Origin of the sequence: Acuticoccus sp. I52.16.1 (assembly GCF_022865125.1) — a bacterium.
Lineage (GTDB): Bacteria > Pseudomonadota > Alphaproteobacteria > Rhizobiales > Amorphaceae > Acuticoccus.
Genome location: NZ_CP094828.1, coordinates 4,101,273 through 4,214,043, shown reverse-complemented (window position 1 = coordinate 4,214,043; position 112,771 = coordinate 4,101,273). Strand labels below are relative to the sequence as shown.

General features: G+C 69.6%; 114 protein-coding genes (1 of these 114 running past the window's edge). 45 read left to right on the top strand and 69 right to left on the bottom strand.

Annotation, left to right across the window (positions count from 1 at the left end):
- Positions 1-210 precede the first annotated feature (210 nt).
- The 4 genes from MRB58_RS19050 to MRB58_RS19035 all read right to left on the bottom strand — a co-directional run bounded on the left by MRB58_RS19050 (position 211) and on the right by MRB58_RS19035 (position 4,683).
- On the bottom strand, positions 211-2,421 hold the full coding sequence (locus MRB58_RS19050; protein ID WP_244778670.1) for a xanthine dehydrogenase family protein molybdopterin-binding subunit: 2,211 nt from the start codon (positions 2,419-2,421) through the stop codon (positions 211-213).
- Entirely contained in the window at positions 2,418-3,398 is a 981-nt protein-coding gene (locus MRB58_RS19045; RefSeq protein WP_244778669.1) for a xanthine dehydrogenase family protein subunit M, read from the bottom strand. The genes MRB58_RS19050 and MRB58_RS19045 overlap by 4 nt, the downstream gene beginning before the upstream one ends.
- The gene (locus tag MRB58_RS19040; protein WP_244778668.1) at positions 3,395-3,901 is read right to left on the bottom strand and encodes a 2Fe-2S iron-sulfur cluster-binding protein; all 507 of its coding nucleotides are present in this window, start codon (positions 3,899-3,901) and stop codon (positions 3,395-3,397) included. Before MRB58_RS19040 ends, MRB58_RS19045 begins: the two co-directional genes overlap by 4 nt.
- A 128-nt stretch (positions 3,902-4,029) precedes the next feature.
- Positions 4,030-4,683 carry a glutathione S-transferase family protein gene (locus MRB58_RS19035; protein ID WP_244778667.1) on the bottom strand — a complete coding sequence of 218 codons (654 nt, stop codon included), beginning with the start codon at positions 4,681-4,683 and terminating at the stop codon, positions 4,030-4,032.
- A 105-nt stretch (positions 4,684-4,788) separates the two neighbouring features.
- On the opposite strand from MRB58_RS19035, the gene MRB58_RS19030 reads away from it, so the two are divergent.
- Positions 4,789-6,000, top strand: coding sequence for a polyhydroxyalkanoate depolymerase (locus MRB58_RS19030; protein WP_244778666.1), 1,212 nt, complete (start codon positions 4,789-4,791; stop codon positions 5,998-6,000).
- 16 nt (positions 6,001-6,016) lie between these two features.
- On the opposite strand, the gene MRB58_RS19025 is transcribed toward MRB58_RS19030, so the two are convergent.
- The gene (locus MRB58_RS19025) at positions 6,017-6,694 is read right to left on the bottom strand and encodes a GntR family transcriptional regulator (RefSeq protein ID WP_244778665.1); all 678 of its coding nucleotides are present in this window, start codon (positions 6,692-6,694) and stop codon (positions 6,017-6,019) included.
- 60 nt (positions 6,695-6,754) lie between these two features.
- Entirely contained in the window at positions 6,755-7,435 is a 681-nt protein-coding gene (locus MRB58_RS19020) for a DUF2848 domain-containing protein (protein ID WP_244778664.1), read from the bottom strand.
- 326 nt (positions 7,436-7,761) lie between these two features.
- Between MRB58_RS19020 and MRB58_RS19015 the strand changes: the two genes are divergently transcribed.
- The 9 genes from MRB58_RS19015 to MRB58_RS18975 all read left to right on the top strand — a co-directional run bounded on the left by MRB58_RS19015 (position 7,762) and on the right by MRB58_RS18975 (position 15,577).
- The gene (locus tag MRB58_RS19015; RefSeq protein WP_244778663.1) at positions 7,762-9,045 is read left to right on the top strand and encodes an ABC transporter substrate-binding protein; all 1,284 of its coding nucleotides are present in this window, start codon (positions 7,762-7,764) and stop codon (positions 9,043-9,045) included.
- Between the two features lie 109 nt (positions 9,046-9,154).
- A complete protein-coding gene (locus tag MRB58_RS19010; protein WP_244778662.1) occupies positions 9,155-10,051 on the top strand; it encodes a branched-chain amino acid ABC transporter permease in 897 nt (298 codons plus the stop codon).
- A 5-nt stretch (positions 10,052-10,056) separates the two neighbouring features.
- Positions 10,057-10,992, top strand: a complete 936-nt coding sequence (locus MRB58_RS19005; RefSeq protein ID WP_244778661.1) for a branched-chain amino acid ABC transporter permease — start codon at positions 10,057-10,059, stop codon at positions 10,990-10,992.
- On the top strand, positions 10,989-11,729 hold the full coding sequence (locus MRB58_RS19000; protein ID WP_244778660.1) for an ABC transporter ATP-binding protein: 741 nt from the start codon (positions 10,989-10,991) through the stop codon (positions 11,727-11,729). The genes MRB58_RS19005 and MRB58_RS19000 overlap by 4 nt, the downstream gene beginning before the upstream one ends.
- Positions 11,729-12,406, top strand: a complete 678-nt coding sequence (locus MRB58_RS18995; protein ID WP_244778659.1) for an ABC transporter ATP-binding protein — start codon at positions 11,729-11,731, stop codon at positions 12,404-12,406. The genes MRB58_RS19000 and MRB58_RS18995 overlap by 1 nt, the downstream gene beginning before the upstream one ends.
- A 144-nt stretch (positions 12,407-12,550) precedes the next feature.
- Entirely contained in the window at positions 12,551-13,153 is a 603-nt protein-coding gene (locus tag MRB58_RS18990) for a MarR family winged helix-turn-helix transcriptional regulator (RefSeq protein ID WP_244778658.1), read from the top strand.
- On the top strand, positions 13,150-13,683 hold the full coding sequence (locus tag MRB58_RS18985) for a flavin reductase family protein (protein WP_244778657.1): 534 nt from the start codon (positions 13,150-13,152) through the stop codon (positions 13,681-13,683). Before MRB58_RS18990 ends, MRB58_RS18985 begins: the two co-directional genes overlap by 4 nt.
- 23 nt (positions 13,684-13,706) lie before the next feature.
- Complete coding sequence (locus MRB58_RS18980) at positions 13,707-15,182, top strand: 4-hydroxyphenylacetate 3-hydroxylase family protein (protein ID WP_244778656.1); 1,476 nt, start codon at positions 13,707-13,709, stop codon at positions 15,180-15,182.
- A 20-nt stretch (positions 15,183-15,202) separates the two neighbouring features.
- Positions 15,203-15,577: a cupin domain-containing protein gene (locus MRB58_RS18975; RefSeq protein WP_244778655.1), complete on the top strand. Its 375-nt coding sequence runs from the start codon at positions 15,203-15,205 to the stop codon at positions 15,575-15,577.
- Between the two features lie 81 nt (positions 15,578-15,658).
- On the opposite strand, the gene MRB58_RS18970 is transcribed toward MRB58_RS18975, so the two are convergent.
- Positions 15,659-16,381: a TetR/AcrR family transcriptional regulator gene (locus MRB58_RS18970; RefSeq protein ID WP_244778654.1), complete on the bottom strand. Its 723-nt coding sequence runs from the start codon at positions 16,379-16,381 to the stop codon at positions 15,659-15,661.
- A gap of 233 nt (positions 16,382-16,614) precedes the next feature.
- Between MRB58_RS18970 and MRB58_RS18965 the strand changes: the two genes are divergently transcribed.
- From MRB58_RS18965 to MRB58_RS18945, 5 genes are all read left to right on the top strand, one after another.
- On the top strand, positions 16,615-17,796 hold the full coding sequence (locus tag MRB58_RS18965) for an ABC transporter substrate-binding protein (RefSeq protein WP_244778653.1): 1,182 nt from the start codon (positions 16,615-16,617) through the stop codon (positions 17,794-17,796).
- A gap of 120 nt (positions 17,797-17,916) precedes the next feature.
- Positions 17,917-18,792 carry a branched-chain amino acid ABC transporter permease gene (locus MRB58_RS18960; protein ID WP_244778652.1) on the top strand — a complete coding sequence of 292 codons (876 nt, stop codon included), beginning with the start codon at positions 17,917-17,919 and terminating at the stop codon, positions 18,790-18,792.
- Positions 18,789-21,269 carry a branched-chain amino acid ABC transporter ATP-binding protein/permease gene (locus MRB58_RS18955; RefSeq protein WP_244778651.1) on the top strand — a complete coding sequence of 827 codons (2,481 nt, stop codon included), beginning with the start codon at positions 18,789-18,791 and terminating at the stop codon, positions 21,267-21,269. Before MRB58_RS18960 ends, MRB58_RS18955 begins: the two co-directional genes overlap by 4 nt.
- Before the next feature lie 23 nt (positions 21,270-21,292).
- Entirely contained in the window at positions 21,293-22,528 is a 1,236-nt protein-coding gene (locus MRB58_RS18950; RefSeq protein ID WP_244778650.1) for an amidohydrolase family protein, read from the top strand.
- A complete protein-coding gene (locus MRB58_RS18945) occupies positions 22,525-23,763 on the top strand; it encodes an amidase (RefSeq protein WP_244778649.1) in 1,239 nt (412 codons plus the stop codon). Before MRB58_RS18950 ends, MRB58_RS18945 begins: the two co-directional genes overlap by 4 nt.
- Positions 23,764-24,019: 256 nt before the next feature.
- Here MRB58_RS18945 and MRB58_RS18940 read toward each other — a convergent pair whose 3' ends face one another.
- The 13 genes from MRB58_RS18940 to fabD form a co-directional block, all read right to left on the bottom strand.
- Positions 24,020-25,351 carry an FAD-binding oxidoreductase gene (locus tag MRB58_RS18940; RefSeq protein WP_244778648.1) on the bottom strand — a complete coding sequence of 444 codons (1,332 nt, stop codon included), beginning with the start codon at positions 25,349-25,351 and terminating at the stop codon, positions 24,020-24,022.
- A gap of 122 nt (positions 25,352-25,473) precedes the next feature.
- Complete coding sequence (gene glnT, locus MRB58_RS18935; protein ID WP_244778647.1) at positions 25,474-26,796, bottom strand: type III glutamate--ammonia ligase; 1,323 nt, start codon at positions 26,794-26,796, stop codon at positions 25,474-25,476.
- Between the two features lie 32 nt (positions 26,797-26,828).
- Positions 26,829-28,151: an FMN-binding glutamate synthase family protein gene (locus tag MRB58_RS18930; protein ID WP_244778646.1), complete on the bottom strand. Its 1,323-nt coding sequence runs from the start codon at positions 28,149-28,151 to the stop codon at positions 26,829-26,831.
- 9 nt (positions 28,152-28,160) lie between these two features.
- Entirely contained in the window at positions 28,161-28,847 is a 687-nt protein-coding gene (locus MRB58_RS18925; RefSeq protein WP_244778645.1) for a protein GlxC, read from the bottom strand.
- A complete protein-coding gene (locus MRB58_RS18920) occupies positions 28,844-29,743 on the bottom strand; it encodes a glutamine amidotransferase family protein (RefSeq protein ID WP_244778644.1) in 900 nt (299 codons plus the stop codon). The genes MRB58_RS18925 and MRB58_RS18920 overlap by 4 nt, the downstream gene beginning before the upstream one ends.
- Positions 29,744-29,830: 87 nt before the next feature.
- Positions 29,831-30,535, bottom strand: coding sequence for a helix-turn-helix domain-containing protein (locus MRB58_RS18915; protein WP_371747202.1), 705 nt, complete (start codon positions 30,533-30,535; stop codon positions 29,831-29,833).
- A 60-nt stretch (positions 30,536-30,595) separates the two neighbouring features.
- Positions 30,596-31,234: a guanylate kinase gene (gmk, locus tag MRB58_RS18910; RefSeq protein WP_244778643.1), complete on the bottom strand. Its 639-nt coding sequence runs from the start codon at positions 31,232-31,234 to the stop codon at positions 30,596-30,598.
- Entirely contained in the window at positions 31,231-32,121 is an 891-nt protein-coding gene (locus MRB58_RS18905) for a YicC/YloC family endoribonuclease (protein ID WP_244778642.1), read from the bottom strand. Before MRB58_RS18905 ends, gmk begins: the two co-directional genes overlap by 4 nt.
- A 5-nt stretch (positions 32,122-32,126) precedes the next feature.
- Positions 32,127-33,299 carry an endolytic transglycosylase MltG gene (gene mltG / locus MRB58_RS18900; RefSeq protein WP_244778641.1) on the bottom strand — a complete coding sequence of 391 codons (1,173 nt, stop codon included), beginning with the start codon at positions 33,297-33,299 and terminating at the stop codon, positions 32,127-32,129.
- A gap of 14 nt (positions 33,300-33,313) precedes the next feature.
- Positions 33,314-34,567 (bottom strand): beta-ketoacyl-ACP synthase II, encoded by a 1,254-nt coding sequence (fabF, locus tag MRB58_RS18895; protein ID WP_244778640.1) that lies wholly within the window; start codon positions 34,565-34,567, stop codon positions 33,314-33,316.
- A 38-nt stretch (positions 34,568-34,605) separates the two neighbouring features.
- Positions 34,606-34,845, bottom strand: coding sequence for an acyl carrier protein (locus tag MRB58_RS18890; RefSeq protein WP_075221129.1), 240 nt, complete (start codon positions 34,843-34,845; stop codon positions 34,606-34,608).
- 275 nt (positions 34,846-35,120) lie between these two features.
- Entirely contained in the window at positions 35,121-35,855 is a 735-nt protein-coding gene (gene fabG, locus MRB58_RS18885; protein WP_244778639.1) for a 3-oxoacyl-ACP reductase FabG, read from the bottom strand.
- The gene (gene fabD / locus MRB58_RS18880) at positions 35,855-36,799 is read right to left on the bottom strand and encodes an ACP S-malonyltransferase (protein ID WP_244778638.1); all 945 of its coding nucleotides are present in this window, start codon (positions 36,797-36,799) and stop codon (positions 35,855-35,857) included. Before fabD ends, fabG begins: the two co-directional genes overlap by 1 nt.
- Before the next feature lie 358 nt (positions 36,800-37,157).
- Here fabD and rpsF point away from each other — a divergent pair, with 358 nt between their 5' ends.
- From rpsF to MRB58_RS18820, 12 genes are all read left to right on the top strand, one after another.
- A complete protein-coding gene (gene rpsF / locus MRB58_RS18875; protein ID WP_244778637.1) occupies positions 37,158-37,655 on the top strand; it encodes a 30S ribosomal protein S6 in 498 nt (165 codons plus the stop codon).
- Complete coding sequence (rpsR, locus tag MRB58_RS18870; protein WP_075221125.1) at positions 37,655-37,903, top strand: 30S ribosomal protein S18; 249 nt, start codon at positions 37,655-37,657, stop codon at positions 37,901-37,903. Before rpsF ends, rpsR begins: the two co-directional genes overlap by 1 nt.
- Positions 37,904-38,095: 192 nt before the next feature.
- Positions 38,096-38,686, top strand: coding sequence for a 50S ribosomal protein L9 (rplI, locus tag MRB58_RS18865; protein WP_244778636.1), 591 nt, complete (start codon positions 38,096-38,098; stop codon positions 38,684-38,686).
- A gap of 217 nt (positions 38,687-38,903) precedes the next feature.
- Entirely contained in the window at positions 38,904-40,151 is a 1,248-nt protein-coding gene (locus tag MRB58_RS18860; protein WP_244778635.1) for a cyclopropane-fatty-acyl-phospholipid synthase family protein, read from the top strand.
- A complete protein-coding gene (locus tag MRB58_RS18855; protein ID WP_244778634.1) occupies positions 40,148-40,936 on the top strand; it encodes a class I SAM-dependent methyltransferase in 789 nt (262 codons plus the stop codon). The genes MRB58_RS18860 and MRB58_RS18855 overlap by 4 nt, the downstream gene beginning before the upstream one ends.
- A gap of 278 nt (positions 40,937-41,214) precedes the next feature.
- Positions 41,215-42,687, top strand: a complete 1,473-nt coding sequence (locus tag MRB58_RS18850) for a replicative DNA helicase (protein WP_244778633.1) — start codon at positions 41,215-41,217, stop codon at positions 42,685-42,687.
- A 22-nt stretch (positions 42,688-42,709) separates the two neighbouring features.
- Entirely contained in the window at positions 42,710-43,030 is a 321-nt protein-coding gene (locus MRB58_RS18845) for a hypothetical protein (protein WP_244778632.1), read from the top strand.
- Between the two features lie 150 nt (positions 43,031-43,180).
- Positions 43,181-44,254: an alanine racemase gene (gene alr, locus MRB58_RS18840; protein WP_244778631.1), complete on the top strand. Its 1,074-nt coding sequence runs from the start codon at positions 43,181-43,183 to the stop codon at positions 44,252-44,254.
- Positions 44,255-44,817: 563 nt separating this feature from the next.
- A complete protein-coding gene (radA, locus tag MRB58_RS18835) occupies positions 44,818-46,230 on the top strand; it encodes a DNA repair protein RadA (RefSeq protein WP_244778630.1) in 1,413 nt (470 codons plus the stop codon).
- Positions 46,230-46,931 carry a CvpA family protein gene (locus MRB58_RS18830; protein WP_244778629.1) on the top strand — a complete coding sequence of 234 codons (702 nt, stop codon included), beginning with the start codon at positions 46,230-46,232 and terminating at the stop codon, positions 46,929-46,931. Before radA ends, MRB58_RS18830 begins: the two co-directional genes overlap by 1 nt.
- Positions 46,873-48,381, top strand: a complete 1,509-nt coding sequence (purF, locus tag MRB58_RS18825) for an amidophosphoribosyltransferase (protein WP_371747201.1) — start codon at positions 46,873-46,875, stop codon at positions 48,379-48,381. Before MRB58_RS18830 ends, purF begins: the two co-directional genes overlap by 59 nt.
- Positions 48,381-49,130, top strand: a complete 750-nt coding sequence (locus MRB58_RS18820; protein ID WP_244778627.1) for an SDR family NAD(P)-dependent oxidoreductase — start codon at positions 48,381-48,383, stop codon at positions 49,128-49,130. The genes purF and MRB58_RS18820 overlap by 1 nt, the downstream gene beginning before the upstream one ends.
- Positions 49,131-49,143: 13 nt before the next feature.
- Here the strand turns inward: MRB58_RS18820 and MRB58_RS18815 are convergent, their stop codons facing one another.
- The 8 genes from MRB58_RS18815 to MRB58_RS18780 form a co-directional block, all read right to left on the bottom strand.
- Positions 49,144-49,626 (bottom strand): GFA family protein, encoded by a 483-nt coding sequence (locus MRB58_RS18815; RefSeq protein ID WP_244778626.1) that lies wholly within the window; start codon positions 49,624-49,626, stop codon positions 49,144-49,146.
- Between the two features lie 159 nt (positions 49,627-49,785).
- Complete coding sequence (locus tag MRB58_RS18810; protein ID WP_244778625.1) at positions 49,786-50,475, bottom strand: FAD-binding oxidoreductase; 690 nt, start codon at positions 50,473-50,475, stop codon at positions 49,786-49,788.
- A gap of 80 nt (positions 50,476-50,555) precedes the next feature.
- Positions 50,556-51,167, bottom strand: a complete 612-nt coding sequence (pncA, locus tag MRB58_RS18805) for a bifunctional nicotinamidase/pyrazinamidase (protein WP_244778624.1) — start codon at positions 51,165-51,167, stop codon at positions 50,556-50,558.
- Positions 51,164-51,514: a tRNA-binding protein gene (locus MRB58_RS18800; RefSeq protein WP_244778623.1), complete on the bottom strand. Its 351-nt coding sequence runs from the start codon at positions 51,512-51,514 to the stop codon at positions 51,164-51,166. The genes pncA and MRB58_RS18800 overlap by 4 nt, the downstream gene beginning before the upstream one ends.
- Before the next feature lie 69 nt (positions 51,515-51,583).
- Positions 51,584-52,591 (bottom strand): TetR/AcrR family transcriptional regulator, encoded by a 1,008-nt coding sequence (locus tag MRB58_RS18795; RefSeq protein ID WP_244778622.1) that lies wholly within the window; start codon positions 52,589-52,591, stop codon positions 51,584-51,586.
- A gap of 61 nt (positions 52,592-52,652) precedes the next feature.
- Positions 52,653-53,447: a pyrroline-5-carboxylate reductase gene (gene proC / locus MRB58_RS18790; protein WP_244778621.1), complete on the bottom strand. Its 795-nt coding sequence runs from the start codon at positions 53,445-53,447 to the stop codon at positions 52,653-52,655.
- Positions 53,448-53,488: 41 nt separating this feature from the next.
- A complete protein-coding gene (locus MRB58_RS18785) occupies positions 53,489-53,992 on the bottom strand; it encodes a YbjN domain-containing protein (protein ID WP_244778620.1) in 504 nt (167 codons plus the stop codon).
- Positions 53,993-54,150: 158 nt separating this feature from the next.
- The gene (locus MRB58_RS18780; protein ID WP_244778619.1) at positions 54,151-54,459 is read right to left on the bottom strand and encodes an accessory factor UbiK family protein; all 309 of its coding nucleotides are present in this window, start codon (positions 54,457-54,459) and stop codon (positions 54,151-54,153) included.
- A 161-nt stretch (positions 54,460-54,620) separates the two neighbouring features.
- Between MRB58_RS18780 and lgt the strand changes: the two genes are divergently transcribed.
- The 6 genes from lgt (at position 54,621) to MRB58_RS18750 (ending at position 60,126) form a co-directional block, all read left to right on the top strand.
- Positions 54,621-55,490 carry a prolipoprotein diacylglyceryl transferase gene (gene lgt, locus MRB58_RS18775; protein WP_244778618.1) on the top strand — a complete coding sequence of 290 codons (870 nt, stop codon included), beginning with the start codon at positions 54,621-54,623 and terminating at the stop codon, positions 55,488-55,490.
- Complete coding sequence (locus tag MRB58_RS18770; protein WP_244778617.1) at positions 55,487-56,566, top strand: class I SAM-dependent methyltransferase; 1,080 nt, start codon at positions 55,487-55,489, stop codon at positions 56,564-56,566. The genes lgt and MRB58_RS18770 overlap by 4 nt, the downstream gene beginning before the upstream one ends.
- A 39-nt stretch (positions 56,567-56,605) precedes the next feature.
- Positions 56,606-57,388, top strand: a complete 783-nt coding sequence (pgeF, locus tag MRB58_RS18765; protein ID WP_371747304.1) for a peptidoglycan editing factor PgeF — start codon at positions 56,606-56,608, stop codon at positions 57,386-57,388.
- Between the two features lie 2 nt (positions 57,389-57,390).
- Positions 57,391-58,542, top strand: coding sequence for a Xaa-Pro peptidase family protein (locus tag MRB58_RS18760; RefSeq protein ID WP_244778615.1), 1,152 nt, complete (start codon positions 57,391-57,393; stop codon positions 58,540-58,542).
- Positions 58,539-59,030, top strand: a complete 492-nt coding sequence (locus tag MRB58_RS18755) for a hypothetical protein (protein ID WP_244778614.1) — start codon at positions 58,539-58,541, stop codon at positions 59,028-59,030. Before MRB58_RS18760 ends, MRB58_RS18755 begins: the two co-directional genes overlap by 4 nt.
- Positions 59,031-59,193: 163 nt before the next feature.
- A complete protein-coding gene (locus MRB58_RS18750) occupies positions 59,194-60,126 on the top strand; it encodes a ribose-phosphate pyrophosphokinase (protein ID WP_244778613.1) in 933 nt (310 codons plus the stop codon).
- A 207-nt stretch (positions 60,127-60,333) separates the two neighbouring features.
- Here MRB58_RS18750 and MRB58_RS18745 read toward each other — a convergent pair whose 3' ends face one another.
- Complete coding sequence (locus tag MRB58_RS18745; RefSeq protein WP_244778612.1) at positions 60,334-60,693, bottom strand: hypothetical protein; 360 nt, start codon at positions 60,691-60,693, stop codon at positions 60,334-60,336.
- Between the two features lie 760 nt (positions 60,694-61,453).
- On the opposite strand from MRB58_RS18745, the gene ctrA reads away from it, so the two are divergent.
- Positions 61,454-62,155: a response regulator transcription factor CtrA gene (gene ctrA, locus MRB58_RS18740; RefSeq protein WP_244778611.1), complete on the top strand. Its 702-nt coding sequence runs from the start codon at positions 61,454-61,456 to the stop codon at positions 62,153-62,155.
- Between the two features lie 173 nt (positions 62,156-62,328).
- Here the strand turns inward: ctrA and MRB58_RS18735 are convergent, their stop codons facing one another.
- A complete protein-coding gene (locus MRB58_RS18735; RefSeq protein WP_244778610.1) occupies positions 62,329-62,928 on the bottom strand; it encodes a histidine phosphotransferase family protein in 600 nt (199 codons plus the stop codon).
- 121 nt (positions 62,929-63,049) lie between these two features.
- Here MRB58_RS18735 and MRB58_RS18730 point away from each other — a divergent pair, with 121 nt between their 5' ends.
- Both MRB58_RS18730 and MRB58_RS18725 read left to right on the top strand, forming a co-directional pair.
- Positions 63,050-63,685, top strand: coding sequence for a DUF1134 domain-containing protein (locus MRB58_RS18730; RefSeq protein WP_244778609.1), 636 nt, complete (start codon positions 63,050-63,052; stop codon positions 63,683-63,685).
- An 81-nt stretch (positions 63,686-63,766) separates the two neighbouring features.
- Entirely contained in the window at positions 63,767-65,125 is a 1,359-nt protein-coding gene (locus tag MRB58_RS18725; protein ID WP_244778608.1) for a hypothetical protein, read from the top strand.
- Between the two features lie 38 nt (positions 65,126-65,163).
- Here MRB58_RS18725 and MRB58_RS18720 read toward each other — a convergent pair whose 3' ends face one another.
- The 4 genes from MRB58_RS18720 to MRB58_RS18705 form a co-directional block, all read right to left on the bottom strand.
- Positions 65,164-67,650, bottom strand: coding sequence for a cation:proton antiporter (locus tag MRB58_RS18720; protein ID WP_244778607.1), 2,487 nt, complete (start codon positions 67,648-67,650; stop codon positions 65,164-65,166).
- Positions 67,651-67,776: 126 nt separating this feature from the next.
- Positions 67,777-68,709, bottom strand: a complete 933-nt coding sequence (locus MRB58_RS18715; RefSeq protein WP_244778606.1) for a LysR family transcriptional regulator — start codon at positions 68,707-68,709, stop codon at positions 67,777-67,779.
- Between the two features lie 34 nt (positions 68,710-68,743).
- Positions 68,744-69,436, bottom strand: coding sequence for an RES family NAD+ phosphorylase (locus MRB58_RS18710; protein WP_244778605.1), 693 nt, complete (start codon positions 69,434-69,436; stop codon positions 68,744-68,746).
- Complete coding sequence (locus MRB58_RS18705) at positions 69,433-69,822, bottom strand: antitoxin Xre-like helix-turn-helix domain-containing protein (RefSeq protein WP_244778604.1); 390 nt, start codon at positions 69,820-69,822, stop codon at positions 69,433-69,435. Before MRB58_RS18705 ends, MRB58_RS18710 begins: the two co-directional genes overlap by 4 nt.
- 234 nt (positions 69,823-70,056) lie before the next feature.
- On the opposite strand from MRB58_RS18705, the gene MRB58_RS18700 reads away from it, so the two are divergent.
- Both MRB58_RS18700 and MRB58_RS18695 read left to right on the top strand, forming a co-directional pair.
- Positions 70,057-70,857, top strand: a complete 801-nt coding sequence (locus MRB58_RS18700; protein ID WP_244778603.1) for a CoA ester lyase — start codon at positions 70,057-70,059, stop codon at positions 70,855-70,857.
- Between the two features lie 4 nt (positions 70,858-70,861).
- Positions 70,862-71,551: a class I SAM-dependent methyltransferase gene (locus MRB58_RS18695; RefSeq protein ID WP_244778602.1), complete on the top strand. Its 690-nt coding sequence runs from the start codon at positions 70,862-70,864 to the stop codon at positions 71,549-71,551.
- A 72-nt stretch (positions 71,552-71,623) separates the two neighbouring features.
- On the opposite strand, the gene MRB58_RS18690 is transcribed toward MRB58_RS18695, so the two are convergent.
- From MRB58_RS18690 to MRB58_RS18575, 24 genes are all read right to left on the bottom strand, one after another.
- Positions 71,624-74,155 carry a hypothetical protein gene (locus MRB58_RS18690; RefSeq protein ID WP_244778601.1) on the bottom strand — a complete coding sequence of 844 codons (2,532 nt, stop codon included), beginning with the start codon at positions 74,153-74,155 and terminating at the stop codon, positions 71,624-71,626.
- Between the two features lie 225 nt (positions 74,156-74,380).
- On the bottom strand, positions 74,381-75,331 hold the full coding sequence (locus tag MRB58_RS18685; RefSeq protein ID WP_244778600.1) for a TIGR02594 family protein: 951 nt from the start codon (positions 75,329-75,331) through the stop codon (positions 74,381-74,383).
- 107 nt (positions 75,332-75,438) lie between these two features.
- Complete coding sequence (locus MRB58_RS18680) at positions 75,439-76,911, bottom strand: DUF2793 domain-containing protein (protein ID WP_244778599.1); 1,473 nt, start codon at positions 76,909-76,911, stop codon at positions 75,439-75,441.
- Positions 76,895-80,770: a glycoside hydrolase/phage tail family protein gene (locus MRB58_RS18675; RefSeq protein ID WP_244778598.1), complete on the bottom strand. Its 3,876-nt coding sequence runs from the start codon at positions 80,768-80,770 to the stop codon at positions 76,895-76,897. The genes MRB58_RS18680 and MRB58_RS18675 overlap by 17 nt, the downstream gene beginning before the upstream one ends.
- A gap of 1 nt (position 80,771) precedes the next feature.
- Complete coding sequence (locus MRB58_RS18670) at positions 80,772-81,200, bottom strand: NlpC/P60 family protein (RefSeq protein ID WP_244778597.1); 429 nt, start codon at positions 81,198-81,200, stop codon at positions 80,772-80,774.
- Positions 81,197-82,045 (bottom strand): DUF2163 domain-containing protein, encoded by an 849-nt coding sequence (locus MRB58_RS18665; protein ID WP_244778596.1) that lies wholly within the window; start codon positions 82,043-82,045, stop codon positions 81,197-81,199. Before MRB58_RS18665 ends, MRB58_RS18670 begins: the two co-directional genes overlap by 4 nt.
- Entirely contained in the window at positions 82,042-82,677 is a 636-nt protein-coding gene (locus MRB58_RS18660; RefSeq protein WP_244778595.1) for a DUF2460 domain-containing protein, read from the bottom strand. The genes MRB58_RS18665 and MRB58_RS18660 overlap by 4 nt, the downstream gene beginning before the upstream one ends.
- 17 nt (positions 82,678-82,694) lie before the next feature.
- Entirely contained in the window at positions 82,695-83,273 is a 579-nt protein-coding gene (locus MRB58_RS18655) for a phage tail tape measure protein (protein WP_244778594.1), read from the bottom strand.
- Positions 83,266-83,418: a phage tail assembly chaperone gene (locus MRB58_RS18650; RefSeq protein ID WP_244778593.1), complete on the bottom strand. Its 153-nt coding sequence runs from the start codon at positions 83,416-83,418 to the stop codon at positions 83,266-83,268. Before MRB58_RS18650 ends, MRB58_RS18655 begins: the two co-directional genes overlap by 8 nt.
- Positions 83,419-83,465: 47 nt before the next feature.
- Complete coding sequence (locus MRB58_RS18645; protein ID WP_244778592.1) at positions 83,466-83,798, bottom strand: gene transfer agent family protein; 333 nt, start codon at positions 83,796-83,798, stop codon at positions 83,466-83,468.
- An 11-nt stretch (positions 83,799-83,809) separates the two neighbouring features.
- On the bottom strand, positions 83,810-84,223 hold the full coding sequence (locus tag MRB58_RS18640) for a phage major tail protein, TP901-1 family (RefSeq protein WP_244778591.1): 414 nt from the start codon (positions 84,221-84,223) through the stop codon (positions 83,810-83,812).
- Between the two features lie 11 nt (positions 84,224-84,234).
- Entirely contained in the window at positions 84,235-84,639 is a 405-nt protein-coding gene (locus MRB58_RS18635; protein ID WP_244778590.1) for a DUF3168 domain-containing protein, read from the bottom strand.
- A complete protein-coding gene (locus tag MRB58_RS18630; protein ID WP_244778589.1) occupies positions 84,636-84,962 on the bottom strand; it encodes a phage head closure protein in 327 nt (108 codons plus the stop codon). Before MRB58_RS18630 ends, MRB58_RS18635 begins: the two co-directional genes overlap by 4 nt.
- On the bottom strand, positions 84,959-85,543 hold the full coding sequence (locus MRB58_RS18625; protein WP_244778588.1) for a head-tail connector protein: 585 nt from the start codon (positions 85,541-85,543) through the stop codon (positions 84,959-84,961). Before MRB58_RS18625 ends, MRB58_RS18630 begins: the two co-directional genes overlap by 4 nt.
- 127 nt (positions 85,544-85,670) lie before the next feature.
- Positions 85,671-86,885 (bottom strand): phage major capsid protein, encoded by a 1,215-nt coding sequence (locus MRB58_RS18620; RefSeq protein ID WP_244778587.1) that lies wholly within the window; start codon positions 86,883-86,885, stop codon positions 85,671-85,673.
- Between the two features lie 3 nt (positions 86,886-86,888).
- A complete protein-coding gene (locus MRB58_RS18615) occupies positions 86,889-87,467 on the bottom strand; it encodes an HK97 family phage prohead protease (protein ID WP_244778586.1) in 579 nt (192 codons plus the stop codon).
- Positions 87,464-87,643, bottom strand: a complete 180-nt coding sequence (locus MRB58_RS18610; protein WP_244778585.1) for a hypothetical protein — start codon at positions 87,641-87,643, stop codon at positions 87,464-87,466. The genes MRB58_RS18615 and MRB58_RS18610 overlap by 4 nt, the downstream gene beginning before the upstream one ends.
- Positions 87,643-87,828 carry a hypothetical protein gene (locus MRB58_RS18605; protein WP_244778584.1) on the bottom strand — a complete coding sequence of 62 codons (186 nt, stop codon included), beginning with the start codon at positions 87,826-87,828 and terminating at the stop codon, positions 87,643-87,645. Before MRB58_RS18605 ends, MRB58_RS18610 begins: the two co-directional genes overlap by 1 nt.
- Positions 87,828-89,000, bottom strand: coding sequence for a phage portal protein (locus MRB58_RS18600; RefSeq protein WP_244778583.1), 1,173 nt, complete (start codon positions 88,998-89,000; stop codon positions 87,828-87,830). Before MRB58_RS18600 ends, MRB58_RS18605 begins: the two co-directional genes overlap by 1 nt.
- A gap of 78 nt (positions 89,001-89,078) precedes the next feature.
- A complete protein-coding gene (locus MRB58_RS18595; protein ID WP_244782046.1) occupies positions 89,079-90,281 on the bottom strand; it encodes a DNA-packaging protein in 1,203 nt (400 codons plus the stop codon).
- 170 nt (positions 90,282-90,451) lie between these two features.
- On the bottom strand, positions 90,452-90,766 hold the full coding sequence (locus tag MRB58_RS18590; protein WP_244778582.1) for a hypothetical protein: 315 nt from the start codon (positions 90,764-90,766) through the stop codon (positions 90,452-90,454).
- A gap of 199 nt (positions 90,767-90,965) precedes the next feature.
- Positions 90,966-91,439, bottom strand: a complete 474-nt coding sequence (locus tag MRB58_RS18585) for a YcgN family cysteine cluster protein (protein ID WP_244778581.1) — start codon at positions 91,437-91,439, stop codon at positions 90,966-90,968.
- Positions 91,436-91,780 (bottom strand): DUF1491 family protein, encoded by a 345-nt coding sequence (locus tag MRB58_RS18580; RefSeq protein ID WP_244778580.1) that lies wholly within the window; start codon positions 91,778-91,780, stop codon positions 91,436-91,438. Before MRB58_RS18580 ends, MRB58_RS18585 begins: the two co-directional genes overlap by 4 nt.
- Positions 91,781-91,795: 15 nt before the next feature.
- Complete coding sequence (locus tag MRB58_RS18575; RefSeq protein WP_244778579.1) at positions 91,796-92,470, bottom strand: peptidoglycan-binding protein; 675 nt, start codon at positions 92,468-92,470, stop codon at positions 91,796-91,798.
- A 177-nt stretch (positions 92,471-92,647) separates the two neighbouring features.
- Between MRB58_RS18575 and MRB58_RS18570 the strand changes: the two genes are divergently transcribed.
- On the top strand, positions 92,648-93,058 hold the full coding sequence (locus tag MRB58_RS18570; RefSeq protein ID WP_244778578.1) for a hypothetical protein: 411 nt from the start codon (positions 92,648-92,650) through the stop codon (positions 93,056-93,058).
- A gap of 42 nt (positions 93,059-93,100) precedes the next feature.
- A complete protein-coding gene (gpt, locus tag MRB58_RS18565; protein WP_244778577.1) occupies positions 93,101-93,598 on the top strand; it encodes a xanthine phosphoribosyltransferase in 498 nt (165 codons plus the stop codon).
- 45 nt (positions 93,599-93,643) lie between these two features.
- On the opposite strand, the gene rnd is transcribed toward gpt, so the two are convergent.
- From rnd to MRB58_RS18540, 5 genes are all read right to left on the bottom strand, one after another.
- Positions 93,644-94,891: a ribonuclease D gene (rnd, locus tag MRB58_RS18560; RefSeq protein ID WP_244778576.1), complete on the bottom strand. Its 1,248-nt coding sequence runs from the start codon at positions 94,889-94,891 to the stop codon at positions 93,644-93,646.
- On the bottom strand, positions 94,891-96,042 hold the full coding sequence (locus tag MRB58_RS18555) for an osmoprotectant NAGGN system M42 family peptidase (RefSeq protein ID WP_244778575.1): 1,152 nt from the start codon (positions 96,040-96,042) through the stop codon (positions 94,891-94,893). The genes rnd and MRB58_RS18555 overlap by 1 nt, the downstream gene beginning before the upstream one ends.
- Positions 96,030-97,793, bottom strand: coding sequence for an N-acetylglutaminylglutamine synthetase (ngg, locus tag MRB58_RS18550; protein ID WP_244778574.1), 1,764 nt, complete (start codon positions 97,791-97,793; stop codon positions 96,030-96,032). Before ngg ends, MRB58_RS18555 begins: the two co-directional genes overlap by 13 nt.
- 8 nt (positions 97,794-97,801) lie before the next feature.
- Entirely contained in the window at positions 97,802-99,577 is a 1,776-nt protein-coding gene (locus MRB58_RS18545; protein WP_244778573.1) for an N-acetylglutaminylglutamine amidotransferase, read from the bottom strand.
- Between the two features lie 178 nt (positions 99,578-99,755).
- Positions 99,756-100,862 (bottom strand): CaiB/BaiF CoA-transferase family protein, encoded by a 1,107-nt coding sequence (locus MRB58_RS18540; RefSeq protein ID WP_244778572.1) that lies wholly within the window; start codon positions 100,860-100,862, stop codon positions 99,756-99,758.
- Positions 100,863-101,049: 187 nt separating this feature from the next.
- On the opposite strand from MRB58_RS18540, the gene MRB58_RS18535 reads away from it, so the two are divergent.
- The 3 genes from MRB58_RS18535 to cobN all read left to right on the top strand — a co-directional run bounded on the left by MRB58_RS18535 (position 101,050) and on the right by cobN (position 106,742).
- Entirely contained in the window at positions 101,050-101,853 is an 804-nt protein-coding gene (locus MRB58_RS18535; protein ID WP_244778571.1) for a crotonase/enoyl-CoA hydratase family protein, read from the top strand.
- Positions 101,854-101,979: 126 nt separating this feature from the next.
- The gene (gene cobW, locus MRB58_RS18530; RefSeq protein WP_244778570.1) at positions 101,980-103,038 is read left to right on the top strand and encodes a cobalamin biosynthesis protein CobW; all 1,059 of its coding nucleotides are present in this window, start codon (positions 101,980-101,982) and stop codon (positions 103,036-103,038) included.
- Entirely contained in the window at positions 103,038-106,742 is a 3,705-nt protein-coding gene (gene cobN / locus MRB58_RS18525; protein ID WP_244778569.1) for a cobaltochelatase subunit CobN, read from the top strand. The genes cobW and cobN overlap by 1 nt, the downstream gene beginning before the upstream one ends.
- Before the next feature lie 66 nt (positions 106,743-106,808).
- Here the strand turns inward: cobN and MRB58_RS18520 are convergent, their stop codons facing one another.
- The 4 genes from MRB58_RS18520 to MRB58_RS18505 form a co-directional block, all read right to left on the bottom strand.
- Positions 106,809-107,294, bottom strand: coding sequence for a GNAT family N-acetyltransferase (locus MRB58_RS18520; RefSeq protein ID WP_244778568.1), 486 nt, complete (start codon positions 107,292-107,294; stop codon positions 106,809-106,811).
- 3 nt (positions 107,295-107,297) lie between these two features.
- On the bottom strand, positions 107,298-107,654 hold the full coding sequence (locus MRB58_RS18515; protein ID WP_244778567.1) for a TfoX/Sxy family protein: 357 nt from the start codon (positions 107,652-107,654) through the stop codon (positions 107,298-107,300).
- Positions 107,655-107,665: 11 nt separating this feature from the next.
- Positions 107,666-108,538 carry an isocitrate lyase/phosphoenolpyruvate mutase family protein gene (locus MRB58_RS18510; RefSeq protein WP_244778566.1) on the bottom strand — a complete coding sequence of 291 codons (873 nt, stop codon included), beginning with the start codon at positions 108,536-108,538 and terminating at the stop codon, positions 107,666-107,668.
- 126 nt (positions 108,539-108,664) lie between these two features.
- On the bottom strand, positions 108,665-109,123 hold the full coding sequence (locus MRB58_RS18505; protein ID WP_244778565.1) for a GNAT family N-acetyltransferase: 459 nt from the start codon (positions 109,121-109,123) through the stop codon (positions 108,665-108,667).
- Between the two features lie 273 nt (positions 109,124-109,396).
- Here MRB58_RS18505 and MRB58_RS18500 point away from each other — a divergent pair, with 273 nt between their 5' ends.
- A complete protein-coding gene (locus tag MRB58_RS18500; protein WP_244778564.1) occupies positions 109,397-109,732 on the top strand; it encodes a hypothetical protein in 336 nt (111 codons plus the stop codon).
- Positions 109,733-109,851: 119 nt separating this feature from the next.
- The gene (locus MRB58_RS18495; RefSeq protein WP_244778563.1) at positions 109,852-111,366 is read left to right on the top strand and encodes a methyl-accepting chemotaxis protein; all 1,515 of its coding nucleotides are present in this window, start codon (positions 109,852-109,854) and stop codon (positions 111,364-111,366) included.
- Positions 111,367-111,375: 9 nt separating this feature from the next.
- Here MRB58_RS18495 and MRB58_RS18490 read toward each other — a convergent pair whose 3' ends face one another.
- Positions 111,376-112,338, bottom strand: a complete 963-nt coding sequence (locus MRB58_RS18490; protein WP_244778562.1) for a 2-hydroxyacid dehydrogenase — start codon at positions 112,336-112,338, stop codon at positions 111,376-111,378.
- A gap of 289 nt (positions 112,339-112,627) precedes the next feature.
- Positions 112,628-112,771 carry the 3' end of an NAD(P)(+) transhydrogenase (Re/Si-specific) subunit beta gene (locus MRB58_RS18485; RefSeq protein ID WP_244778561.1) on the bottom strand. 1,263 nt of this gene lie beyond the right edge of the window, so the window shows 144 of its 1,407 coding nt (coding positions 1,264-1,407); its start codon lies beyond the right edge, outside the window; its stop codon occupies positions 112,628-112,630.

Below are 112,771 nucleotides of genomic sequence, written 5' to 3'. Positions count from 1 at the left end.
GTTACGACTGGTGTGCCGGACGGTCAACTTAAAAGTTGACACATTGAGACTAGATTAATTCCAAACTTTGCCGGCAGATTATCGAATATTTCTAATATTCTAGGAGAACCGCACCCTACCTTGGAATCTCTCTGAAGACAGGGTGCGGGAAATCCGTGACCTTTGCGCGACCGTCCGCGACGTTTGCGGACGGCGCATGGCAGGTCCGCGTCAATCCGGGTCGGGAAGCCCCGCGGCGAGAAGCCTGTCGAGTGTGACCGGATAGTCGCGGACGCGGATGCCCGTGGCGTTGAAGATCGCGTTCGTCACCGCCGCCGCCGCGCCGCAAAATCCCAGCTCGCCGATCCCCTTCGATTGTATAGGATTGGCCCAATCGTCCCGCTCGTCCAGCAAGAGGACCTCGAGCTGCGGCACGTCGAGGTTCACCGGAATGTGATATTCGGCGAGATCGTGGTTGACGATGTGGCCGTCGCGCGGGTCGTGGATCAACGCCTCGGTCAGGGCCATGCCGATGCCCCAGGTCATCCCACCCAGACACTGCGAGCGGGCCGTCTGGTGATTGAGGATGCGCCCCGCGGCGAACGTGCCGTGCATCTGGCGCACCCGCGTCTCGCCGGTCACCGCGCTCACCGCCACCTCGCAGAAGTAGGCGCCCCAGCTCGCCTGGCGCACGGCCCCGTCGGTCGCACCGGGCTCCAGGTGCCCGACGACCGAGAGCGCTTCCCCGCCCAGCACCTCGCGCAGCGGCGTGCGGCGGTTGCCGGCGATGGCGGTCCCGTCGGTCAAGGTGAGTTCCGTCTCGGGGACGCCCAGCCGGCCGGCGAGCTCGCGCCGGATCGCCTCGCACGCGAGGTAGACCGCGCTCCCCACCGACGACGCGCCCCACGACCCGCCCGAGCCCGACCCCGCGGGAAGGTCCGTGTCGCCCAGCGTGGTGACGACGTGATCCAGCTCGAGGCCCAGCATCTCCGCCGCGATCTGCGACAGGATCGTGTAGGTCCCGGTGCCGATGTCGGTCATGTCGGTCTCGACATGGGCGCGGCCGTCCGGCGCCAGCGTCACGCGCGCCTTGGCCTCCATCAGGTTGTTGACGCGCGAGGCCGAGGCGACGCCGACGCCCAGCAGCCACTCCCCCTCCCGGCACGACGCCGGAGGCCGGGCTCGCTCGGCCCAGCCGAACGCCTCCGCCCCGCGCCGCAACGCCTCGGCGAGCGTGTTGGACGAGTACGGGATGCCTTCGGACGGGTCGACCTCGGGGATGTTCATCAGCCGCAGCGCGACCGGGTCGATCCCGGCGGCCACCGCCAGCTCGTCCATCGCGTTCTCGACGACGGGCATCCCCAGTGCTTCTCCCGGCGAGCGGACCGAGCCGGTCGCCGGGCGGTGGATGCGCGCCACCTTCTGCACGATCTGCCGGTGCTCGCCACGATAGAGGAACGGGGTCGACTGCGTGACCGGCTCGGAGAAGGCCTCGTCCGGCAGGTTCGACACGAGCGCCTCGTGACCGATGCCGACGAGGCGACCGCCGGCGTCGGCGGCGAGGCGCACACGCTGGCGCGATTCGGTGCGGCGGTAGACCGCCTCCATCGTCTGCGGACGGGTCATCGCGACCGAGACCGGGCGGCCGAGGCGCATCGCCGCCACCGATGCCGCCACCGCCTCCGCCGCGATGCCGAGCTTGGAGCCGAAGCCCCCGCCGACGTACGGCGACAGGATGCGCACGTCGCCCGGATCGAGGCCGAGCGAGTCGGCGAGCTCGTTCCGGTTATATTTCAGCATCTGGTAGGAGCCGCGCAGGGTCAGCGTCGTGCCGTCCCACTGCGCGATCGAGGCGTGCGGCTCCATTGCGACTGCCGAATGGGGCGCGGTGCGGTAGACGACGTCGACCGTATGCGCGGCCTCGGCCATCGCCTTGTCGAGGTCGCCCTGGCTCGCCTGGTCGTCCTGCGGCACATCCACCACGGCGTCCGGCGACTCGGGATCGAACACGATACCCTCGCGCGGTACGATCTCCGGCCGCAGCGCCAGCGCGGCGTGGCGCGCGGCCTCGAAGCTTTCGGCCACCACCAGCGCGACCGCCTGACCGACATAGTCGATCGTCGGCAAGTCCTGCACCGGCGCCGCGTCGGCGGTGCCCTGGGCCGAGTTGCGCACGAAGCGCTCGTCCTCGACGACCGCCAGGACGCCCGGCATCGCCTCCACCTCGGCCCGGTTCATGCCGCGCAGGGTGCCGACGGCGCCGGCCCGCACCAGCACCCCGTACGTCAGCCCCGCGATTTGCCATTCCGCCGCGTAGGTCGCCTCCCCGCTCACCTTCAGCGGGCCGTCCTTGCGCGGAGCGCCTTTGCCGAGAACGCCCTGCGCCATCTCGTCGAGGCGATGCCGGCGGGCCGGCTGGTCCATGCGAAGATGTGCGCTCATGCGTGCTCGTCCATCACTTCCGCCAGCGTCGCCTTCAGCGTGCGTCGCGCGAGGGGGATCTTGAAGTCGTTCTCGCCCTGCCCCTCGGCCTCGGCGAGAAGCAGGTCCGCCGCCTTCTCGAAGAGGCGCGAGGTCGGCACCTCGCCCTCCAGCAGCGCTTCCACGGCGGGGTCGCGCCAAGGCTTGTGGGCCAGCCCGCCGAACGCGAGCCGCGCGCGGGCGATGCGCCCGTTCTCGATGCCCACCACCGCCGCGATGCTCACCAGCGCGAAGGCGTAGGACGAGCGGTCCCGCACCTTGCGATAGGTCTGATTGGAGCGCGTCGGCGCCGGAAGGCGTACCGCGACGATCATCTCGCCGGCCTTCAGCTCGGTCTCGATGTGCGGGGTGTCACCCGGAAGCCGGTGGAAGGCGAGGAGCGGGATCTGCCGCGACCCCTCCGGCCCCTCGACCTCGACCACCGCTTCCAGCGCCTGCATGGCGACGGCCATGTCGCTGGGGTGGGTTGCGATGCACGAGCGGCTGGCACCCAGGATCGCGTGCATCCGGTTCGCGCCGCCGATCGCCGCGCAACCGGCGCCTGGGTCGCGTTTGTTGCAGGGGGTCGCCTTGTCGTAGAAATAGTAGCACCGGGTGCGCTGCAGCAGGTTGCCGCCGGTGGTCGCCTTGTTGCGCAGCTGGCCGCTCGCCCCCGCCAGCAACGCCATCGACAGGACCGGATAGTCCTTCCGCACGCGCGGATGGGCGGCGAGGTCGGCGTTGGTGACGAGCGCGCCGATGCGCAGCCCCCCGTCCTCGGTCTCGGTGAAGCCGCGCATCTCCAGGCGCGTGATGTCGACCAGCGTGGGCGGCGCCATCACCTCGAGCTTCATCAGGTCGAGCAGGTTGGTGCCGCCGGCGATGATGGTGGCCCCGGTGGATACGGCGGCCACGGCGTCCTGGCGCGTGTCGGCGCGGTGGTAATCGAACGGTCTCATCGCTGGCGGCTCGCCGCGTCGAGGATCGCGTCGATGATGTTGGGATAGGCGGCGCAGCGGCACAGGTTGCCGCTCATCCGCTCGGAAACCTCCCGCTCGGACATCACCGGGCTCTTGGTGATGTCCGCCGCGATGTGGGACGGCCAGCCCATCTCCATCTCGTCCAGCATGCCGACGGCCGAACAGATCTGGCCGGGGGTGCAGTAACCGCACTGATAGCCGTCGTGCTCCACGAACGCCTCCTGCATGGCCGACAATTTGTCCGACGTGCCGAGGCCTTCGATGGTGGTGACCTGATCGCCCTCGTGCATCACCGCGAGAGACAGGCAGGCGTTGATGCGCCGGCCGTTGACCAGCACCGTGCAGGCGCCGCACTGGCCGTGATCGCAGCCCTTCTTCGAGCCGGTCAGGTGCAGATGGTGGCGCAGTGCGTCGAGCAGCGTGGTGCGCGGGTCGAGGTCCAGCGTGTGGCGCGACCCGTTGACATCCAGAGTTGTGTCCATCGGCAATCCCCTCTTAGCGAAGGGTGAACTGCCTAAAAGCTGTACGGTTCAACCAAACTTGGGGATGATGTGCCGCATGGTAGCCCCGTGCCGCTCTTTCGTGTCCCCCCGCCCGTTGCCGCCATGCTTCAGAACTCGACTTCGAGCTCGATCACCTCGTCCGGCTCCTCCAGCGCGGCGGCGGTCCACTCCTGCATCGGCGCCCAGGCGAAGATGGTGTCGCAGTAGGCCTGCAACTCCGGCTCAAGCTCGACGGCGTAGGTTCTGAACCGGGTGCAGACGGGGGCGTACATCGCGTCCGCCATCGTGGGGGAGCCGAACAGGAAGGGGCCGCCATAGGTCGACAGGCACTCCGACCAGATCTCCTTGATGCGCTGCACGTCCGGCCGTGCGCCGGAGAAGATCTTGAAGCTCTGGTGCTGCGCCTTGATGTTCATCGGCAACGCCGAGCGCAGGTTGTAGAAGCCGGAATGCATCTCGCCGGAGATGGCACGGCAGTGCGCGCGGGCGACCTTGTCGGTCGGCAGGAGGCCGGCCTCCGGGAACATCTCGCTGAGGTAGTTGCCGATCGCGAGCGTGTCCCAGACCTCGACCCCGTCGTGGCTGAGGCGCGGCACGCGCACCGACGGCGAGAGCAGCAGCAGCTCCTGGCGCTGCTCCGGATCGTCGACGTCGACGGGCTGCTCGGCGAAGTCGAGGCCGGCCATCTTGCAGAGCAGCCAGCCCCGCAGCGACCAGGACGAATAGTTCTTCGATGAGATGGTGAGGGTGGCGTCGGCCATGTCCGTCACTCCGCTACGGCGCTGCAATGCAAAGAATGTTGTCGCACCGCACCATAGAATGCACTAGCTATTTTGGCGAGTTGGGTTGGGTGAGGGAAAGCACGAATGCTCTACCAGATGTACCAGATGCAGGACGACCTGATCGCACCGATGCGTGCCTTCGCCCGTCACACCCGCATCGGTGGCTGGCCCATCATCCCCATCGGCGACGACGAGATGAGCATCTTCGACGCATCGATGGAGATGCTCAGCCGCTTCCGCCTGACCCACACGCGCCCCGCCTTCGGTATCTCGTCCGCAGTGGTCGGCAACCGCACGGTCGCGGTGCGCGAGGAAGTGGCGCTGCATCTGCCGTTCGGCAATCTGCTGCACTTCGCCAAGGACGTCGACACGCCGCAGCCCAAGGTCCTCGTCGTCGCTCCGCTGTCGGGCCACTTCGCGACGCTGCTGCGCGGCACCGTGGAGACGTTGCTGCGCGACCATGACGTCTACATCACCGACTGGGCCAACGCCCGCGACGTCCCGCTGTCGGACGGGCACTTCGGTGTCGAGGACTATGTCACCTACATCATCCGCTTCCTGGAGGAAATGGGGCCGGCGAGCAACGTGCTCTCGGTGTGCCAGCCGTGCGTTCAGGTGCTGATCGCCGTGTCCGTCATGTCGCAGCGGAACCACCCGGCGACGCCGCGCACGATGACGCTGATGGCCGGCCCGATCGACACGCGCGAGAGCCCCACCCTCGTCAACGAGCTGGCCTTCGACCAGGAGATGGACTGGTTCGAGAAGAACCTCATCCACACGGTGCCGTGGCAGCACAAGGGCGGCGGCCGGCGGGTCTATCCCGGCTTCATCCAGCTCAGCGCCTTCATGGCGATGAACTACCAGCGCCACAAGGACCAGCACCGCAAGCTGTACAAATACCTGATGAACGGCGAGACGAAGAAGGCGCAGAAGATCAAGGAATTCTACGACGAATATTTCGCCGTTCTCGACCTGACCGCCGAATTCTACCTCGAAACCGTCGACCGCGTGTTCCAGCGCGCCGAACTCGCCCAGGGCGAATTTCACTACCATGGCGAGCTGGTCGACCCGTCGGCCATCCGCAACACCGCCCTCCTCACCGTGGAAGGCGGCCGCGACGATATCTGCGCCCTCGGCCAGACCTCCGCGGCACACGAGCTGTGCCGCTCGCTGCGCCCGCATCTGAAGCGCCACCATTTGCAGGCCAACGTCGGCCACTACGGTGTCTTCAACGGCAAGCGCTGGGAGCACGAGATCTACCCCGTGGTCCGCAACATGATCCTGGCGATGGAATAGGCGGCCGGCGGCGGGGTCAGATCATCCGGCTGACGTTGGAGCGAAACTCCTCGATGTGGTGGCGCATCGCCTGCGCGGCGCGCTCCGGGTCGCGCGCGGCGACCGCCTCCACCACCTCGGTGTGTTGCTGGCAGATGCGCTTCAGGTGGCCCGGCACCTTCACCGAGACGAACCAGAAGCGCAGCGCCCGATCCTGAAGGTTGCCCAGGAAGTCCGCCAGGATGGCGTTGCGGCTGGCGTAGGCAAGCGTGGCGTGGAACTCGCGGTCGATGTCGATCAGGGCATTGTAGTCGTTCAACGGCTCGGCGGCCCGCATCCGGCCGAGGTTCTCGCGCAGGACCGTCGTCTCCGCCGGGCCGATGCGCTCCGCCGCCAGCCGCACCGAATAGACCTCGTTGACGAGGCGCACTTCGATGATGTCGTGGACCTCGTGCAGGCTGAGGGGGCGCACGATGACGCCCTTGCGCGGCATCACCTCGACCAGTTCGTCGACCATCAGCCGGTCGAGGGCCTGGTGCACGGGGGTGCGGCCGATGTCGAGCGAGGCGCTCAGCACCGCCTCGCTGATCACTTCACCCGGACGCAGCTCGCAGGTGATGATCTTTTGCTTGATCCGGTCATAGGCGATGTCCCGGAGAGATCGTCGACGCGCCGGCTTGCCTGCGGGCGGCGGTGCCTCCGTTCCAATGCTCATATGCGAATATGCCCCTTGCCCGTTAATTGGACCACCACAACCATGACGGGGAAATAGGGATTATCCCGGAACGTCCAAGTTGCGCACATCATATCCGTGGCGCAGCGTGCGGCCGAGGATCGGGTCGTGCAGCTTGGCCTTGAACCGCTGGGAGGGCCGCACGCCGCCGATCGCCGGCAGGGTGCCGCAGAACATCACCGTGCCCACCGGCAAGCCGCCGGGCTTCTTCTCGATCAGCGTCTCGGGCGCCAGCATCGCCGACACTTTGCCGGACTGGTAGGTCACCGTCTCGCCGTCGATCTCGACGACGCTCTCGATCTCCAGCTCGTCCCAGTGGTCGGCGACCTCCTCGTAGGGCCACACCGTCAGGCTGACCGGCTTGTCGCACAGCTGCTTGGAGAGTGTGACGCCGACGGTCTCGGCCTCGCGGTCGGTGTGGTCGGAGCCGACGCCGACGAAACGGCCCTGCGGCGTCTCGAACAGGACGTACTCGGCCTCCCCGCTCGACGCGTTGCCGATCGCCTCGATCATCTCGGCCCGGGTCAGGCGGCTGACGGAGACCGGGTAGTACATCGGCGTCGCGGCCGGCCGCTTGACGCCGAGCGCTTCCAGCTCCTGAATGTGGTGCTCCATCGCCTCCGGATCGCGGCCGGTCCACCCGGCGATGACCAGCGCGTCGACCGTCACGACGATCTCGCGTACACCGTCCCGGCTCTCGATCCTCAACGGCAGCTCGTTCATTCTCGCTCCTTCGTCAGCCCCGGTCGCGCGCACCGGCAAGGAGGTGCCCACGGACATGATTGGCCTCGGACTTGTATGCCCACGAGATGCAGACTCGCCACACCCGCCGGCCACACGATGCGGCCCTAGGGGACAACCTCACCCGAACCAGACATTGTCATGAAAGAACTTGTGAAATTTCACAAGTTCTTTTTAGATGCCCTGAGCGCCGTCACACGCCCCCTCTCGCACCGGACCGTGTCCGGATCGAGCGCGGCCGAATGGCGACCGATCAGGACCGATCACGACCGCCGGGCGCGGCGGTCTCGCTCGAAGGAGAGCTTCGCATGAAGACCATTCTCACTGCCTTGGCGCTCTCGCTCGCCGCAGGGCCCGCGCTGGCCCCGGCCGCCAACGCCCAGGACGCACCGGCCGAGCTCGGCATGGGCGTCTTCACCTTCACCTCCGGCCCGGCCGCCGCCTACGGCATGCCCGGCCGCAACGCCGCCGAGCTGATCATCGACCAGATCAACGCCGACGGCGGCATCGGCGGGGCGAAGATCGTGCCGACCTATGTCGACGAGGGCCAGGGCGGCGAGAGCGTCGTCTCCGAGTTCCGCCGTCTCGCCGGCGACGGCTCGGTCGATATCATGGTCGCCGCCCTGTCCTCGGGCAACTGCATGGCGCTGGCGCCGATCGCCGACCAGCTCGAGATGCCGATGGTGACGTGGAACTGCGACACGCATCAGCTCTTCCTGGGCGCCGAGCACCCGTACGTCTTCCGCCCCAACTCCTCCACGGTGCCGGAGTTCGTCGCCTACGCCGCCTACGTCGCGCAGAAGGTGCCGGACGCCAAGCGCATCGCCATCATCAACCCGGACTACGCGTTCGGCCACGACGCCGCGGCGATCTTCACCGCCGCGATGAAGGCTTTCAACCCGGACGTCGAGGTCGTGGCGGAGCTCTTCCCCAAGCTCGGCACGCCGACCTTCAACACCGAGATCTCGCGCATCGCCGCGGCCCGGCCGGACATCATCTTCTCCAACCTGTGGGGCGGCGACCTCGAGAACTTCGTCCGTCAGGCCTCGGCCCGCGGGCTCTTCCGCTCCTCGCAGGTGGTGCTGGCGCTGGGCGAATCGGTGCTGCAGCGCGTCGACCTGCCGGAGGGCGTCATCGTCGGCGTGCTGGGTGACGGCTTCTGGAATTCGCCCGACGCCAAGGGCAACGAGGCCGCGCAGGGCTTCGCCGAGGCCTATCACGAGAAGTTCGGCGAGTGGCCGGTCTTCCCCGGCATGAAGATGGCCAACACCATCCTCGTCGTGAAGCAGGCCTACGAAGAGGCGATGGAGGCCGCCGGCGGCTGGCCCACCAAGGCCCAGGTGCTCGAGGCGCTGTCCGACATCGAGGCCGAGACGCTGACCGGCACCGTCACCGTGCGCGAGGACCACGACGGCCTCGTCGACCAGATCGTCGGCGTCTCCACCGGCAGCGACACGCCCGAACTCGCCGACATGGCGCGCTATTCGGGCGAGGCGATCACCCCGCCGGTCGGCGTCGACCCGATCGAGTGGGTGTCGACCCTGACGCCGGAGTTCGCGGCCGAGCTGCCGGCCCCCGGCTCCTACCAGTAAGCGCGCGGCGGCCGGGTTCGCGCCCGCCGCCCTCCTCCTCCTGCGTCGGCGGTCCGCCGCCGGCGCCCGTTCCCCGCCAGCGTATCGGAAGGCGACACCGGCCAAGCCCATGGATTTCATCCTCCCCATGCTGGTCGACGGCCTCGCGGCCTCGGCTCTCATCTTCTTCATCGCGGTGGGGCTGACGCTCGTCTTCTCCGTGCTGCGCGTCCTCAACGTCGCCCACGGCAGCTTCTACGCCATCGGCGCCTACGTCGCGGTCGTCATCGGCGGCTTCGTGATGAGCGCGGGGGCGAGCCCTTGGCTCTCCTTCCCCATCCTCATCCTCTCCGCCGCGCTGGTCGCGGCGCTGCTGGGGCCGGCGATCGAGCGCACGTTCATCCGCTTCACCTACGGCAAGCCCGAGGCGGTGCAGATCCTAGTCACCTTCGCCCTGTTCCTGATCTTCGAGGACCTGCAGAAGCTGATCTTCGGCGTGCAGGCCTACTATCAGGACGCCGCCGTCTCGGTGCTCGGCATCTCCGACATCGGCGGCATCATCTACCTCAACTATCAGCTCCTGCTGATCGCGCTGGCGGTCGTCGTCGTCGTGGCGCTCCGGGTGATGTTGCACCACACGCGCCTCGGCAAGATGATCACCGCCGTCGTCGCCGACCCGGAGGTTTCCGCCACGCTCGGCATCGACACGCGCCGCGTCTACGCCGCCGCCTTCACCATCGGTGTCTTCCTGGCGGCGCTGGGCGGCGCGCTCGCCTCGCCCAACTCCGGCGTCGCGCCGGGGCTGGGGGCGGAAGCGATCGTGCTGGGCTTCGCGGTCGCCGCAATCGGCGGGCTCGGCCAGATCGAGGGGGCGGCGCTGGCGGCGATCATCGTCGGCATCGCCCGCGTCGTCGCGATCTACCAGATGCCGCAGCTCGAGCCGGTCGCGCCCTATCTCGTCATGCTCGCGGTGCTGCTGGTGCGGCCATACGGCCTCTTCGGCGCCGCGACGGCCCGCAGGATCTGACGCCCGTGCGCCACGCTCTCGTTCTCATCGTCCTCGTCGCCGGTTTCCTCGCGGTGCCGGCGGCCTTCCCCTGGCTCGCCTTCGTCTTCACGCTGGTGATCGCCAAGGGGTTCGCCGCGCTCGGCGTCGCGATCCTCCTGCGCGCCGGCCTCATCTCCATCGGCCACGCCCTCTTCTACGCCATCGGCGCCTACACGGTCGGCTTCCTGTCCTCGCGCGCGGGGGTCGACCTCTTCCTGCCGCAGCTTCTCGCGGCGGCCCTCGTGTCGGGCGTCCTGGGGCTTCTCGTCGGGCTCTTCATGGTGCGCTACCGCGGGATCTTCTTCGCGATGCTCAATCTCGCCGTCTCGATGGTCGGCTACACGCTGCTCGCCAAGCTCTACAGCCTCACCGGCGGCACTGACGGGCTCTCGATCGCGACGCCGCGCGTCCTCGGGATGACGCTCACGCGCGAGGCGTTCGAGAGCGTCCTGCTCTACGGCGGCCTGGCGCTCGCCATCGTGCTCGGCTTCCTCGCCCACCGCTACCTGAAGAGCCCGATGGGCGAAGCGCTGGCGGCCGTGGAAAGCAACGAGATCCGCCTCGAGTATCTCGGCGTCTCGGTGCCGCGGGTGTTGCTCTTCGCCTATGTCGGGTCGGCGGTTCTGGCGGGCGTCGGCGGGGCGATCCACGCGCTCGCGATCGGCCACATCACCCCCGACCTCGCCTACTGGACGACCTCCGGCCAGCTCGTCCTGGTGGCGGTGCTGGGCGGCATCGGCGGCGTCGTCGGCCCGTTCGTCGGCGCACTGTTCCTCGAAAGCGTGCGCGCGGCGGCGGCCATCTGGGCGCCGGACGTGTGGAACCTCATCATCGGTGCGGGGCTCCTGATCGTGATCTTCTTCCTCCCGCGGGGCCTCTACGGCCTCATCGAACGCACCGGCGGGAGGGCGAAGCGATGACCCTCCTCTCGGTGCGCGGCGTGAAGGTGGCGTTCGGCGGCGTGAAGGCCGCCGACGGCGTCGACCTCGACGTGAACGCGGGAGAATTCCTCGCCATCATCGGCCCCAACGGGTCCGGCAAGACGACCTTCATCAACCTCGCCACGGGCTACGTGAAGCCCCAGGCCGGGTCGATCCACCTCGACGGGCGCGACATCACGCGCCTGAAGCCGCGGCAGATCACAAGGCTCGGCATCGCCCGCGCCTTCCAGATCCCGCAGCTCTTCACCGACCATACGGTGCTGGAGAACCTGATGCTCGCCGTCGCCGCCGAGGCGGGGTTCTGGCGCTGGCAGTCCCCGCTCGGCATCCCCTCGGTACGCGAGGCGGCGACGGCACTCCTCGACACCGTCGGCCTCGCCGACCTCGCCGAGACCGACTCGGCCGCCCTCCCCGAAGGCGGCCGCAAGCTGACCGACATCGCCCTCGCCCTCGCCCTCAAGCCGCGGCTTCTGCTCCTCGACGAGCCGACGGCCGGCGTCTCCTCGGACGAGAAGTTCCCGCTCATGGACCGCCTCGCCGCGGTGCTGCGCGAACGGGGCGTGACGGCCGTCTTCGTCGAGCACGACATGGACCTCGTCCGGCGCTATGCCGACCGCGTCGTGGTGTGGAGCCAGGGCCGCGTCGCCGCCGAAGGCGCGCCCGATACCGTGCTTGCCGACCCGGCGGTCCTGCGCGACGTGGTGGGGGTGATCTGATGCTGACCCTCGACGACATCCGCGTCTCGCTCGCCGGCCACACGGTGCTGCGCGGTGTCTCCTTCACGCTGCCGCAGGGCGCCACGACCGTGCTCGTCGGCCGCAATGGCGCCGGCAAGACCACCACCTTGCGCACCATCATGGGTCTCGTCCCCCTCGGCGGCGGCCGCCTGACGTTGGACGGGACCGACCTCGCCGCCCAGCCCGACCATGCCCGCGCGGGCCTCGGCATCGGCTACGCGCCGGAGGACCGGCGGATGATCCCGGCCTTCTCGGTGGAGGACAACCTCCTCCTGCCGGCGGTGGCGCTGAAGATGCCCGCCGGCATCAGCGCCGAGCGGCTGGCGATGGTCTACGAGCTGATGCCGGAGCTGACCGAGCTGAAGAACCGCCCCGGCGGCTCCCTCTCGGGCGGGCAGGGCAAGATGGTGGCGCTCGGCCGCGCGCTGATGGTGGCGACGCGGGCGATCCTGCTCGACGAGCCGTTCCAGGGCCTCGCCCCGGCGCTGGCGCTCAACTACGCGCGCACGCTCGCCAAGGTGCGCGACGCCCGCGGCGACCTGGCCCTGCTGGTGACCGAATCGAGCCCGCAGCTCCTCGCCGGCGTCGCCGACCGCGCGCTGAAGATCGAGCGCGGCGAGGTCAGCGAGACGACACTCGACGCCCTCGGCCACTGACACGCCCGGATGCGGATGCCGACGCGGATGCGGGGGCACGCCGCCCCCGCATTCGCCCATACGATAGGCATGGCGTGCCAATCGGCATTGACACCGAAAAATAGCGTTGTAACTTAGCGATCTAAATTTCGGGAAGGAACGAGCTTGCCCCACGAGCTCAGCCATACCGCGCTCGCCGGCACCGCCGAGGCTCAAACGGCCATGGACCCTCAGGAAGCCGCCGAGCCGATGACCGCCACGCGTCCCGCCCTGGTGCGCGACGGCCGCGACGACGCCTTCCGCGCCTTCGTCCACGGCCTGCTGGCGTTCACCGCCCGCCTCGAAGCAACGCGCCAGGGGCTCGGCGCGTACACGGGCCTCAGCGGGCCGCAGTACTCGATCCTCATTTCGATCGCCCACCTCTCCCGCTCGGCCGACGTCAGCGTCTCGACGCTCGCCGGCCACCTCCACTACAGCGGCACCTTCGTCACCGCGGAGGTCGGCCGGCTCGTCAAGATGGGCCTCGTCGCCAAGGAGCCGCACCCCACGGACGGGCGCCGCGTCAGCCTGAGCGTCACCCCCGCGGGCGTGACGCGGCTGAACGACCTCGCCCCGGTGCAGGCCCAGGTGAACGACACGCTGTTCGCCGCCCTCGGTCCGGCGGACTTCGACCGGATGCTCACCCTCCTCCCCGGCCTCGTCGCTGGCGGCGACAACGCTCTGGCGCTGCTCGACTACGAGACGCAACGAAAGGCGCACGGCGAATGAGCGAGATCGACCCGAATGCCCTGCGCCGCGCCCTCGGCGACTTCGCCACCGGGGTCTGCGTCGTCACCGCCGCCCCGGACGCGGACGAACGTATCGGCATGACGGTCAACTCGTTCTCGTCGGTGTCGCTCGACCCGCCGCTGGTCCTCTTCTGCGTCGCCAACACGGCCAACGCCCTGGCGGCGTGGAAGCGCACCACACACTACGCGATCAACGTCCTCGCCGAGAACCAGAGCGCCATCTCCAACCGCTTCGCCCGCGCCCAGGCCGACAAGTGGGAGGGCCTCGCGCCCGAACCCGGCGTCACTGGCGCGCCGCTGATCCCCGGCGCCATCGCCCATTTCGAATGCGCGGCGGAGCATCAGTATCCGGGCGGGGACCACACCATATTCGTCGGCCGAGTCGTCGCCTTCGACCGGCCGCGCCCCAACGCGGAACCGCTGGTCTTCCACCAGGGCCGCTACCGCGAACTCACGCACCAGCACGATATCGCCGTGCCGGCCGACGCCCTGTGGCTGCTCGGCTGGTGACGCCAGGACCCGGAGACGAACCCATGATCAAGAACGGCGCGATGCATCTCGACAGCCTGCGGGACGGCCGGGCCGTCTACATCGGCGGCGAGCGGGTGAACGACCCGGTCGACCACCCGGCCTTCCGCAACGCCGTGCGCTCCTACGCCAACCTCTACGAGATGCAGGCCGCCAACGCGGACCTGATGACCTTCACGACCGACACCGGCGCTCAGGTGAACCGCCAGTGGGAGCTGCCCACCAGCTACGAGATGCTGGTGAAGCGGCGCGAGGCGCTGGAGACGTGGGCGGAGGAGCACTACGGCTTCCTCGGCCGCTCGCCGGACCACGTCGCCTCCTGCCTCTCGGGCATGGTGATGGCGATGCCGGTGTTCGAGGCCTACGACCCCGCCCGCGCCGCGGCCCTCGCCGACTATTTCCGATACGCGCGCGACAACGACCTCTTCCTCACCTACGTCATCATCAACCCGCAGGCCGACCGCTCCAAGAGCGCCAACGAGCAGGCCGACCCGTTCCTCACCGCCGGCGTGGTCGACGAGGACGCCGAGGGCATCACCGTGCGCGGAGCCAAGATGCTGGCGACCTCCGGCATCATGGCCAACGAGGTGTTCGTCACCTGCATCCAGCCGCTGCGGGAGGGCGACGAGAACTACGCCCTTTCCTTCGCCATCCCGATGAACGCGAAGGGCCTCAAGATCCTGTCGCGCAAGTCCTACGAGGCGGGCGCCCCGTCGAAGTTCGACAACCCGCTCGCCCACCAGTTCGACGAGAACGACGCGGTCCTCTACTTCGACGACGTCAAGGTTCCGTGGGACCGCATCTTCGTCCACAAGAACGTGGAGATGGTGGCCAAGCAGTTCCACGCGACGCCCGCGCACACCTACCAGAACTACCAGTGCCAGATCCGGCTGATGGTGAAGATGCGCTTCCTCGCCGGCCTGGCGCGCGGGATCGCCGAGACCAACGGCACCCTCGCCTTCCCGCAGGTGCGCGAGATGCTGGGCCAGGTCTCGGCCGAGGCGGAGATGGTGGACGCGCTGGTGCGCTCCATGGAGGTCAAAGGCCGCATGGAGCACGGATACTTCGTGCCCGACCGCCACACGCTCTACTCGGCGCAGGTGCTCACCCAGCAGCTTTACGGCAAGGTGATCACCACGCTGCGCGATCTGGCGGGCGGCGGCGTGATCATGCTCCCCTCCTCGGTGGAGGACTTCGCCAACTCGGAGATCGCCTCGATCATCGACAAGACGCAGCAGTCGCCGGTGCGTTCCTCGCGCGAGCGGGTCAAGTTCTTCAAGCTGGTGTGGGACGCGATCGGCTCCGAGTTCGGCTCGCGCCACACCCAGTACGAGATGTTCTATGCCGGGGCGACCTTCGTCACCAAGGGCCACGCCTTCCGCACCTACGACTGGGCGGGCTCCACCGCGCTGGTCGACCGCTGCCTGAACTCCTACGCACTGAGCGACGAGCTGAGCGCGTTGAAGACCGCTGCCGAATAACCTTCAACAGAGGATGCCGTATGGCGATCGACAAGGAACACAAGGAATTTCATACGGTTGACTTGACGGACGGCTTCGCGCCGCCGCCGGGCTATCCGGAGGGGATCAAGCAGAAGGTGCTGGCCGGCTTCCTCGACGAGGAAAAGAAGGTCGGCAACCGCACGCGGCTGCTGAAGTTCGACCCGGGCGTCTACACCACGAAGCCCTTCGTGCACGACTACTACGAGGAAGTGTACCTCGTGTCGGGCGACCTGACGGTGGGCAACGACGAGAACGGCGAAGGCGGCGAGGCCTTCCAGCCCAACACCTACGCCTGCCGCCCGCCGGGCGCGGTGCACGGCCCGTTCAAGTCGGAAAACGGCTGCCTGCTGGTCGAGATCCACTACTACGCCTGACCCTCGCGTCGGGCCGGACGACGCCGCGGCCCCCGCCGCGGCGTTCGCATGTCCGGGACGCCGCGCCGGCGGCGCGGGCGCCTACCGCGGCGCCATCAGGAAGGTCAGCAGGACGTCCACCGCGTGGGCACGGCGCTCGGCGAGCCAGTCGTCGGCACCCATGTCGCGCTGGAACATCACCGACAGCGTGTGGCGCTGCGCCTGGTGGAGCATGCACAAGGACAGGATCGTCACATAGATCTGCGCCGGCGCGACGGCGGGTTTGAAGACACCCTCGGCACGGCCGCGGCGCATCAGATCGGTGATCGCCTCGACGAGCGGCATGGTCGTGTCCGGCACCATCTCCAGCTGGCGCACGAAACGGCCGCCGAGCATGTTCTCGTTGCGGATGATGGAGACGAAATCGGGATTGTCTCGCAGGTAGTCGAACGTGAACTCGACGAGGCGGCGCATGCCCTCCTCGGGCGCGAGGGCGGCGAGGTCGAGGTCGCGCTCCAGGGCGCGGATGCGGGCGTAGGTGTCTTCCAGCACCGCGAGGTAGAGGTCGTCCTTGCCGCCGAAATAGCGGTAGATCATCTGCACGTTCGCTTTGGCGGCCGTGGCGATCCGGTCGATCCGGGCGCCTTCGAAGCCGGCGTCGCAGAAGTCGCGGCGCGCGGCGTCGAGGATGCGCTGGCGGGTGGCGGCGGCGTCGCGCTTGGGCTGCGGCCGCGCGGCGCGCCCCTTCGCCGACCCGGGCTCGGCGCGTTCGGCGCCGCCGGGCTTTGCCGCGCCGGCCTGTCGCGGCTCACGTTTCAGTGCCACCGTTCACCTCGTGGTCGCGCGGCCGCTGCCGCGCCTTTTCCTTGTGCACCCTCGAAGCCCCGAATGCACCCGGCGACATCCTCGCCCGGATGGATCATGCGGCAAAAGGGGCTGGAGAGGTGGAGTTTGGCACAGCGTATGTAAAAATTCACTTGCAAGCGCCCCCCTGGCCCGTCCGTTGCATTTTCCCCGGTGAAAGTCGCACCCGCGACGCTCACAAAGGGATTGCCAGCATGAGGACGACCTCGAGGTTCAAGATGCTGCCGGCGCTCATCGGCGCGGGCGTATTCGCGCTCATGACCGCGGCGCAGGCCGACGAGCCGATCAAGATCGGCCACGTCGCGGCGCTGTCGGGCGCTTCGGCGCAATCGGGCGAAGCGATCACGCGGGGCCTGCAGGTGGCGATCGACGAGATCAATGCCGCCGGCGGGCTTCTCGGCGGGCGCACGATCGAGCTGATCCAGCGGGACGACGAATCCAAGCCGCCGCGCGGCCTGATCGCGGCGCGCGAGCTGATCTTCAACGAGAAGGTCGCCGCCTTCTTCGGCGGCATCGATTCGCCGGTCGGTCTCGCCATCGTCCCGCTCGCCAACCAGAACGAGACGCCGTTCATCGCCGTCTGGGCGGCGGCGACCGGGATCACCCGCAACGGCGCCGATCCCAACTTCGTCTTCCGCGTGTCGGCGATCGACGCGCTGGTCGACGTCAAGCTCCTGGGCTACGCGAACACCAAGTTCGGCGCCACCAAGGTGGGGCTCATGCTGATCAACAACCCCTGGGGCGAGTCCAACGAAAAGGGCCTCGCGGCGGCGGACGAGACCAACGACGCGGTCGAGATCGTCGGCGTCGAGACGTTCGAGAACGGCGACGTCGACATGACGCCGCAGCTCACCCGGCTCAAGGACGCCGGCGCCGAGGCGATCATCCTCGTCACCAACACCCCGCCGGGCGCGCAGATGATGAAGTCGCGCGAGCGGATGGGGTGGACGGTGCCGGTGGTCTCGCACTGGGGCATCGCCGGCGGCCGCTTCCCCGAGCTCGCCGGACCGACCGCGCCGGACGCGCACTTCGTGCAGACTTACTCGTTCTTCGGCGAGCAGGGCCCGGTCGGCGAGAAGCTAATCGCCGCGCTGGCGGCAAAGTACGACGACGTCGACGGCCCGGGCGACATCATGGCCCCGGTCGGCACCGCCAACGCCTACGATGCGATGCACCTCCTGGCGCTCGCGATCGAGCAGGCCGGGTCGACCGACGGCGATGCCATCCGCCAGGCGCTGGAGGACCTCGCCACCCCCTACGAGGGCCTCATCAAGACCTACGACAAGCCCTTCTCGGCCGAGAACCACGATGCGCTCGGCCCCGAGGACTACATCATGGTCCACTACGAGGGCGACGAGGTCGTCCCGACCGAGTAACCCGCACGCTCGTCATTGTTCGGGGCGCGGCGCGCCTCGCTCTTTCTGGGGCGTCGCACGCCCCCCTCGCGGTCGGCGCCTCGCGTCCCGGCCGCCCCGTCAAGCGGCACAGGGTGTCCCATGCTCATAGTCTCGGCCCTGGTCACGGGTCTCGGCCTCGGCGCGATGTACGGCCTGCTCGCGCTCGGCTTCTACGTGACCTACGTCGTCTCCAACACGGTGAACTTCGCGCAGGGCAGCACGATGATGCTGGGCGCGGTCGTATGCTTCACAATGTGGGTGACCTTCGGCTGGCCGGTGCCGCTCGCCATCCTCGTCGCCCTCGCCGCGGCGACCCTATGGGGCCTCGTGGTGGAGCGCGTCGCCGTGCGCCCCTTCGTCAAACGCGGCTCCGACGCGTGGCTGATGGCGACCGTCGCGCTCGGCCTCGTGATCGACAACGCGGTCCTCTTCACGTTCGGGCGTGACCCGCGCGGCATGCCCCCCACCCCCCTCACGGCGGAGACGTTCACCGCCTTCGGCGTGCGCATCCAGCCGCAGCAGGTGCTCATCCCGGTGGTGGGCCTGGCGCTCGCCGCCCTGCTGACGCTGTTCTTCCGCCGCACGCGCCACGGCCTGGCGATGATGGCGGTCGTCCAGAACGAGGCGGCCGCGCGGCTGATGGGGATCAACGTCGCCATGGTCGTCTCCGGCGCCTACGCGCTGTCGGGCTTCTTCGCCGGCGTCGCGGGAATCCTGATCGCCCCGCTCTTCACGGTATCCTCCACCATGGGGACGTTGTTCGGCATCAAGGCGTTCGCGGTGGCGATCCTCGGCGGGATCACCAATCCGTGGGGCGTGATGCTGGCCGGCCTCATCTACGGCCTCGCCGAGGCGCTGATCACCGCCCTCTTCGGTTCGACCTACACGCAGATCACGACGTTCGCGCTCGTCGTCGTCGCCCTCGCCGCACGGCCGGACGGGCTCTTCGGCCGCGCCGAGGTCAAGAAGGTATGAGGTTCCTCGAACTCCTCGGTGCCGCCCTCCTCATCGCCCTCGCCGCGGCGGCGATCGGCCAGTCCAACGGCTACCAGCTCTTCGTCCTCTCCATGGCGGGGCTGACGGCGATGGTCGGCATCGGCCTCAACATCCTGGTCGGCATGTCGGGCCAGATCTCGCTCGGCCACGTCGGCTTCTATGCCATCGGCGCCTACACGGTGGGCATCCTCACCACCGCCTACGGGGTCGACTTCTGGGTCGCGCTGCCGCTCGGCGGGGTGTTGGCGGCGCTGGCGGGCGTCCTGGTCTCGGTCCCGGCGCTGCGGGTGCGCGGCCCCTACCTCGCGATGGTGACGATCGCGTTCGGCTTCATCGTCGAGCAGAGCGCGGCGGAACTGGAACCCATCACCGGCGGGTGGAACGGCATCATGGGCATCGCGCCGCCCCAGGCATTCGGCACGCTGTTCGGCCCCACCGAGATCGCCTACCTGGTGCTGGCGCTGGTCGTCCTGTCGCTCGTCTTTTACGCCCTCTTCAGCGCCGGCTCCTGGGGCAAGGCGCTGCGGGCGCTTCGGGACTCGGAGGTCGCGGCGCAGTCGATCGGCTTCGACCCGATCCTGCTGCGCTGCGCCGCGTTCGCGATCTCAGCGGTGTTCGCGGGGCTCGCCGGCGGCGTCTACGCCGCGATGAGCGCGTTCATCAGCCCGGAGAGCTTCCCGTTCTTCGAGTCGATCCTCTTCCTGCTCGTCGTCATGATCGGCGGGGCGGACACGGTGCTCGGCCCCGTCCTCGGCGCGCTCGTCATCGTGCTGCTGCCGGAGGCCTTCTCCTGGCTCGCCGAGTACCGCTTGCTGCTCGTCGCGCTGCTGCTCCTGGTGGTCCTGCGCGTCGCGCCGCGCGGCATCGTCGGTGCCGTGACGGGCCTCCTGCGCCCCCGCGCCGGAACACCTGTCACCGCCGAGGCACCGGCCGCGACCGCGGTCATCGCAGCAGGCGGCGGCCGTGCGCTGGTGGTCGACGGGCTCTCCATCACCTTCGGCGGGGTGAAGGCGGTGCAGGAGGTCTCGTTCACCGCCGCGCCGGGGAAGGTGACGAGCATCATCGGCCCCAACGGCGCGGGCAAGACGACGGTGCTCAACCTCGTCGCCGGCTTCTACAAGCCGAGCCGGGGGACGGTCCGGCTCGGCGAAACGGACCTGACCGGCGAGCGCTCGCACCGCGTCGCCCGCGCCGGCGTCGCCCGCACCTACCAGACGACGCAGCTCTTCGAGCACATGAGCGTCCTCGACAATCTCCTCATCGCCATGAAGCACGGCCGCGTCCGCCCGGCGGAGGTCGTCGCCCCCCTCGCGACGGCCGCCCGCCGCGCCCGCGCCGAAGCGCTCCTCGCCTTCGTCGGCTACCGCGGCGACCTCCAGCGCCCCGCCGGCACGCTGCCGCACGTCGACAAGCGCCTCGTCGAGATCGCCCGCGCCCTCGCCTTCGCGCCCGAGGTCATCCTCCTCGACGAACCGGCCGCCGGGCTCTCCGAGGAGGACACCGCCCGCGTCGGCGCGCTCCTGAAGCGTCTCGCCGAGGCGGGGCTCACCATCGTCCTCATCGAGCACGACATGGACCTCGTCATGGGGATCTCCGACCATGTGCTGGTGCTCGATTCGGGCCGCAAGATCGCCGAAGGCCCGCCCGCGGCGGTGCAGAACGACCCCGCGGTGCTGAAAGCCTACCTCGGCGAGGGCGGCACCGAGCACCGCCGCGCCAAGCCGGAGACGACGCCGGGCGACCTCATCCTCCAGGTCGCCGACCTGACCGCCTCCTACGGCGCCAGCGCCGTGCTGCACGGGGTCGATCTCAAGGTCTCGCGCGGGGAGCTGGTGGCGGTGCTGGGCGCAAACGGGGCGGGCAAATCCACCCTCATGCGCGCACTATCGGGCCTGCACCGGCCGGTCGGCGGCGAGATCCACCTCGCCGGCGAGCCGCTCCAGGGCGAGGACGCCGACCGTATCGCCCGGCGCGGCCTCGTGCTGGTGCCGGAGGGGCGGCAGGTCTTCCCCCAGCTCGACGTGGTCCAGAACATCAAGCTCGGTGCCTACGGCCGCCCGCCGGCCGACCTCGCCGCGGCGGTCGACGAGATGCTGACGCGCTTCCCGCGCCTCGCCGAGCGGCGGCGCCAGCCGGCGGGGCTGCTCTCGGGCGGCGAGCAGCAGATGCTCGCCATCGCCCGCGGCCTCGTCGCCCGACCGACCGTCCTCCTCCTCGACGAGCCCTCGCTCGGCCTCGCGCCGAAACTGATCGAGGACCTCTACGCCATCCTCGCCGAGCTGCGCGACGACGGGGCGACGATCCTCCTCGTCGACCAGATGGCCGAGATGGCGCTCGGTGTCGCCGACCGCGCCTACGTCATCTCCTCCGGCCGCATCGTCGCCGGCGGCACGCCCGATCAGGTGCGCGGCAGCCGCACCCTCGAAGACGCCTACCTCGGCGCCACCACCCCCTGACAGAAGCGAACCGGACAACACCGATGGACCTCATTCTCAAGGACGCCCGCCTCGCCGGCGACGCCACCCGCCGCGTCGACATCGGCATCGACGGCGGCACCATCGTCGCCATCGAGCCGGACCTCGGCGCCGACGGCGAGACGCTCGATCTCGGCGGGCGCTTCGTCACCCCCGGCTTCGTCGAGACGCACATCCACCTCGACAAGTCGTGCATCCTGGGCCGCTGCGCCTCCAAGAAGGGCGACCTCACCGAGGCGATCAGCGAGGTGGCGCGCGTCAAAGGCGACTTCACCCCCGAAGACGTTTACGCCCGCGGCCGCAAGACGGTCGAGAAGGCGATCCTCCAGGGGACCACGCACATGCGCACCCACCTCGAGGTCGACCCGACGATCGAGCTGCGCAGCCTCGAAGGCATCCTCCAGCTGATCGACGACTACCGCTGGGCGATCGACATCGAGATCTGCGTCTTCCCGCAGGAGGGGATGCTCAACAATCCCGGCACCGAGGAGCTGATGGTCGAGGCGATGAAGCGCGGCGCCAAGGTCGTCGGCGCCGCGCCCTACACCGACACGGACCCGCACGGGCAGATCGACCACGTCTTCGCCATCGCCCGCGAGTTCGACGCCGACATCGACATGCACCTCGACTTCGGGACCGACACCTCGTCCTTCGACCTCGACTACGTGTGCCGGCTCGCCGAGCGCACCGGCCGCGGCGGACGCACCGCGATCGGCCACGTCACCAAGCTCGCCTACGCCGCGCCGGACGTGCTGGCGGCCGCGGCCAGGCGCCTGGCCGACGCCGGCGTCGCGCTGACGGTGCTCCCCTCGACCGACCTCTTCCTGATGGGGCGCGACCGCACCGAGGGGCGCACCCGCGGCGTCGCCCACGCCCACGAGCTGCTGCACCACGGGGTGAACTGCTCGCTGTCGACCAACAACGTGCTCAACCCGTTCACCCCGTTCGGCGACTGCTCGCTGATCCGCATGGCGAACCTCAACGCCAACATCTGCCACGTCGGCGCGGCGAGCGACATCGTCGAGTGCTTCAACATGGTGACCACCCGCTCGGCCAAGCTGATGAACATCGCCGGCTACGGCCTGGAGGTGGGCAACTCCGCCGACCTCGCTGTGCTCGACTGCGCCGACCCGCACACCGCCGTCTCCGAGCTCGCCCCGGTGCTCTACGCCTTCAAGCGCGGCCGCCGGACGATGACGCGTCCGGTCGCCGAGCTGCACCGTCCGGCCGGCCACGCATGAGCGCGCCGCTGACCGACATGGCGGCGATCGACGCGCTGGGGGCGTTCTGCCGAACCAACAACGTCACGCGCACCCACACCAGCCCCGGCCCCCTCTCCGGCCTCGGCTTCGCGGCGAAGGACGTGTTCGACATCGCCGGCAGCACCGCCGGCAACGGCCAGCCGGACTGGTTGCGGACCCACGCGGCGGCGACCGAGACCGCCCCGGCGGTGGCCGACATCCTGGCCGCCGGCGCCGATCTCGTCGGCCGCACGGTGTCGGACGAGATGTGCTACTCGCTGACCGGCGAGAACCACCACTACGGAACGCCCCTCAACCCCGCGGCACCGGCGTGCGTGCCGGGCGGCTCGTCGAGCGGGTCGGCCTCGGCGGTGGCGGCGCGCGCGGCGGACTTCGCGCTGGGGACCGACTGCGGCGGCTCGGTGCGCACGCCGGCGAGCTACTGCGGCCTCTTCGGCATGCGCCCGACGCACGGGCGCATCCCGCTCACCGGCATCGTCCCCTTCGCACCCAGCTTCGACACGGTCGGCTGGTTCGCGCGCGAGGCGGCGGTGATGCACGCGGTCGGCCGGGTGCTGCTGCACGACCGCGCGACCGCCCGCCCGTTCGAGCGCCTGGTGATCGCGGACGACGCGTTCGCCGCGCTGGAGCCGCCGCTCCGCGCCGCGCTCGCCCCTGCGGTGGACCGGATCGCCGAGGCCATCCCCGACCGCCGCCACGTCACGGTGGCGGCGGATGGGCTCGCCGCCTGGTCGGCGACGTTCCGGGTGCTGCAGGGAGCGGAGATCTGGGCGAGCGTCGGCGCCTGGGTGGAGGCGACGGGACCGATCTTCGGCCCCGGCGTGCGCGAGCGGTTCGAGACCGCGCGCACCATCGATGCCGACGCAGTGGCCACCGCCGCAAAGCAGCGCGAGGCGATCGTCGCCGAGATCGACCGGGTGGTGCCGCCCGGCACGGTGATGGTGCTGCCGACGGTGCCGCGCACGGCCCCGCCGAGGGGCGGCGACGTGGACGAGGTGGAAATCGTCTACCGCCACGCGGCGATGAACCTGTTGTGCATCGCGGGCCTCGCCGGCCTGCCGCAGATCTCGCTGCCGATCGCGACCGTCGACGGCCGTCCGCTGGGCCTGTCGCTGATCGCCCCCCGCGGCGCCGACATCGACCTCCTGATGCTCGCCGAACTCCTAGCGGCCCCGACCGGCCCCCTGGAGATCGCCGGATCCCCGACGACCTGACCGGCCCCGCCTCGGAGGGATGCGGCGGGGTCAAGCCCGCGCCCGGAGCCACGCGCAGCGCAGCGAGCATGGCGAGGACGGGGGCTTGACGCCGTCGCAGCCCTCCTCAGCCTCAATGCAGGTCGTCAGAGCAGATGTCTCCTTCAGACATCTGACCTGACGGCCTGCCCGCCGGCGAGGCGGGGGGAGCGCGAGGGGGGAACTCCCCTCGCTCTGCCTAGCCCCCAAGTCACGCGTCGGGTTCGTCGCCTCAGCGCTACACGCCAGTCAGCGGCACGATTGGCGATCCGTCGAAGAACCGGGAGAGCCGGAAGGCCGCGGGATCGACGAGGGGGTGGGCACCGGTGACGAGGTCGGCGGCGAGGCGGCCGCTCGCAGGCCCGAGGCCGAAGCCGTGGCCTGAGAAGCCGGTGGCGATGGTGAGCCCAGGCCGCTCGGCCACTTTGGAGATCACCGGCACGGCGTCGGGCGTCGCGTCGATCATGCCGGCCCAACGCTGGGCGACCTCGGCCTTGCGCAGCGCCGGGATCGCCTCCTTGGCGGCGGCGAAGGCGCGGTCCGTCATCCGCTTGTTGGGCGCGGGGTCGAGGATGCGGATCTCCTCGAAGGGGCTCTCCGCATTGGGATCCCAGGGCGCCATGTCGCGCAGCTCCTGGTAGAACCGCAGGCCGAGGCGTGGGCGGAGCTGGCGCCACTCCATCTTCGCCGCCGGCAGGAATTTTGCGAAGAACCGGAAGCTGTCCGGCGTCAGGTCGAAGTCGTTGGCGACGAGCGTGGAAATCGTATACCCGCCGTCCGCCCGCTTGCGGACCGAGAAGTTGGGCCCGCGGATCGTCACCGTCGGCCCGTCCGCGACCGGCGTCGTGCGCATCACCGAGTTGGTGACCTTGAGCTGCGGCAGGGTCACGCCGGCCTGGCGCAGCAGCAGCCGCGACCAGGCACCGCCGGCGACGACCACCGCATCGGCGCGGATCCGCCCTTTCTCGGTGTAGACGCCCTTCACCACGCCGCCCTCGACGTCGAGCCCGCGGACCGCGCAGCCGGTCATCACGGTGGCGCCCTTGGCGGCGGCGGCGCGGGCGACGGCCGGGGCGGCCTTCTGCGGCTCGGCGCGGCCGTCGTGCGGGGCGTAGATGCCGCCGTCGTGGGCGAAGTTCAGCCCCGGTAGCAGGCGGTCGACGGTCTCGCGGTCGACCCGCTCGATCCGCGTCTGGCGCCCTTCGACGTTCTTCAGCCAATCGGTGTCCTTGGCCGCGTTCTCGGCGCTGTAGAACGGGACGACGACGCCGCACTGGGTGTAGCCGACGTCGGCGCCGACGCGCTCGGCGAGGCCCTCCCAGATCTTGATCGAGGCCATCATCAGCTCGATCTCGCGCGGGTCGCGGCGGGCGAGGCGCACCCAGCCCCAATTGCGGCTCGACTGCTCGCCGGCGATGATCCCCTTCTCGCACAGCACCACTTTGAGGCCGCGCTCGGCGAGCTCCAGCGCCGTCGTGGTGCCGATGATGCCGCCGCCGACCACGACGACGTCCGCCTCGGGGGGAAGCGCCGCGGCGCCGTCGACGGGATCGGGTGTGGGTCCTGGCACGTCGCGCCTCCTTGCGCCCTCGCCCGCCGGCACGCATCGGCGGCCGCTGGCGAACCAAACAACGATTGCGGGCGGCCGGCCCTGAGGCCGCCACCCGCCCCCTCACATCGCCGGATCGCGGCTCAGATGTCGAGCGTCGTGGCGCGTTCCCACTGGGTGAAGTGGCGCGCATACTCGTTCCACTCGTGGTGCTTCAGCTTCAGGAAGGCGGCCGAAACTTCGTCGCCGACGGCGGCCCTGAGCGCCGTGTCCGCCTCCAGCGCGCGCAGCGCGTCGAGGAGATTGAGCGGCAGCTTCACGCCCTCGGCGCGATGCCCCTCGGCGTACATGTTGACGTCGCTGCGCGGGCCCGGATCGGCCTTGTCGGCCAGCCCCGCGAGCCCCGCCGCGATCGCAGCCGCCTGGAAGAGGTAGGGGTTGGCCGCCCCGTCCGCCAGACGCAGCTCGAACCGCCCCGGCCCCGGCACGCGCACCATGTGGGTGCGGTTGTTGCCCGTCCAGGTGACGGTGTTGGGCGACCACGTCGCGCCCGACAGCGTCACCGGCGCGTTGATGCGCTTGTAGGAGTTGACGGTGGGGTTGGTGATCGCCGTCAGCCCCGGCGCATGGCGCATGATGCCGCCGAGGAAGTGTTTGCCGTCGGCCGAAAGGCCCAGCTCCGCGGCGGGATCGGAGAAGCGGTTGTTGCCGGCCGCGTCCCATACCGAAAGGTGCATGTGACAGCCGTTGCCGGTGAGGTTCGCGAACGGCTTGGGCATGAAGGTCGCCCGCAGCCCGTGCTTCTCGGCGATCGACTTGACCATGAACTTGAAGAACGAGTGCCGGTCGGCCGTGACCAGCGCGTCGGCGAACATCCAGTTCATCTCGAACTGGCCGTTCGCGTCCTCGTGGTCGTTCTGGTACGGCTCCCAGCCGAGTTCCAGCATCGCGTCGCAGATCTCGGCGATGATGTCGTAGCGGCGCATCAGGGCCTGCGCGTCGTAGCAGGGCTTGGCGGCGGTGTCGGCGGCGTCGGAGATCGCCTCGCCGTCCGGCGTGACGAGGAAGAACTCGGCCTCGACGCCGGTCTTGATCGTCAGCCCCTGCCCGGCCGCCGTGGCGAGCACCTTGCGCAGGACGTTGCGGGGCGCCTGCGCCACCTCCGCGTCGTTCATCACCGGGTTGGCGGCGACCCAGGCGACCTCGGGCTTCCAGGGGAGCTGGAAGACCGCGGCGGGGTCCGGCACGGCCAGCATGTCGGCGTCGGCGGGGGTCATGTCGAGCCAGCTCGCGAAGCCGGCGAACCCGGCCCCCTCGGACTGCATGTCGCCGATCGCGGCGGCGGGCACCAGCTTGGCGCGCTGCCCGCCGAAGAGATCGGTGTAGGAGATCATGAAGTACCGAACCCCCTTCTCCGCCGCATAGGCCGCGAGGTCGAGGGTGGTGGGGCCGTCAACGTTCGTCATGAGTTCCTCCGTGTCCGCCGCCGGGGTCGCTTTCACGAACGGTCCGCGCCGGGAATCCAGTTCGTGCCAGCAAGCGGCACGCCAGCCATGGCCGCCGCCTCGATCGTCAGCGCACAAAGGTCCTCGGGTTCCAGGTTGTGCACATGGTTGTGGCCGCAGGCGCGGGCGATGGTCTGCGCCTCCATCGTCATGACCTTGAGATAGTTGGCGAGCTTGCGCCCGGCGGCGACCGGGTCGAGCCGCTTCATCAGCTCGGGGTCCTGCGTGGTGATGCCGGCGGGGTCGCGCCCCTCGTGCCAGTCGTCGTAGGCGCCGGCGGTGGTGCCGAGCGCGTTGTACTCGGCCTCCCACTTCGGATCGTTGTCGCCGATGGCGACCAGCGCGGCCGAGCCGATCGACACCGCGTCCGCCCCGAGCGCCAGCGCCTTGGCGACGTCGGCGCCCGAGCGGATGCCGCCGGAGACGACGAGCTGCACCTTGCGGTGCATGCCGAGATCGCGCAGCGCCTGCACCGCGGGGCGGATCGCCGCCAAGGTCGGAATGCCGACATTCTCGATGAAGACCGACTGCGTCGCCGCGGTCCCGCCCTGCATGCCGTCGAGCACGACGACGTCGGCCCCGGCCTTCACCGACAGCGCGGTGTCGTAGTAGGGCCGCGAGGCGCCGACCTTGATGAAGATCGGCTTTTGCCAGTCGGTGATCTCGCGCAGCTCGGCGATCTTGATGGCGAGGTCGTCCGGACCGGTCCAATCCGGGTGCCGGCAGGCCGAGCGCTGGTCGATCCCCTCGGGCAGCGTGCGCATGGCGGCGACGCGGGGCGAGATCTTCTGCCCCAGCAGCATGCCGCCGCCGCCCGGCTTGGCGCCCTGCCCGATCACCACCTCGATCGCGTCGGCGCGGCGCAGATCCCTCGGGTTCATACCGTAGCGCGACGGCAGGAGCTGGTAGACGAGCGTTTGCGAATGCCCGCGCTCCTCGTCCGTCATGCCGCCGTCGCCGGTGGTGGTGGAAGTGCCGGCGAGCGTGGCGCCGCGCCCCAGCGCTTCCTTCGCGGGGCCGGAGAGCGAGCCGAAGCTCATCCCCGCGATGGTGATCGGGATCTTCAGGTGCAGGGGCTTCTCGGCGAAGCGGTCGCCGAGCACGACGTCGGTGTCGCAGCGCTCGCGGTAGCCCTCCAGCGGGTAGCGCGACATCGAGGCGCCCAGCACGACGAGATCGTCGAAGTGGGGCACCTTGCGCTTCGCCCCGCCGCCGCGGATGTCGTAGATGCCGGTGGCGGCGGCGCGGCGGATCTCCGCCATCGTCATGTCGTCGAACGTCGCGGAGGGTTGCGGCGGGGTGAGCGGCTTGGTCATCGTGTCGCCTCAGTACGCATCGGCGTTGTCGACGTTGAAGTGGTAGAGCGTGCGGGCGGAGCCGTAGCGCTTGAAGCTCGCCGGATCGGCCTCGACCCCCGCCTCGGCGAGGAGGGCGGCGAGCGCGGCGCGATGCTCGGCGTCCATCGGCTTCTCCTCGCAGTCGGCGCCGAGGCTGGCGACGGTGCCGCGCACGTAGAGGTCCGCCTCGTAGAGGGAATCGCCCAGCCCGTGGCCGGCGTCGCCCAGGACGACGAGCCGCCCGGCCTGCGCCATGAAGGCCGACATGTGGCCCACGTTGCCGCCGACCACGATGTCGACCCCCTTCATGGAGATGCCGCAGCGCGAGGAGGCGTTGCCCTCGATGACGATGAGCCCGCCGCGCCCGGTCGCCCCGGCGTACTGGCTGGCGTCGCCGGTGACGCGGATGGTGCCGGACATGATGTTTTCGCCCAGCCCCGGCCCGGCCGACCCTTCGACCCGGATGGTCGCATTCTCGTTCATGCCGCCGCAGTAGTAGCCGACGTTGCCGCGCACGGTGATCTCCACCGGCTCCGTCACGCCGACGGCGACCGAGTGGGCGCCGCGCGGGTTGACGATGTCCCAGGTGGTGCGGTTGTCGCCAGGGCCGATCGCATGCAGCGCGCGGTTCAAGTCGCGCAGCGGCGCCGCGGCGAGGTCGAAAGTGGTGCTCATTGGTGGGTCCAGAAGTAGCTGGTGGCCGGTTCCGGCTCCCACACCTTCGCGGTGTCGATCCCCGGCAGCATCGCCATCGCGCGGTACTCCGAGCCGATCGCCACGTAGTCGTCCGTCTCGGCGAGCACGGCGGGCTTGCAGGCAATCGGGTCGCGCAGCACGCCGAAGCCGGTCCGGGTGGCGACGACGAAGGTGTAGAAGCCGTCGAGGTCGGCGATCCCCGCGTCCAGCGCGGCGCCGAGGTCGAGCCCGCCCGCCATCTTGTGGGTGAGGTAGGCGGCGGCGACTTCGGTGTCGTTCTCGCTCTCGAACGCGATGCCGGCATGGCGCAGCGTGCGCCGCACATTGTTGTGGTTGGACAGCGAGCCGTTGTGGATCAGGCACTGGTCCGCGCCGGTCGAGAACGGGTGCGCGCCCATGGTGGTGACGGCCGACTCGGTCGCCATGCGGGTGTGGCCGATGGCGTGCGTGCCGCCCATCCCGGCGATGTCGAACCGTTTGGCGACCTCCGGCGGCAGGCCGACTTCCTTGTAGATCTCCATCGCCTCGCCGCGGGACATCACCGCGACATCGGGCCGTGCCACGCGCAGCGCCGCGACGGCCGCTTCCAATGCGGCGCCCGGCAGCGTCAGTACCGCGTGCGTGTCGCGTGCGACCGCCTCGACCGGCTCGCCGACCGTGCGGGCGACGTCGGCGGCGACGGCGGCCCAGTCGACCGACGGATCCTCCGAGCGCACCGTCAGCTTGGCGCGGCCGGCGGCCGTGGGGGAATAGATGGCGATCCCGGCACTGTCCGGCCCGCGATCGGTGAGCACCGCCAGCATCTCGGCCGTCAGGGCGCCGAGGTCGCGGCGGTGCGTCTCGTTCTTCAGAAACAGTCCGACAATGCCGCACATATGGGCCCGCTCCATTGCTGGGCAGGCATGTAGCAAAGGTCCGCGGGTCGATCAACTGTGAGGAAACATTTTTTCCTTAGAGGCGACTCACTCGCTCTGCCGATGCGGTCGGTAGGAGATAATCGACAGGTAGCGGATCGGCCGCGTCACCAGCTCTTCGGGCCCGTGCTGGGCGTCGGCGTCGAAGAACAGGCTGTCACCGGGGGTCATGCGGTAGAGGTTGTCGCCGTGGCGGTAGACCACCTCGCCCTCCAGCATGAAGAGGAACTCCAGCCCCTCGTGCTGGAAGGCGGGGAAGACGTCCGATTCCTCGGTCAACGTGATGAGGTAGGGCTCCACCGTGACGCCGGCGGAGTTGAGGCCGAGGTGGCCGAGCAGGTTGTACTGGTGCCCCGCCCGCGTGCCGCGCCGGTCGACGTCGACGCCCTCGCCCGCCTTGACGAAGACGGCGGTGCGCTCCTCCTCGAACCGGCGGAAGAAGGCCGTGAGCGGCACGCCGAGCGCCCCGGCGAGCGATTGCAGCGTGGTGAGCGAGGGCGAGGTCTGCCCGTTTTCGATCTTGGAGAGCATGCCGACCGAGATGCCGGTCTTCGCCGCCAGCTCCGCGGCGGTGATGCCGAGATGCACCCGCAGGGCCCGCACCTCGCGCCCGATGGCGACCTCGAGCACACGCTCGCGCCGGTCACGCACGGCGTGCGGGTCCTGGTGCAGCGCCGGGCGGGGGTCCGGTGTCTTTCGTCGGCCGGTCGTGTCGGGGCGGGGCTGGGCGTGGGTCGACGGTTTCTTCGCCACGCGCGGCTCTCCTTTGGTGTCGGCTCCATCCTGCCTCAGGGCCGGCGGCGCCGCACCCCGTCAGAGTGCCTTGACGATGCCGTCCACGAAGCCGTCCACACCGACCAGTCGGCGCCGGCGCAGCCGTTCGGCGTGCAGGATCGCCCTGACGCCCTCCAACGCGCTCTCCAGGTCGTCGTTGACGACGACGTAATCGTAGTCGCTGTAGTGGCCCAGCTCCTCGCGCGCGTTGGCAAGGCGGCGCAGGATGGTCGCCTCGTCGTCCTCCGCCCGGCGCACCAGGCGCGACTTCAGCTCGGAGCCCGACGGCGGCAGCACGAAGATGGAGACGACGTCGTCCGGCATCGCGCCGGTGATCTGCTCGGCGCCCTGCCAGTCGATGTCGAACAGGACGTCGCTCCCGTCCGACAGCGACGCCTCGACCGGGTCGCGCGGGGTGCCGTAGCAGTTGCCGTGCACCTCGGCCCACTCCAACAGCTCGCCCCGGTCGCGCATCTTCTCGAACTCGCGCATCGTGACGAAGTGGTAGTGCACCCCCTCGACCTCGCTCGGCCGACGGGCACGGGTGGTGACGGAGATCGAGAGCGACATGTCGCGCTCACTGTCGAGCAGCAGGCGGGAGATGGTGCTCTTGCCGGCCCCCGAGGGCGACGACAGGATGACGAGCAGTCCGCGCCGGGCGAAGTGGCGCGCACTCATTCGAGGTTTTGCACCTGTTCGCGCATCTGCTCGACCACCGCCTTCAGCTCCAACCCCATGGCGGTCACGGCGTGATGAGGCGACTTGGCGCAGATGGTGTTGGTCTCGCGGTTCAGCTCCTGCGCCAGGAAGTCGAGCCGCCGGCCGACCGGGCCGCCCTCGGCCAGCAATTCGCGCGCGGCGGCGATGTGGGCCGAAAGCCGGTCCAGCTCCTCGCGAACGTCGGCGCGGGTGGCGATGACGGCGGCCTCCTGGTGGAGCCGCTCTTCCGACAGCGACTGACCGGACAGGAGCGCCGCGATCTGCCGGTCGATCCGCGCCTTGATGGTCTCAACCGAGCGCTCGGGGTGCTCGTCGATATAGCCGCGGATGCGGTCCATGTCCTCGAGCTGGCCCATGATCATCGGCACGATCCGCCCGCCTTCGGCCTGCCGGTCGGCGGTGAGGTCCGCGAGGAGGCCGGCGACGGCCTCCGTCAGCACCGCGCTCGGCAGCATCGCCTCTTCGTCGCCGGAGGCCTCGATCACGCCCTTCAGCGCCAGCAGGCCGTCCGCGCGCGGGGCAGCGACGGAGCCGGAGGCGGCGAGCGACTGGATCGCGTCCACGTAGGCGGCGAGCTGCTCCTGGTTGACGCTGTAGCGGGCCGGCGCCTCGCCGCGGCGCAGGGTGAGCGTCATGGCGATGTTGCCGCGGCGGAAGGCGGCGGCGATCATGCGGCGCACCTCCGGCTCGTGCCGGTCAAGGCCGGACGGAAGGCGGATGCGCACGTCCAGCGAGCGCCCGTTCACCGAACGGACGTCCATCTGCCACCCGATTCCGTCATGTTCCCCTTCGCGACTGGCGAAGCCGGTCATGGACTGGATGGGGGCCGTCTCGCGCTGAGCCATGTCGCCTACTCTGTCGGTCCGGTGCCGGCGGCCCGGCGCTCCGCCTCGATCTGGCGCCAGCGCGCCACGTTGCGCTGATGCTCGGCATACGTCTCGGCGAACACATGCCCGCCCGTCCCGTCGGCCACGAAGAAGAGGTCACTCGTGTCGGCGGGGTTGGCCGTCGCCTCCAACGCCTCGACGCCCGGATTGGCGATCGGGCCCGGCGGCAGCGCCGGGATCTGGTAGGTGTTGTAAGGGTTCGGCCGCTCCAAGTCGCTCTTATAGAGGGTGCGGCCTGCGGACCAGGCCTCCCCGCCATAAAGACCGTAGAGGATCGTCGGATCCGATTGCAGCTTCATGTCCTGATTGAGGCGGTTGACGAACACCGCCGCCACGCGCGGCCGCTCGCTCGCCACGCCCGTCTCCTTCTCGACGATGGAGGCCAGCGTCACCAGTTCCTCGGGCGAGGAGAGCGGCAGCGTCGGATCGCGCTCGGCCCAGACCCGCTCGAGCGCGCGGTCGTGCGCGGCCTGCATCGCCTCGATCAGCCGGTCGCGCTGCATGCCGCGGGTGATGCGGTAGGTCTCCGGCAGCATCGACCCCTCGGGCGGGATCGCGTCGACCGGGCCGGTCAGCACGTCGTTGTCCATCATCCGCTGGACGATCTGCGCCGAGGTGAGCCCCTCCGCGAAGGTAATCTGGTGCTGGATCACGTCGCCGGACGAGATCCGCTCCATCACCTCCTCCATCGAGGAGCCGGCGGGAATCAGATACTCCCCCGCCTGCATGCGCCCGGCGGCGCCCGTCGCGCGAGCCGCGGCGAGGAAGACATATTGGTTGGTGATGATGCCCTGCTGCTCCAGCCCCTGGGCGATGAACTGCAAGGCCGACCCGCGCTCGATCAGGATCGCGACGTCTTCCTCCAGCGGGCCGGTGGCGGTGAACATCTTCTGCCCGACGACGAGACCGCCGACGCCCAGCGCCAGCCCTGCCACCAGCACGAAGAAGACCATGTTGGCGAGGAGGACCAGCGGGTGACGCGCCGCCTTGGAGCGGCGTTTCGTCGGCGGGAGGTCCTCACGCGAACCGCGCTTGCCCCGGCGACCCTTGGAGGAGACGAGCGGCTCGGGACGGCGCGACGAGCGCTTCCCCGGACGCTGTGGCGGCTCGGGATCGCGGGGGCCTCGCTTGAGCACGGGCGGCTCCTCGGTCAGACGCGGCGGAAGACGAGCGAGGCGTTGGTGCCACCGAACCCGAACGAGTTCGACAGGACAACGTCGATCGCCTTTTCGCGGGCCGTGTGGGGAACGAGGTCGATGGGCGTGTCCACCGACGGATTGTCGAGATTGATCGTCGGCGGGGCGACCTGGTCGCGCATGGCGAGGAGGCAGAAGATCGCCTCCACCGCGCCCGCCGCACCCAGGAGGTGGCCGGTGGCCGACTTGGTGGAGCTCATCGTCAGCCGCGCCAGGTCGTTGCCGACCACGCGCGACACCGCGCCGAGCTCGATCTCGTCGGCCATCGTCGACGTGCCGTGGGCGTTGACGTAGTCGATGTCGCCGGCGTTGACGCCCGCCCGCTTCAACGCGGCGGACATGCAGCGATAGGCGCCGTTGCCGTCGGCCGAGGGGGCGGTGATGTGATGCGCGTCGCCGGACATGCCGTAGCCGATGACCTCGCCGTAGATCTTGGCGCCGCGCTTCTTGGCGTGCTCGTACTCCTCCAGCACCACGACCCCGGCGCCCTCGCCCAGCACGAAGCCGTCGCGGTCCTTGTCGTAGGGCCGCGAGGCGCGCTCGGGCTCGTCGTTGAAGCTCGTCGACAATGCGCGGCAGGCGGCGAAGCCGGCCAGCGCCAGGCGGTTGACGGTCGCCTCGGTGCCGCCGGCGATCATCACGTCGGCGTCGTCGTAGGCGATCATGCGCGAGGCGTCGCCGATGGCGTGCGCGCCCGTCGAGCAGGCGGTGACCACGGCGTGGTTGGGGCCGCGGAAGCCGTAGCGGATCGACACCACGCCGGACGCCATGTTGATCAGCGCGCCGGGGATGAAGAACGGCGAGATGCGCCGTGGTCCGCGCTCCTCGAGCTGCGCGGAGCAGGAATCGATGAGGTTGAGGCCGCCGATGCCCGAGCCGATCAGGACGCCGGTCCGGTCGCAGTCCTCTTCCTCGGTCGGCTTCCAGCCGGAATCGGCGATGGCCTCGTCGGCTGCCGCGGAGGCGAAGACGATGAATTCATCGAACTTTCGCTGATCCTTGGCGTCCATCGTCTGGGACGGGTCGAACTCGCCCTTGCCGGTGCCGCGCGGCACCTGGCAGGCGATCTTCGAGGGAAGATCGTCCGTCTTGAACTTCGTTATCTTCGAAGCCCCCGACTTTCCGGCGAGGATCTTCTCCCAGGACGCTTCAATCCCACTTCCCATGGGGTTGACCGTCCCGAGCCCCGTCACCACGACACGCCGCACTATGCCACTCCGCCAATCCGACCTAAGTTTCGAGGCGGTTACGCCGTCGCGTTCTTATCGAGGAACTTGATCGCGTCCCCGACCGTGAGGATGGTCTCGGCCGCGTCGTCCGGGATCTCGACACCGAACTCTTCCTCGAACGCCATCACCAGCTCGACGGTGTCCAGCGAATCGGCGCCCAGATCGTCGATGAAGCTCGCGTCCTCGGTCACCTTGTCCCGCTCGACGCCGAGGTGCTCGACGACGATCTTCTTCACACGTTCTGCCGTGTCGCTCATTGGAAGTCCTTCTAAACCTTCTAGGCCGCTCGAGGGGGCCGCTGGGATGATGTCGGTCGCGGCGGAGCGCGTGACGTTAGGAGTTGGGGCGCCTGGTGCGGTACCCCGAATTGCCGGTGCCGGTATCACACCTTTTCGCCGTTTGAAAAGCGGCTGGGGCGCAACGACGGATAGTAGAGACGTTTTCCATAAATTTGCGTGCCTAGAAAACGTCCTGGCGCCCGCCATCTCGTCCATCCGCCCTGACGATCGGGCCGACGGGACCGGATGGTGGACTAGAAGCCCATGAACATGCCGCCGTTCACGTGGATCGTCTGCCCCGTGACGTAGCGCGCTTCCTGGGATGCCAGATAAACGATCGCGCCGGCGATGTCCTCCGGCTTTCCAAGCTGTTGCATCGGAATGTGTTGGAGCATCAGCGCCCGCGCCTCGTCGCTCATCGCATCGCTCATCTTGGATTCGATGAGGCCCGGCGCAACCATGTTGGCGGTAATATTGCGGTTGGCCACCTCGCGCGCCATCGACTTGGTGAGCCCGGTCAGGCCCGCCTTGGCTGCGGCATAGTTGACCTGCCCCATGTTGCCGATGGAGCCGACGCCCGAGCCGATCGTGATGATCCGCCCCCAACGCCGCTTCAGCATGCCGCGGATCAGCCCGCGCGACAGGCGGAAGGCGGCGGTCAGGTTGATTTCGATGACGGCGTCGAAGTCGGCGTCCTTCATGCGCATCAGCAGCTGGTCGCGCGTGATGCCGGCATTGTTGACGAGGATGTCGACCGGGCCGGCCTTCTCGGCCTCGCTGGCGAGGGTGTCGACGGCGGCGCGGTCGGACAGGTCGGTCCCGATGGCGGCGTCCGCGCCGAGGCGCTGCGCCGCGTCGTCCGCGCGCTCCTGCGTCGAGCCGACGACGATCAGCCTCGCCCCCTGCCCCTTCAGCGCCGCGGCGGCGGCGCCGCCGATGGCCCCTGTGGCACCCGTGACGAGCGCGGTCTTGCCGGTCAGATCGAACATTATGCAGCCACCCACAGCTCGGCGAAGCGCTTCACGTCGTCGGCGGAGTTGACGACGCTGGTCTCGAGCGCCTTGTCGATGCGTTTGGCGAGGCCCGTCAAGACCTTGCCGGCACCGATCTCGGCGCTCTGCGTCACGCCGTGCGCCGCGAAGGCGGCGACCGATTCGCGCCAGCGCACCCGCTCGGTCACCTGGCGCACCAGGCTCGCCTTGATGGCAGACGGATCCGTCAGCAGCTCCAGCGACACGTTGGCGAGCACCGGCACGGCGGGCGGCTTGAGGTCGACGGTGCCGAGCGCGTCGGCCATCGCCTCGGCCGCCGGGGCCATCAACGCGCAGTGGAAGGGTGCACTCACCGGCAGCAGCATCGGCCGCTTGGCGCCCTTCTCCTTGGCGATGACGACCGCGCGCTCGACCGCCGCGAGGCTGCCGGAGACGACCACCTGGCCGGGCGCATTGTCGTTGGCGACGTCGCACACCTCACCCTCGGCGGCGAGCCGGGCGACCTCCTCGGCGGCCTCCAGGTCGAGGCCCAGCAGCGCGGCCATGGCCCCCTCGCCGGCGGGCACGGCGGTCTGCATCGCCTCGCCGCGCAGGCGCAGGAGGCGCGCCGCGTCGGAGATGGTGAGCGCACCCGCCGCCGCGAGCGCGGAATATTCGCCCAGCGAGTGGCCGGCCACGAGCCGCGCGTCGGCGAGGCGCACGCCCTCGGCCTCCAGCGCGCGCATGGCCGCGAGGCTGACGGCCATCAGCGCCGGCTGCGTATTGGCGGTGAGGCGAAGCGCCTCCTCCGGCCCGTCGAAGACGAGGGCCGAGAGCTTCTCGCCGAGTGCTTCGTCGACCTCCTCGAACACGCGGGCGGCGGCCGGGTAGGCGTCATGGAGCGAGCGGCCCATGCCGACGGACTGGCTGCCCTGCCCCGGGAAGGTAAACGCGAAGGTCATGGTGTGAATGGCTGCTCAATTGTGAGGCGGCTCATGGCCGCTGAGTGGGCGCACTCACACCAAGCTTGTGACCCACGTCAAGATGCAGCGCACAGCAAATAACCCCGCGAGGGCATTTTCACGCTTGATTTTGGCGTCCGGCCTGCCCCATATGCGCCTTCGCTCAACGTTGGCCTGGGGCTGAACGGCGGGTGCGCTCGTCCGCATCCGGGGCGCAACTTCATTTTCGAAGCTGCCTCCCGACCGCCCGTGTCCCTGCTCGCGAAGGTCGAGGAGCCCTCACCGGCACTTCGACGAGGCTTTGCGCCGACGCTGATGCGCCCCGCCGATGGTCGGCGGGGAGGAATGAGGACGCATCATGCCCCTATACGAGACCGTGTTCCTGGTCCGCCAGGACGTGTCCGGTCAGGCTGTCGACGAACTCGTCGAGCAGTACAAGGCCGTGCTCGCCGAAGGTGGCGGCTCCGTCGGCCGTACCGAAAACTGGGGGCTCAAGACCCTCAGCTACCGCATCAACAAGAACCGCAAGGCGCACTTCGCGCTGATGGACATCGAGGCACCGGCCCCTTCCGTGCAGGAGATGGAGCGTCAGATGCGCCTCAACGAGGACGTCCTGCGCACGCTCACCATCAAGGTGGACGAGCACGAGGACGGCCCGTCCGTCATGAAGCAGAAGCGCGACCGTGACGACCGCCGCCGGCGTGAGCGCGGCGAGCGTGACGACGGTCCCGGTGGTGGCGGCGGCGACCGCTTCGGCGGCGATCGTGACCGTGGCGATCGCGGGGACCGTGGCGACCGGGGCGACCGGGGTGATCGCGGCGACCGTGAAGGCAGCCGCCAGAGGGAGAACGCATAATGGTCGATATCGCACAGCTCCCGACCCGCCGTCCGTTCTTCCGCCGCCGGAAGACGTGCCCGTTCTCCGGCCCCAACGCGCCGCGGATCGACTACAAGGACGTCAAGCTCCTGCAGCGCTACATTTCCGAGCGCGGCAAGATCGTCCCCTCGCGCATCACCGCCGTCTCGGCGAAGAAGCAGCGCGAGCTGTCGAAGGCGATCAAGCGCGCCCGCTTCCTGGGCCTGCTTCCCTACGTCATCAAATAAGCCCTTCGCCGCTACGGCGGTGAAGCGCCTGCCGGTTCGCCGGCACCTCCCTGCCGTCCGGACCGGTTCGCCCGTCGGACGGCAGTTTCATATCGCCGGTTCGCCGGTACTTCCTCAATCGCCGGTTCGCCGGCCCGTCTGGGGCGCCCCGCCCCTAACCGCACCGAAGCGGGACAGATCGGAGAGATCACCATGCAAGTCATTCTTCTCGAGCGCGTGCCCAAGCTGGGCGATATGGGCGAAGAGGTCCGTGTGAAGGACGGGTTCGCCCGCAACTTCCTCCTCCCCCAGGGCAAGGCCCTGCGCGCCAATCGCGACAACCGCGCCAAGTTCGAGGCCCAGAAGGCCGACCTCGAGACGCGCAATGCCGAGCGCCGCGAAGCGGCCGACGCCCTCGCCAAGCGCGTCACCGGCAAGTCGTTCATCGCCATCCGCCAGGCGGGCCAGACCGGCCAGCTCTACGGCTCGGTGTCGACCCGCGACGTCGCCGACGTGCTGTCGAACGAAGGCTTCAAGGTCGAGCGCCGCCAGGTCGACCTCGGCGCGCCGATCAAGGCCATCGGCCTGCACGAGATCACCCTGGTTCTTCACCCGGAAGTGATCGTGCCCGTCACTATCAACGTCGCCCGCTCGCAGGACGAGGCGCTGCGCCAGGCCAAGGGCGAAGACGTCCTCGCCGAGCGCGACGACGACGACGACCTGGAGTTCGATGACGACGACGAGACGCCCGCCGCCGACGCTCCGGCCGAGGTTCCGGGCCTGGGCGACCAGCCGGACATCTGATCCGCCACCCGTTTCGGGCCGGCGGATACATAGGGCGGACCACACGCGCCCGCCGCACCAATTCGGAATGCCACCGTTGCAGCGCGACGGTGGCATTCTTTTTTGCTGGAATGTTTAATGCATAGCGCCATGTCATTGACGCACTAAATTTGCTGTCGTGGCGGTGGGGCGGTGGCCCGGCGGTTCCCGCGTCCTTCTGCTGCGAAGGAGACACGCGATGAACCCCATCTTGCACCGGATCCTCCGGACCATCGTTCGCCACGGACAATTCGCCATCATCGACGCGGCCGGCGACAGACATACCTTCGGCGATGGCACCGGGCCGGCGCATACCATCCGCTTCCACGAGGCATCCGCCGCGCGTGCCCTGGTGGGCAATCCCGAGCTGACCCTGGGCGAGAGCTACATGAACGGGCTCTGGTCGGTCGAGGAGGGCGACCTCACCTCGCTGCTCGTGATGTTGATGAAGAACCATCACGCGGCCGGCTCGTCCGCCGTCCAGCGCGGGCTGCGGATGTTGCTGCGCCGCTTCCAGCAGCACAATACGGCGCGGGCCGCGCGCCGCAACGCCCAGTCCCACTACGACGTCGGCAACGACATATACCGCCTCTTCCTCGACGAAGACTGGCAGTATTCCTGCGCCTACTTCCCCCACTTCGACATGACGCTGGAGGACGCGCAGCGGGCCAAGAAGCGGCACATCGCGGCCAAGATGCTGCTGGAGCCGGGGCAGACCGTGCTCGACATCGGCTGCGGCTGGGGCGGCATGGGCCTCTACCTCGCGCAGCAGACCGGCGCGCACGTCACCGGCATCACGCTGGCCGACAACCAGGTGACCTACGCCAACGAGCGCGCCGCCGGGGAGCCCAACGCCACCTTCCGCGTGCAGGACTACCGCGCGGTGGAGGAATCGTTCGACCGCATCGTCTCGGTCGGCATGTTCGAACACGTCGGCGTCGGCTACTATGACGAATATTTCCAGACGGCGGCGCGCATCCTCAAGGACGACGGGGTGATGCTGCTGCACTCCATCGGCCGGACCGACGGTCCGGGCACCACAAACCCGTTCATCGCCCGCTACATCTTCCCCGGCGGCTACATCCCGTCCCTGTCGGAGGTGTTGCCGGCGGTGGAGCGGGCGGGCCTCATCGTGACCGACGTGGAGATCCTGCGCCTGCATTATGCCGAAACGATCAAGCACTGGCGCGCCCGCTTCCTCGCCCATTGGGACAAGGTGGTGGAGCTGCGCAGCGAGACGTTCGCGCGGATGTGGGACTTCTATCTCGCCGGCTCCGAAGCCGCCTTCCGCACCGGCGACATGATGGTATTCCAGATGCAACTCGCCAAGCGGATCGACAAAGTGCCCCTCACCCGCGACTACATCACCTCCGCCGAGCGCAGCCTCGCCAACCGCGATTCGGGCCGTCCGGCGCCCCCGCCCGCGCTCGTGGCACGGCACGGATGAGCCTCGACGAGGCGGCCCTCGCCGCGGCCTACGACGCCGCCCGCGCCGCCGAGGACGCGGGCGACCTCGCGACCGCGACGCGCCTGTTCGAGCGCTGCCTCGAACTCGATCCCGAGGACCATTGCGGCGTCGTCATGCGGCTCGCCAAGTACGGCCGGGCGACGCCGCAGGCCGCGCCGCCCTCCTACGTCGCGACCCTCTTCGGCCAGCACGCCGAGACGTTCGACCGCATCCTGGTCGGCGACCTCGGCTACGACGTGCCGGCGCTCGCCCGCCGCCTCGCCGGCCCGTTCGTCACCCGCCCGCCGGTCCGGATCCTCGATCTGGGCTGCGGCACGGGCCTCGCCGGGCTCGCCTTCGCCGATCTCGCCAGCGACATCGTCGGCGTCGACCTCGCCGAGGAGATGCTGGAGATGACGGACCAGCGCGATATCTACGGCGACCTCTACGTCGCCGAGGCGGTCAACTTTCTCGAAGAGTGGGACGAAGCCCCGTTCGACCTGATCGTCGCGGCGGACGTGTGGCCCTACCTGGGCGACCTCGCCGCCTTCGCCGCCGCGGCGGCGCGATGCCTCGTGCCCGGTGGCGTCCTCGTCGCCTCCACCGAGCGCGCCGAGGACGGCTGGCGCGTCACCCCCACCCAGCGCTTCGCCCACGCCCCGGCCTACGTTCGCGCCACGCACGCGGCGGCCGGCTTCGCCCCCCTCGCCGAAGAGCCGATCACGGTGCGCCACGAGGAAGGCGTGCCGGTCCCCGGCGACCTCTTCGTCTTCGAGGCACGCTGACGGGCGCGACCGCCCCCGCCGCACCGTCCACGTCACCGGCGCCCCCCTGTGCCCCGTTCTTCGGCGTAGCCGGAGCGGACGGCGGTCCCCTTGGGGCGCGCGGCGGTCCGGATGCGGTACTCCGTCGTGGTCAAGCGAATCATTCGCCGGCGACTTAATTCACCGTTAACCCATCCACAGCGAGTGGAGAGTGGCAGGGTTCGCGTCTGTTCCTCGCATCAGGCGCGCCCCGGCGCCGTCTCCGGCGTACACCGTCGGAGCAACCGACGGGAGCCACGATGAACCAGCCGCTCGACCACGCCGCCCTCGAGATCCGCACCGCGCCGCAGAATATCGAGATCGAGCAGCAGCTGCTCGGTGCGCTGTTGGTGAACAACGAGGCCTTCTATCGCGTCTCCGACTTCCTCAAGACCGAGCACTTCTTCGTCGAGCCGCACCGGCGCATCTACGAGATCGCCGGCAAGCTGATCCGCTCGGGCAAGGTCGCGACGCCGCTCACGGTCAAGACCTTCTTCGGCGCGGAGGAGACCATCGCCGAGCTGCCCGCGGTGGAATATCTCGCGCGCCTCGCCGCCAACGCCACGACGATCATCAACTCCGAGGACTACGGCCGCTCGATCTTCGACCTCGCGGTGCGGCGCCAGCTCATCACCATCGGCGAGGAGATGGTGAGCGAGGCCTACACCGCCGACGTCGACACCAGCCCGCGCCAGCAGATCGAGGGCGTCGAGCGCAAGCTCTACGAGTTGGCCGAGAACGGTGAGATCAACCAGGGCTTCATCGACTTCACCAACGCGCTGACCGCGGCGGTCGAGATGGCGGACGCGGCCTTCCACCGCGCCGGCTCGCTGTCGGGCATCGCGACGGGCATGTCCGACCTCGACCGGCTGATGGGCGGCCTGCAACGCTCCGACCTCGTCATCCTCGCCGGCCGCCCCGCGATGGGTAAGACCTCGCTCGCCACCAACATCGGCTTCGCCATCGCGCGGGCCTACCGGCGCGGGGTCGAGAACGGCGTCAACAAGACGGTGGACGGCGGCATCGTCGGTTTCTTCAGCCTGGAGATGAGCGCCGAGCAGCTGGCGACGCGTATCCTCGCCGAGCAGTCCGGCATCTCCTCGGCGCTGATCCGGCGCGGCGCCTTCGAGGAGCACCAGTTCAACGACCTCGTCTCGGCGGCGACCGCGATGCAGACGCTGCCCTTCTACATCGACCAGACCGGCGGCATCTCGATCGGCGCGCTGGCGGCTCGCGCCCGGCGGCTGAAGCGGCAGAAGGGGCTCGACCTCCTGATCGTCGACTATCTCCAGCTCCTGTCCGGCTCGGGCAAGAACGCCAACGCCAGCCGCGTCAACGAGATCACCGAGATCACCACCGGCCTCAAGGCGCTGGCCAAGGAGCTGGAGGTGCCGATCGTGGCGCTCTCCCAGCTCTCGCGACAGGTGGAAAACCGCGAGGACAAGCGCCCGCAGCTTGCGGATCTGCGCGAATCCGGCTCCATCGAGCAGGATGCGGACGTGGTGCTCTTCGTGTTCCGCGAGGAGTACTACCTGCAGTCCCGCAAGCCGCCGGAGGGCAGCCAGGAGTTCTTCGAGTGGGAGGCCAAGATGGAGGCCTGCCACGGGATCGCCGAGGTCATCGTCGCCAAGCAGCGCCATGGCCCGACCGGTACGGTGAAGCTGCAGTTCGAGGCCGAGCTGACGCGCTTCGGCAACCTCGCCCCCGACCAGGTGGCGGTGACCTACGAATAGGACGCGCGAGTAGGACGGACCAATGGCGGATTTCGAAAAGGACGCGGTGCCGGTCGGCTACGTGCACGCGACGGTGACCTTGTCGGGCGAGGCGAAGCTGCTCGCGGCGGAGCTGGAGCGGCTGCGCGTCTCGGGGCTGGTCGACCGGGCCAATCTCGAGGTGGTGGTGCAGCGCTCCAAGCTCGACACGACGCCGGAGCTGAAGCGCCTGCCGCCGATCGTGAAGGGCAACTCGGAGGACACCGACGCGGACCTGCCGACGATCGAGAAGCGGCTGGGCGAGAAGGAGCTGGCCTTCCTCGCCGAGATGATCCGCCGGTTCGAGGCGATCACCACCGAATGAGCCCCGCCCGCGCGCCCATCGCACCGGACGCCCCTCGCACCGGACGCCGGTCGCGCCCTGATGGCCGGTCTCGCCCTGATTGCGCCGGGGGCCCGCCGCCTCACGGTCGCCGCCGGTTGCGACCGGCGTGCAGCGCGGTAGTCTGACGTCATGTCCGCCGCCGCGCCCCCCGCCCCACCCGCCTGGACCGGCTCACGCCTGACCGTCGACCCGGAGGCCGTGGCCCGCAACTGGGCCACGCTCGCCGCCCGCACCGGCGCGGCCTGCGGGGCCGTGGTCAAGGCGGACGCCTACGGGCACGGGATCGAGGCCGTCACCCCCCGGCTCGCCGCGGCGGGCTGCCGCACCTTCTTCGTCGCCTTGCAGAGCGAGGGGGCGCGGTTGCGCGCGATCCTGCCGGAGGTCGACATCTACGTCCTCAACGGCGTCTTCGAGGCGACGGCGGACGCGATCCGCGACGGATTGCGGCCCTTCCTCTCCTCCCCCGCCGCGTTGGCCGACTGGCCGGCCGACGCTCCCTTCGCTCTCAACGTCGACACCGGCATGAACCGCCTCGGCGTCAGCGTGCCCGAGGCGCTGGCCTTCGACGGACCGCCTCCCGCATTGATCGCCAGCCACTTCGCCTGCGCCGATATGCCGGACCACTCGCTCAACGCAGCGCAGGAGGCCGCCTTCGCCACCGCCCGCCGCGCCCACCCCGCGGTGCCGGCCTCCTTCGCCAACTCCGCCGCCATCCTGACGCGGCCCCAGGCGCACTACGACCTGGTGCGACCAGGCATCGCCATGTATGGCGGTCTCTCGGCCGAGGGAGCGGCGGCGCTGGAGCCGACCGTGCGCCTGGAAGCCCGGGTGATCCAGGTGCGCCGGACCGAGGCGGGCGAGACCGTCGGCTACGGCGCGGCGGAGACGATGCGGCGCCCGAGCCGGGTCGCCATCGTCTCGCTGGGCTACGCCGACGGTTATATTCGCCAGTCGGGCGGGTCGGACCTCACCGCCGGGGCGCCGGCCTCCGTCAACGGGGTCGCCGTGCGCCTCGTCGGCCGCGTGTCGATGGATCTCATCGCCGTGGACGTCACCGACGCGCCCTGCGAGCGGGGCGACTTCGTCGAGCTGATCGGCCCCGACGTGCCGGTGGACACCGTCGCCGCGCACGCCGGTACCATCGGCTACGAGCTGCTCACCGGCCTCTCGCGCCGCGCCGACCGGCGGGTTGGCCCCCTCTAGCCCGCCCCAGGGCGTGGAAAACCACGCAAAATCAACAAAATACAACCGTCATTGCAACGCCCGGCACAACGGCCTTGCCCGATCTCTTCCCCTGGACCGCGGCGCACCTCGCCGCCGAGCGAGGGGAGAGAGCGCATGCATACGAACTCGCGTCGTCGCCGGCCGGCCACCGGTGCCCCGCGGCGCCGTCTCCCGCCGGCCGAAGCGCCCGCGCCGACCTGATCCGTCTTCGGCGTCCGGGAAGGCCCGCCCATCGCACCCCGCCATTCGGGGGAATTCGGCGGCTGGGGGCGACGGAACATGTGCGCATCGGGGACCAACGGCGCGCATGGACTTTCGCTTCCGTGTGCGATGGGGCACCACGGTCCTTCGATCAAAGGACGGGTCGAACGATGTCGCGGCGCTCGCCGGCGACGCAGCCGACCCCATCGACCCGGCCCACCGGGCGCCGATCCGCGGCAGCCGTCGACATCATGGGGTGCGGCTGCCACCCGGACCCGTCCCGCGACGGTCCCGACGACGGCCGGGCGCTGCGGCGACCGGCCTCGCCAAAGGAGCTGCCATTGGCCAAGCGCGCCGCTCGCTTCGTGTGCCAGGAATGTGGGGCCGTCACCTCCCGCTGGGCGGGCAAGTGCGAGGCGTGCGGCGAGTGGAACACCATCGTCGAGGAGGCCGCCACCGCCGACATCATGACCGCTGCGACGGGCAAGACCTCGCGCGCCAAGGGCCGGCGCCTCGCCCTCTCCTCGCTCGACGCGCCGATTCCCGAGGCGCCGCGTATCGAGACCGGCATCAGCGAGTTCGACCGCGTGACCGGGGGCGGGCTGGTGCCGGGCTCGGCGGTGCTGATCGGCGGCGATCCGGGCATCGGCAAATCCACGCTCCTCCTCCAGGTCGCGGCGACGCTGGCCGACACCGGCCGCCGCGTCGTCTACGTCACCGGCGAGGAGGCGACGGCGCAGGTCCAGCTGCGCGCGCGCCGCCTGGGGGCCGACCGGTCGCCCGTCGCGCTGGCGGCGGAGACCGAGGTCGAGACCATCCTGGAGACGCTGTCGGCCGGCCCGCCGCCGGCGCTCGTCGTCATCGACTCCATCCAGACGTTGCAAACCTCCATCGCCGAGGCCGCGCCCGGCACCGTGACCCAGGTGCGAGCCTCGGCCCAGGCGCTGATCCGCTATGCAAAGTTGTCGGGCGCGGCGGTCATTCTGGTGGGACACGTCACCAAGGACGGCCAGCTCGCCGGCCCCCGCGTGGTGGAGCACATGGTCGACGCGGTGCTGACCTTCGAGGGCGACCCGTCCCACGCCTTCCGCCTGCTGCGCGGCTCGAAGAACCGCTTCGGACCGACCGACGAGCTGGGCGTTTTCGAGATGACGGGCGGGGGTTTGCGCGAAGTCGCCAACCCCTCGGAGCTGTTCCTGGGCGAGCGGGACGTCTCCTCGCCGGGCGCGGCGGTGTTCGCCGGGATGGAGGGCACGCGCCCGCTCCTGGTCGAGGTCCAGGCGCTGGTGGCGCCCTCGCGCCTCGGCACGCCGCGTCGCGCGGTGATCGGTTGGGATTCCTCGCGACTATCGATGGTGCTGGCGGTCCTGGAAGCACGGTGTGCGCTTGTGCTATCCAACTACGATATCTATCTCGCGGTGGCAGGGGGAATGAGAATTGCGGAGCCGGCGGCGGACCTTGCAGTTGCGGCAGCGCTGATTTCTTCTCGCGCCGGGATCGCGCTCCCGGCCGACGTGGTCTATTTCGGTGAGGTCAGTCTGTCGGGCCGCGTGCGTCCGGTCCCCCATGCGAATGGGCGGCTCAAGGAGGCGACGAAGCTCGGCTTTCGCGGAGCCATCGTTCCACCGCAAGGAGCTGCGGATAGCGAGGGTTGCGCAACCAGTGAGGTTGCATTGCTTAGCGATTTGGTTCACCGCATCGCCCCAAATGGCTTCGCCGACGAGCGGCAGGCCTCCTCTTTCGGAGACGATTGATGAATATCGCGATCCTCGACGGCGTGGTTATTGCCGTGGTGTTCATTTCGGCAGTGCTGGCCATGTTCCGCGGCTTCGTCCGCGAGGTGCTGAGCATCGCCGCATGGGTCGCCGCTGCGGTCCTCGCCTACATGTTCTACGAGCAGGCCCTGCCCTACGTCTCGCAGTACGTCGACAATCAGACCATCGCGATCGGCCTGTCCGCCGCCGGCATCTTCCTGGTCTCTCTCATCGTCGTCTCCCTCATCACCATGAAGATCTCCGACTTCGTGATGGACTCGCCCGTCGGCGCGGTGGACCGCCTGGTCGGCTTCGTCTTCGGCGCGGCGCGCGGGCTGCTTCTCGTGGTCGTCGCGGTGATCTTCTTCAACTGGCTCGTCGCCGCGCCGGACCGTCCCGCCTGGGTCACCACCGCCGCCTCCTATCCGAAGCTCTCCGAGCTGGGCGAGCGCCTGCTGGCGGCGATCCCGGACGATCCGGAGCAGGCCATCCGCGGCGCCTTCGAGGACGGCGGAGACTCCACCCCGGCGCCCACCACGCCCGGCTCCAGCACCGACGCGGCCGCCCCGTCCTACCAGCCCAACCAGCAGCAGGAGCTCGACCAGACGATCGACGCGGCCTCCGACCCGGCGACCGGGAGCGATGACAACACCGTCATCCAGCCCCAGCCGCTCGGCGGCGATACGCCGAGCTCGAACTGAGTTGGCGCGCCTGATCGATACCGACGACCGCTTCCACGACGAATGCGGTGTCTTCGGGGTCTTCCGGAACCCCGGCGCGAGCGCGCTGACGGCGCTCGGGCTCCATGCGCTCCAGCATCGCGGGCAGGAGGCGGCGGGCATCGTCGCCTGCGACCGCGGCAAGTTCCGGCTCGAGCGGCACATGGGCCTGGTGGACGACAACTTCACCAGTCAGGAGGTCATCGACCGCCTGAAGGGTGACCGCGCGATCGGCCACAATCGGTATTCGACGACAGGCGAGCCCGCCTTGCACAATGTCCAGCCGCTGTTCGCCGAGACGGCGATCGGCGGTTTCGCGGTGGCCCACAACGGCAACCTCACCAACGCCCGCAAACTGCGCGAGACGCTGCGGGCCTCGGGGTCGATCTTCCAGTCCTCGTCCGACACCGAGGTGTTGATCCACCTCCTCGCCACCTCCCCCAAGGCGACCTTCATCGAGCGCTTCGTCGACGCGATCCGCCAGATCGAGGGCGCCTTCGCCCTCGTCGCGCTGACGGACAACCTCATGGTCGGCTGTCGCGACGCGCTGGGCATCCGCCCGCTCGTCATCGGCGACTACGAGGGCGCCTACGTCCTGGCGTCCGAGACGTGCGCGCTCGACATCATCGGCGCGCGCTTCGTGCGCGAGGTGGAGCCGGGCGAGATGGTCGTCCTCTCCGAGCGGGGACTGGAGTCCGTCCGCCCCTTCCCCGAGCGTCCCTCCCACCGCTTCTGCGTGTTCGAGTACGTCTATTTCGCGCGGCCCGATTCCACCATCAACGCCCTCAATGTCTACGACGTGAGGAAGCGCATCGGGCACGAGCTCGCCAAGGAGGCACCCGCCCCGGCGGACATCGTCGTCCCCGTGCCCGACAGCGGCACCCCCGCCGCGATCGGCTATGCCGAGGGCGCGGGCATCCCGTTCGAGCTGGGCATCATCCGCAATCACTATGTCGGCCGCACCTTCATCGAGCCGTCGGATCAGATCCGGCATATGGGTGTGAAGCTGAAGCACAACGCCAACCGCGCGCTGCTGAAGGGCAAGCGCGTCGTGCTGGTCGACGATTCCATCGTCCGCGGCACCACGTCGATGAAGATCGTGGAGATGGTGCGCGACGCGGGCGCGGCGGAGGTGCACATGCGCATCGCCTCCCCGCCCACCACCGATTCCTGCTTCTACGGGGTCGACACGCCGGAGAAGTCGAAGCTCATCGCCTCGCGCATGTCGGTCGAGGAGCTGACCCGCTACATCCGGGTCGACAGCCTGGCCTACCTGTCGATCGACGGTCTCTACCGCGCGACCGGGCAGGATTCGCGCCACGACGTTCCCCAATATTGTGACGCCTGCTTTACCGGCGAGTACCCGACGACGTTGACCGATCGGACGGACCACCTGCCGCAAGACCATCTGGCGTTCCTCGAGAAGGCCTGATGGACGACACAACGACCGGACTGTCCGACCCCGGCCGCCTGGACGGGACCCTCGCCGTCGTGACCGGTGCCACGCGCGGCATCGGCGAGGCGGTCGCCGTCGACCTCGCCGCACGGGGGTGCCACGTCATCGCCGTCGGCCGCAAGGTCGAGGCACTGGAGGCGCTGGACGACCGCATTCGCGGTGTGAACGGCATGGCGACCCTCGTCCCCATCGAGCTGACCGACGGGCCGGGTGTCGACCGCCTGGGCGCCTCGATCCACGAGCGGTGGGGAAAGCTGGACATCTTCGTCGGCAACGCGGGGCTGCTGGGGCGGATCGCGCCGCTGGCGCATGTCCCGGCCAAGGTGTGGCAGGAGACGTTCGACGTGAACGTGTCGGCCAACTGGCGGCTGATCCGCACGCTGGATCCGGTCCTGCGTGCCGCCACGGCGGCGCGCTGCGTGTTCCTCACCTCGGGTGCGGCCACGAAGCTGCGGCCCAACTGGGGCCCCTACAGCATCTCCAAGGCCGCCCTCAACGCGCTGGTCGCGACCTATGCGGCCGAGGTCGCCAACACCCCGATTCGCGCCAACCTCTTCTCCCCCGGCCCCATCCGCACGCTGATGCGCGCCGCGGCCGTGCCGGGCGAAGACCCGATGACGCTTCCCACCCCCGAGGACGTCGCGCCCTACATCGCGGCGATGTGCGCGCCGTCCTTCACCCGCAACGGCGCGACCTGGTCCTTCCCCGAGCGGGACTTCGTCTGAGCCGGCGGCGGCGTCACCCGGCCCGCGCCAGCAGAACCCGCAGCCGGTCGAGCGCCTCGGCCGGCCAGACGGCGGCGCGGTCGTAGTAGGCGGGGACGGCGGCGACGTCCGGCGGCAGCACCACCCATGGGCGCTTCGTCTCGGTGAAGATGTGGATGTCGGGCGCGATGGAGTGCGGCAGGTCGAGGGTGCCGACGCGCACGAAGCGCGTCAGGGCGCCGAGGGTCGGATAGTTGCTCCACAGCGCCACCCGGCAGCTCGGACAGCGGGCGACCACCTGTCCGCGCCCGCTGGCGCTGGGGGTCGCGAGGAGCTCCGGCTCGTCCGCCACGTGGCGCACCCGTTCCGCCTCGATCATGGCGTTGACGGCGAAAGCCGCACCGGTCTCGCGCTGGCACCACGTACAGTGGCAGGCGTGGACGACGAGCGGCGGCCCCTCCATCGTGTAGCGGATCCGGCCGCACGTGCAGCCTCCCGAATGGATCCCGTCGTTCATTCCCGCCCTCCGATGCTCGCGTCGGCGCCAGCCTAGCGCATTTCCGCTGCGCCGACGCTCACCGAAGATGCGGCTTCGACCGGCGTGACGGGCCGCGGGCCGCGGGACGCGGCGGGGCGACCGGGGAGCGCCGCCGGCAACCGGCGGAGGTCCGGATCGTCAGCCCTCCAGCCACTTCTTCTCGACGATGATCTGTTCGTCGGGCACGCCGTAGGCGCGCAGGTCGTGGATCACCGCCTTCATCATCGAAGGCGGGCCGCAGACGTAGAAGCGGTTGTCGAAGCCGACCATCTCGTCGATGAAGGCGGCGTCGATCTTGCGCTGCGGGTGCGGACCGGAGGCGTCGGTGGTGACGAAGATCGTGCGCAGGCCGCCGATCGCCTCCCACGTCTCGCGCAGGATGATGTCGTCCTCGGTCTTGTTGGAGTACATCAGCGCGCAGCCGCGCATCCCGTTGTTGCGCTCCCGCTCCAGGATGATCGGGATGAACGGTGTCACCCCCGCCCCGCCGGCGACGAACACGCCCGGCCCTTCGTCGCGAATGTCGCCCGAGGGATCGTCGACGAAGACGCGGTCCCCCGGCACCAACTGGCCGATGCGCTCGGTCACCCCGTCATGGTCCGGGTGGTCGGCGGTATTGTAGATCTTGATGATGAAGTCGAGCTGATCCTGGTCGGGCAGCGACGTGATCGTAAACGGCTTGCCCGCATCCCGAAAGCCGGGAACATCCAGACCCCAGTGACTGGCTTGACCGGGCCGGAAATGATACCTGGCGGGACGGTCGAACACGAGGTGAACCGTATCGTGCGTGACATGCTCTTTGCTCTGCAATGTCAGTGTATGGTTCATCAAGCTGTCTCCATTCATACATGGAGAGAACGCCGGTCCCCCGAATTTTGTTCTATGTGGGCGCCGTTTCGGCCGTAATTTCAGTCTATCGCCACGCCGAGCGCTTGCATATCGGCAAACGCGGCCGCGAGCGAACCGTCGAGATCGATCGCCCGGCACAGCGCCATATGCACCGTCACCGCGTAGCCCAGGCGTGCCGCGTCGCGGGCCGAATAGGCGACGCAGAAGTCGGTCGCGAGACCGACGATGGTCAGCGAGGCAATCCCGCGGCTGCGCAGGTAGCCGTCGAGCCCGGTGGGAGTGGTCTGATCGTTCTCGAAGAAGGCGGAGTAGCTGTCGACCGTGCGGTGGAAGCCCTTGCGCACGACGAGATCGGCGCGGTCGGTCGCGAGGTCGCGGTGGAAGGCGGCGCCGTGCGAGCCGACGACGCAATGGTCGGGCCACAGCACCTGCGGGCCGTAGGGCATGTCGGTCGTCTCGAACGGGGCGCGGCCGGGGTGCGACGAGGCGAACGACGAGTGCCCGGCCGGGTGCCAGTCCTGCGTCAGGATCACCGACGGCGCGGCGGCCATCGCGGCGTTGATGCCAGGGACGATGATGTCCCCCTCCGGCACCGCCAGTGCGCCACCGGGGCAAAAGTCGTTCTGAACGTCGACCACCAGGAGCGCGGTGGATACGGCCGGCCGGCTCACATCAGCCTCGCGCCGTCGGGGACGTCCTTGTCCGGCACGGCGAGGACGATGGCGCCTTGCGCATCCTCGTAGCCGAGCACCAGCACCTCGGACATGAATTTGCCGATCTGGCGCGGCGGGAAGTTGACCACGGCCATCACCTTGCGGCCGGGAAGCTCCTCCGGCGTGTAGTGCACCGTGATCTGGGCGGAGGACTTCTTCTCGCCGACCTCGGGACCGAAATCGATCCGCATCTTGATGGCCGGCTTGCGGGCCTCGGGGAAGGGTTCCGCGGCGACGATGGTGCCGACCCGGATGTCGACTCTGAGGAAGTCGTCGAAGACGATGGAGGGGCTGAGTGCGCTCATGCGGCCCGTCTAGCATGCTCGGCGCGCCGTGCCACCTCACCCGCGTGCCGCCTCGTCGCCGTGGCGCCGTCAGGACGCCGGCTTGTCGGCCTCGTCGCTCTCGCCGTCCTCGCGCGGGGCGGCGCGATTCTCCGGCGCGCCGGCGCCCTCCGCACCGTCGTGCGCGGCTTCGCGCGCCGCCTCTGGGCGGGGCGCCGCCTCCCTTTGCGCCGGCTTCGGCGCGTCCAGCGGGACGGCATCCGCGATCGCTTCCGTCAGCGGCGCGGCGTCGTCGAACGGCATCGCGGTCTGCGAGGGGGCGGCGGTGAAGCTCGGCGTCTCGTCGTTGGCGGCGTCGGCGTGCGCGTGCACCCACTCCGGCGCGCGCCGCTCCGGCTCGTAGGGGTGCGGCTCATGTGGGTGCGGGTGCGGCTGCGGCTCGGCTTCGGCCACAGGTCGCCGGACCGCGGCGGGTTCGGGCGCGGCGTCGCCAGTCGCGGACTCGGTGGGCTTGCGGGTGCGGATCGCGGGGCCCAGCCAGCGCGCCAGGCGATTGTGGCGGCTCTCGGTGCGGCGCAGCTCCTGGTCGAGCGCGGCCATGGTGCGCGGCATGCCGGAGTCGTCCTCGTCGACGAACACGCGCAGCACCCGCATGAAGGCGGCCGTCAACGCCTGCGCCGCCACGCTGCCGCGCAGGCCCGACGCGTCGATCCCCGCCGCAGCCAGCATCCACACCTGCGAGCGCACCGCCATGGCGTTGAGCGACAGGCCCAGCGCCGGATCGCGCGCGGCCGAGCGGATCAGCGACTTCAGCGCGGCACGGTGCGGGCCGAGCGCGTCGAGCCGGCTCATCAGCACATCGAACAGGCGCTCGCGCGGCGGCTGGTCGGCCATGTCCTCGAACGAAGCGGCGAGGACCTCCTGGTCGATCCGGCGCACGAACCCATCGAGGATCGCCCCACGGCTCGCGAAGGTGGCGTTGAGGACCGAGAGGCTCACCCCAGCCTCGTCGGCTATGTCCTGGATGGAGATGCGGTCGAAGCGCTTCGTCTCCAGGAGCCGCAGCATAGCGTCGATGATCTGGTCGGTCGTGTTCACCGGTTCCTCCCGTGAAGGCGGGGCAATCCCCGCCGGGCCCTTCGGGCGGGAGGCCGCCGGCCTAGCTGCCCAGCTCGCGGGAGCGTTTGGCTGCCGCGGCGACGGCCTCGGTCATCAGCTCCGTCAGCGCGCCGGTGTCCGCCAGGACATTCAGCGCGGCGGCGGTGGTGCCCCCCGGTGAGGTGACATTGCGGCGCAGCTGCGCCGGATCAAGCGGGCTGCGCCCAAGGAGCGCACCGGCACCGACCACGGTCTGCCGCGCCAGCGTCGCGGCGACGTCCTCCGGCAGCCCCTGCGCCACGCCGGCTGCGGCGAGCGCCTCGGCGAGGTGGAAGACGTAGGCCGGGCCGGAGCCGGAGACTGCGGTCGCGGCGTCGATCAGCCCCTCGTCCTCCACCCACGCCACCTTGCCCAGCGCCGACAACAGCTCGTCCGCGATCTCGACCACATGCTCGGGCGCGTCGATCGCGACGGCGGCGGTCATCCCCTGACCGATCGAGGACGGGGTGTTGGGGATCGAGCGGATGATCGGCCCGCGCCCCAATTGCTTGAGCGTGGCGACGGTGATGCCGGCGGCGATCGAGACGATCACCGTCTCGTCGTCGACGTTGCCCTGGAGCGTCGGCAGAACCTCGGCCATGCTCTGCGGCTTGACCGCGAGGACGATGGTGTGGGCGACGATGTCCGGCGGCGATGCGAGGAAGCGCAAGCCCGGCCGGCGCGGCGTGTCGATCCCGGCGGCGGGGTCGACGACGATGATCGAGCGCGGATCGGTTCCCGCGTTGAGCCAGCCTTCCAGCATGGCGCCGCCCATGTTGCCGGCACCGACGAGAAGGAGAGGACGTTCAGGCGACATGTCTCGTTCTTTTGCTTCCGCGTCCCGGATGAAATCCGAACTCACGCCTCACCGACGGTTTCGAAGAGGGCGCCTTCCAGCGCCTCCGCGGCGCTCTTGCCCGCCCAGACGACGAACTGGAACGCCTGATAGTGACTGTCGCACGTCTCCACCGCGTGTGACAGGAGCGCCTGGACATGGCCGGACGCGGGTAGCTCGTCCCCGGCGAGGAGTTGCGTGTGGCGGAAGATGACGACGCCTTCCTTGCTCCAGAGGTCGAAGTGGCCCATCCACATCCGCTCGTTGACCAGCGCCAGGAGGCGGGTGACCTCGGTATAGCGCGGCTCGGTCACCTTCAGATCGAAGGCGACGGCGATGTGCAGGCTGTCGAATTCGTCCATGTGGGTGAAGGCGACGTGGTAGGCGCTCCACCGACCGTGGACGGAGATGGTGATTTCGTCGTCCCCGACGCGCTCGTAGGTCCAGTCGTTGCCGTTGGCCACCTCTTCGATGCGGTCGATAGGATTGGCGGTCACAGTGAATTCGTCGTAGTCGATCAAGCTCATCGCTGATCCTTTCAGCACGCGGGGAGAGCGGCCCCTTCGGGCTCCCGCGCTTGGGACGACGTTGATAGCGCAAGGGGCGAATCCCGCGCTGTCGCCGACAGGAGATCAGATAAGGTGCGGCATGGAAAGGGCGCGGGGCCCGCGGTCCACGGCGCGGACTATTGCGGACCTTGCCCCTCAATCCCGGCGCCAGATCCGGCCGCCGTCTCCCCCATCGGCGTGGCCAGACGGGCCTCCAGCGCCTCCACGCGGGCGCGCAGAGCGTCGACCTCGTCGGCTGCGCGCACGGCCATCGCCTTCACCGCCTCGAACTCGTCCCGCTGCACGACATTGGCCTCGGCCAGGAGCCGTTCCACCTGGCCGCGCATGGCGCCTTCGACCTCGCGGCGCGCACCTTGGGCGACCGCGGCCGCGTCCGTCGCCAGGCGGGCGATCTCGTCGATCAAGCGGTTATTGGTCTGTGTCATGACGCTCTCCAATCCAAGGCGACGGCATTCTTTCCCAGGGACGTGGTCCCTTCAAGCGGGCCGGACAAGGCGTGATCTGGTGCAGGGGAACCCGTTCGGCCATCACCTGCGTGTCGCGCTCGCTCGCGATACTTGATAACATCGTCATCAGCGAGTCGCCCATGCTGCCTGTCATCCCGTTTCCGGCCATCGATCCGAATGCAATTGTCATTCCGATCCCTTTCGCCGACCTCTCGATCCCGATCCGCTGGTATGCCCTGGCCTATATCGCCGGCATCCTGCTGGGCTGGCTCTACGCAAGGTGGCTGGTGCGGACCCCGGCTTTGTGGGGCACCCGCCCGCGCCCAGGCGTCGCGGACATCGACGACCTCGTCACCTGGGTCACGCTTGGCATCGTCGTCGGCGGGCGGCTCGGCTATATCCTCTTCTACGACCTTGGTGTGTACCTCGCCGACCCCATCAAGATGATACGCATCAACGATGGCGGCATGGCGTTCCACGGCGGGCTCCTCGGCGTGATCGTCGCGGTGGCGGCCTTCTGCCGGCACAAGCGCGTGCCCTTCGTCGCGGTGTTCGACGTGATCGCCGTGGTGGTGCCGCTCGGACTTTTCTTCGGCCGCCTCGCCAACTTCGTGAACGGCGAGCTGTGGGGCCGGCCGACGGACGTCCCCTGGGCGATGGTCTTTCCCGACCCGCGCGCGGGCGACCTCCCCCGCCACCCCAGCCAGCTCTACCAGGCGGCGCTGGAGGGCGCGCTCCTTCTCGCCGTCCTCGCCGTGGTCGTGCGCATGGGCGGCCTCAGGCGGCCGGGGCTGACGCTCGGCCTCTTCGGCGCGGGCTACGGTGTGGTGCGGCTCGTCGGCGAGACCTTCCGCATGCCGGACCCGCAGCTCGGCTTTCTCTTCGGCCCCGTCACCATGGGAATGCTGCTGTCGCTGCCGATGGTGCTGATCGGCGGGGCGATCGTGTGGCGGGCACTGGCGCGGCCGGCCTACCCCGCGGCCGCGCCGCCCGCGGCGGAGGCGACGTGACCCCGGTCGCCGAGCGGCTCCACCGCCGCATCGCGCAGGCCGGCCCGGTCACGGTCGCCGAGTACATGAGCACCTGCCTCACCGACCCGGACGGCTACTACGCCCGCCGCGAGCCCTTCGGCAGCGCCGGCGACTTCATCACCGCGCCTGAGATCAGCCAGATGTTCGGCGAGATCGTCGGCGCCTTCGTGCTCGACCGCTGGATCGCCGACGGGCGCCCGGCCCCGTTCGACCTCGTCGAGCTCGGGCCGGGACGCGGCACGCTGATGCGCGACGTGCTGCGGGTGTGCGCCACCGACCCGCGCTTCGTGGCGGCGAGCCGGGTGGTGCTGGTGGAGGCTTCGGACCGGCTGCGGCAGGTGCAGCGGCGCAGCCTCGCCCCGCTGCACCCCAACATCGCGTGGACCGACCGGCCGCCGACCGAGCGCCCCTTCTACCTCGTCGCCAACGAGTTCTTCGACGCGCTGCCGGTGCGCCAGCTGGTGCGCCGTGACGGCCGCTGGTTCGAGCGGGTCGTCGGCCTCACCGGCGATGCGCTGGCATTCGGCCTCTCCCCCTTCCCCATCCCGTTCGCCGCCGAGGCCGAGGATGGCGCGGTGCGCGAGCTGCGCCCGGCGGCCGACGCCCTCGTCGCTTCGCTCGCCCGCGCCCTCGTCACCCACGACGTCGGCGCCGCGCTCGTCGTCGACTACGGCTACGCCGCCGCGGAAAGCGGCGAGACGCTGCAGGCGGTGCGGGGGCACGCCTATGTCGACGTGCTGGACCGGCCGGGCGAATCGGACCTCTCCGCGCATGTCGACTTCGGCGCGCTCGCGGCGGCGGCGCGGACGGCGCGGGCGCACACGCACGGCCCGGTCGACCAGGGCGACTTCCTCGTCGCGCTGGGGCTGCTGCAACGCGCCGGGGCGCTCGGCTCGCGCGCCAGCGCCGATGAACGGGCGATGATAGAGGCCGTGGTGCGCCGCCTCGCCGGCGACGGCGAGGGCGAGATGGGCACCCTCTTCAAGGCGCTGGCGATCACCCCGCGCCCGGCCACGCCCCCCGGTTTCGCGGTTGTGAACGAACCGGGCGACTGATAGGAGCGGCGGTCTGACCCAAACGAGGGACCTCACGTGATCCGTCCGCCGAACCCGATCTCGGCTGAAAGCCTCGTGCTGCCGCGGATCCGCCATGCCTTCTTCACCCGCGAGGGCGGCGTGTCGACCGGGCTCTACGCCACGCTCAACGCCGGCACCGGCTCGGCCGACGACCAGGACGCCGTCACCCGCAATCTCGCCCGCATCGCCGAGCACATGGGCGTGGCACCGGACCACCTGGTCCTGCGCTTCCAGACCCACTCGGCGATCGCCCACACCGTCACCGCGCCGACGCGCGAGCGGCCGGAGGCGGATGCGATGGTCACCGCCGTCCCCGGCATCGCGCTCGGCATCCGCACGGCGGACTGCGCGCCGGTCCTGTTCGCGGACCCGAGGGCCGGCGTGGTGGGCGCGGCGCATGCCGGCTGGCGCGGCGCCGTCGGCGGCGTCCTGGAGGCGACGCTGGAGGCGATGGCGGCAGCCGGCGCCGATATGAACGACGTGGTCGTCGCCATCGGCCCGACCATCGCCCGGACCTCCTACGAGGTCGGCCCGGAGCTGAAGGCCGCCGTCGAGGCGCAGACCCCGTCCGGCATCGACACCGACCCGTTCTTCGCCCCCTCCTCGGCCGCGGGGCGGCTGATGTTCGACCTGCCCGGCTACGTCGCCGCGCGCCTCGCGCTGGCCGGCGTGCGCCGGGTCGAGGCCCTGGACTGCGACACCTACACCGACGAGGCGCGCTTCTACTCCTACCGGCGGCGCACCCACCGCGAGGAACCCGGCCAAGGCAGCCTCCTCGCGGCGATCTCACTGGAGGCCTGACGATGGCGTTGCACTTCACCCGCGACGAGTTCGAGGCGCGCATGGACCGCCTCCAGGCCGAGATGAAAGAGCACCGGCTCGACGCGATGCTCCTATTCAGCCAGGAGAGCATGTACTGGCTGACGGGATACGACACGTTCGGCTTCGTCTTCTTCCAGTGCCTCATCGTGACCAAGGCGCGGCGGATGGCGCTGCTGACCCGCTCGGCGGACCTGCGCCAGGCACGGCAGACCTCGATCATCGAGGAGATCATCGTGTGGACCGACCGCGCCGGGGCCGACCCCGCCAAGGCGCTGAAGGACCACCTCTTCGAGATGGACCTCCTCGGCTGCCGCCTCGGCATCGAGACCGACACGCACGGGCTGACGGCCAAGAACGGCAAGCGCGTCGAGGAGCAGTTGGAGAACTTCGGCACCCTCGTCGAAGCCTCGCCGATCATCCCGGAGCTGCGCAGCGTCAAGAGCCCGGCGGAGATCGAGTGCGTGCGCAAGGCCGGCCGCCTCGCCGACGATGCGCTGAAGGCCGGCCTTGCTCTTACCAAGCCCGGCGCGGACGAGGGTGCCATCCTCGCCGCCATGCAGGGCGCGGTGTTCGCCGGCGGGGGTGACTATCCGGCCAACGAATTCGTCATCGGCTCGGGCGACAAGGCGCTGCTGGTGCGCTACGCCGCCGGGCGCCGCCGGCTTGACGCGAACGACCAGCTGACGCTGGAATTCGCCGGCACCTACCGCCACTACCACGTCGCGATGATGGAGACGGTGGTGCTGGGCGAACCGCGCCCGCGCCACCGCGAGATGTACGACGCGGCCGAGGCCGCGCTCACCGAAGTGCGCAGAACGATGCGCCCGGGCAACACCTTCGGGGATGTGTTCGACGCCCATGCCCGCGTGCTGCACGAGCGTGGTATGGGTAGCCTCCGGCTGAACGCCTGCGGCTACTCGTTGGGCGCGGCGTTCACCCCGTCCTGGATGCAGTGGCCGATGTTCTACCCCGCCAACCCTGCCGAGATCGTGCCCAACATGGTGCTGTTCGCGCACATGATCCTGCTCGACTCGGAAAGCGGCACGGCGATGAACCTGGGCCGCACCTTCCTGACGACCGATGGCGAGCCGGAGCCCCTCTCCGCGCTCGAGCCCCGCTTCCTGACGCGATGAAGCCGGCGCTGGCCCTCCTGAGCGTCCTGGCGCTCGCCGCGTGTGACGCGCCGAAGCTGACGGGCCTCGCCACCGGCCTCGACATGAACGCCTATTCGCCGATGCCCGCGCCCGGCCGGCCCGAGGACGCGAGCTTCGCCTTCGAGCCGTTCCCCGGCATGCCCGGCAACGTCGGCGACGAGTTGCAGCGGCGGCTGTGGCGGCGGATGGAGAACGAGGGCCTGACGGTCATCAAGCGGCCGGGCGGGCGGGCGATGTTCACCATCGAGGGCACGCTGACGGCGGTCTCGGAAGACACCAACTCGCTGGTCTTCTACGTGTTCGAGGTGAAGGACGTGGCCGGGCAGCGATTGCACCGGATCTCCGGCACCAAGCGCTCCAACTCCACCGAAGGCGACCCGTGGGCCTCGGTCGACGAGCGCGATCTGGACATCATCGCCCGGCGTGTCGCCGCGCTGGTGCGGGCGTGGCTCTACTCGGACGCGTGAGCCGCGCCGGGCCGTTACGCCCGTTTCGTGACGATGGCGTGACCGAATTGCCGCACGCGTCCCCGCATCAGCTGTGCTTAACGCGTTCCGCGTGGTCTCAAATCTTGGTACGAAGCGACCGGACGCCCTATCAGTGCGCTTCTCGCAATCCAACGGCGGCGCCATGAAACTCGTTGCAGGCAATTCCAACCGCGCTTTGGCCGAGGCGATCTCGCAATATCTCGACCTTCCGCTGACGGAGTGTGCCGTCCGCCGGTTCGCGGACCAGGAGGTCTTCGTCGAGATCCGCGAGAACGTGCGCGGCGCGGACGTCTTCGTCATCCAGTCGACGAGCTTCCCGGCCAACGACAACCTGATGGAGCTCCTCATCATCATCGACGCGCTGGTGCGCGCGTCGGCCCGGCGCATCACCGCGGTGGTCCCCTATTTCGGCTACGCGCGGCAGGACCGGAAGATGGGCGGGCGCACGCCGATCTCGGCCAAGCTGGTCGCCAACATCATCACCCGCGCCGGCGCCGACCGCGTGCTGACGGTTGACCTCCACGCCGGCCAGATTCAGGGCTTCTTCGACATCCCGACCGACAACCTCTACATCGCCCCGGTGATGAGCCGCGACATCAAGGAGCGCTACACGCTCGACAACCTGATGGTGGTCTCGCCGGACGTCGGCGGCGTGGTGCGGGCGCGCGAGCTCGCCAAGCGGATCGACGCGCCGCTCGCCATCGTCGACAAGCGGCGCGAGCGGCCAGGCGAGTCGGAGGTGATGAACATCATCGGCAACGTCGCCGGGCGCGACTGCCTGTTGTTCGACGACATCGTCGATTCCGGCGGGACGCTGTGCAACGCGGCCGACGCGCTGCTGGCCAACGGCGCCAAGAGCGTCGCCGCCTACATCACGCACGGCGTGCTGTCGGGCGGCGCGGTGGCGCGGATCGAGGCCTCCCGGCTCGACGAGCTGGTGATCACGGACTCGATCGCCGTCACCGAGCCGATCGACGCGGCGGACAAGTTGCGCGTGGTGTCGATCGCGCCGTTGATCGGCGAGGCGATCTCGCGCACGGCGCTGGAAAAGTCGGTCTCGAGCCTCTTCGACTGAGGCTCCGCGCCCGGTCGCCTGCCCGGTCGTCTGCCCGGTCGCGGGCACGCACGACGACGCGCGGCGCGCGCTCCGCGACATCCCGGTGAAACTGTCGGATGGCCTGGTCCAGACCGGGCTCGGCCCGGTTGGGATCCCGCCGGGCGAAGCCCGGTGCGGCTCAGGCGGCGCCGGGGCGGCCCCGTTCGGGGCGCGCCGAGCGCGGCCTCAGGCCGCGGCGGTGCGGGTGTAGCTGTGCTGCGCGTCGCTGGCCGAGGCGCCGAGCGCGTCGAAGAAGCCGTCGATGTCGCGCAGCTCCTCCTCGACGGCCTCGCGGCGGCCGGTGAGATCGTCGATCGTGGTGGTGAGGTTGCGGCGACGCTCGCGCGCGGCCCGCGCCACCGTGGAATAGGCGAAGTTGGCCGGGTCGGCGACGCCCGAACGGCGCTCCTCCCCTTCGATCTGCTTGCCCAGCTCGACGCGGATCACCTCGAGATCGGCAATCATGCGCTCGTACTGAGCGAGCTGGCGGCGCAACGCCGCCGCCTGGAACTCTTTCGCCTGAATCGTGCTTTCGCGCGGCTTCATAGTGGTTGCCCCCGGTATTTCTGAGCGAGGTGCACCCTAGCCACCGCGACTTGCCATTTGGTTCGCCGGCTCTGTCCAAACCGGGACGCTGCGTTAACCAGAGGGAGGGAAAGCCTGTCCGGGCTTTGAACGAACCGTCTCGACCGCACCGGCTTTCTTTCCCTTCGATTCACTCTGTCTCGTCGCCGGCAGGACGCGTGCGTCGAAAACCCCTGGGTCGACGCGGGATTCGCCCTCCCCCGGCCCGCCCATCTAAGCGGCCTATGGTTACGGCTTCGTGCCCAGCCGCCGGCCGATTGGATCGGTTGCCGACAAAAATGCGCAACGAATGGCGATCCGGGACGGCGCACGAACTGACGTTCGCGCGATATCATGCTGAAGATTCAATGAATTTCCGGATCGCGCAGGCGCTGGGCGGTTGCCGCGGGGAATCGACGTGTTAAGGGTTGTGTGGCGGCGATGCCACAGGCCCCGCTGGGCTAACCCCGCAGAAAACCTGGGATCGATAGGTTGCCGCCCTGTAAAGCCTAACGCGCGAAGGGCGGCGATTAAGCAATCGTTTACCGGATCCGCTCATGGTCGTCCTCGTCTTCCGCGCGGCAATGCGAAAGTCTTGGACAAGCCTCTCGCAGTGCGCCGGACGATGCACCGTTTTGGTACCAAGGATTCGGCACTGAATCGGCGATTCCGCTCCGGGTCGTTGGCCCGAACCGAAATATACGAAGACCCGCTTTCCGGCGGATCGCATGAGGGGACTTGCATGCGCGTTCTATTGATCGAGGATGACAGCGCCACCGCTCAGTCCATCGAGCTCATGCTGAACTCCGAGCGGTTCAACGTCTACACGACGAACCTCGGCGAAGAAGGCATCGACCTCGGTAAGCTGTACGATTACGATATCATCCTCCTCGATATCAATTTGCCCGACATGTCCGGGTACGAGGTCCTGAGGACGCTGCGCGTCTCCAAGATCGACACGCCGATCCTGATCCTGTCGGGTCTCGGCAACATCGAAGACAAGGTGCGGGGTCTGGGCTTCGGGGCCGACGACTACCTCACCAAGCCCTTCCACAAGGACGAGCTGGTGGCGCGCATCAACGCCATCGTGCGGCGCTCCAAGGGCCACGCCGAGTCGATCATCCGCACCGGCGAGCTGGCGGTGAACCTCGACACCAAGACGGTCGACGTCGACGGGCAGCGGGTCCACCTCACCGGCAAGGAGTACCAGATGCTGGAACTCCTCTCCCTGCGCAAAGGGACCACGCTCACCAAGGAGATGTTCCTGAACCATCTCTATGGCGGCATGGACGAGCCGGAGCTGAAGATCATCGACGTCTTCATCTGCAAGCTGCGCAAGAAGCTCTCGGCGGCGACCGGCGGGCGCAACTACATCGAGACGGTCTGGGGCCGCGGCTACGTGCTGCGGGAGCCGGAACCCGAAGTCCGCCGCGAAATGGCATGAGCGGGGGGACCATGGTCCCCGACAGTCAGGCAACGCCAAACGCCTCGGCCCTTCTCCAAGGGCCGAGGCGTTTCAGCGTCAAGTGCCTTAACGAATTGGGCCGCGCCGCGGCCACGGTGCGGCCGCGCGGGGGCGCGCCTCCGGGCCGGGGCCGGGGCCGGGGCCCCGGCGTGTCAGAGCGGGACGGTGCGGAAGGTCATGCGCGAGCCGTCGGAGGCGACGTCCACCCGCCAGCCGCCGCTTTCGGCGAGCATGGCGATGATCTTCGCCTGGACGCCCTGCGGCTCGGTGACGTCGCCGCTGCCGCCCACCACGTCGACGAAGGGCGGGTTGCGCAGGGTGTCGCCCGCGGCGGTGACGGTGATCGCGCCGTCGACGTGCTCCACGGTCACCGTACCGCCGCGCGGCACCGCGCCGAGCGCGTAGGTGGCGAGGAGCATGCCGAGCTTGACCGCGATGCGCGGCTCGGCCGGGCCGGCCCAGGCCCAGTCCAACGACGCCCGCTCGCCCTTGAAGAGCTCGCCGGTCAGCCGTCCCGCCTCGCCGGGATCGAGGACGTCCGCCCCGCCGGCGGCGCCGTAGGCCATGCGCGCGAATTGCAGCTTGGCGCTGGCCTGGTGTGCGCTCTTCTTGATGAGGTCGATGGCCATCTCGGCCATCGCCTCGTCCTCGGCCATCAGCTCCAGGCCGTTCTGAATCGCGCCCACAGGGCCGACGATGTCGTGGCACAGGCGCGAGGCCATCAGGCTCGCAAGGTCGAGTTCGCTTTGCATCTGTTTCCCCGTGGCGCGCGAACGGCGCCGCGCATCGAGACGTGTTCGAGACCATGATTCGGCGATCGGTCACCCCGCCCGCCGCGTCCTGAACCCTAGCCCCTGAAGTCGGAGGTGTCCCATGTTGCGCCAGGTTGTCCCCGTCGCTGCGCTCGGCGCGGCCCTCGCGTGTGCCCCTGCATCCGCGCAGACGTCCTATCAGCCCGCCCCCTACGCCGCGGCGGCCCCCACCCAGACCGCGGCCGTCACCAGCGAGCCGGAGGTGCAACGCGTCAACACCTACACGGCGCAGGAGCTGCTCGCCGCCGGACAGGATTATTTCGGCGCCACCTCCGGCAGCCTCGCCCAGCTCCTGCAACAGGCCTTCTCGCGCTTCGGCCAGCCCAACGGCTACATCCTCGGCGAGGAGGCCTCCGGCGCGATCTTCGGCGGGCTGCGCTATGGCGAGGGTGTCCTCAACACCACCCAGCTCGGCCGGCACAAGATCTTCTGGCAGGGCCCGTCGATCGGCTGGGACTTCGGCGGCTCGGGCAGCCGCGTCATGATGCTCGTCTACAATCTGCGTGACGTACAGGCGATGATGGGCCGCTTCGGCGGGGTCGAGGGGCAGGCCTATGCGCTGGGCGGGCTCGGCATGAACGTCGTCGTCGCGGGGGAGATGGTGGTGGTGCCGGTGCGCACCGGTGTCGGCGCGCGGCTCGGCCTCAACGTCGGATATCTGAAGTTCACGCCGCAGCCCACGTGGAACCCGTTCTGAAGCCTACTTAACGGTCGTGACAGGCTTCCTCGGGGCGGAGTATGAGAGGCCCAACTCCGGCCCATTCACGAGGTGACCCCGTTGTTCGATGACCTCACCCTCCCGCTCATCGCCCTCGGTGCGGTCGTGGCCTTCATCGTGCTGGCGATCATCTCCTCGGTGATGAGCAAGCGCTCGCGCCGCGAGTCGGTCGATCTGGCCGCCATGCAGGCCGAGAAGGACGTGATGCGTGCCAACCACGCGGTGGAGATCGCGGCGCTGGAGCGGCGGCTCGCCGCGGCGCAGTCCCGCGGCCACGGCGGCGGCGACAGCGCCATCAAGATCGCCGAGCAGGAGGGCATCGCGGCGGGTCTGCGCAAGGAGATCGAGCGGCTGAAGCACGACGCGGCGCATCGGCAGCAGGGCCTGCACGCCCTCACCGAGGAACGCGACAGCCTGGCCCGCACGTTGAGCGAGCGCACCGCCGAACGCGACAAGGCCGCCGCCGACGCGGCGAAGGCCGACGCCGAGGCCAAAGAGCGCGCCAGGACCATCACCGAGCTGCGCCAGGAACTCGCCACCGCGACCAATCGCCTGGTCCGCCCCGACGCGGCGCCGAGCGGGCCGACCTCGGGCGATTTCGCCGCCGCGCAGGCGGCCAAGGGCGTCGCCGAGCGGGAGGCGAAGGCGCTGCGCGAGGAGCGGGACACGCTGCGCGCCCGGCTGGAGGAGCGGGTGACCGGCACCGTCGCCGACCTCGTGGAGGCCCGCAAGACGATCGCTGCGCGCGACACCACCATCGCCGAGCTGCGCGCCGCGCTCGCCCCACGCGCCACCGACACGGAGGACCAGGTCTCCTCGCTCACCGCCGCGCTGCACGCGGTGGAGGGGCGCGAGCGGATCGCCAACCAGCAATTGTCGCGCCTGTCCTATGACCTCGATCAGCTCCGCGGCACCATCGCCTCCCACGAGCGGGTCGAGAGCGAGGCGCGGGCGAAGGTGGAGAAGAACGAGGCGTTGCTGGAGCTGCGCCAGCAGAAGATCTACGAGCTGGAGGCGCGCGTGCGCGAGCTCGGTGCCGCGGCGCGCGAGGGTGGCACCGACCCGCGCCTGGGGGCGCTGGAGGAGCGGCTCGACACCGTGCGCGGAGAGAAGGACGCCCTGCTGAGCGAGCTGGAGGCGATGCGCCGCGACATGGACGCGGCCGCCAACGCCACGCCCGACGGCGGCGAGTTGGCCGCGCTGCGCCGCGACGTCGAAGCGCTGCGGGCCGAGAACGCGGCGCTGAAGTCGGCGGGCGCGGCAAGCCCGGACGAGGTGGCGGCCCTGCGTGAGGAGCTGCGCACCCTGGCGGAGAAGTTCATCACGATGGCCGGCACCGCACCGACGGGCAAGCCGGGCGAAGAGCCGTCGCTCGCCGAGCGCATCCGCGCCTTCAAGGCCGCCCGCGCCTCCAGCTGATTGCGGCGCCGCCGGGGCGGCGCGAGCGCGCGGGGGCGTCAGAGGCTGGTCAGCGCCTCGCCGCGACGCACGGCGCTCTCCTTCACGGTCTCGCGAATGGTGGGGCTGCGGGCCAGCAGGCGGCGGAAACGCGTCTCGTCCAGCACCAGGAGGGTCGAGAGCGTGATCGAGCGGGTCTCGGCGCGCAGCGGGCGCTGCTCCAGGATCGACAATTGGCCGAACATTTCGCCGCGCCCGAGCCGCCAGGTCTGCCCCGCCCGCTCCATCTCCACCGCGCCCGAGGCGATGAAGTAGACGCTCTTGGCCACCGTGTCCCTGGCGATGATCACCTCGCCGGTGTTGGCGTAGTGAGTGACGAGGTTCTGCCCCAATCGCCGGCGGGTCGGCTCGTCGAGGTCGGCGAACAGGGGGAACTGCTGCACCAGCTCGGCCCGCTGCAGCAGCAGATCGAGCTTGGGGCGGCGCTCGGCGGCGGACCGGCGGGCGGTCAGCCCCTGCATCAGCGAGGTGTGCAGCTCGGCGCCGATGAGCCCGTCGTCGCGCATCGCGGTGTACTCGCGCTCCTCGAGGCGCAACGCGGTGCGACGGATGAAGCGGCGCTCCATCTCCTCGGCATAGCCCGGATATTGCAGGCGCAGGCCGTCGAGCGCGGTCTCCAGGTTGTCCACCCGGCGGGCGACCAGGTCGTGCAGCAGGTCGGCCACGCGGCGACCGTGGATGCGGCGGATGCGCCCGTCGATGAACCCGTCGAGGTCGCGCAGGATGAGGCGGCGTGACAGGAGCGCCTCGAACCGGTCCGCCGTCATGCGCCCGAGCGGGGCGGCGATGCCCAGCCGGCTCTGCAGATTCGCCGCCATCTGGAAGGAGCGGCCGTAGGCGAGGCTCTCGCGCGCGGTGTGCTCGTAGAGGGAGCGCCCGCCGCGCGCCGCCTCGATCAGCCGGTCGGCCTCGCGCAGCAGCGTCTCGGCGAGACGCGCCGAGATCATCCGCTCGCGCATGCGGGCGATGATGGTGTCCCGCTCGGCGGCGGCGACGGCGATCAGCCCCAGCGTGATCCGGTCGCGGTCGAGCAGGTGCTCGTGGTCCTCCGCCGCCTTCACCGCCCGATCGAGCCGCTCGGCGAAGCGCTTGGCCTCGGAACGCACGATGGTCTGCGTCAGCTCGTAGTTCTCGGTGGAGCGCGAGACGTCCTCGCGCACGCTCTGCAACGCGACGGCGACGACCTGCTTGGAGAGTGCCTCGTCGAGCGGCGACAGGCGGTCGAGGCCGAGGCGGCCGATCACCCAGCGCAGCGTCGTCCCCTGCACGATGAGGGTGAAGAGGACGAACCCGGTCGCCAGGATGCCGACCACGCGCTTGGTCTCCATCGGCACGCGGATGCTCTCGGTGACGGCGAGCGCCAGCGCCAGCGTGACCGCCCCGCGCAGGCCCCCCCACAGGATCGCCGCGCGGTAGGGCCGCTCGACGACGGGTGAGACCTTCAGCCGCGACAGGAGCGGCAGCAGGCCGAAGAGGATCACCGCCCGCGCCGCGACGGCCGCGACGACCACCACCCCGACGAGGGCAAGGTCGTCGACCCGCAAGCCCTCGAGGAGGCGGGGAATGAGGAGCGCGGCGAGGATGAAGATGAGCGCGCCGGCCCAGTGCGCCAGGAGGCTCCAGACCTCGCGCATGTTGGCCCAGGCAGCCGGCGGCAGCCGCCCGGGAGCGGTGAGGTTCAGCGTCAATCCCGCGGCGACGACGGCGATGACGCCCGACGCGCCGATGCTCTGCTCGGCGACGATGTAGGCGATGTAGGGCAGCGCGGCGGAGATGGAGATCAACGCCAGCTCGTAGCGCGCGAACATCGCCATCACAGACACCGCGAGACGCGCCAGGACGAGCCCGGTCGCCGCGCCGCCGAGGATGAGCACCGGGAACTGGCCGAGCGCGCTCAAGAGGGACGGGTTGGGGATCCCCATCATGACGAAGCCCATGAAGAGGCCGAACAGCGCGATCGCCGCGGCATCGTTCAGGAGACTCTCACCCTCGATGATGCGTGCCAGCCGCTGCGGCGCGGAGATCGACCGGAAGATCGAGACCACCGCCGACGGGTCGGTGGTGGAGACGATGGAGCCGATGAGCAGGCAGGCCGCCAACGGCAGCGCGCCGGTGAGATAGAGGCCGTAGCCGACCGAGAGCGTCGCGACGACCACGGCGACGACGGCGAGCACCAGGATCGGCACCCAGTCGTCCAGCATCCGCCGCACGTTCACGCCGAGCATGGCCTGGAACAACAACGTCGGCAGGAAGACGTAGAGGAAGACATTGGAGCGTATTGGAAAGTCGAGAATCGCGGTCGCGATCGGATTCAGCGCGTCCGTCAGCTCGGTGCGCAGGAAGAACGTAGCCGCCAACGCGATGAGAATGCCGAGGCCGGCGAGGATCACCGTGTAGGGGAGCCGCAGACGGGCCGCGAGCGGCTCGGCCGCCCCGATCACGAGGAACAGCGACGCAATGACTGCGGTAACGAGAATAATGTCCATGCAACTGACTGGGTAGGCGACGGAGGGAGCCGGGCGAACATCGCATCATTCGCGCCGGGATGCAGCACTCATCGCCCGTTCGCCGCCCTGCCGGCGTGGGTGCGCCCCTTGCGCGGATCGCGCCCGTCAGCCGGTGGGGGCAAGCGGGCGGCGCCGGGGCGCGGGGCGGGCCTCATCGGCGGCGGCGACGGTGCCGTACTCACGCGCGATCTCGATGAAGGCGGCCACCTCCGGCCGCGCCCGGATGCGCTTGCGGAAGACGAGATGCTCGTGCAGCACGAGCCCGGACTCCGGCTGGTGGATCGGCAGGTAGCGCAGCCGCGGGTCGGGCGGGCACTCCGACATCGCGAACGCCGTGACTCCGATCTTGGCGGCCACCGCCTCGCGCAGCGCTTCCCGATCGCCGATCTCGACCACCTCGTGCGGACTGACGCCGAGGCGCGCCATCGCCTGCTCCAGCAGGCTGCGTGTGCGCGAACTCGCCTCACGCAGCAGCAGCACCTCCGACGCCAGGACCCCGACGCCGACATGGCGCATGCGCGTCAGCGGATGATCACGCCACACGCACAGCGACAGCCCCTCGCTCTGCAACGGCAGGCCGATGAAATCGGCACCGAGGGTCGGCTCGACGGTGATGCCGACGTCCGCCTCCCCCTCCTCCAACTGCGACATGATGGTGGCCTTGGAGGCGACGGTGATCGCGACGGCGACGTTGCGGTGACGGTCTCGAAACCGCTTGAGGAGGCGCACTGCAAGGGGCGGAGAATCCGACACCACACGCAGGTTGCCCCCGTCGAGCGTGCCCTCGTGGGCGAGCGCGTCTTCCACTTCGGCCGCCGCGCGCATCAGCCGCTCCACCGCCGCGAAGACCTGTGCCCCGTCGGCCGTCAACGCCAGCCCGCGCCCGCGCCGCTCGAACAGGTGGACATCCGATTCCGTCTCGAGCGCCTTCAGATGCTGCGAGATCGTCGGCTGTGAGACGTTGAGCATGTGCGCCGCTCGCCCGACGCCCCCCTCGCGAAAGACGTAGTAGAAGGCGCGGATCTGCGCGAAATTCATAGCGTGCGCCTATGTGAATACGAGAGGATATCGGTCAGAGCCCCTCAATCGTATAGTCTGGCGTGCCGTTCCAGACGAGGCGCCAGCTCGACCCCGGGCGGACATTCTGGATGATGCCGGGGTCGAAGGCGACGAGGCAGCGACCGCCGGTGCGGCGGACCGAGGGATAGAGCATCCCCCGGTGCCCCTGGCGCCGCAGCGTGAGCGCCAGGGCCTGGCCGGCCGCGTAGCCGACGTCGGGATCGGGGTCGAGCGCGGGATCGTCCGCCGCGCCGGCGAGATCGGGAAAGGTGCCGATGAAGTCGGCCAGGATTTCGACGTAGCGGGCTTCGCCCTGGTAGATGCCGACGTATCCCAGCTCGCGCGTGCGGTGATAGCCGACCTCCTCCGCCGAGGTGAGCACGTCGTAGCTGCAGTACCAGGCGCCGCGCTCGGGACCGTTGAAGCGGTTGCCGGTGGGGCGCGTGTAGATGAAGGCGGCGTTGATGTGGGTCTGCCCGTAGACCTTCAGATCGTTGGCGCGCCGGGCGAAGACCAGCTCGCGGCGGTCCAGTGCGACGCTCCCTTCCCGCTCGGCGATCAGCCGCGCGCTGGTGAGGCCCTCCAGCTCGGCGAGGACGGCGGCCTCCTCGTCGCTGTCGACGAGGCCGCGCAGGACGGGAGGCTTGTGGTGGGTCTCCGAGATGAGGCGGACGAGCCCGCGGTCGTTGATCTCGGTCAGCTTCAAGCGCCGCCCCGCAGCGCGTCGACATAGGTGCGGACCCGCAGGATCTTCGGCAGACCTCCGGCGATCATGGCGTCGATGGGACGCTCGCCGTCGAACAGCGGGCCGCGGTTCGCGTGCTTGACCCACGTGTGAGACAATGGGGCGTCGAAATACAGCTCCAGCGATTTGTAGACGCCGACGATCGCACTGAGCCGGAGCAACTGGTCACGGGTCAACTCGCCCGCGAAGGTGGGCTTCTTGGCGCGCTTCCAGGTCGATTCGGACATATCCGCCAGGTCGGCGGCCTCACGACCGCTCAAGGCCCAGATGTCGGCAATCCTGCCGAACGCCTTCAACCCGACCGCCTGGGCGTCGACCGCAGGCCGCTCCTGAATGGCATGGACCATGGCTGTCCCTCCTCCTGGGACCGAGAATAGGTCCATATGACCCGAATTTCAAGTCCATATGACGAGGCTGGTTCTGAACCCACCGAAGCCGAAACGGAGCCCGCGCATGGACTTCAGGCGCAAATGCGGGAAGGCTTGGTGTCGGCTGCCGCAAGCGGCGAATCGGCGACGAACCGTCATGCCCATCGTCGCACCGCCGCGCCGGCACGAAACCACATCGAAGGACGACCCGTGATGTACCGCAGCTATCTCTTCGTACCTGGCGACCGCCCAGAGCGGTTCGACAAGGCGGTCGCCTCGGGGGCGGACGTGGTCATCCTCGACCTCGAAGACGCGGTCCTGCCGGAAGGCAAGGCCGGCGCGCGCAAGGCGGTCGCCGAATGGCTCGACGGCGGGGGGCGCGCGGCCCTGCGCATCAATGCGGCGGGCACGCCCTGGCATCAGGACGACCTCGCCCTCGCCGGGCACGCGAATGTCATGGTGGTGATGGTCCCGAAGGCGGAAGATGCGGCGACCCTGGCGCAGATCGGCGCCGCGTTGCCGGCCGGCCGCGCGCTCGTCCCGTTGATCGAGACGGCCGAGGGCCTCCTCGAAGCGCGGGCGATCGCCAAGGTGGCGAACGTTCTTCAGCTGGCGTTCGGGTCGGTGGACTATCAGAACGACGTCGGCATCGGCGACGACGCGACCGCGTTCGACTTCGCGCGGTGCCAGATCGCGGTCGCTTCGGCGGCTGCGCGAATCGCACCGCCGGTGGACGGGGTGACGCTGTCGCTCGACGACCCGCAGCAACTCGCGACCGAGGTCCGCAACGCGCGCCGGTTGGGTTTTGGGGGGAAGCTGTGCATCCATCCGCGGCAGGTCGCGGGCGTCCACGAAGGGCTCGCGCCGGATGCGGCCGAACAGGAACACGCCCGAGCCATCGTCGCCGCAGCGGAAGCGGCGGGGGTCGGCGCCGTCCAATTGGACGGGCGGATGATCGATCGGCCGGTGGTGGAGCGGGCACGGCGCCTCATCGCGGCCGTGACGGAGGGCTGACCCGATGACTCCCACGAACCCGCCCGAGATCGTCGCCGACGAACTGACGCTGATCGCCCGCCTGATCCCGCTCGACGGGGCGCGGGTGCTCGATGTCGGCTGCGGCGGGGGTACGTTGACGCACGCCCTCGTCGAGAAAGCCGCCGCGGCGGAGGCCACGGGGATCGACCTTGCCGACGCCCTGCCGTCGAGCACCGACACGCCCGGCGTCCACTTCCGCGCCGGTTCGGCCGAGGCGCTGCCGGCGCAGGATGCCAGCGTGGACGTGGTCTTGATGATGAAGTCACTGCACCATGTGCCGGTGCCGGCGATGGACAAGGCGCTCGAGGAGATCGCCCGCGTGCTGGTGCCGGGCGGCATGCTCTACGTGTCCGAGCCCGTCGCTCGCGGCCCGTTCGACGAGATCATGCGCAACTTCCACGACGAGGCGCAGGTTCGGGCCGAGGCGCAGGCCGCCCTCGCGCGCTGCCGGGTGTTGGAGCCCGTGCAAGCGTTCACCTTCCTGTCGCCCGTCGCCTTCGTCGATTTCGCCGACTTCGAGCGCCGCATGATGCACATGCCGACGCTGTGGCGCCCGCTGACCCCGGACATGGTGACAGCGACACGCACCACCTACGACCGCCTCTCCGCCGCGGACGGTTCCTTTCGCGCCGACCGTGAAAACGCCGTCGCGGTGCTGCGCAAACCGGCCTGAGCGGCACACGGCGGCAAACGCAAAAAAGAGCCGGCCGGGGATCCCCCGGCCGGCTCTTCACGTCTCGTTGAGTCAGGTGACGACGGCGCGGTCGGTCACGCGGCGCCAGTTCGATCCGTCCGAGAACGCCAGCACGGAGCCGCCCGCCTCGTCCGACACGTAGACCACGTTCCCCGGATGACCGGTCGGCGCCGGAAGTTGCGCCTTGGTGTAGCTGCTGAGGCTCACGATGCCGGCCGACGGCGCGACGACGTTCGCGTGCTTCACCGAGTAATCCGACGTCTGGCTGAGCGCATAGGTGTAGCCGGTGTCGATCACCTGAAGCGTCGCACCGGAGAACGACTGCGACACGGTGTAGACCGGGTCCGTTCCCCATTCGCTCGACTGATCGATGTAGAACGAATTCTCGTTGCGGATGTTCTGGAAGCGCAGAACACCATAGGGCGTGCTGATATAAGCGGGGCCGTCGAGATCGTCGGAGAGATCGCCGCCGGTGCCGTCGACCTGATTGGCGTCCAGGACGTGGTCCCAGCTACCGGAGAGGCTGGACACGTGCCCGCTCGCACTCCACGAGATGGCTTTCTGCGCGTCGTCCACCTCGACCATGAAGACGTCACCGGAGCTGTACACAGGCCAAACGGTGATGTCCGTCGACCCATTCAAATCCTTCAGCACCAGCTTCTGGCCGAGATGGATTTCCGAGGGCTCGGTCGCGGTGATGAAACCATAGTAGAGGTCGAGCTCCGGCACCGTTTCGTCCGACCCCCGCACCGGAAGGCCGGGCATGAACGAGATCCCGGTCGACGCGTTCACCGCCTTCGACAGCGGCTTGGTCTGCACGTCCGGGCTGACGTAGATGCGTTCGACCGCGTCCGAGTTCGTGTCCGACCCGTCGTACGCCACGCCGTGTGTCCGGGTGAAGGCGGATCCGGCGAGGGTCGGATCGTCGTAGCCCGAGCGCTGACAGTTGTCCGACACGCGCCCGGAGTGGATCTCCAGCCGTTCGCCGTTCACCACCCGCACCTGGCCGCCGCAGTAGGCGATGTCGGCATCGTGCACGATGACCGAAGGCCGCTGCGGTTCTTCGCTGCCCTCGAACTCGATCTGCCCGTCGTTGTCGAGCAAGATCGGGTCGGCGCGACACTCCCGGATCGAGCAGACGCCCACCTCGATAACGTTCTTGCGGGCCCAGATCCCGTAGTGCCACTGACCGCGGATGATGAGTTCGGAGAAGGTGATACGGCTGGTGCGTTTGTGACGCCCGTTGCCCACGTTCTCGGGCGGCCGCGCATCGCCATGCGCATTCACGGCAGAACTGCCCGAGAGCACGTTCTGCCGCCCACCGTCCGACCACAGCAGCATCCGCCCGAAGCTGATGTCGAAGTCGGTGATGACTTCGATGCCCTGGGTCGCCGTGCCGAAGAACGAGAATTCGTCGAACCGCGTCGCGCTGTCGTTGGAGATCCACGACACGCCGAGCATGGACACCGTCTCACGCACGTTCTGCCCGCCATAATCCGACGGCTGCCCCGCCGCCGCCCCCATGCGATGAACCCCCGCATAGTGGATCGGGCAACGCACGTTGCCGACCCAGGTGATGCCGTTCATGAACGCCGACGAGGTGCCGTGACGGCCCGCGCGGCCCGTCACGTTTTCGATGTCGATGCTGCGCACCGGGCAGTTGGTCGAGCGCAGCATGTGCACGACGTGGAAGAAGGACGGGAAGAACACGTCGTTGTCGCCCGCCTGGCGATTGTCGACATCCCGCGCCCCGATCGAGCCGATATAGAGATCGCGGCACCGGTCGAAGCGATAGCCCAAACCGCATCGCTCGGAGCGAATATCGTCGATCGTGCCCGTCACCGCGCCGGTGGTCGTACCCTTGCAGTAGATCGCCAGGTTGACGTGATCCACCACCTCGATATCGCGCAGGTCGACGTCGATATCCTCGCTGCCGACGCGCACGAAGATCGCCGCCTTGTACTGGTTCAGCACCTCATCGGCCGAGCTCGTCCCGAGGATGTCGAGCAGTCCCGCCATCACATCGGTATCGGTTCGCGAACCGTCGAAGCGCCCGCCCGACCACCGGAAGTCGGCGCGCACCTCGATATGACCCGCTTCGCCCAGCCAGGTCGACCAGCCGGAGCGCAGCTTGAACGTCGTTCCCCGCGCGCAGATCACCGAGACCGGCGTCGTCAGCAGCACCGGGTCGAAGAGATAGACCTTGCTGCCATCGTCGGTGCGTCCGCCGCCATAGTTCAGCCAGTTGGTGATGGCGGCGGTATCGTCGGCGACGCCATCGCCGATCGCGCCGAACATCTCCGGCGTCGGCATCGGCTCGGCCATCTCCCACCAACCGCCGTTGGCCTGGTTCACCGAGCCATCGGGCAGGTAGCGGTCCGCGGTACGGACCTTGCCCGCGTGCGAAGGCTCGCTGGCGACGCGCTTGACGGAGTGCGCCCCGCCATCGGCTTCCGCAGCATAGCCCTTCAGGTACATGAGCTTCACGTCTGCCGGGATGTGGTTCGATTGCGCCACATCACGGCTGGCGGCCGCCGGGCTGAACGGCGCCCCCCGGATCGGGCCAAGGCCTAAACCGACCATCGTTTATCTCCAATGCTTGGAAAGGTTGCGAACGTCACCAAGGGGCGGTGACACACGACGAGCGCCGGCTCGGCGCGGCGCGGCCCGGCGGCCAGCGAACATTGTTCGCCGCGCAGATACCCGGCTGCACCGCAGCTCAAAGCGCTCGAGGCCCGCCCCCGGGCTAACCGGAGGCGGGCAAGTCACGGATTGCGCAGCCAGCTTCGATCCGCCAGCCGCGCGCGGTCAGACCGCCTCGTCGAGAATGGGCCCTTCGGCCCGGCGGATGGAGTAGCGCCACAGGAGGATCGCCGCGACCAACGCGACCGCGACGGCGATGGCCGCCATGCCGATCATGGTCCCGCCGTCCACCGCGCTCACATCGCTGGCCATGTCGACCGTCGACGTTGCCGCGGCGCCGACCGTGACGGCGGCGCCAGCGCCGGCGATCGGCGCAGCCGCCTTCTCCGCCGTCTTGCGACGATCATCCTGCTTGGTTCGCGCATCGACGGCTGCCGTCAGTGCCGCCAACATCGCCGGATCGGCGATTCCGTCGCCCTTGAGCCCGCGCCGCTGCTCGAAGCGCATGACCGCATCGCGCGTGCGCCCACCGAAGACCCCGTCCACGGTGAGCTGATAGTTCAACACGTTCATGTCGCGCTGGAGCGCCTCGACGTCCTCGCCGCGGCTGCCGAACTGCAGCACGCGCGCGCCGAGCGGAACATCCACCGCAACCGGCCCGCTCTCCGACGGCGCCACCGCGCCCGGAGGCCAGCGGATCCCGTCCGGCAGGATCGAGGAGGTGCGAAACACGGAGCGCCGCACCGCATTGCCCGAATTGCCGTTGATGATGACGATCGTCCCGTCCGCCCGCACGCTCTCCACGATGCCGACGTGCCCGTAGAGCGGATTGGATCCCCGCGGAAACACCACGATCGCCCCGCGCACAGGCGACGACAGGCGCGTGCCATAGCGCGTGAACGACCGCGCCAGCGCCGAACGCGTCGACGGATAGCCCGAGTTCACCAGTGCCCCGTTCACCGCGACCGCACACCAGGCGTCCTCGTCGTTGTTCCACCAGTCGATCCCCGACTGCTTGCCCCACTCGACGATCAGCGGGTTGTGCTGCGCCCCCGGAACCTCCTTCAGTCCAACATGGTTGCTGAGATAATCGAGCCACGGAACACGATCCTGCATCGTGTGACCCCCTACACATGAGTACTACAAAGAAAAAAGCACCCGCGCGCCGCACGAGTGCTTGGTTTCCACTTGGATCCCTCGCGTCCCCTCGGGACGCACTCCCCTCACCCCGTCGGCGCCGCCTCGAGCCGCGCCCGAAGCGCGTCCACTTCCGCGCTCAGCTCCTGAACCGCCTTCACCAATGGCGCGACGAACTCGGTGTATCCGAGTGACTTCACGTCCCTGCCACCCCCGATCGCGTGGTCCTGAAACCCGCCGAAATCGACACCGGTCGCGCCGATCAGCGCCTCCACATCCTGTGCGATGAACCCATGATGGTAGCGCGAACGCGTCTTCGACCCGTCGCGGACCGTGCCTGCCGGTCCTCGGTAATCCTCCCGGTAGTCCCAGCGGAAATCGACCGGCCGCAGCGCCCGCACGAACGCCAGTCCCAACGCCGTGTCGCGCACGTCCGTCTTGTCGCGCGCATCCGACCGGTTCTGCACCGCGCCATAGGCGTAGGTCGTCGTCGCGCTGTCGCCGAGTTGCACTTGGTTGCTGCCCGTGACGGTGGCCGCGGCGCCCACCGCCGCGCAGTTCGTCACCGCCGCCGGCGCGCCGACGAACGCATCCCGTCCAAGGGCCGAGTTGTCGGCGCCCGTCAGCGCCGCACCAGCCCCAAAGCCCACGAAGGTCGCGCCCGAGGCGATCGTCAGCGCCCCCCCGGCGTTTCCGCCGATCGCGACATTCTCGGACCCCGTCGTCACCGCTCCCAACGCCGAAGCGCCCAGCGCGCTGTTGTCCGTCCCGGTCGTCGCCGCCACCAGCGCCGACGCGCCCACCGCCACCGATCCGGCCTCGCCCGCCGCACCCAGCGAAATCGAAAGCCCGCTAGCCCAGCTCACACCATCGGCGCCGAGCGTCACGCCCGCTCCATCGGCATCGATCGCGTTGTCGAACGACACCGTCGCCGTCGTCCGGTCCACCGCGAACGCCTGCGAGAAGGCCGAGCCGTCGGCGCTGACCTTGAGCGAGAAGTCGTCGCTGCCGATCAGCCCGAATTCCGCCCGGCCCGAATAGTTGGTCTGAAAGAGATGCGAGACGACGTCTCCCGCCGCATCCTTCGTCGCGACGATGCGGACGTCCCCCGCTCCGACGGCCGGTGAGAACAACGCATAGGACGAGCTGACAGCCAGCTTGTTGGTATCGCTGGCGCTCGTGTTGATCCCAAGCTTCGACGTCGAATGCGCGGCCAGTGCGCCGCCCAGCGCATCCCAGCCAGCGCCGTCAAAGACGGTCAGGCCGTCTTCATCCTGCACATAGGCCAGCCAGCCCTCGCGCGGCGCGAAAAAGGCCCACGCCCCGTCGACGAAGGCCGCCACATCCGCCTCGTGCCCCGCCCACGCTCCCGTCGCGCTCGCGGCGACGATGTACCGGTCGCCCTCGGCAGGCGCGCCCGGCGGTGCCGCCAGGTCACGGTCGATCACCGTGAGCTGGACCAGCGAGTCCAGCCGCGTCAGCGCATCGTTGACTGTGACGTGCTTCTGCGCCTGCGCTTCCTCCAAGTACGGCAGTTCGAGATTAAGACTGTTGGACATCGACGGTCACCTCATAAAGCGTGCCGAGCGCGAAGCCCGGCGAATACTGCCCCACACGGAACGACACCGGATCCGGCGCGCCTCCGAAGTCGGCCGTCTGATCGGCCAGCGCATACGAGAACGTCGGCGCCGAGGTCGTCACGGTGCGCACGACCGTCTCGCCGTCGAGAATTTCGAGCCGATAAGATTCGGCGCTTTCCCCCAACGGCACGTCCCCCGCCCCCCACCGATCACCGCCGACGCGGGTCCGTCGCACCCAGGAAAGCGTCAGCGCACCGTCGCTCTCCCGCCGCGCCCGTCCATGCGCCGGTGCGAAGGGGAGCATCCCCCGCCCCGTCGCGGTGAAGGTGAATTCCGTCGTATTGGGTCCACCGATCCCTTCGGCCAGCGGCCCCACCCGGTAATTTCGGAGTAGCCCCACCTCGTCGATGTCAACGGGCAGCGAAGCCAGCGACCGATCGAGCATCACGACCCGAGCCCCGGCCGCGATATGTGTCGCCGCCGCGTCCTCGGTCCCCAGTTGGCCTCGGAGCAGGACGGAAAGCCGGTAGACCCCGTCCCCGATCAACACCGCATCGCGATACTGGACGACCTCCCAGAGACCCTCCGACGCCTCGATCGCCAAGGCATTCGCTCCGCTGAGGACGTCCATCTCCGGCGCCGAGGATGCCGCCGCATTGAAGAGCCGGACATCAACCGATCCGCCACGATGCCAACGGTGTGCCGGCCCCGGCGCCAACTCGCTCGCCGTGACCCCCATGGACGCCGGTTTGGCGACCGTTCGGATCAACTGGAAGGAACCGCCCGGCACCTGCTGCCACACACCCATCTGCTCCGGAAATGGTCTCGCGTAGCATGCGATCCAGGGGACGTGCTCCGGCACCGCTCGATCCACCAGCGGAAGGTTCATTCCGAAGGTGGCTGGCGGCGAAAGCGTCACCGGAACGCCGGGTGCATCGAACGTGGCTCGCACCGGCGTCACCGCCAGCGCGGCCCGGTCGAGCGAGCGCCCCGTCACCAGCCGATGCCCCAGATCCTCGATCTCCTCGACGAGAACCTCACGCGTCGTCCCATCGAGGCTGAGCGTCACGATGTCCCCCGGCGCCAGTGCCAGCCGCGACTGCGGCAACGCAAAGCGCACGGTCGTCCGCCCAGACCACCGCACCGCCAGCGCCAGCTCCGCCAGTTCCGTTGCCAGCGCGTCGTTCAAACTCGCCGACAGTGAAATCGTCTCGACCTGGCGCGCAGAGCCTGCCTGCGGCCGATATCGCGCACTCGCGATCTGGAAATCCCGTCCGCTGTCGAAGTAGCGAAGCCGCATCTCGACCGGCAGTCCGCCTGGATCGTCTCGCGTCTCCACCACCAGCGGCGTCCGCCCGTCGACCTCGACGAGGTCGTCCTCGCCCACCGCCATCGCCGGTGAACGCGCCGGGCCGACCACCCTGATCGCCGTCCCGGTGTCCGCGGCAACCGCCGACACGGCATCCAGCAACGGCTCCACCACGGAGCGCAGACTGCTCGGACCCGATACGATGAACCCGTCCAGCACCGTCGGTACCGCCGTCACGTCCGGCGCCTCGAGCCCCCAGTCCTCGAACAGGCTCGCCAGCAAAGCGTCCACCGGCACGCCGCCAAGCCGTCCGTTCAACCAATGCCCGCGCTCCCAGTTGGTCCCGTCGGACCACAGGTCCAGCAGGTGCGGAAACATCGGCCAAGGCCGCGCGTCCCAGGTCCAGATGTGGATCGTCGACGCGTCCACCATCCGCCCGCCATAGACGCTCGATACGGGATTGACGGTCGGATCCGGCGCCCCGCCCGCCTCGTAGACGTCGTAGAATGCTCGCAGATGCGCGCGCTGGATCCCGTCGTCTCGCCGACCGCTGGAATAATACGGCAACTTCGATTCGGAGCTCTTCGGATCGAAGAACACGTTCGGCTGGTTCGACCCGCGGTCGATCGCCGGGCACCCCAGCTCCGTGAACCACACCGGTTTGGATTGCGGCACCCACGCCGTTGGCGCGGCCACCTCCACCCCGCCGATGCGGTCGTAGTGCTGGTTCGCCCACCACCCGGCGAGATCCTTGTAGCGATAGACCCAGGGCTTCCCGTACCCGAGGTCCTGGATCGGGCTGCGCACCTGCGCAGCGCGGTCGCCGGCCTGATAGTACCAGTCGTACCCCTCGCCGCCAGCCACATTGCCGGCCAAATAGTCCGGGTCGTACACCGATCCCGCGACCGCCTCGTCGAGGTGTGTGCCATCCCGCCAGTCCGACAGCGGCCAGTAATTGTCGATCCCGATGAAGTCGACATTCGCGCTCGCCCAGACCGGATCGAGATGAAACGTCAGGTCGGCTCCATCGGAGTGCCCGAAATACTCCGTCCAGTCCGCCGCATACGAAATCTGGGTGTCTCCGCCGACGATGCTGCGCACATCGTCGATCAGCGTCACCAGCGCGTCGACGAACGGGTAGCCGCCGATCCCCCGGATCGTCGTCAGCCCCGGCAACTCCGACCCGACGAGGAACGCGTCGACGCCCCCCGCCTGCGCCGTCAGCCGCGCATAGTGCAGCATCATCCGCCGGAACGACCACTCTTCCGGCCCACCATAGGAGACATCCGCCCCCGCCCCGCCGAAGTCGCCGACAGCCGCGGTTCCGACGAACGTCGCCACCGCCGCATCTGCGGCCGCCGTCCCGTCAGGCGATCCCGCCTCCCCCGGCGCCGGCGAAACGGTGATCCGCCCCCTCCACGGGAAGGGCGCCTGCTCTTCCCCGAGGTACGGGTCCGGCAGCCCGTTTCCGGGCGGCACGTCCATCAGCACGAACGGGTAGAAGACGACCTTCAGCCCCCGCGCCTTCAGCGCCTGGATCGCCGCGAACACCGAAGCATCCGAAGGCGATCCGCCGTAGTTCGGCCGCCCCGCGTCCGCCGACACGACTTCCGCCGTGTCGCGCGTCAGCGTGGAGACGCTCCAAGCCGGCACGGTCTCCGGCTCCCGCCGTTCCACCCGCGGCTTCAGCGCGCACTCGCCCGCGCGCAGATCCGTGCCGAACCACGCCACCACCAGCGCCACGCGCTCCAGGTTCGGGCACACCGCCGTCAACTCGTCCAGGGACGCCGTGAAATCCGTCGCCGCCACGCCGATGTGACGGTTGTCGGCCAGCATCTCCCCGGGGCCGACCTGCAACCGAACCAGGTCAGGGTGATAGCCGAACTCGGTCGAGCCGGGGATGATCGTCACCGCCCGCACATCCCGTTCGAGCTGCCCGATCGGCCGCAGCACCTCGAAGGTCAGCTGCGGCAGGCGGTTCCCGAACGGCCCGATCGGCAATCCCTTGAACACCACATAGGCCAGCCCGCGATAGGCCGGCGCCGTTCCCTCGACGGCCTCGATCAGCGGGTCGGCCTCCTGATCGTCGCGCCCGGTGTAGACCTCGTAGTCCACCCCCGCGAGGTCCATCGGCTCGCCGTCGGCCCAGATCCGCCCGACCCGTGCGATCGGCCCCTCACAGATCCCGACCGCGAAGTTGGCGGTGTACGAATACTCGCGAACCTTCGGCCCGCCACCCTTTCCGCCCACGGCGGAGGTGCGTGTATGTTCCTCGAAATCCGTCGCCCAGATCACCGTCCCCGCGAGCCGCATCCGGCCGTAGACCTTGGGTATCGGGTTGCCCTCGGACGCCGTCTGCACCGACACGTCGTCGATCCGCCCCACCGAGCGGGTCGAGTTGTCGCCGAAGATCCGGTGGTCGATCATGTTGCCGGCGAGCGCACCCGCCGCGCGGCCCGCGATCGCCCCCACCGGGCCCAGCAAACCACCGACGGCCTGCCCGGCCGCCTGAAGAACAAGCGTTGCCATATCAGTCCGTCACCCCCGGAAAATCGAACGTCCCCGCCAGGCGCCGCCGCCACGCCGGCACCAGGGCCCCCTCCACAGCACGCCCCGCAGCGTCATAGGCATGCACGAACCGCGTGGGCCCCACCGCGATGCCGACATGCTTGGCCGGCGTCCCCGCCTTCCAACGAAACACCAGCAGCGTCCCGGCCCGGATCGCATCGCATCGCGCAAAATGCCGCTCCGCCGCGTCCATCAGCGTCTCGCGCCCGGCGGCTTCCGCCCAGTCCGGCGCATAAGGCGGTGCCAGCTCCGGCTCGGCGCCGAACAGCTCGCGCCAGACACCACGCACCAACCCCAGGCAGTCGCACCCCACACTCCGCAGCGACGCCTGGTGCCGGTAGGGCGTCCCCACCCAAGCCCGCGCCGCCGTCACGATCTCGCCGCGCGTCACGACGAGCCCCGTGCATAGGTCAACGCCCGGTCGTTCCCCGGAATGTGCGGGAACCCCTGAAAATTCACCCCGTTGGCGAACGTCTCGATGCACGTCCCGAACCGCTTGTCGCACCCCGGCGTCACATCGACCCCATCGCCGACCTCGACCGACACGAACGCCGTGCGCAACTGCACCACCGCGTCGCCGGCCGCAGAATGCCGCACGATCGCCGCCCGGCTGCCCGTGTCGGCGCCACTCGTCATCCGCGCGATGCCGTTGGCCAGGTACCCGTCCGCCAGGTCCCCGATCCCGCTCAACGTCAGCCGCGCCCCGTCGACCGCCACCACCGTCGCCGCCCGAGCCAGTGCCGACAGGTCCACACCGCACCGCGCGTCGCCGAGATCGGCATCGCAGCCCTTGGTGAAGACACGCCCCCGCACCGTCTCCAGCGCCTGGGCCGGGCCACGCACCTCGGCTCGGAAGGCCCCGTCCGCCCGCGTCACTTCGCCGAGAGTGCCGTTTCGCAGCACCACCCGTTCGGAGACCTCGGCCCAGTTCACCAACCACACGGTCAGCTTCGCAAAGTCGTACTTGCCGCTCGCCAGTTCCACCGCGTCGAGCCCCGCGGCAGACAGCGCGCCCGCCACTTCCAGCCCGCCGACACCCAGGCCCGCCCGGACCACGTCGCCAGACGAGGCGAGCCCCGACATGGCAGAGTGCGTCACGCCATCGAACGTCACCGCCGCATCATGGTCGGTAAACCCCATGACCGTCCCGTCTGTGCGCGCGATCTGCCAGCACCGGCACACCGTCACCGCGCTCCCCTCGAGATGCGCCTGTAGGGCGCTCGGAATGTCCCTCACGGCGCAATCTCCACAATCGGAATGGTCGGGATCGTCCCCGCCTCGAAGCGGGACAGGCTCACCTCGAGACGATCCGTGTCGAACCGGACCGGCACGTCGAACTGGAAACCGGCACGAACGGCCTCGCCCACCTGCGGCACCGATCCCGGCTCGAACGTCACGACGCCTTGGTCGAGGGAAAAATCGCTCCCCTCGACCATCGCCACCCCTGCGACCGACACCAGCACCGTGCCGTCGACCGGCAGCACGATCGGCCGGTCGTAGGGTGCGAATGTGTCGCCGTAGCGCTTGATCAGCTGAAACGAGACCTGAGTGCCGTCACCAACCCCAAGTAGTTGGTCCGCTTGAGACGGTGAGTCAGTCGGCGCACAACTTTTGTGGTCGAGTGGATCACGGTAACGAAAGCCGTAGAGGCGGCCTCGACGCTCTTCAAAAAAGTCAACAACTGCTTGAAGGTCATCACGATGTCTTACTCCTGTACCGGCATCATACCGACGCCTACTCATGGACCAGCGCTGATTGCGCTCCTCTCGACCCGAGCCCAGCGTCACGATCTCCGTGCGCCGCTCCGGTCCACCCGTCGCCCCAAACGCCACGGCGAGCGGGAATCTCACGTCATGAAAGCCGTCCATGGCTCAAAGCCCCCTGCTCAAAGCCCGCGACGGCCACGCGCCACCGCGCGCGCCAGCATCGCCGTCACCTGCGCCTCGGAGCGCTGAAACGACTCCGCATCCGGCGTCGCGATCGACACGTTGATGGTCGCCCCGCCGCCGGACGCCCCCTCCATCGCGACGCCCAGCCGCCCGTCGGAGCCACGCGCCAGCGGCAGCACCGCCTCGCGGCCCGCCTCGCCCATGAGGCCGACGCGCCCGCCCGACATCCCGAACGCCGTCGGCGAGCCGATCACGCCACCCTTGGCGAACGGCATCACCCCCGTCGCCACGCCGGCGATCCCGCCGCCCAGCGCCGAGCCGAGCCCGCCGAAGACCGCGTTCGCCCCCTGCCCGACCAGGTTGGACAGCGGCCGCAGCCCCGCCCGCAGCGCCGAGTTGGAGATCGACAGCGCCGCCTGGCGCAGCACGCGATCCAGCGTGTAGCCGTCCGCGATCGCCTTCCTCATTCCCGTCGCGATCACGCTAGAGAACCGGCTCGCCGAGATTTCCAGCGTGTCCGCCAGCTCCTCGGCGAGCTCTGAGGGGTTGCCGAATGGTTCGCTGCTGTCAGCCATCGGGAAAACGCTCCATCAGCCGTGCCAAATCCCCCCGGCGCGTCCCAACGGGCACGCAAGGGCCGAGCACAGCCTCGATTTCAGGAAGGGTCAGCGCCCAGAAATCGGCCGGCGCCATGCGCCGCTCGCCGATAAACAGCGCCATCAGATCGCGCCAGGGAAACGGCCGCACCTCTCGGGGCGCGGCCGACATCAAGAAGGGTCGGCCACCTCCGCACCGCCCCCGAACGTCGCCGTCAGAAGCTCCGTCACGATGGTCGCGAACCCCGCCGCGCCCCCGTCCGCCGTCATCCGTGACACCTGGTCGTCGTCGATCGCGTGCCCCGCCCCGCGGAGCCCCGCCCCGATGATCCGGATCGCGTCCCACGCCGAGAGCTTGCCCGCCGCGAACCGATCCACCAGCGCCGCCATGTCCGCGCACTGGAACACCCGCTCCAGCTCCGCCAACGCGCCCAGCGTCAGGCACAGCGTCCAATGCCGTCCGTCCAGAACCGCCTCGACCTCACCGCGATAGCGATTGGCCATGCCTTCCCCCATCAGTCCGCAGTAAAGGTCAGCTGCCCGGCCGACTCCATGGCGATCTCGTAGACGATCTCGCCATCGTGGTTGCCGCCATATTCCAGCGCCGTGACCTGGAACGGCCCCTCCACGGTTCCGAAATCCGGCACGATCACCTGCCAGTCCCGCACCGAGCCGTTGAAGAAGATCGTTCGCACCACTGTGTCGGACGAGGCGTCCTTGAAAATCCCCGATCCTGCGAGGTTCGCCCGGCGCATCCCCGCGCCGTCCAGCAGCTCGCGCCACTGCCCCGCCGACTCCTGGTCGGTCACGTCCACCGCTTCCGCACCGAACGAGATCCGCTTGGAGCGAAGACCCGCCACCGTCACGAACGAGCCGGCCCCCGTCTCGTCGACCTTCAAGAGAAGGTCTTTGCCCTTCTGCGCACCCACGGCGCCCTCCTTCAGTTCGCTTCCGTCAGTGCGCGGAACCGCATCCGCGCCCGAAACGCCCGTCCATCACGGCTCGAAGTCACATCCGTGTCCCGGTGCCCGAGCGACACCAGGCGGTGCCCCTCGGGCGCCATCGCCGCGTCCTCCAGCACCGCTCGCACCCGGTCGGCGATCTCCGACGCCTCGCGTCGCCCGCTGCGTGTGTTCACGATGAGCTCGACCCGGTGTTCCATCGTCGGCACCGCGTCCGCATCCAGGGCGCCCGAGCGCACCTCACCGATCGAAACGAACGGATGCGCCGCCCCCTGCGGCACCCCGTCGAACACGCCTTGCCCGGCCAGCTGGGCCGCCAGCGTCCCGTCCGCCAAAAGCACCCGATAGATCTCGGCCATGAGAGCATGCCGCGCATCGCTCATCCCTGCTCCTCCTCGCAGAGGCATTCCAGGAAGCGCCGCTGCGGGTCGGCGTCCTCGACCGCCAGCACCCGGTAGCGCGTGGCGCCCTCCACGAAGCGCGCGCCTCGCGCCACGCTGCCGTTGCGCCGCACGGTCACCCGGTGCGTCACCAGCCCGACGTGCCGCCCGTCTTCCACGCTTTCCCGGCGCCGCCGCGGCTCGACCTGCGCAAAAACGCTCTCCACCGGCGTCCACGTCCGCGTCGCCCCGCCGGCGCCGTCGGCCGCCTCGCTCGCGACCTCCAGCACCAGGCGATGCCGCAGTTCGCCCGCCCCCGGCGTCACGCCAGCCTCGGCATGCGATAAGGCGCCGTCAGAGCCGTCACACCGGACGCCACATGCGCCGGCACCGCCCCCACCGAGGCCGCCTCGCGCTGTTCGTACCAGTAGGAGACCAGCATCAGCACGGCTTGCTTCAACGACGCGGGCACGTCCGCCGGGTCGCCGTAACCGCACGTCATGTCGATCTCGAGCCCGTTGAGCGCCCGCGCCCCCCAGAACCGCCCGGACGACAGCTTCAGCCGCCCCGGTGTGCTCGCCACATCCACCAGATAGTCGCCCGCGGGGACGACCTCGGCCGCCCCGTCCGCGCCATAGACCGTCACCGTGTCGACGCTCTGCACCGGCCCCGGCGCCAGCCGCACGATCCCGCCCGCAGGCGGCCCATCGCGCACGATCCGCCATCCCTGCGTCACCAGAACCCGCCCGGTCCGGCTCTCCACGTCGAGCCGCGCCGCCGTGATCAGCGCATCCACCTTCGCATCCTCGGCCGTGCCGTCGATGCGGGCATGCAGCTTCGCTTCCTCACGCGTCACAGGCTCGGCCTGCGGCGGTGTCACCAGGATCGCCACCATCGTTCCACCCAAGAATTGCCGCGCATCCTGGGCCGCCTGCCGGCGGCCCGAAGAGCGCGTGGATCAAACAAAAAAGGGGGCCAGAAAACCTCCTGGCCCGCCCCCCGCCGCCCGAAGGCGACCGCCACCACGCATGAACTCAGGCGGCGAACTGCAGCAGCTTGATCGCGTCGAAGTCCTGCACGCCGCCACCCACACGCTTCGTCGTGTAGAACAGCACGTTCGGCTTCGCAGAGTACGGATCGCGCAGCACCTTGATGCCCTGACGATCGACGATCAGATAACCGCGACGGAAATCGCCGAACGCGATCGCGTTGGCGCCGGTCGTCGTGAAGTCGGGCATGTCCTCCGCTTCCACGATCGGGAAGCTCATCAGCCCGGCACGGCCACCCGGAACCGAGGGCGGGCTCCACAGATACTCGCCCTCGCCATCCTTCAGCTTGCGGATGTGCGCCTGCGTGCTGCGGTTCATCACGAAGTGCGCGTTCTGCCGGTAGCTCGCCTTCAGCGAGTACACGAGGTCCACCAGCGCGTCGCTCGGCGCCACCGTCGGGAAGCCGCCGTTGTTGCCGGTCTTCACGATGCCCAGCGTCTCGTTGTCCAGATCGCCGTCCTCGGACGTGCCGGCGTAGCTGACGATGCCCTTGGGCATGGTCGTGCCGTCACCGATGACGAACGCCTTGGTCTCCTGCTCGGCGAAGACCATCTCGATCTCGTCCGCCAGCCAGGCCTCGACGTCCACCGCCGCATCGTCGATCAGCACCGACGACGCAGCCGGCATCGCATAGAGCTCCATCGTCGGGAAGTTCAGCGCCTTCAGCGTGGCCGTGTCGGCCGAACGCGCCGCCGACTCGCTCGCCCACGCCCCGGTCAAGCCGTTCGGAACCGCCTTGCGGAAGCTCGTCGCGGAGATCGTGCGGACCGTCGCGATCGAGCGGATCGGCGAGATCTGCCCCAGCCGACGCATCACCTCGGCCTCGACCTCGATCGGCATGGCCAGTCCGCCGTCCGACGTCATCGCCTTCGTCTCGAGCTGACGCATCGCCTGCTCGTCGCCGGAGCGCACGAAGGCATTGAAGGCGCTCTTGGTCTCGTTGACCGCGACCGGCGCACCACCCATCAGCGAGGGGCGGGCACCGCGCAGCACCATCTCGTCCATCCGGCGCTGCTGCGAGTCGAGCGCCGCCTCGACACGCGACAGTTTCTCGACGGTCAGCGCATCAGCGCCCTTCTTCTCCAGCTCCGCGAGTCGACGGTCGTTGGTCTCACGGAAGACCTCGAAGGCCCCCATGAATTCACCGAACGCGTCGTTCAGCTCGGCCTTGGTCTCGGGCGCACCCATCTCGTTGTCCATCATCTACCTCGTTTGACGAAGAATGGCCGTTTCCCGACGCAGCAAGGCGACCAGCCCCGCGTCCACGGCAGCCTCGGGAGCGATGCCCCCAGCATCGGCACGGCAGGCTCCCGCCGCCCGCGCCCTCGCCTCCGGCAGCATCGGTGAATGCACCACCGACACCTCCCAGAGATCGATCTCAGTCAGCCGGCGCACTCGCGCCAGCCGATCCTCATCCGCACGCACCGTGCGAAACCCGATGGAGAGCCCGTCCAGCTCGCCGGCCGCCATCCGCGCGCCGGCCCGCGCCGCGCCGGGAGTGCCCACGATCCGTCCCTCGACCCACAGGCCGCGGCGGTCCTCCTCCAGCGTCAGCCACACCCCGATCGGCGCGCCCGGATCGTGCTCCAGCAGCATCCGCACGCCGCCGGCGCCGCGCAGCCGCAATGTCCGCGCGAACGCTCCCGGCATGACCACGTCGCCGCCCAGATCCATCCGTCCGAACAGCGAGGCGTAGCCGCAGAAGCGCCCGTCCGCGTCCACCGAGGCGAGCGCCGCGGCGTACTTGCGCTCCGGCGCCGCGCCCAGCCGCGGCGCGCTCACAACACGCCCCGCTTCTGCCGGAAGCTGATCACCCGCGGCTCACGCCGCACCCGCTCCTCGAGCGCCGCCCGCTGCACGATCCCCGCGAACGCGTCGAACACCGCCTCGTGCTCGATCTTCTGCACCGTCGTCAGCCGCACGAGCGGCTGCGCGGCACGGCGAACCCATCCCACCATCAGGCCTGTCCAAACATCTGATTGAGCTTCGCGACCGCGTTCACGAACTCCGAGAAGCGGCGGTTCGAGCGGGCCAGCTCCCGCATCGTCCACGCCAGCAACCCCGAGGACGCAGACGCCCAAAGAAAAAGAGCGAGGTGCGCCAGGTCACCTCGCTCCATCACGTTCTGCGTCACCGGGTCCATCAGTCGGGCCCGGCATCACCGCCGTCCCCCGTGTCCCCGTGGCCGTCGATCCCGTAGCCGACGGCCGCGCGCTTCTCGTCCCGCGTCAGGAAGTCCGACGCCGCCACCCGGTCCCACAGCGCGTCGCGCTCGACCGAGAGCGCCTCGACCCCGTCCGGATCGAACGCCAGCCTGAGGTCCGGGCCGTAGGCGAGGCCGAGCCAGTTCCCCATCGCCTGCACCGTCCGGTTCACCAGCGGCAGCACCGTCTGGCGCCAGAACGCGCGGTTGGCCTCGCGATAGTTGGCGTAGGTATTGTCGCCCGGAATGCCCAGCAGCATCGGCGGCACGCCGAACGCCAGCGCGATCTCGCGCGCTGCCTGGTTCTTCGCTTCGATGAAGTCCATGTCGCGGGGCGACATCGCCATCGTCTTCCAGTCGAGCCCGCCTTCCAGGAGCAGCGGCCGCCCCGCATTGCGCGCGCCGGTGTAGCCCTCCTCCAGCTCGGTCTTCAGCCGCTCGAACTGCTCGTCGTTGAGCGGCCCCTCGCCGTTGTAGACCAGCGCGCCCGACGGCCGCGCCGCATTGTCCAGCAGCGCCTTCGACCACGCCCCCGACGCGTTGTGGATGTCGAGCGAGATCTGCGCCGCCTCGATCGGCGCGAACCCGTAGTGGTCGTTGAGCGGATGGAACAGCGACAGGTGCAGCACCGGCGGCACGTCGCCCTCCTGCGCGAACCGCACCGTGCGCCCCGCCACCGCATATTCGAACGCCTGCGGCCACCCGTCGGGCCCCGCCACCACCTTCATCCGGTCCGGCCGCAGCGCGAACAGCTCGCGCGGCACGCCGTCCAGCGAGACCACCTCCAGGTACGCGTTCCCCGCCACCATCAGGTGCCCGTAGACCGTCTCCATCAGCGACACGCCCGACTGCGCCGGGTTCGGCCGCCGCAGCATGTCCAGGAAAGGATGCGCCTCGATCTCGCGCTCGCCTTCGTAGAGCAGCCACGGCGCCGAGGCCGCCGCCTCCGCGATCATGCGGACCGACCGGAATACGACCGGGTTCTTCGCAAACCCCTCCTGCGCCAACGACGCATAGTCGCGCGGCGTCCAAACCGGACGGCCGAGCGCTTCCACGCTCATCAGCCGTCCCACGCGCGAAGCCTTGGTCTCGCGTTTGCCAAAGATGCCCATCGCACCCCCTTCCGGGACAAAAAGAAAAGGGCCCCCACTGGGAGCCCCTCGGTCTCGTTCATCGTTGCGGCCGAAGCCTCACCCGAAACGCCGCACCCGCGGCACGGACGTCTTCGCCTCCGCCGTCAGCATCAGCGCCGTCAGCGCCCACACCAGCGCGTCGATCCGGTCCGGCGACGCCCCTTCGGACGTCCCCGCCGGAACGAAGTTGCACATCTGGTCCTCCAGCTCCGGCAGCACGCCGACGTGGCTGACGCGCCCCTGCTCGTAGAGCTGTGCCACGGGCTCGGCCCGCAGCCATTTGCCTCGCGTCGCCCGCACAGGCGTCACCGGCACGGCCGGATCCACCTGTGCCACCACGGCGGCGACCATCTCGCCCCCCTGGTTCACCTCGACCACCAGCCGGTCGGCCTCCAGGGCGTGGTACAGCGCCACCGCCCGCTCCGCCCACGCTTGCGGCGAAGCCCGGTACATGGTCCGATCCGCCAGCACATAGGCGCGGCCGTCGGTGCCCAGCCCCACGGCGACGATCCCGCACGCGTCCGACTTGGAGTGGCTCGTCGCCGGCGGGTCCACCGCGACCACCACCCGCACGATCTCCGGCTTCAGCGCGACGCGGTCGCGGTGGATCTGCGCGCGGCGCCACAGCGCGTCGTCCCGATCCTCCACCAGCTCGCCGTCGAGCTCCTGCCGCCCCAACCGGGTCCCCTTGTATCGGTCCACCACCGCCTTCAAGAAACCGGGCGCCAGGTTGCCCCGGTTGTCCGCGGTCGACATGCGCGTCATCTTCGTGCGCTTGTCGCCCATGAGCTGCTTCAACAGCGGCACCGAGCGCGGCGTCGTCGTCACCACCTGCCGCGGCCGATCCCCCAGCCGCAGCCCGAACTGCAGCATGTCCCAGGTCGCCTCCGCCTGCGGCCACTTCGCCAGCTCGTCGGCCCACGCCGCGTCGAACTGAGGCCCGCGCAGGCTCTCCGGATCCGCCGCCGAGAAGAGCTGCGCCACCGCCCCGTTGGCCCACTCCAGCCGCCGCCGCGAGGGCTGCCACACCGGCCGCTCGCGCCGCGGCGAGATCGCCAGGATCCCGGACACGCCCTCCACCATCACCTCGCGCGCATCGGCGAACGTCTCGCCCACCAGCGCGATCCGCCCCGCCGGCTGCCCCGCGAACGGTGCGCGCCCGGCGACCATGCCGCGAACCCATTCCGCCCCGGCCCGCGTCTTCCCCGCGCCGCGGCCGCCCAGAATGAGCCAGGTCGTCCAATCTCCGCGCGGCGGCATCTGCTCGCGCCGAGCCCAGACGGCCCAGTCGCCCAGCAGCCCCTCCGCCAGCGCCGCCGGCAAATCGGCGAGAAACGCCCTCAGCCCGCCTTCGGTCCCGAGGCAGGCCTTCAAGGCCTCCCGCACGTCGGCGGCGCCCACGCCGGCGCCGCCTCCCACCGCCGCGGCCGTCATTCGACGACCGTCGGCGTCACGGCCTTGCGCCGCACCGGCGCGAACCGCGCCAACCGCTCGACCAAATCCTTGCGGAGCCGCTCCAGATCCACCGACCCGTCGTCCCCGTCGCCCGCCACTTTCCGGTCGAGCGACAGCAGCGTCTCCATCGTCTTGGCGAGATCACCGAGCGTCTTGTGCTCCTTGATGATCTCAGCCCCGCCCGCGGCAATCCGCTGCTCGACCTCGTGGAGCTGGCGAGAAAACGCCTCGAACATCCGCTCCACCAGGCCCGCGCGCCGCCCACGGCCGCCCAACGCCAATTCGGTCATCAGAACTCTCCAACTCGGCGCCCCTCCGCGCCGGCCGTGGCCGGCGCAAGAAAAAAGGCGCGCCGCCTGCCCGCGACGCGCCTCAAGGCACAACTCACACAACCCGTCGCAGCCAGAACCCATTGCGCGGACATCCGGGCCGAAGCCCAAAGCCAACTCTGCGACAGTACCCAATGTCTACGGGAAGAGCGTGACGGTGTCAACCTCTAGTTTCATCAACACCACCACAAATTTCTTCAGGCCAATCTACAAGGTGCTCTTCATATCGCTCGACCGGAACGTCGTCCTCGCTCACGACCCGCCCCCGCACCGAGATTCCCGCCGTATGCACCGTGTCGGCCGAGCCCGACACCAGCGGGTGCCACCAGAACAGATCGCGCCCCTCCGCCACCAGCCGATACGCGCAGGTCGGCGGCAGCCACGTCAGCTTCCGCACCTCTTCCGGCGTCAGCTGCACACAATCGGGCACGATCTCCTGGCGATTGACGTAACTGCGGCACCGGCACGTCCCATGGTCCAGCAGCGTGCAGGCGACATCGGTCCACGCGATTTCGCCCGTGTCCCAGTCCTCCAGCTTGTTGAGGCAGCACCGCCCGCAGCCGTCGCACAACGACTCCCACTGCGCCGGCGACATCTCCTCCAAGGTCGTCGTCCGCCAGAAAGGCTCACTCACGTCTCGTCATCCATCAGAAATACGCGGCCGCCCCGGTCCTCGACCGTCACCAACCATAGGTCGCCGTCGAACCGCGCCTCCCGCTCGATCCGCTCCGCCACCTCGAACCCGGGAACCGCCGCCAGCACACGTTCGAACGCCCGCCCCCCGTCGTCCCGCATCCGGGGCCCGTAGAGGTCGGCCCCATCGGCATGGAGGCACTCGATGAAGACCGCACCGGCGCTGTCGTCCCCGCGCCGCGAGATCGACACGAAGGCGCCGGCCGCCCGGCAGCGGCGAATATAGGCGTCGACCCACACCCCGGCACGCAGCCGCGGTGTCGTTCCATCGGGAAACATCATCGAATGGAAGTGGCGCTAGGCGCCGCGTGTTGCAAGCGCGCGCAGCACGTCCGCCGATCCGGCCCCGGCCAGCCCCTGGTCCGCGGCGAACGCATCGAGCGCGCGCTGCGTCTGCGGCCCCATCACTCCGTCCTCGGCCAGCGGGCCATAGCCCGCCGCGTTCAGCCGCCGCTGCATCTCCAGCGTGCCCATCGCCGCACGCGGCGCCGCGACCGGCCCCGGCGTCCCCGCGCTCAGCGCCGCCAGCAGCCCCACGCTGGGCTCGCCGGTCACCGGCAACCCGTTTTCGCGCTCGTACGCCTCGATCGCCCGCATCGTGACTTCGTCCATCACCCCGGACGCCGCCCCGTCGTACATGTCGAGCCGCTGCAGCTGTTCCTGCACCGCCCGCACCATCTGCGAGGTCTCCGACGCCGGCGCGACGACCGCCCGCACGTCACCCTTGCCCGCGATCTCCTGCGCCTCCGCGCCGTTGTGCGCGGCAAACGCGGTCTCCTCGGCATGGCCCCACAGTGGCGCCGGATGCATCCCATCCTGCTCCCACAACGCGTTGCCGCCGACCAGAGCGCCGGTCACCACGAACCCCAGCGCGACCACCGCCCCGCCCTTGCGGCGCGCAATCCGTCGCCGCACACGCCGGCCGTACACCAGCGCGGCGTCCACCATCTCGCCCAAGGGCAACCGGTCCATGTGATCGCGAATAGCCAGGGTCGTGGTCCTCCTCGGACAAGACCCTCGGCCAAACCGATGAAAAGGATGTTAAACTTCCCCTCACCGAGGACCGCACAATCCGCGCAACGCTGCGAACCGCGCTGTTACCCGCACCGCGTACCATCCGCGCCACAGTACGAACCTCGGAGCCAGATCATGAAGCTGATCTTCAAGCTCATCCTCCTCGGGATCCTGGTGATCGCCGGTCTGCCGATGATCGCGCCGAACTCACCGGTCAGCGGTGTGATCCGCGCGGCCACCGCGGATGTCATGAGCTTCTGCGACCGCCGCCCCGAAGCCTGCGACGACGGCGCACGCTTCGTCCAGCAAACCCGGCAAGCGCTCTTCTCGCTGATCGGCAGCATCGGCTCGGCCACCGATCCCAGCGCGCTGACCGCCTCGGACCGCGCCCTCAGCCCGGCCCGGCAGACCGCCGTCAACGAGGGCCCGAAGAAGGTCCAGGCCATTCCGTTCACCATCGGCCAGCCGCCAGCCGAACCCACCGCGACATCGGCCGCCGCCACGGCCCAGGCCCGCAAGGCCGCCTTCGCCGGCCACGGCAATTAGCATGGTACTTGACAAAGGGCCCGCTCGGGGCGACGCGACATCATGACTGACCAAAAGCTTCCCGAAAAAGCCTTTCCGGTCTCTTGGGACCAGTTCCATCGCGACTGTCGCGCCCTCGCGTGGCGGCTGAACGGGCACGGCCCGTTCGAGGCGATCGTCTGCATCACCCGCGGCGGCCTCGTCCCGAGCGCCATCGTCGCCCGCGAGCTGGGCGTGCGTATCATCGACACGATCTGCATCGTCTCCTACGGCGAGTTCAAGCAGCTCGAGACGCTGGACGTCCTGAAGGACGTCGCCAGCAACGTCACCGACATGGACCCCAAGAAGATCCTGATCGTCGACGACCTGGTGGACACCGGCAAGACCGCCAAGCTCGTGCGCGAGAAGCTGCCCAACGTCCACGTGGCAACCGTCTACGCCAAGCCGAGCGGCCGGCCCCAGGTCGACACCTTCGTCACCGAAGTCAGCCAGGACACCTGGATCTACTTCCCCTGGGACCTCGGCTACTCGTTTCAGCCGCCGATCCGCGGCCCGATCTGAGCCGCGCCCGCCCCTCCCCGCGGAGGGGCGCCTTTTCGCCCCGTGCTACTCGCTGACGCCGACGGTATCGTCCGGATCCGTGTCCTCCGCGCGCTTGCGCCGGCGCCGCCCGCGCCCGCCCGCCCCGGCCGGAACCGGGTTCACGGGCCGCTCGCAGTCGATCGTCTTCAGCTTGCGCCCGTCGAATGCGATGCCGATCTCGCCCGCGCGCAACTGCAACGCCGCCTCGCCGAACACCTGACGCCGCCAGCCCGACAGCGCCGGGGCGTCCTGCCCGGCGACGATCGCCTCCAGATCGTCCACGGTGGCCAGCACCTTCGGTGCGACCCCGTGCGCCTCCGCCGACAGCTTCAGGAGCACTTTCATCAGCTCGACCGCCGAGCTGGCGCCCTCGATGCTGGGCTTGCGCTTCGGCAGCGTCGGGAGCGTGTCGGCCGGCCGCGCCATCACCTCCTCGATCACCGCCATCGTCGCCTGCCCCAGCCGCGAGCGCTCGAACCCCTTCGGCACTGCGCGCAGCTTGCCCATCGCCGCAGCCGAGCGCGGCCGTTGCAACGCCAGCTCGTAGATCGCGTCGTCCTTCATCACCCGGTTGCGCGGCACGTCGCGCTCGCGCGCCTCACGCTCGCGCAGCGCCGCCAGCTCCTGCAGTACCGCCAGCTCCACCGGCTGACGTGCTCGCGCCTTGAGCCGCTTCCACGCGTCCTCCGGCTTCAGGTCGTAGGTCTCGGGCGAGGCGAGCAGCGCCATCTCCTCCGACACCCAGTCCGTGCGCGACTTCTCCGCCAGCGTGTCGCGCAGGTGGATGTAGACGAGCCGCAGATGCGTCACGTCCGCCAGCGCATAGGCCAGCTGCGCCTCGCTCAGCGGCCGCGCCGACCAGTCCGTGAACCGGCTCGACTTGTCCACGATCTCGCCCGTCACCCGTTGCACGATCTGGTCGTAGGCGACCGAGTCGCCGAAGCCGCACACCATCGCGGCGACCTGCGTGTCGAACAGCGGCTTGGGCACCTGACCGGACAGGTGGTGGAAGATCTCCACGTCCTGTCGCGCGGCATGGAACACCTTCATCACGCTCTCGTCGCCGAGGAGCTTGAACAAGGGTTCCAGCGAGATCCCATCCGCCAGCGGATCGATCAGCGCCGCCTCGTCCATCGAGGCAATCTGCACCAGGCACAGCTTCGGCCAGAACGTCGTCTCACGGAGAAACTCCGTGTCGACCGTCACGAAGGGCGCCGACGAAAGGCGCTCGCACAGTGCGGCGAGCGCGTCGGTTGTCGTTATCGTCTCCACTAGACCTGCGGCTTTACGGGACGGGGAAACACGTCGGCATCTTCCATCGGCTGTGTCGGGAAACCAGCGATGGAGCCCATCATCTCACGATCGCGACCGATCTCCACCGGGCTCACCGCATACGCCGTCAAAAGTTCGGCGATGGAGCGGAGCGCGTGCATGTGGATCCGTTCATAACCATGAGATGCATCGACACCGAACGTCACGAGCGCGGTGCGGACGTCATATCCCGCCTCCAGCGCGGCGGCCGAATCCGACCGATAATATTTGAATATATCCTTCTGATAACGGATGTCATTTTCTTCGCAGAGCTTCACCAGCTTCTGCGTCAAATGCCAGTCGAACGGCCCCGCCTGGTCCGCCATGCCGATCGTCACGCCGAACTCGCTCGAGTTCTGCCCCGGCGCGGTCGTCCCGTTGTCGATGGTGATCAGGGAGGCGATGTCGTCCGTCAGCACCGATGCGCCGCCAATGCCGATCTCCTCGGCGATCGAGAAGATGAAGAACAGGTCCACCGGCAGCTCGGCCTCGGCCCGCACCAGCGCCTCCATCGTCGCGAACAGCAGCGCCACCCCCGCCTTGTCGTCGAGATGGCGTGACACGATGAAGTCGTTGTCGGTGAACTCCGGCGACGGGTCGATGGCGATGAGGTCGCCCACCGCGAACCCCAGCCGCTCGAGGTCGTAGTTGTCCTTGATGATCGCGTCGACGCGCAGCTCCACGTTGCTCCAGGAGACCGGCTGCGTGTCGACTTCCTCGTTGAACGTGTGGCCGGACGCCTTAAGCGGCAGGATCGTGCCGCGGTAGGCCCCCTTGTCGGTAAAGATCGTCGTGCGCGCGCCCTCCGCGAAGCGGGCCGACCAGTTGCCCACCGGCACCAGCTCCAGCCGCCCGTTGGGCTTCAGCATCTTCACCTGTGCGCCCAGCGTGTCGAGGTGGGCGATCATCGCCCGCGCCCCGAGTGGGCTCTTGCCCGGCAGGCGCGCGCGGATCGCCCCGCGGCGGGTGATCTCCATCTCCAGCCCGAGCCGCCGCAGCTCGCCGACCGCCGCGCGCACGATGGTATCGGTATACCCCGTGGGCGACGCGATCGAGAGAAGCTCCGCGAGCGTATCTTTCAGGTAGACGGTGTCGATCGTCAGGCGGGACACTGTTCCCCCGTGTCGGACGGATTGCGCGATGCCTGCCGCGCCGCATGTGGAATGGACTGCGGGAACAGCAGGTCGATGAAACGCTCGGCGGTCGGCTGCGGCTCGTGGTTGGCCAGCCCCGGACGCTCGTTCGCCTCGATGAACTTGTACTTCGCCCCGAGGTGGGATGGCACCAGGAGATCGACGCCGACCACAGGAATATCCACCGCGCGCGAGACCTTCACCGCAGCGTCCACGAGGGTCGGATGCACGTGGTCGGTCACGTCGTGGATCGTCCCGCCGGTGTGGAGGTTCGCCGTCCGGCGTACCTGGATCTCACGCCCCTCCTCCGGGACGTCGTCCCACGTCAGGCCCTCCAGGCGCAGGCAGCGCTCGGTCTCGCCGTCCATCGGGATCGACGCTTCGCCCCCCGTCGCCGCCGCACGCCGCCGGCTCTGCTTGGCGATCAGCTCGCGCGTCGTCGAGTGCCCGTCGCCGAAGATGCGCGCCGCACGCCGCACCGCCGCCGCCACCACGCGATGGTCGATCACGACGAGGCGCAGGTCGTCCCCCTCGCAGAACTCCTCGACGAGGACGCGCTCGCACACCTCCTGCGCGCGCTTGAACGCGGCGTCGATGTCGTCGTCCCGAGTGAGACCGACGGCGATGCCGCGACCCTGCTCGCCCCGCGCCGGCTTGATCACAAGCTTCTCGTGCCGCTCGAACATCGTGCGCACGTCGTCCGCGCTCGCCGCCTCGATCTCGTCCGGAACGTCGATCCCCGCGGCCGAGACGATCGCCCGCGTCACCGACTTGTCGTCGCAGATCGACATCGCCACCGCGCTCGTCATCTCCGACAGCGACTCGCGGCACTTGATCGAACGGCCGCCATAGGTCAGCCGGAAATAGCCGTGCTCCTCGGAGATCAGCTCGACGTCGATCCCGCGGCGCCGCGCCTCTTCCACGATGATGCGCGCGTACGGGTTCAGGTCCACCTCCGGCGCCGGCCCGGCGAAAAGCCGCTCGTTGATCGGATTCTTGCGCTTGATCGTATAGACGTTCAACCGCTCGAAGCCGAGCTTCTCGTAGAGCTGGATCGCCAACTCGTTGTCGTGCAGTACCGAAAGATCGAGCGTCGAGCAGCCGCGCTCCTGGAAGATCTCGGCCAGACGCCGCACCAGCGCTTCGCCGACCCCGGAGCACCGCGTCTGCGGATCCACCGCAAGACACCACAGCGAGGTGCCCTGACGCTTGTCGCCGAAGGCGCGCGCATGGTCGATCCCCGTCACCGTGCCGATGATCGACCCGGTCACCTCGTCCTCCGCCACCAGGTAGGTGAACGCGCGCGAGTCCCGCCGGCGCCAGAAGAAGTCGGGTCGCACCGGCACCATTCCACGCGCGGAATAGATGCGGTTGACCGCCTCGGCGTCTTCCTCGTTGGCCAGCCGGCGAACGATATACCCCTCCGGCCTGCGGTCGGTCGGCTGGTAGTTCGCCAGCGGCAGGCGGAAGGCGTGGCTGGGGTCGAGGAACAACTCCAGCGGTGCCGCCGACAGCATCACGTGCGGCTCTTCGACGTAGAACGCGATGTCCCGCCGCCCGGGGCCCTCGTCGCGCATGGCACCGGCCAGGACCGTCGCCGACTCATAGGTGTCTGCGAAGTGCAGAGTCCCCCATCCGCAGTCCAGCGAGACGTTGGTCGTCTCCGCGGTCCGCGGGGAGGTTGCCTCTGTATCGTCGCGACCTGTCACCACCTCAGCAACTTCGGACATTCAAACCCTCAGATCCGATGGGACTGCAACCACATCTCCAGGAGCGCAACCTGCCAGAGTTCCGAGCCACGAAGCGGCGTAATGTGGGCCGGCGGATCTGCAAGCAGCTTGTCCAAATATGACTGGTTGAACAACCCACGTGTTTTGGCGGCCGAGGCGCCGAGCACGTCCTCGACCATGTCTTTGACCGGCCCCGAAATGTATTTCAGCGCCGGGACGGGGAAGTACCCCTTCTTGCGATCGATGATCTCGTGCGGGACGAGCTGCCGCGCCACATCCTTGAGGACCCCCTTGCCGCCCTCCTTCAACTTGTGATCCGGCGGGATGCGTGCCGCCAGCTCGCACAGCTCGTGGTCGAGGAACGGCACCCGCGCTTCCAGACCCCACGCCATCGTCATCGCGTCGACCCGCTTCACCGGATCGTCAACGAGCATGACCGTCGAATCGATCCGCAGCGCCTTGTCGACCGGATCGTCCGCGCCCGGAATGGCGAACTGCTCGCGCACGAAGTCGAGGGCTGCGTCGTGGTCGGCGAGGTAGGGCGAGGCGATCTCGCCCTTCATCCGCGCATAGTCGCGGTCGAAGAAAGCCTTCGAGTAGGCCGCCAGCGGGTCGTTGGCCGAGGCCATCGGCGGGTACCAGTGATAGCCGCCGAAGATCTCGTCCGCCCCCTGGCCGGACTGCACCACCTTGATCTGCTTGGCCACCTCCCGCGACAGGAGGAAGAAGCCGATATTGTCGTACGACACCATCGGCTCCGGCATCGCGTTCACCGCGAACGGCAGGTTCTCCAGCATCTCCGCCGACGGCACGTGGATGCGGTGATGGTCGGTGCCGAACTTCTCGGCGATGATGTCGGAGAATTCGAACTCGTTGCCGACCTCGCCGTGCGCGTCCTCGAAGCCGATCGAGAAAGTCTTCAGGTCTTTCTGCCCGGCCTGCGCCAGCAGCGCCACGATGACCGAAGAGTCGACCCCGCCCGACAGCAGAACCCCCACCGGGACGTCCGCCACCATGCGCCGGTCGACCGCCAGCTTCAGCGCCGCCATCACCCGGTCGCGCCACTCTTCGGCCGTCACCTTCAGGTCGTCGGCCGTCCGATCGTAGGAGACGCGCCAGTAGACGGTGTCCTTCGATTCCCCGTTCGGCTCGTACACCCGCACCGTCGCCGGCGGCAGCTTGCGCACACCCGCCAGGATCGTGCGCGGCGGCGGCACCACGGCATGGAACGACATGTAGTGGTTGAGCGCCACCGGATCGATCGCGGTGTCGACCTCCCCCGCCGCCAGAATCGCCTGCAGCGAGGAGGCGAAGCGGATCCACTTCGGCCCCTCGGCATAATAGAACGGCTTGATCCCGAAGCGGTCGCGCCCCATCACCACACGGTTCGACTCCCGCTCGTGGATCACGAACGCGAACATGCCGTGGAAGCGCTTCACGCAGTCGATGCCCCAGGCATGGTAGGCCTTGAGGATCACCTCCGTGTCGCCCGAGGAGAAGAAGCGATAGCCCTTCCCCTCCAGCTCCTGCCGAAGTTCCGGATAATTGTAGATGCAGCCGTTGAAGACGATCGACAGGCCCAGCTCCGGGTCCGTCATCGGTTGTGACGAGCGGACCGAAAGGTCGATGATCGTCAGCCGGCGATGGCCGAAGGCGAACCGATCGCGAGCCAGAATGCCCGCCCCGTCCGGCCCGCGCGGTGCCATCGCGTCCGCCATCTTGACCACGGCCGGGACCGAAGCCGCCGCACCGTCAAACCGCACCTCGCCGCAGATGCCACACATGAAGCGCTCTTCCCTGTTCGCGACGCTAACTAGGTGAAACCACCCTGAAAAGATAGGTCTGGCGGCCTCCTTCCGTTCCATCGCAGCGAAAGCAAATTACTGGCGATCGAAGCGAAACGCCGCCGGGGCCGCCGCGTCCGGGCCTGCGGCGCCGCTCCTGGAGCGCCGGGCGCAGCCGCTAATCGTCCGTCGCCGCCGGCGGGTCCGCCGCCCAACCGGCGAGCACCGCGTCCACCGCGTCGGGCGCCGCCGGCGGGCGCGGCGGCAACGTCGGCGCCGTGCGCGAGAACCGCGGCGCGGGCGCCGCCTCGATCTTCCCGTCCCGCTCCACGAACGCCCCGCGCGCGGCCATGTGCGGGTGCCGCGGCGCCTCGCTCATCGTCAGCACCGGGGCGACGCAGGCATCCGTCCCCTCCAGCAGCGCACACCATTCCGCCCGCGGCCTGGACCGGAAGGCCGCCGCCATCCGCGCCCGCAATTCCGGCCACGCCGCCTTGTCCCACTGCGCGTCGAAGGCATCGTCCTCGAACCCCGCCAGCCGCCGCAACGCGCGATAGAACTGCGGCTCGATCGCCCCGACCGACAGGAACAGCCCGTCGGCGCACGCGTAAGTGCCGTAAAAATGCGCGCCTCCGTCCAGCATGTTCGCCTGGCGCGCCTCGTCCAAGACGCCCTTGCGCGCCATCGTGTGGAACAGCGTCAGCAATCCCGGCACGCTGTCGCACATGGCGCAGTCGATCACCTGTCCGCGGCCCGACCTGTCGCGCTCCACCAGCGCCGCCAGGATCCCCATCACCAGGTACATCGTGCCGCCGGCATAGTCGCCCACCAGGTTCAGCGGCGGCACCGGCGCCTCGGCCGGCCCGATCGCCGCCAGCGCTCCGGTCAACGCGATATAGTTGATGTCGTGCCCGACCGACTGCGCCAGCGGCCCGTCCTGCCCCCAGCCCGTCATGCGCCCGTACACCAGACGCCGGTTGCGTGCCGCCACCACATCCGGCCCCAACCCCAACCGCTCCATCACTCCCGGCCGGAAGCCCTCCATCAGGACGTCGGTCGCCGCCAGCAACCGCAACGCCGCGTCGACCCCGGCCGGATCCTTCAGGTCGAGGCTCACGAAGCGCCGCCCGCGCGCGGCGATGTCGTCCGGGTCCAGCCGCTCGACCCCCGCCCGCTCGACGCGCACCACGTCCGCTCCGAGGTCCGCCAGCAGCATGCCCGCCAGCGGCACCGGCCCGATCGCCGCGAATTCCACCACCTTCACCCCGGCGAGCGGCCCTGTCATCGCCGCCCCCCTCGACCGCACCACCCGGCTTGCCGCATGATCTCCCCCAGCACCATCTCGCTCACCCGACGCGTTTTGCATCGCCGGTGCAAGTGGCCGGCACGACGGCGCGCGCAGGGATCGCCATCGGGCCCGCTCTGCTGTACCGCCTCGGATCAAATCGACGTCATAATGGAGGAAACCGCCCGTGACCCCACCGGTCCTTTTCGAACGCAACGATGATGGGATCGCCACGATCACGCTGAACCGTCCCGACACGCGCAACGCCATCTCCGACCTCGATCTCATCGACGCGCTGATCGAACGGCTCGAAGAGGCGGACAAGGACATCGCCACCCGCGTCGTCATCCTGACGGGTGCCGGCCCGGCCTTCTCGTCGGGCGGTAACCTCAAGACGATGGATCAGCCCGGCGGCCTCGCCGACGATCTCCCCGCCCAGACGCGGCGCAACTACCGCGCCGGCATCCAGCGGATTCCGCTGGTGATGGAGGCGCTCGAGGTGCCGGTCGTCGCCGCCGTCAACGGCCCGGCCATCGGTGCCGGCTGCGACCTCGCCTTGATGTGCGACCTGCGCATCTGCTCAGAGAACGCCCGCTTCGCCGAGAGCTTCGTCAAGGTCGGCATCGTGCCGGGGGACGGCGGGGCCTGGCTGCTACCGCGCGTCGTCGGCTTCTCCAAGGCGTGCGAGATGGCGCTCACCGGCGACCCGATCAGCGCGCAGGAGGCACTCGCCTGCGGCCTCGTCTCGCGCGTCGTGCCGGGGGACGCCCTCACCGGGGCGGCGCAGTCGCTGGCCCGGCGCATCGCCGTCAACCCGCCGCACGTCGTGCGCATGACCAAGCGTCTCCTGCGCGAGGCCGGCCAGGTCAGCCTGGCGACCCTGTTGGAGCTCTCGGCCGCCAAGCAGGCCCTCGCCCACGCCACCTCCGACCACAAGGAGGCGATCTCCGCCATGCGCGAGAAGCGCGAGCCCAACTTCACCGGGAGCTGAGCCGCACACGGGCCGGCGCCGCACCGACGTTTCGCGGCGCCGGCCCCTCCTCCCCCGCGCCAGCCGGTCGCCTTCCCAACGGCCCGCAGCCGTGGGATAGGACAGAGACCAACCAGGAGACGACCCTTGCGTACCGCGAAGATCCCCGCGACCGTCATCACCGGCTTCCTCGGCGCCGGAAAGACCACGCTCATCCGCCACCTCCTGGAGAACGCCGGCGGCCGCCGCATCGCCCTCATCATCAACGAATTCGGCGACCTGGGCGTCGACGGTGAGGTGCTCAAGGGCTGCGGCATCGAGACCTGCACCGAAGACGACGTCATCGAGCTGACCAACGGCTGCATCTGCTGCACCGTCGCCGACGACTTCGTCCCCACCATGACGGCCCTCCTGGACCGCGCCGAGCAGCCCGACCACATCGTCATCGAGACGTCCGGTCTCGCCCTGCCGCAGCCCCTCGTGCAGGCGTTCAACTGGCCCGGCATCACCGAGCGCGTCACGGTCGACGGGGTCGTCACCGTGGTCGACGCCGCCGCCACGGCGGCCGGCCTCTTCGCCCACGATCCCGCCGCCGTCGACGCGCAGCGCCAGGCCGACCCCTCGCTCGACCACGACTCCCCCCTCGAGGAACTGTTCGAGGATCAGCTCCGCGCCGCCGACCTCGTCGTCCTCAACAAGGTCGAGACGCTGGACCGCGCCGCGCTCGACGGCGTGAAGGCCACCGTCACCGCCGCGAGCACCGCACGCCACGTGGTTTCCCCCGAAGGCCGCCTCCCGGCGCATGTCCTCCTCGGCCTCGGCGCCGCAACCGAGACGCTGATCGCCACCCGCAAGTCGCACCACGAGCTGGAGCACGCGGACGGCGAGGAGCACGATCACGACGACTTCACCTCCTTCGTGGTCGAGGCCGCCGCAGTCGACGATCCGGACGCCTTCGTCACCGCCGTGACCGACCTCGTCGCCCGCCACGATATCCTGCGCCTGAAGGGCTTCGTCGATGTCCCCGGCAAGCCGATGCGGCTCGTCGTCCAGGGCGTCGGCCGGCGCATCTCGACCGGGTACGATCGCCTGTGGCAGCCCGGCGAGCGGGCGACGCGCCTCGTCGTCATCGCCCAGAGCGGGGTCGACGAAGGCGCCATCCGCGCGCAGATCGCCGCCGCCACCGGGGCGACGCTCCCGGCCTGATGCACCTCCTCCTCGCGCAACGCGGCACCATCGCGGACGAGGGCGAGGCGATCGACCTCGGCCAGGCCCCGGCCGACATCTGCGTCCTGTCGGCGGCCGATACCGAGCTCGCGGCGCTGGCCGCCGCGCAGGCCGCACGCCCCGTGGACGCTCCCACCGTGCGCCTTGTCAACCAGATGCGCCTCGCCCACCCGATGAGCGTCGACCAGTGGGTCGAGCGCACCGGCCGCCATGCGCGCCTCATCGTCGCCCGCGTTCTCGGCGGGCGCTCCTACTTCCCCTACGGGCTCGACGCGCTGGCCGCCGCCGCCCACCGTCACGGCATCCTCTTCGCCGCGCTGCCGGGCGATGCCCGCCCCGACCCTGAACTTGCCGCCCTCTCCACCCTGGACGAGGGCGACGCGGCGGCCCTGTGGCACGACCTCGTGGAAGGCGGCGCCCAGAACGCGTCCCGCTTCCTCGCCCGCGCCGCCGCCATCCTCGCCGACGCGCCGCGCCCCGGTCCGCCCGAGCCGCTCCCCGCCGCCGGCGTCTGGCTCCCCGGCACCGGCATCGCCACGCTGGACGAGCTCGCCGCCACCTGGCGGTCCGGCGCCCCCGTCGCCGCGCTCACCTTCTACCGCGCCCTCGTCCAAGGCAGCCAGACCGCCCCCGTCGACGCGCTCGCCGCGGCGCTGCGGGCCGAGGGTCTCAACCCGCTCCCCCTCTTCGCCGCCAGTCTCAAGGACGCCACCAGCCAGGACGTCGTTCGCGCCACCTTCGCCGCCGTGGCCCCGGCCGTCGTCCTCAACGCCACCGCCTTCGCCGCCGGCACCCCCGGCGGGGTCAGCGGCACCGTGCTCGACGAACCCGGCGCTCCCGTCTTGCAGGCGATCCTCTCCGGCTCCACCCGCGATACCTGGGCCGAGGCCGACCAGGGCCTCACCGCCCGCGACCTCGCCATGAACGTCGCCCTGCCCGAGGTCGACGGCCGCATCGTCACCCGCGCCATCGCCTTCAAGGCCGCCGCCCGCTGGGATGCCCGCACCGAGTGCGACATCGTCCGTTCCGAGCCCGAACCCGACCGCGTGCGCTTCGTCGCCGAGCTGGCGCGCCGCTGGGCCACCATCCCGGCCGCACCCGCCGAGCGCCGCGTCGCCATCGTCCTCGCCAACTATCCCAACCGCGACGGCCGCATCGCCAACGGCGTCGGGCTCGACACGCCCGCCGGCACCCTCGCCCTCCTCCAGGCAATGCAGGCCGAGGGCTATGCCACCGGCGACCTCCCGGCCGACGGCAACGCCCTGGTGGAGCGCCTGCAGGCCGGTCCCACCAACGCCAACCCGCACAATCGGCCCGAGGTCACCCTCGCCCGCGCCGACTACGACGCCGCCTTCGCCGCCTTGCCCGGGCCCGCCCGCGACGCCATCACCGCCCGCTGGGGCGCGCCGGACGCCGACCCCTTCTTCCACGGCGGGGCCTTCGCCCTGCCGCTGATGCGGCTCGGCAGCGTCCTCATCGGCATCCAGCCCGCGCGCGGCTACAACATCGACCCGAAGGAGACCTACCACGCGCCGGACCTCGTCCCGCCGCACGGCTACGTCGCCTTCTACGCGGCGCTGCGGCGGGAGGCGCACGCGCTCGTCCACATGGGCAAGCACGGCAACCTCGAATGGCTGCCCGGCAAGGCCCTCGCCCTGTCCGCGGCCTGCTTCCCCGAGGCCGTCTTCGGTCCGCTGCCGCACATCTATCCCTTCATCGTCAACGACCCCGGCGAGGGGGCGCAGGCCAAGCGCCGCACCCAGGCCGTCATCGTCGACCATCTGACCCCGCCGCTCACCCGCGCCGAGAGCCACGGCCCCATGCGCGACCTGGAGGCCCTGGTCGACGAATATTACGACGCCTCCGGCGGGGACCCGCGCCGCACCCGCCATCTCGCCCGCGAGATCCTGGACCTTTCCGAGGCGAGCGGCCTCGCCGAGGATATCGGTCTCGCCGGCCTCGCCCAGGACGCCGCCCTCGAACGGCTCGACGCCTGGCTGTGCGAGCTGAAGGAACTCCAGATCCGCGACGGCCTGCACGTCTTCGGCCGCTCCCCCGAAGGACACCTCCGGACCGACCTCCTCGTCGCACTCGCCCGCCCCCCGCGCGGCGAGCGCCCGCAGGACGCCTCGCTCCTGCGCGCCCTCGCCGCGGACCTTCGCCTCGCCGACGGCACAGGGTTCGACCCGCTGGACAGCACGATGTCCGCCCCCTGGACGGGCCCGCGCCCCGCCGCCCTCACCGGCGACGCCCCCTGGCGCACCGAGGGCGACACGATCGAGCGCCTGGAAGCCCGCGCCGCCCGCCTCATCGAGGGCGAGCCCGCCCCCGCCGGGTGGACCGCCACCCACGCCGTGCTGCACGAAATCAACACCCGCCTCGCACCCGCGGTCGACGCCTGCGGCCCGCGCGAGATCGCCGCGACGCTCGCCGCCCTCGCCGGCCGCTTCGTCGCGCCCGGCCCCTCCGGCGCCCCCAGCCGCGGCCGCCCGGACGTTCTGCCCACCGGCCGCAACTTCTACTCCGTCGACACCCGTGCCGTGCCCACCCCGGCCGCCTGGGAGATCGGCCGCCGCTCCGCCGAACTCGTCCTGACCCGTCATCTACAGGACCACGGCGACTGGCCGACTTCGATCGCGCTGTCCTGCTGGGGCACCGCCAACATGCGCACCGGCGGCGACGACATCGCCCAGGCCATGGCCCTCATCGGCGCCAAGCCGGTCTGGGATCCCGCCTCCCGCCGCGTGACGGGCTACGAGATCACGCCGCTCGCCGTCCTCGGCCGCCCGCGGATCGACGTCACGCTGCGCATCTCCGGCTTCTTCCGCGATGCCTTCCCCGACCAGATCGCCCTCTTCGACCGTGCCGTCCGCGCCATCGGAGCCCTGGAGGAGGACCCCGCCGAGAACCCGATCGCCCCGCGCATGCGGGCCGAGTGCCGCGCCCTCGTCGCCGCCGGCACGCCCGAGGCCGAGGCCGCGCTGTCGGCCGGGCACCGCATCTTCGGCGCCAAGCCCGGCGCCTACGGGGCGGGGCTGCAAGCGCTGGTCGACGAAGGCGGCTGGAACACGCGCGACGACCTCGCCGAAGCGTTCACCGTCTGGGGTGGTTACGCGTACGGCGCGCGTGCGCAAGGCACCGCCGACCGCACCGCCCTCGCCGAGCGCCTGGGCACCGTCGACGCGGTCCTGCACAACCAGGACAATCGCGAGCACGACCTCCTCGATTCGGACGACTACTACCAGTTCGAAGGCGGCCTCACCGCGGCCGTCCACCGCGCGCGCGGCGAGCGCCCCGCAGTCTACCACAACGACCATTCGCGCCCCGAGCGCCCGGTCGTGCGCACGCTGGAGGAAGAGATCGCCCGCGTCGTGCGCGGCCGCGTCACCAATCCGAAGTGGATCGCCGGCGTCATGCGCCACGGCTACAAGGGCGCGTTCGAGATCGCCGCGACGGTGGACTACATGTTCGCCTTCGCCGCTACCACCGGCGCGGTCAAGGACCACCACTTCGACGCGGCCTATGCCGCCTTCGTGGCCGACGAGGCGGCCGCCGCCTTCATGCGGGCCAACAACCCCGCCGCCTGGGCGGACCTCAACGCCCGCCTCGCCGAAGCGATCACCCGCGGCCTATGGCACCCGCGCAGCAACGCCGCCGCCGCCACGCTGGCAGGCGCCGGCTGACACCCGGCGCCTGCCCCGCTGTCCCGGTCCCACCGGCGCGGCGCCCCGTCTCGCTGCGGGTGCCCCTCAGTCGAGCCGCTGGTACATCACCAACGCGTCCACCTCGCCCTCGGCGGGATGCACGAAGGCGCCCGGCAGGCGGGCGAGCGTGGCGAACCCCATCCCCTCCCACAGTGCGATCGCCCGCGTGTTGGTGGCGATCACGAAGTTGAACTGCATCGCCCGGTAGCCCGCCTCACGCGCCCGCACCAGCGAGTGCGCGCACATCGCCCGCGCGATCCCACGCCCGCGCGCCGCCGACGACACCGCGTAGCCGCAGTTGGCGACGTGCCTGCCCCCGCCCGGCTGGTTGGGCCGGATGTAGTAGGTGCCCAGCACCTCGCCGTCGACCTCGGCGACATAGGTCTCACGGTCGGCGCCGTACCAGTAGGCGATGGCGTCCGCCTCGCTCATGTCCCGCTCCAGCGCGTATTCCGCGCCGCCGCGGATGATCGGGCCGATGATCGCCCACACCGCGGGCGCATCCGCCTCGCGCACCGCACGGATCCGCATGCCTCACCTCTCCTTTCGCACGCCACGCCGCGCGCGCCGGGGTGGCTTCTTCGCCGCGCTGCGCCGTGCCGCCTCCAGCGACGACGCCGCGTAGCGCACCAGCATGTCCGCATCGTCGAAGCAGGCCGCCGGCAGCTTGACGAGATTCGTGGTGATCGTCTTCTCGCCGCGGCGGAAGCTGAACGGCGCCTCGCCTTCGAACATCGGCGCGTTGGCGGCATCGGTCTTCATGTAGAGTTCGCCGTACGCCACCAGGGCGATCATCACCCCGTCGGCCCACACGCCCTTGCCGCCGAACATCCGGTTCACCGTCACCGGCCCGAACGGGGCGAAGAGATCCTGAAGGTCCGCCTCGTCCACCGCCGCCCCGCCTACGCTCCAGCCGCCGGGCCATGTCGCCGGGCTGCAAACGCGCCGTTGAACCGCGCCCCCGGCGTGCCCCCGGCCACGGCGACGCGGCCCTGCGCCAGCGCGTCGACCGCGCCGAGGAAACCCGCCATCGCCAGCTTGTAGAGCCCCGAGCCCAGCGTGATGCGCCGCACCCCCATCGTGCGCAGCGCGGCGAGATCGTCGCTCACCCCGCCGAGCCCCGCGATCACGCTCACCGGAACGTCCGACGCGGCGACCACCGCCTCCACCTCCACCGCCTCGGTCAAGAACGGCACGTAGATCACATGCGCCCCGGCGGCGACGTAGAGCGGCACGCGCGCCAGCGCCTCGGCGAGGCCGTCCTTGCCGAACGGCGCCAGCGCCTCGCAGCGCCCGGCCAGCACGAAATCGCTCCCCGCCCGTTCGATCACGTCGCGCGCTGCCTCGAGCCGCCGGCACGCCATATGCCGGTCGTACAGCGGCTCCGGCCGTCCCTGCGACAGGTCCTCGATCGAGCAGCCCGCGACGCCGGCGTCGATCGCCCGCTCGATGGTCTCGGCCACCTCCGCCGGCGTCTCGCCGTAGCCGCTCTCGAAGTCGCCGTTGACCGGCAGGCCCGACGCCTCGCTCAGCATGGCGGCATGCGCGATCGCGGTCTTGCGCCCGATCGCCCCGTCCGCCTTGCCCAGCCCCCAAGCGCAGGCGGCCGACGAGCTGGCGACCGCCTGGAAGCCGGCCTCCGCCACCAGTTTGGCGCTGCCCGCGTCCCACGGGTTCGGCACCACCAGAAAATCCTCGTGGAGGGCGCGGAAACGGGTCGCCATGTCGGCGATATGAGACGGCGGGTCGAGCGGCGCGGGATGGGGTCCAGGCACGGGTCGGTCTCCGTTCGGGCAGCGGGTGATCCCGGCCGTGCTAGTGCGATAGCGCCTGGCCAGGGTTCGGTCCATCCCGAACCAACCGACGTGCCGTCTGTGCGGCGGCCACGGCCCGGCCGCGCCTCAAAGCTCCATCTTCATGCCCAGGTGCGAGCCCTTGAAACCGAGCCGCTCGTAGAACCGGTGCGCCCGCGTGCGCGACATGTCGGACGTGAGCTGGACCATGCCGCAACCCTCCGCCCGCGCCAGCTCGATCAGCCGCTCGATCAGCGCCTGCCCCACACCGCCGCTGCGCACCGCACTCGACACACGCACGCCCTCGATCAGGCCGCGCCGCGCGCCTCGGCGGCTCATCCCACTCAGCACCGTGAGTTGCGCGCAGCCCACCACGCGTGCGTCCACCACCGCCACCACGAGGTGGTCGAGCGGGTTGGCCGCGATCGCCTCGAACGCGGCGAGGTAGGCCGGCAGCGGCGGATCGCTCACCGTCTCGCGGCCGGCGCCGAGCGTATCGTCGGCCAGCATGGCGACGATGGTGGCGACGTCGGCGGCCGTCGCATCGCGAAAGGTGATCTCGCTCATCCCCGCGCCCGCCCCGCCTCACGCTCCGGTCTGCCCATGCTCCGCCTCCCGCTGACGCCGGCCCCACGCCCGCGCGCGTCCGTTACCACGATTCGCCGCCCCCGCTCGTGCCGGCCGCCGCGAAGAACGTTGCATAGACGTCGCAAGCCGCCGCGATTGCGCATTCGTCCACCGTAGAGGGCGGCGCGCCGTGTTGCGCGTGTCCGGGGTGCCCTGCAATCTCGGCCCATCCTCAACGGATCAAGCCGCGAGCCTTTTCGAAAGGAGCCGAACATGCGCGCCATGATGATCGTCTGCGGGCTCGCCGTATCGCTGGCTGGCTGTGTCACCGGCAGCGGCGGTTCCTCCATCGACGGAAACTGGGGCTCCGACGACGGCGTCTTCATCGCCACCTTCCAGAACGGCGCCTTCACCTCGCGCCTCACCGGCACCGGCGAGACCGTCGTCGCCGACGGGCGCTACGTGCGCACCGGCGCGGGCCTACGCCTCAACTGGACCTCGATCGCCGCCAACGAGGCCCGCACCGCCGAGTGCACCTTGATCACCACGCGCCAGCTCTCCTGCGCGCCCTCCGTCGGCCAGCCCTTCACCATGACGCGCGTGCGCTGACGCCCGTGGCCCGCCCGGCGCTCAAGACCGAGCCCAGCCGCACCGCCTAGAGTGCGCCCTCCGTGCCGGACGTACGTCCAAGGCACGGCTTCGCCCGAGAGGGAGGCCGGGGGCGCAACATGCTCGAGCTCGTCGACGATCCGATCGACCCCGGCGGCACGGCGCAGCCCGCGTCCGCGCCGGATCCGCTGCTGCCGGTGCGGCGCAAGTTCGGCCGCGCGCTGGTCGCCTTCCTGTGGGCCAACGTGCCGGTGGCGATCGCCATCGCCCTCCTGTCGCAGCAGTCGCCCGCCTTCACCATCCTGTTGACGGCGATCGCCTTCGCCGCGGCCGGCTGCGCGCATCTCGCCATCGTCACCGGCGGCGTCGGCCCCCGCGCCCGGCAGACGATCTCCACGTGCGCCATCGTCATGACCGGCGCCATCATCGCCGCCGCCGCCGGTACGCGCTACCAGATCGACCTGCACCTCTACGTCTTCGCCGTGCTGGCGATCCTCGCCGGCTGGTGCGACTGGCGCATCTTCCCGACCGTCGTCGCCGAGATCGCGCTCCACCACGTCATCCTCAATTTCGTCAGCCCCCACTGCGTCTTTCCCGACGGGACCGACACCGTGCGCGTCCTCCTGCACGCCTTCATCGTGATCCTGGAGGCGGGGGTGCTGCTGCCGGTCGCGCGGATGATGGAGCCCCTCATCGTCGACGCCGCGTCCGCCGAACGCCGCGCCGAGGAGCGCGCCCGCGACGTCGAGCGCACCATGGAGGCCGAGCACGAGGCCGAACGCCGCCGCCAGGCCATCGTCGCCGAGCTGATCGGCGGCTTCCGCGCCGACGCCGCCCGCTCGGTCGATGCGGTCACCCACGAGACCTCAACCATGGTCACCACCGCCGAGCTCGTCAGCCGGTGCGCCGACGACGGGCGCACCAAGGTCGGCGACGTCAAAGGCGCCGCCGGCGAGGTGCTGGAGGTGACCGACCGTGCCGCCACGGCGCTGCGGTCACTGGAGAGCATCGCCGCCCGTATCGAGGAACGTGCCCGCGGCACCGCCTCACGCGCCGACGACGTCCTCTCTCAGACCGCCCAGAGCGCCGAGGCGGTGACCGTCCTCGCCGACGGCGCGCGCGAGATGAACGAGCTCGTCGCCGTCATCCGTGCCGTCGCCGAGAAGACCAACCTCCTCGCCCTCAACGCCACCATCGAGGCCGCGCGCGCCGGCGAGGCGGGCAAAGGCTTCGCCGTCGTCGCCACCGAAGTGAAAGGCCTCGCCGAGCAGAGCGCCAAGGCGACCGAGACCATCGTCGCCAAGATCGACGCGATCGCCGGTTCCACCCGGCGCGCCATCGCAGAGATCGGCAAGATCGACGATCTCGCCCGCGCGGTCGACGTCGACGCCGGTGCGATCAGCGAGGCCCTCGCCGACCAGACCGCCGCCAGTCGGGAGCTGGAGGCCGCGTTCGCCGCCGCGCGCGGCAGCGTCCAGCGCGCCGTCACCGGGATCGAGCAACTGGAGACCACCGTCGTCGGCAACGCCGAGACGGCCGTCACGGTGGAGAACACCGCCCGCAAAGTCACCGCCGTGTCGGACGAACTGCAGTCGACGATCAGCCGCTTCCTCGACACCGTCGCGCGCCACTGAGGGGCCGCCTCAGCGGGTTCCCGCGCGCACCACGTTGAGAAGCGGCTCGCCCCTCTCCAAGCGCCGGAAATTCTCCGCGATCGTCGCCGCCCGGCGGTCCCACAGGCTGCCCGTCACCGCCGAGGCGTGCGGCGTCAGGATCACGTTGTCGAGCGAGAAGAAGTCGAACCGCGAGGGCGGCGGCGTCTCGCTCGGGTCGCGGGCGTACTGGTACCACACGTCCAGGATCGCCCCGCCGATGGTCTTCTGCGACAGCGCCGTGAACAGCGCCTCCTCGTCGATCGTCTGCCCGCGGCCGACGTTGATGATGACCCCCGTCGGCTTCATCCGCGCCAACATCGGCCCGTCGAAGATCCCGCGCGTCGCCTCGTCGAGGGGGAGCGTGTCGAGGACGTAGTCGCAACGCGGCAGCACGTCGGCGAGCGCCGCGGTCGGGTGCACCTCGTCGGCCGGACCGCCGTCCGGGCGCCGCGCGACGGCGAGCACCGTCATGCCGAACGCGGCCGCCCGCTTGGCCGCCTCCCGGCCGATGCGCCCGAAGCCGACGACGCCCAGCGTTTTGCCGTAGAGTTCCCCGTGCAGGCCGCGCGCACGGCTGAGGCCGGGCCAGCTCTCGGCGGTGAACATCGCCCTCAGATCGGCGATGCGGATCTCCCATTCGAGCATCGCCGCCAGCACGAACTCCGCGATCGGGATCTCATGCTCGAAGACGTTGCACACGCTCGTCTCCGGCGCCAACGCGTCGAGGTCGATCCGGTCGGTGCCGGCGCCGGGAAGCTGCAACAGCGCCACCCGCGGCAGCTTGCCGCCCGGCCGCGTCAGATCCATCGAGAGGACGACGTCGTCCGGCCGGAACTCGATGTCGTAGACGTCGGAATTGCGCGCCTCGACCGGAAGGGTGACGATTTCGACCTCCTCCCCGATCGCCGCCGGCAGCCGTTGCCGCAACGCCGGCGGGCATATGATCACCACAATGCGCATATCGATCCTTCGCTTCCTCGGGGCGCCACGCGACGCGCCTCGGCCGGCCGCGGCCGCAACCGCCACTGGCGACCGGTCGCACCCGCGGCCCGAGCGTGCCCGTCCCTCGCGTGCCATATTCCGCGCATGGTATAGTCAGATAACGGCATGGGAACATAGCGTCCGGCGCACGTAACGAACCGCCAAATATACCGCCCCGCGCGAGCGTAAACGCAAAGAGGCGCCACGGGGGCGCCTCGGTGCGGTGGTGGGTGCCGGCCGTCGAGGGCGGCGCGGCCGGTCAGAGCGCCTTGACGATCTCTTCGACCATCTTCTTGGCGTCGCCGAACAGCATCATGTTGTTGTCCTTGTAGAACAACGTGTTGTCGATGCCGGCGTAACCCGAGCCCAACGAGCGCTTGACGAACAGCACCGTCTTCGACTT

Excerpts from the sequence above, each read along its gene's own strand:
- alr (WP_244778631.1), top strand. The coding sequence starts at position 43,181 with ATGTCCGCCGCCGCGCCCCCCGCCCCACCCGCCTGGACCGGCTCACGC.
- MRB58_RS19040 (WP_244778668.1), bottom strand. The coding sequence starts at position 3,901 with ATGGACACAACTCTGGATGTCAACGGGTCGCGCCACACGCTGGACCTC.
- MRB58_RS18680 (WP_244778599.1), bottom strand. The coding sequence starts at position 76,911 with ATGTCCAACAGTCTTAATCTCGAACTGCCGTACTTGGAGGAAGCGCAG.
- gpt (WP_244778577.1), top strand. The coding sequence starts at position 93,101 with ATGACTGACCAAAAGCTTCCCGAAAAAGCCTTTCCGGTCTCTTGGGAC.
- MRB58_RS18785 (WP_244778620.1), bottom strand. The coding sequence starts at position 53,992 with ATGAGCTTGATCGACTACGACGAATTCACTGTGACCGCCAATCCTATC.
- MRB58_RS19010 (WP_244778662.1), top strand. The coding sequence starts at position 9,155 with ATGGATTTCATCCTCCCCATGCTGGTCGACGGCCTCGCGGCCTCGGCT.
- MRB58_RS18845 (WP_244778632.1), top strand. The coding sequence starts at position 42,710 with ATGGCGGATTTCGAAAAGGACGCGGTGCCGGTCGGCTACGTGCACGCG.
- MRB58_RS18980 (WP_244778656.1), top strand. The coding sequence starts at position 13,707 with ATGATCAAGAACGGCGCGATGCATCTCGACAGCCTGCGGGACGGCCGG.
- MRB58_RS19045 (WP_244778669.1), bottom strand. The coding sequence starts at position 3,398 with ATGAGACCGTTCGATTACCACCGCGCCGACACGCGCCAGGACGCCGTG.
- proC (WP_244778621.1), bottom strand. The coding sequence starts at position 53,447 with ATGTCGCCTGAACGTCCTCTCCTTCTCGTCGGTGCCGGCAACATGGGC.
- MRB58_RS18905 (WP_244778642.1), bottom strand. The coding sequence starts at position 32,121 with ATGGCTCAGCGCGAGACGGCCCCCATCCAGTCCATGACCGGCTTCGCC.
- fabG (WP_244778639.1), bottom strand. The coding sequence starts at position 35,855 with ATGTTCGATCTGACCGGCAAGACCGCGCTCGTCACGGGTGCCACAGGG.
- MRB58_RS18620 (WP_244778587.1), bottom strand. The coding sequence starts at position 86,885 with ATGGACAACGAGATGGGTGCGCCCGAGACCAAGGCCGAGCTGAACGAC.
- MRB58_RS18925 (WP_244778645.1), bottom strand. The coding sequence starts at position 28,847 with ATGAGCACCACTTTCGACCTCGCCGCGGCGCCGCTGCGCGACTTGAAC.
- MRB58_RS18715 (WP_244778606.1), bottom strand. The coding sequence starts at position 68,709 with ATGAATTTCGCGCAGATCCGCGCCTTCTACTACGTCTTTCGCGAGGGG.
- MRB58_RS18960 (WP_244778652.1), top strand. The coding sequence starts at position 17,917 with ATGCTCATAGTCTCGGCCCTGGTCACGGGTCTCGGCCTCGGCGCGATG.
- MRB58_RS19015 (WP_244778663.1), top strand. The coding sequence starts at position 7,762 with ATGAAGACCATTCTCACTGCCTTGGCGCTCTCGCTCGCCGCAGGGCCC.
- MRB58_RS18580 (WP_244778580.1), bottom strand. The coding sequence starts at position 91,780 with ATGATGTTTCCCGATGGAACGACACCGCGGCTGCGTGCCGGGGTGTGG.
- MRB58_RS18575 (WP_244778579.1), bottom strand. The coding sequence starts at position 92,470 with ATGGACCGGTTGCCCTTGGGCGAGATGGTGGACGCCGCGCTGGTGTAC.
- gmk (WP_244778643.1), bottom strand. The coding sequence starts at position 31,234 with ATGAGTGCGCGCCACTTCGCCCGGCGCGGACTGCTCGTCATCCTGTCG.
- MRB58_RS18600 (WP_244778583.1), bottom strand. The coding sequence starts at position 89,000 with ATGGGCATCTTTGGCAAACGCGAGACCAAGGCTTCGCGCGTGGGACGG.
- MRB58_RS18705 (WP_244778604.1), bottom strand. The coding sequence starts at position 69,822 with ATGGTCCATGCCATTCAGGAGCGGCCTGCGGTCGACGCCCAGGCGGTC.
- MRB58_RS18595 (WP_244782046.1), bottom strand. The coding sequence starts at position 90,281 with ATGCCGCCGCGCGGAGATTGGACGACCTGGCTCATTCTGGGCGGCCGC.
- MRB58_RS18950 (WP_244778650.1), top strand. The coding sequence starts at position 21,293 with ATGGACCTCATTCTCAAGGACGCCCGCCTCGCCGGCGACGCCACCCGC.
- MRB58_RS18500 (WP_244778564.1), top strand. The coding sequence starts at position 109,397 with ATGCGCGCCATGATGATCGTCTGCGGGCTCGCCGTATCGCTGGCTGGC.
- MRB58_RS18955 (WP_244778651.1), top strand. The coding sequence starts at position 18,789 with ATGAGGTTCCTCGAACTCCTCGGTGCCGCCCTCCTCATCGCCCTCGCC.
- MRB58_RS18650 (WP_244778593.1), bottom strand. The coding sequence starts at position 83,418 with ATGGCGCTGTTTATCGGCGAGCGGCGCATGGCGCCGGCCGATTTCTGG.
- MRB58_RS18685 (WP_244778600.1), bottom strand. The coding sequence starts at position 75,331 with ATGCAGGATCGTGTTCCGTGGCTCGATTATCTCAGCAACCATGTTGGA.
- rplI (WP_244778636.1), top strand. The coding sequence starts at position 38,096 with ATGCAAGTCATTCTTCTCGAGCGCGTGCCCAAGCTGGGCGATATGGGC.
- MRB58_RS18545 (WP_244778573.1), bottom strand. The coding sequence starts at position 99,577 with ATGTGTGGCATCTGCGGCGAGGTGCGGTTTGACGGTGCGGCGGCTTCG.
- purF (WP_371747201.1), top strand. The coding sequence starts at position 46,873 with ATGACAACACCGTCATCCAGCCCCAGCCGCTCGGCGGCGATACGCCGA.
- MRB58_RS18945 (WP_244778649.1), top strand. The coding sequence starts at position 22,525 with ATGAGCGCGCCGCTGACCGACATGGCGGCGATCGACGCGCTGGGGGCG.
- MRB58_RS19050 (WP_244778670.1), bottom strand. The coding sequence starts at position 2,421 with ATGAGCGCACATCTTCGCATGGACCAGCCGGCCCGCCGGCATCGCCTC.
- MRB58_RS19000 (WP_244778660.1), top strand. The coding sequence starts at position 10,989 with ATGACCCTCCTCTCGGTGCGCGGCGTGAAGGTGGCGTTCGGCGGCGTG.
- MRB58_RS18610 (WP_244778585.1), bottom strand. The coding sequence starts at position 87,643 with ATGGTGGGATGGGTTCGCCGTGCCGCGCAGCCGCTCGTGCGGCTGACG.
- MRB58_RS18745 (WP_244778612.1), bottom strand. The coding sequence starts at position 60,693 with ATGAAGCCGCGCGAAAGCACGATTCAGGCGAAAGAGTTCCAGGCGGCG.
- MRB58_RS18755 (WP_244778614.1), top strand. The coding sequence starts at position 58,539 with ATGAAGCCGGCGCTGGCCCTCCTGAGCGTCCTGGCGCTCGCCGCGTGT.
- MRB58_RS18975 (WP_244778655.1), top strand. The coding sequence starts at position 15,203 with ATGGCGATCGACAAGGAACACAAGGAATTTCATACGGTTGACTTGACG.
- MRB58_RS18520 (WP_244778568.1), bottom strand. The coding sequence starts at position 107,294 with ATGCGGATCCGTGCGGTGCGCGAGGCGGATGCGCCCGCGGTGTGGGCG.
- MRB58_RS18965 (WP_244778653.1), top strand. The coding sequence starts at position 16,615 with ATGAGGACGACCTCGAGGTTCAAGATGCTGCCGGCGCTCATCGGCGCG.
- MRB58_RS18590 (WP_244778582.1), bottom strand. The coding sequence starts at position 90,766 with ATGACCGAATTGGCGTTGGGCGGCCGTGGGCGGCGCGCGGGCCTGGTG.
- MRB58_RS18855 (WP_244778634.1), top strand. The coding sequence starts at position 40,148 with ATGAGCCTCGACGAGGCGGCCCTCGCCGCGGCCTACGACGCCGCCCGC.
- ctrA (WP_244778611.1), top strand. The coding sequence starts at position 61,454 with ATGCGCGTTCTATTGATCGAGGATGACAGCGCCACCGCTCAGTCCATC.
- MRB58_RS18830 (WP_244778629.1), top strand. The coding sequence starts at position 46,230 with ATGAATATCGCGATCCTCGACGGCGTGGTTATTGCCGTGGTGTTCATT.
- MRB58_RS18850 (WP_244778633.1), top strand. The coding sequence starts at position 41,215 with ATGAACCAGCCGCTCGACCACGCCGCCCTCGAGATCCGCACCGCGCCG.
- MRB58_RS18505 (WP_244778565.1), bottom strand. The coding sequence starts at position 109,123 with ATGAGCGAGATCACCTTTCGCGATGCGACGGCCGCCGACGTCGCCACC.
- glnT (WP_244778647.1), bottom strand. The coding sequence starts at position 26,796 with ATGACGAACGTTGACGGCCCCACCACCCTCGACCTCGCGGCCTATGCG.
- MRB58_RS18760 (WP_244778615.1), top strand. The coding sequence starts at position 57,391 with ATGGCGTTGCACTTCACCCGCGACGAGTTCGAGGCGCGCATGGACCGC.
- MRB58_RS18780 (WP_244778619.1), bottom strand. The coding sequence starts at position 54,459 with ATGACACAGACCAATAACCGCTTGATCGACGAGATCGCCCGCCTGGCG.
- MRB58_RS18495 (WP_244778563.1), top strand. The coding sequence starts at position 109,852 with ATGCTCGAGCTCGTCGACGATCCGATCGACCCCGGCGGCACGGCGCAG.
- MRB58_RS18800 (WP_244778623.1), bottom strand. The coding sequence starts at position 51,514 with ATGAGCGCACTCAGCCCCTCCATCGTCTTCGACGACTTCCTCAGAGTC.
- MRB58_RS18700 (WP_244778603.1), top strand. The coding sequence starts at position 70,057 with ATGTACCGCAGCTATCTCTTCGTACCTGGCGACCGCCCAGAGCGGTTC.
- MRB58_RS18645 (WP_244778592.1), bottom strand. The coding sequence starts at position 83,798 with ATGGCCAATCGCTATCGCGGTGAGGTCGAGGCGGTTCTGGACGGACGG.
- lgt (WP_244778618.1), top strand. The coding sequence starts at position 54,621 with ATGCTGCCTGTCATCCCGTTTCCGGCCATCGATCCGAATGCAATTGTC.
- MRB58_RS18655 (WP_244778594.1), bottom strand. The coding sequence starts at position 83,273 with ATGGCTGACAGCAGCGAACCATTCGGCAACCCCTCAGAGCTCGCCGAG.
- MRB58_RS18920 (WP_244778644.1), bottom strand. The coding sequence starts at position 29,743 with ATGTGCGGCATTGTCGGACTGTTTCTGAAGAACGAGACGCACCGCCGC.
- MRB58_RS18985 (WP_244778657.1), top strand. The coding sequence starts at position 13,150 with ATGAGCGAGATCGACCCGAATGCCCTGCGCCGCGCCCTCGGCGACTTC.
- MRB58_RS18570 (WP_244778578.1), top strand. The coding sequence starts at position 92,648 with ATGAAGCTGATCTTCAAGCTCATCCTCCTCGGGATCCTGGTGATCGCC.
- MRB58_RS18860 (WP_244778635.1), top strand. The coding sequence starts at position 38,904 with ATGAACCCCATCTTGCACCGGATCCTCCGGACCATCGTTCGCCACGGA.
- fabD (WP_244778638.1), bottom strand. The coding sequence starts at position 36,799 with ATGACCTTCGCGTTTACCTTCCCGGGGCAGGGCAGCCAGTCCGTCGGC.
- MRB58_RS18720 (WP_244778607.1), bottom strand. The coding sequence starts at position 67,650 with ATGGACATTATTCTCGTTACCGCAGTCATTGCGTCGCTGTTCCTCGTG.
- MRB58_RS18695 (WP_244778602.1), top strand. The coding sequence starts at position 70,862 with ATGACTCCCACGAACCCGCCCGAGATCGTCGCCGACGAACTGACGCTG.
- MRB58_RS18660 (WP_244778595.1), bottom strand. The coding sequence starts at position 82,677 with ATGGACGGCTTTCATGACGTGAGATTCCCGCTCGCCGTGGCGTTTGGG.
- MRB58_RS18820 (WP_244778627.1), top strand. The coding sequence starts at position 48,381 with ATGGACGACACAACGACCGGACTGTCCGACCCCGGCCGCCTGGACGGG.
- ngg (WP_244778574.1), bottom strand. The coding sequence starts at position 97,793 with ATGTCCGAAGTTGCTGAGGTGGTGACAGGTCGCGACGATACAGAGGCA.
- rpsR (WP_075221125.1), top strand. The coding sequence starts at position 37,655 with ATGGTCGATATCGCACAGCTCCCGACCCGCCGTCCGTTCTTCCGCCGC.
- MRB58_RS18930 (WP_244778646.1), bottom strand. The coding sequence starts at position 28,151 with ATGACCAAGCCGCTCACCCCGCCGCAACCCTCCGCGACGTTCGACGAC.
- MRB58_RS19030 (WP_244778666.1), top strand. The coding sequence starts at position 4,789 with ATGCTCTACCAGATGTACCAGATGCAGGACGACCTGATCGCACCGATG.
- MRB58_RS19025 (WP_244778665.1), bottom strand. The coding sequence starts at position 6,694 with ATGAGCATTGGAACGGAGGCACCGCCGCCCGCAGGCAAGCCGGCGCGT.
- MRB58_RS18750 (WP_244778613.1), top strand. The coding sequence starts at position 59,194 with ATGAAACTCGTTGCAGGCAATTCCAACCGCGCTTTGGCCGAGGCGATC.
- MRB58_RS18890 (WP_075221129.1), bottom strand. The coding sequence starts at position 34,845 with ATGAGCGACACGGCAGAACGTGTGAAGAAGATCGTCGTCGAGCACCTC.
- MRB58_RS19035 (WP_244778667.1), bottom strand. The coding sequence starts at position 4,683 with ATGGCCGACGCCACCCTCACCATCTCATCGAAGAACTATTCGTCCTGG.
- MRB58_RS18675 (WP_244778598.1), bottom strand. The coding sequence starts at position 80,770 with ATGGCAACGCTTGTTCTTCAGGCGGCCGGGCAGGCCGTCGGTGGTTTG.
- cobN (WP_244778569.1), top strand. The coding sequence starts at position 103,038 with ATGCACCTCCTCCTCGCGCAACGCGGCACCATCGCGGACGAGGGCGAG.
- MRB58_RS18815 (WP_244778626.1), bottom strand. The coding sequence starts at position 49,626 with ATGAACGACGGGATCCATTCGGGAGGCTGCACGTGCGGCCGGATCCGC.
- MRB58_RS18605 (WP_244778584.1), bottom strand. The coding sequence starts at position 87,828 with ATGGACCCGGTGACGCAGAACGTGATGGAGCGAGGTGACCTGGCGCAC.
- MRB58_RS18540 (WP_244778572.1), bottom strand. The coding sequence starts at position 100,862 with ATGACAGGGCCGCTCGCCGGGGTGAAGGTGGTGGAATTCGCGGCGATC.
- MRB58_RS19020 (WP_244778664.1), bottom strand. The coding sequence starts at position 7,435 with ATGAACGAGCTGCCGTTGAGGATCGAGAGCCGGGACGGTGTACGCGAG.
- MRB58_RS18810 (WP_244778625.1), bottom strand. The coding sequence starts at position 50,475 with ATGAACCATACACTGACATTGCAGAGCAAAGAGCATGTCACGCACGAT.
- rpsF (WP_244778637.1), top strand. The coding sequence starts at position 37,158 with ATGCCCCTATACGAGACCGTGTTCCTGGTCCGCCAGGACGTGTCCGGT.
- MRB58_RS18730 (WP_244778609.1), top strand. The coding sequence starts at position 63,050 with ATGTTGCGCCAGGTTGTCCCCGTCGCTGCGCTCGGCGCGGCCCTCGCG.
- MRB58_RS18690 (WP_244778601.1), bottom strand. The coding sequence starts at position 74,155 with ATGGTCGGTTTAGGCCTTGGCCCGATCCGGGGGGCGCCGTTCAGCCCG.
- MRB58_RS18735 (WP_244778610.1), bottom strand. The coding sequence starts at position 62,928 with ATGCAAAGCGAACTCGACCTTGCGAGCCTGATGGCCTCGCGCCTGTGC.
- MRB58_RS18635 (WP_244778590.1), bottom strand. The coding sequence starts at position 84,639 with ATGAGCGATGCGCGGCATGCTCTCATGGCCGAGATCTATCGGGTGCTT.
- MRB58_RS18995 (WP_244778659.1), top strand. The coding sequence starts at position 11,729 with ATGCTGACCCTCGACGACATCCGCGTCTCGCTCGCCGGCCACACGGTG.